The sequence below is a fragment of the Pseudomonas sp. TE3895 genome, from assembly GCF_056278855.1.
The window spans coordinates 400,335-515,677 of record NZ_JBWBQE010000001.1; the positions used below are offsets into that span (position 1 = coordinate 400,335).

At 62.5% G+C, this 115,343-nt stretch carries 97 protein-coding genes, 3 pseudogenes and 1 riboswitch (2 of these 101 cut by a window edge); of the genes and pseudogenes, 55 read left to right on the forward strand and 45 right to left on the reverse strand.

The features are described from left to right. On the reverse strand, window positions 1-712 hold the 5' portion of the coding sequence (gene epd, locus ACZ889_RS01770; RefSeq protein WP_180689159.1) for an erythrose-4-phosphate dehydrogenase. The gene continues 350 nt to the left of window position 1, outside the view; 712 of the gene's 1,062 nt are visible here — the first part of the coding sequence; its start codon is at window positions 710-712; its stop codon lies off the left edge, out of view. A 190-nt stretch (window positions 713-902) separates the two neighbouring features. Beyond that, window positions 903-2,900: a transketolase gene (gene tkt / locus ACZ889_RS01775; protein WP_102886154.1), complete on the reverse strand. Its 1,998-nt coding sequence runs from the start codon at window positions 2,898-2,900 to the stop codon at window positions 903-905. Window positions 2,901-3,151: 251 nt separating this feature from the next. Between tkt and ACZ889_RS01780 the strand changes: the two genes are divergently transcribed. The 5 genes from ACZ889_RS01780 (at window position 3,152) to ACZ889_RS01800 (ending at window position 8,632) form a co-directional block, all read left to right on the forward strand. Then, window positions 3,152-4,144 (forward strand): ArsR/SmtB family transcription factor, encoded by a 993-nt coding sequence (locus ACZ889_RS01780; RefSeq protein WP_003249377.1) that lies wholly within the window; start codon window positions 3,152-3,154, stop codon window positions 4,142-4,144. Between the two features lie 18 nt (window positions 4,145-4,162). Continuing rightward, window positions 4,163-5,353, forward strand: coding sequence for a methionine adenosyltransferase (gene metK, locus ACZ889_RS01785; protein ID WP_003249375.1), 1,191 nt, complete (start codon window positions 4,163-4,165; stop codon window positions 5,351-5,353). 310 nt (window positions 5,354-5,663) lie between these two features. Beyond that, window positions 5,664-5,939 (forward strand): hypothetical protein, encoded by a 276-nt coding sequence (locus tag ACZ889_RS01790; RefSeq protein ID WP_266032375.1) that lies wholly within the window; start codon window positions 5,664-5,666, stop codon window positions 5,937-5,939. Window positions 5,940-6,406: 467 nt separating this feature from the next. Further along, window positions 6,407-8,107 (forward strand): NAD-dependent DNA ligase LigB, encoded by a 1,701-nt coding sequence (gene ligB / locus ACZ889_RS01795; RefSeq protein ID WP_476257143.1) that lies wholly within the window; start codon window positions 6,407-6,409, stop codon window positions 8,105-8,107. A 132-nt stretch (window positions 8,108-8,239) separates the two neighbouring features. Continuing rightward, window positions 8,240-8,632: a DUF1090 domain-containing protein gene (locus tag ACZ889_RS01800; protein WP_003249372.1), complete on the forward strand. Its 393-nt coding sequence runs from the start codon at window positions 8,240-8,242 to the stop codon at window positions 8,630-8,632. Between the two features lie 74 nt (window positions 8,633-8,706). On the opposite strand, the gene ACZ889_RS01805 is transcribed toward ACZ889_RS01800, so the two are convergent. Continuing rightward, a complete protein-coding gene (locus ACZ889_RS01805) occupies window positions 8,707-9,165 on the reverse strand; it encodes a c-type cytochrome (protein ID WP_476257144.1) in 459 nt (152 codons plus the stop codon). Between the two features lie 119 nt (window positions 9,166-9,284). On the opposite strand from ACZ889_RS01805, the pseudogene mltA reads away from it, so the two are divergent. After that, window positions 9,285-10,437, forward strand: a pseudogene (gene mltA / locus ACZ889_RS01810) (murein transglycosylase A). Window positions 10,438-10,487: 50 nt separating this feature from the next. On the opposite strand, the gene ACZ889_RS01815 reads toward mltA, so the two are convergent. Further along, on the reverse strand, window positions 10,488-10,874 hold the full coding sequence (locus ACZ889_RS01815; protein ID WP_003249368.1) for an MAPEG family protein: 387 nt from the start codon (window positions 10,872-10,874) through the stop codon (window positions 10,488-10,490). A 28-nt stretch (window positions 10,875-10,902) separates the two neighbouring features. Then, window positions 10,903-11,736, reverse strand: a complete 834-nt coding sequence (locus ACZ889_RS01820) for an EamA family transporter (protein WP_003249366.1) — start codon at window positions 11,734-11,736, stop codon at window positions 10,903-10,905. A 192-nt stretch (window positions 11,737-11,928) separates the two neighbouring features. Here ACZ889_RS01820 and ACZ889_RS01825 point away from each other — a divergent pair, with 192 nt between their 5' ends. Next, window positions 11,929-13,164 (forward strand): cation:proton antiporter, encoded by a 1,236-nt coding sequence (locus tag ACZ889_RS01825; protein WP_003249364.1) that lies wholly within the window; start codon window positions 11,929-11,931, stop codon window positions 13,162-13,164. Window positions 13,165-13,276: 112 nt separating this feature from the next. Here ACZ889_RS01825 and ACZ889_RS01830 read toward each other — a convergent pair whose 3' ends face one another. Next, a complete protein-coding gene (locus tag ACZ889_RS01830) occupies window positions 13,277-13,678 on the reverse strand; it encodes an acyl-CoA thioesterase (protein ID WP_003249362.1) in 402 nt (133 codons plus the stop codon). A 178-nt stretch (window positions 13,679-13,856) separates the two neighbouring features. Further along, a riboswitch (S-adenosyl-L-homocysteine riboswitch) is annotated at window positions 13,857-13,953 on the forward strand. 20 nt (window positions 13,954-13,973) lie between these two features. Here ACZ889_RS01830 and ahcY point away from each other — a divergent pair. From ahcY to ACZ889_RS01855, 5 genes are all read left to right on the forward strand, one after another. Further along, window positions 13,974-15,383, forward strand: coding sequence for an adenosylhomocysteinase (gene ahcY, locus ACZ889_RS01835; protein WP_003249358.1), 1,410 nt, complete (start codon window positions 13,974-13,976; stop codon window positions 15,381-15,383). Window positions 15,384-15,549: 166 nt separating this feature from the next. Continuing rightward, window positions 15,550-16,395, forward strand: coding sequence for a methylenetetrahydrofolate reductase [NAD(P)H] (gene metF, locus ACZ889_RS01840; protein ID WP_003249357.1), 846 nt, complete (start codon window positions 15,550-15,552; stop codon window positions 16,393-16,395). Window positions 16,396-16,488: 93 nt separating this feature from the next. Further along, a complete protein-coding gene (locus tag ACZ889_RS01845) occupies window positions 16,489-17,565 on the forward strand; it encodes a hypothetical protein (protein WP_476257145.1) in 1,077 nt (358 codons plus the stop codon). A gap of 169 nt (window positions 17,566-17,734) precedes the next feature. Then, window positions 17,735-18,523, forward strand: a complete 789-nt coding sequence (locus ACZ889_RS01850; RefSeq protein ID WP_012053904.1) for a substrate-binding periplasmic protein — start codon at window positions 17,735-17,737, stop codon at window positions 18,521-18,523. 218 nt (window positions 18,524-18,741) lie between these two features. After that, on the forward strand, window positions 18,742-20,634 hold the full coding sequence (locus ACZ889_RS01855; RefSeq protein ID WP_476257146.1) for a DEAD/DEAH box helicase: 1,893 nt from the start codon (window positions 18,742-18,744) through the stop codon (window positions 20,632-20,634). A gap of 140 nt (window positions 20,635-20,774) precedes the next feature. Here the strand turns inward: ACZ889_RS01855 and ACZ889_RS01860 are convergent, their stop codons facing one another. From ACZ889_RS01860 to ACZ889_RS01870, 3 genes are all read right to left on the reverse strand, one after another. After that, window positions 20,775-21,353: a YceI family protein gene (locus ACZ889_RS01860; protein WP_003249350.1), complete on the reverse strand. Its 579-nt coding sequence runs from the start codon at window positions 21,351-21,353 to the stop codon at window positions 20,775-20,777. 32 nt (window positions 21,354-21,385) lie between these two features. Beyond that, on the reverse strand, window positions 21,386-21,937 hold the full coding sequence (locus ACZ889_RS01865) for a cytochrome b (RefSeq protein WP_012053906.1): 552 nt from the start codon (window positions 21,935-21,937) through the stop codon (window positions 21,386-21,388). A gap of 199 nt (window positions 21,938-22,136) precedes the next feature. Next, the gene (locus ACZ889_RS01870; protein ID WP_004576719.1) at window positions 22,137-23,996 is read right to left on the reverse strand and encodes a flavin monoamine oxidase family protein; all 1,860 of its coding nucleotides are present in this window, start codon (window positions 23,994-23,996) and stop codon (window positions 22,137-22,139) included. Between the two features lie 208 nt (window positions 23,997-24,204). Here ACZ889_RS01870 and ACZ889_RS01875 point away from each other — a divergent pair, with 208 nt between their 5' ends. From ACZ889_RS01875 to ACZ889_RS01885, 3 genes are all read left to right on the forward strand, one after another. After that, window positions 24,205-24,696, forward strand: a complete 492-nt coding sequence (locus tag ACZ889_RS01875) for a hypothetical protein (RefSeq protein WP_014754666.1) — start codon at window positions 24,205-24,207, stop codon at window positions 24,694-24,696. Between the two features lie 79 nt (window positions 24,697-24,775). Next, window positions 24,776-26,182, forward strand: coding sequence for an adenosylmethionine--8-amino-7-oxononanoate transaminase (locus ACZ889_RS01880; protein WP_003249342.1), 1,407 nt, complete (start codon window positions 24,776-24,778; stop codon window positions 26,180-26,182). A 132-nt stretch (window positions 26,183-26,314) separates the two neighbouring features. Beyond that, on the forward strand, window positions 26,315-27,034 hold the full coding sequence (locus tag ACZ889_RS01885; protein WP_004576721.1) for a 16S rRNA (uracil(1498)-N(3))-methyltransferase: 720 nt from the start codon (window positions 26,315-26,317) through the stop codon (window positions 27,032-27,034). Here ACZ889_RS01885 and trhA read toward each other — a convergent pair whose 3' ends face one another. The 7 genes from trhA to ACZ889_RS01920 all read right to left on the reverse strand — a co-directional run bounded on the left by trhA (window position 27,035) and on the right by ACZ889_RS01920 (window position 36,649). Further along, on the reverse strand, window positions 27,035-27,652 hold the full coding sequence (gene trhA, locus ACZ889_RS01890) for a PAQR family membrane homeostasis protein TrhA (RefSeq protein WP_019436736.1): 618 nt from the start codon (window positions 27,650-27,652) through the stop codon (window positions 27,035-27,037). Window positions 27,653-27,792: 140 nt separating this feature from the next. Next, window positions 27,793-28,266 carry a chemotaxis protein CheW gene (locus ACZ889_RS01895; protein ID WP_003249336.1) on the reverse strand — a complete coding sequence of 158 codons (474 nt, stop codon included), beginning with the start codon at window positions 28,264-28,266 and terminating at the stop codon, window positions 27,793-27,795. Continuing rightward, the gene (locus ACZ889_RS01900; protein WP_180689152.1) at window positions 28,259-33,199 is read right to left on the reverse strand and encodes a hybrid sensor histidine kinase/response regulator; all 4,941 of its coding nucleotides are present in this window, start codon (window positions 33,197-33,199) and stop codon (window positions 28,259-28,261) included. Before ACZ889_RS01900 ends, ACZ889_RS01895 begins: the two co-directional genes overlap by 8 nt. Before the next feature lie 12 nt (window positions 33,200-33,211). Continuing rightward, complete coding sequence (locus ACZ889_RS01905; RefSeq protein ID WP_223817433.1) at window positions 33,212-35,236, reverse strand: methyl-accepting chemotaxis protein; 2,025 nt, start codon at window positions 35,234-35,236, stop codon at window positions 33,212-33,214. Window positions 35,237-35,283: 47 nt separating this feature from the next. Continuing rightward, window positions 35,284-35,838, reverse strand: a complete 555-nt coding sequence (locus tag ACZ889_RS01910; protein ID WP_003249330.1) for a chemotaxis protein CheW — start codon at window positions 35,836-35,838, stop codon at window positions 35,284-35,286. Continuing rightward, window positions 35,835-36,200, reverse strand: coding sequence for a twitching motility response regulator PilH (gene pilH / locus ACZ889_RS01915; protein WP_014592657.1), 366 nt, complete (start codon window positions 36,198-36,200; stop codon window positions 35,835-35,837). The genes ACZ889_RS01910 and pilH overlap by 4 nt, the downstream gene beginning before the upstream one ends. A 47-nt stretch (window positions 36,201-36,247) precedes the next feature. Next, entirely contained in the window at window positions 36,248-36,649 is a 402-nt protein-coding gene (locus ACZ889_RS01920) for a response regulator (protein ID WP_010955560.1), read from the reverse strand. A gap of 238 nt (window positions 36,650-36,887) precedes the next feature. On the opposite strand from ACZ889_RS01920, the gene gshB reads away from it, so the two are divergent. The 14 genes from gshB (at window position 36,888) to ACZ889_RS01990 (ending at window position 50,811) form a co-directional block, all read left to right on the forward strand. Then, window positions 36,888-37,841 carry a glutathione synthase gene (gshB, locus tag ACZ889_RS01925; protein ID WP_121784159.1) on the forward strand — a complete coding sequence of 318 codons (954 nt, stop codon included), beginning with the start codon at window positions 36,888-36,890 and terminating at the stop codon, window positions 37,839-37,841. A gap of 91 nt (window positions 37,842-37,932) precedes the next feature. After that, on the forward strand, window positions 37,933-38,838 hold the full coding sequence (locus ACZ889_RS01930; RefSeq protein WP_476257147.1) for an energy transducer TonB: 906 nt from the start codon (window positions 37,933-37,935) through the stop codon (window positions 38,836-38,838). Between the two features lie 164 nt (window positions 38,839-39,002). Beyond that, window positions 39,003-39,572: a YqgE/AlgH family protein gene (locus ACZ889_RS01935; protein WP_003249318.1), complete on the forward strand. Its 570-nt coding sequence runs from the start codon at window positions 39,003-39,005 to the stop codon at window positions 39,570-39,572. After that, window positions 39,572-39,997, forward strand: a complete 426-nt coding sequence (gene ruvX / locus ACZ889_RS01940; RefSeq protein WP_003249316.1) for a Holliday junction resolvase RuvX — start codon at window positions 39,572-39,574, stop codon at window positions 39,995-39,997. The genes ACZ889_RS01935 and ruvX overlap by 1 nt, the downstream gene beginning before the upstream one ends. Window positions 39,998-40,046: 49 nt before the next feature. Beyond that, a complete protein-coding gene (gene pyrR, locus ACZ889_RS01945; RefSeq protein WP_476257148.1) occupies window positions 40,047-40,565 on the forward strand; it encodes a bifunctional pyr operon transcriptional regulator/uracil phosphoribosyltransferase PyrR in 519 nt (172 codons plus the stop codon). A 12-nt stretch (window positions 40,566-40,577) separates the two neighbouring features. After that, entirely contained in the window at window positions 40,578-41,582 is a 1,005-nt protein-coding gene (locus ACZ889_RS01950) for an aspartate carbamoyltransferase catalytic subunit (protein WP_003249311.1), read from the forward strand. Then, the gene (locus tag ACZ889_RS01955; RefSeq protein WP_012053915.1) at window positions 41,579-42,850 is read left to right on the forward strand and encodes a dihydroorotase; all 1,272 of its coding nucleotides are present in this window, start codon (window positions 41,579-41,581) and stop codon (window positions 42,848-42,850) included. Before ACZ889_RS01950 ends, ACZ889_RS01955 begins: the two co-directional genes overlap by 4 nt. 245 nt (window positions 42,851-43,095) lie before the next feature. Then, window positions 43,096-43,626, forward strand: a complete 531-nt coding sequence (gene hslV / locus ACZ889_RS01960; RefSeq protein WP_003249309.1) for an ATP-dependent protease subunit HslV — start codon at window positions 43,096-43,098, stop codon at window positions 43,624-43,626. A 76-nt stretch (window positions 43,627-43,702) separates the two neighbouring features. Then, the gene (gene hslU / locus ACZ889_RS01965) at window positions 43,703-45,046 is read left to right on the forward strand and encodes an ATP-dependent protease ATPase subunit HslU (protein ID WP_003249308.1); all 1,344 of its coding nucleotides are present in this window, start codon (window positions 43,703-43,705) and stop codon (window positions 45,044-45,046) included. A 166-nt stretch (window positions 45,047-45,212) separates the two neighbouring features. Further along, the gene (locus tag ACZ889_RS01970) at window positions 45,213-45,590 is read left to right on the forward strand and encodes a gamma-butyrobetaine hydroxylase family protein (protein WP_003249306.1); all 378 of its coding nucleotides are present in this window, start codon (window positions 45,213-45,215) and stop codon (window positions 45,588-45,590) included. Window positions 45,591-45,858: 268 nt separating this feature from the next. Continuing rightward, a complete protein-coding gene (phaC, locus tag ACZ889_RS01975; RefSeq protein ID WP_004576724.1) occupies window positions 45,859-47,538 on the forward strand; it encodes a class II poly(R)-hydroxyalkanoic acid synthase in 1,680 nt (559 codons plus the stop codon). 62 nt (window positions 47,539-47,600) lie between these two features. After that, complete coding sequence (gene phaZ, locus ACZ889_RS01980) at window positions 47,601-48,452, forward strand: poly(3-hydroxyalkanoate) depolymerase (RefSeq protein ID WP_019437383.1); 852 nt, start codon at window positions 47,601-47,603, stop codon at window positions 48,450-48,452. 49 nt (window positions 48,453-48,501) lie between these two features. Next, window positions 48,502-50,184 carry a class II poly(R)-hydroxyalkanoic acid synthase gene (gene phaC / locus ACZ889_RS01985; RefSeq protein ID WP_004576726.1) on the forward strand — a complete coding sequence of 561 codons (1,683 nt, stop codon included), beginning with the start codon at window positions 48,502-48,504 and terminating at the stop codon, window positions 50,182-50,184. A 12-nt stretch (window positions 50,185-50,196) separates the two neighbouring features. Then, window positions 50,197-50,811 carry a TetR/AcrR family transcriptional regulator gene (locus ACZ889_RS01990; protein WP_010955569.1) on the forward strand — a complete coding sequence of 205 codons (615 nt, stop codon included), beginning with the start codon at window positions 50,197-50,199 and terminating at the stop codon, window positions 50,809-50,811. Window positions 50,812-50,922: 111 nt separating this feature from the next. Here ACZ889_RS01990 and ACZ889_RS01995 read toward each other — a convergent pair whose 3' ends face one another. After that, window positions 50,923-51,714: a phasin family protein gene (locus ACZ889_RS01995; protein ID WP_180689150.1), complete on the reverse strand. Its 792-nt coding sequence runs from the start codon at window positions 51,712-51,714 to the stop codon at window positions 50,923-50,925. Window positions 51,715-51,724: 10 nt separating this feature from the next. Beyond that, the gene (locus ACZ889_RS02000) at window positions 51,725-52,144 is read right to left on the reverse strand and encodes a phasin family protein (protein WP_014592667.1); all 420 of its coding nucleotides are present in this window, start codon (window positions 52,142-52,144) and stop codon (window positions 51,725-51,727) included. A 179-nt stretch (window positions 52,145-52,323) separates the two neighbouring features. Here ACZ889_RS02000 and ACZ889_RS02005 point away from each other — a divergent pair, with 179 nt between their 5' ends. After that, complete coding sequence (locus ACZ889_RS02005; protein ID WP_476257149.1) at window positions 52,324-57,084, forward strand: hypothetical protein; 4,761 nt, start codon at window positions 52,324-52,326, stop codon at window positions 57,082-57,084. 18 nt (window positions 57,085-57,102) lie between these two features. On the opposite strand, the gene ACZ889_RS02010 is transcribed toward ACZ889_RS02005, so the two are convergent. Beyond that, entirely contained in the window at window positions 57,103-57,378 is a 276-nt protein-coding gene (locus tag ACZ889_RS02010; protein ID WP_003249289.1) for a polyhydroxyalkanoic acid system family protein, read from the reverse strand. 124 nt (window positions 57,379-57,502) lie between these two features. Here ACZ889_RS02010 and ubiE point away from each other — a divergent pair, with 124 nt between their 5' ends. The 14 genes and pseudogenes from ubiE (at window position 57,503) to ACZ889_RS02080 (ending at window position 69,344) form a co-directional block, all read left to right on the forward strand. After that, window positions 57,503-58,273, forward strand: a complete 771-nt coding sequence (gene ubiE / locus ACZ889_RS02015; protein WP_004576729.1) for a bifunctional demethylmenaquinone methyltransferase/2-methoxy-6-polyprenyl-1,4-benzoquinol methylase UbiE — start codon at window positions 57,503-57,505, stop codon at window positions 58,271-58,273. Next, window positions 58,273-58,896 carry a ubiquinone biosynthesis accessory factor UbiJ gene (locus tag ACZ889_RS02020; protein WP_180689149.1) on the forward strand — a complete coding sequence of 208 codons (624 nt, stop codon included), beginning with the start codon at window positions 58,273-58,275 and terminating at the stop codon, window positions 58,894-58,896. Before ubiE ends, ACZ889_RS02020 begins: the two co-directional genes overlap by 1 nt. Further along, the gene (gene ubiB / locus ACZ889_RS02025) at window positions 58,893-60,515 is read left to right on the forward strand and encodes a ubiquinone biosynthesis regulatory protein kinase UbiB (protein ID WP_064490834.1); all 1,623 of its coding nucleotides are present in this window, start codon (window positions 58,893-58,895) and stop codon (window positions 60,513-60,515) included. The genes ACZ889_RS02020 and ubiB overlap by 4 nt, the downstream gene beginning before the upstream one ends. 72 nt (window positions 60,516-60,587) lie before the next feature. Continuing rightward, window positions 60,588-60,980 (forward strand): phosphoribosyl-AMP cyclohydrolase, encoded by a 393-nt coding sequence (hisI, locus tag ACZ889_RS02030; RefSeq protein ID WP_003249284.1) that lies wholly within the window; start codon window positions 60,588-60,590, stop codon window positions 60,978-60,980. A 1-nt stretch (window position 60,981) separates the two neighbouring features. Beyond that, window positions 60,982-61,317 (forward strand): phosphoribosyl-ATP diphosphatase, encoded by a 336-nt coding sequence (locus ACZ889_RS02035; protein ID WP_003249283.1) that lies wholly within the window; start codon window positions 60,982-60,984, stop codon window positions 61,315-61,317. Window positions 61,318-61,398: 81 nt separating this feature from the next. Continuing rightward, the gene (locus ACZ889_RS02040) at window positions 61,399-61,671 is read left to right on the forward strand and encodes a twin-arginine translocase TatA/TatE family subunit (RefSeq protein WP_088512556.1); all 273 of its coding nucleotides are present in this window, start codon (window positions 61,399-61,401) and stop codon (window positions 61,669-61,671) included. A 3-nt stretch (window positions 61,672-61,674) separates the two neighbouring features. Then, on the forward strand, window positions 61,675-62,055 hold the full coding sequence (gene tatB / locus ACZ889_RS02045) for a Sec-independent protein translocase protein TatB (RefSeq protein ID WP_110745100.1): 381 nt from the start codon (window positions 61,675-61,677) through the stop codon (window positions 62,053-62,055). Beyond that, window positions 62,052-62,840 (forward strand): twin-arginine translocase subunit TatC, encoded by a 789-nt coding sequence (tatC, locus tag ACZ889_RS02050; RefSeq protein ID WP_010955577.1) that lies wholly within the window; start codon window positions 62,052-62,054, stop codon window positions 62,838-62,840. Before tatB ends, tatC begins: the two co-directional genes overlap by 4 nt. Beyond that, the gene (locus ACZ889_RS02055) at window positions 62,837-63,544 is read left to right on the forward strand and encodes a 16S rRNA (uracil(1498)-N(3))-methyltransferase (protein WP_014860360.1); all 708 of its coding nucleotides are present in this window, start codon (window positions 62,837-62,839) and stop codon (window positions 63,542-63,544) included. The genes tatC and ACZ889_RS02055 overlap by 4 nt, the downstream gene beginning before the upstream one ends. Before the next feature lie 218 nt (window positions 63,545-63,762). Beyond that, window positions 63,763-64,707, forward strand: a pseudogene (locus tag ACZ889_RS02060) (methyl-accepting chemotaxis protein); the annotation flags it as partial. A gap of 141 nt (window positions 64,708-64,848) precedes the next feature. Next, window positions 64,849-65,562: a methyl-accepting chemotaxis protein gene (locus ACZ889_RS02065; protein WP_370588293.1), complete on the forward strand. Its 714-nt coding sequence runs from the start codon at window positions 64,849-64,851 to the stop codon at window positions 65,560-65,562. 735 nt (window positions 65,563-66,297) lie between these two features. Then, window positions 66,298-67,386, forward strand: a pseudogene (locus ACZ889_RS02070) (methyl-accepting chemotaxis protein); the annotation flags it as partial. A gap of 150 nt (window positions 67,387-67,536) precedes the next feature. Continuing rightward, a complete protein-coding gene (locus ACZ889_RS02075; protein WP_476258008.1) occupies window positions 67,537-68,241 on the forward strand; it encodes a methyl-accepting chemotaxis protein in 705 nt (234 codons plus the stop codon). Between the two features lie 152 nt (window positions 68,242-68,393). After that, window positions 68,394-69,344, forward strand: a complete 951-nt coding sequence (locus ACZ889_RS02080; protein ID WP_476257150.1) for an RHS repeat-associated core domain-containing protein — start codon at window positions 68,394-68,396, stop codon at window positions 69,342-69,344. Between the two features lie 119 nt (window positions 69,345-69,463). On the opposite strand, the gene ACZ889_RS02085 is transcribed toward ACZ889_RS02080, so the two are convergent. The 14 genes from ACZ889_RS02085 to hutC all read right to left on the reverse strand — a co-directional run bounded on the left by ACZ889_RS02085 (window position 69,464) and on the right by hutC (window position 87,102). Continuing rightward, on the reverse strand, window positions 69,464-70,198 hold the full coding sequence (locus ACZ889_RS02085; RefSeq protein ID WP_003249271.1) for an amino acid ABC transporter ATP-binding protein: 735 nt from the start codon (window positions 70,196-70,198) through the stop codon (window positions 69,464-69,466). After that, a complete protein-coding gene (locus ACZ889_RS02090) occupies window positions 70,191-71,153 on the reverse strand; it encodes an amino acid ABC transporter permease (protein WP_409263607.1) in 963 nt (320 codons plus the stop codon). Before ACZ889_RS02090 ends, ACZ889_RS02085 begins: the two co-directional genes overlap by 8 nt. A gap of 79 nt (window positions 71,154-71,232) precedes the next feature. Further along, window positions 71,233-72,030, reverse strand: coding sequence for a transporter substrate-binding domain-containing protein (locus ACZ889_RS02095; RefSeq protein WP_233689858.1), 798 nt, complete (start codon window positions 72,028-72,030; stop codon window positions 71,233-71,235). 297 nt (window positions 72,031-72,327) lie between these two features. Further along, the gene (gene mdoH, locus ACZ889_RS02100; protein ID WP_003249265.1) at window positions 72,328-74,901 is read right to left on the reverse strand and encodes a glucans biosynthesis glucosyltransferase MdoH; all 2,574 of its coding nucleotides are present in this window, start codon (window positions 74,899-74,901) and stop codon (window positions 72,328-72,330) included. Continuing rightward, the gene (locus ACZ889_RS02105) at window positions 74,894-76,633 is read right to left on the reverse strand and encodes a glucan biosynthesis protein G (RefSeq protein WP_003249263.1); all 1,740 of its coding nucleotides are present in this window, start codon (window positions 76,631-76,633) and stop codon (window positions 74,894-74,896) included. The genes mdoH and ACZ889_RS02105 overlap by 8 nt, the downstream gene beginning before the upstream one ends. Window positions 76,634-76,896: 263 nt before the next feature. Beyond that, window positions 76,897-77,334: a D-aminoacyl-tRNA deacylase gene (gene dtd, locus ACZ889_RS02110; RefSeq protein ID WP_003249262.1), complete on the reverse strand. Its 438-nt coding sequence runs from the start codon at window positions 77,332-77,334 to the stop codon at window positions 76,897-76,899. Beyond that, a complete protein-coding gene (pip, locus tag ACZ889_RS02115) occupies window positions 77,331-78,302 on the reverse strand; it encodes a prolyl aminopeptidase (RefSeq protein ID WP_003249260.1) in 972 nt (323 codons plus the stop codon). Before pip ends, dtd begins: the two co-directional genes overlap by 4 nt. Before the next feature lie 169 nt (window positions 78,303-78,471). After that, entirely contained in the window at window positions 78,472-79,275 is an 804-nt protein-coding gene (gene hutG / locus ACZ889_RS02120) for an N-formylglutamate deformylase (RefSeq protein WP_003249258.1), read from the reverse strand. A 10-nt stretch (window positions 79,276-79,285) separates the two neighbouring features. Then, window positions 79,286-80,491, reverse strand: a complete 1,206-nt coding sequence (gene hutI, locus ACZ889_RS02125; RefSeq protein WP_014860367.1) for an imidazolonepropionase — start codon at window positions 80,489-80,491, stop codon at window positions 79,286-79,288. Between the two features lie 15 nt (window positions 80,492-80,506). Further along, on the reverse strand, window positions 80,507-81,910 hold the full coding sequence (locus ACZ889_RS02130) for an amino acid permease (protein WP_010955588.1): 1,404 nt from the start codon (window positions 81,908-81,910) through the stop codon (window positions 80,507-80,509). 158 nt (window positions 81,911-82,068) lie between these two features. Beyond that, the gene (hutH, locus tag ACZ889_RS02135) at window positions 82,069-83,601 is read right to left on the reverse strand and encodes a histidine ammonia-lyase (protein ID WP_003249248.1); all 1,533 of its coding nucleotides are present in this window, start codon (window positions 83,599-83,601) and stop codon (window positions 82,069-82,071) included. A gap of 108 nt (window positions 83,602-83,709) precedes the next feature. Next, window positions 83,710-85,383: a urocanate hydratase gene (gene hutU / locus ACZ889_RS02140; protein WP_004577162.1), complete on the reverse strand. Its 1,674-nt coding sequence runs from the start codon at window positions 85,381-85,383 to the stop codon at window positions 83,710-83,712. Between the two features lie 439 nt (window positions 85,384-85,822). Further along, window positions 85,823-86,395 (reverse strand): HutD/Ves family protein, encoded by a 573-nt coding sequence (locus ACZ889_RS02145; protein WP_004576933.1) that lies wholly within the window; start codon window positions 86,393-86,395, stop codon window positions 85,823-85,825. After that, window positions 86,392-87,102, reverse strand: coding sequence for a histidine utilization repressor (gene hutC, locus ACZ889_RS02150; protein WP_173881450.1), 711 nt, complete (start codon window positions 87,100-87,102; stop codon window positions 86,392-86,394). Before hutC ends, ACZ889_RS02145 begins: the two co-directional genes overlap by 4 nt. A gap of 144 nt (window positions 87,103-87,246) precedes the next feature. Here hutC and ACZ889_RS02155 point away from each other — a divergent pair, with 144 nt between their 5' ends. After that, window positions 87,247-88,611, forward strand: a complete 1,365-nt coding sequence (locus ACZ889_RS02155) for a formimidoylglutamate deiminase (RefSeq protein WP_180689146.1) — start codon at window positions 87,247-87,249, stop codon at window positions 88,609-88,611. Window positions 88,612-88,759: 148 nt separating this feature from the next. Here the strand turns inward: ACZ889_RS02155 and ACZ889_RS02160 are convergent, their stop codons facing one another. The 5 genes from ACZ889_RS02160 to ACZ889_RS02180 form a co-directional block, all read right to left on the reverse strand. After that, window positions 88,760-89,332 (reverse strand): lipocalin family protein, encoded by a 573-nt coding sequence (locus tag ACZ889_RS02160; RefSeq protein WP_180689145.1) that lies wholly within the window; start codon window positions 89,330-89,332, stop codon window positions 88,760-88,762. Next, the gene (gene bamE / locus ACZ889_RS02165) at window positions 89,329-89,583 is read right to left on the reverse strand and encodes an outer membrane protein assembly factor BamE domain-containing protein (protein WP_003249234.1); all 255 of its coding nucleotides are present in this window, start codon (window positions 89,581-89,583) and stop codon (window positions 89,329-89,331) included. Before bamE ends, ACZ889_RS02160 begins: the two co-directional genes overlap by 4 nt. Window positions 89,584-89,810: 227 nt before the next feature. Next, window positions 89,811-90,407 carry a DUF924 family protein gene (locus ACZ889_RS02170; protein WP_003249232.1) on the reverse strand — a complete coding sequence of 199 codons (597 nt, stop codon included), beginning with the start codon at window positions 90,405-90,407 and terminating at the stop codon, window positions 89,811-89,813. A gap of 3 nt (window positions 90,408-90,410) precedes the next feature. After that, window positions 90,411-91,421: a class 1 fructose-bisphosphatase gene (locus ACZ889_RS02175; protein ID WP_003249230.1), complete on the reverse strand. Its 1,011-nt coding sequence runs from the start codon at window positions 91,419-91,421 to the stop codon at window positions 90,411-90,413. 238 nt (window positions 91,422-91,659) lie between these two features. Beyond that, complete coding sequence (locus ACZ889_RS02180) at window positions 91,660-94,110, reverse strand: glycogen/starch/alpha-glucan phosphorylase (RefSeq protein ID WP_012053932.1); 2,451 nt, start codon at window positions 94,108-94,110, stop codon at window positions 91,660-91,662. A 184-nt stretch (window positions 94,111-94,294) separates the two neighbouring features. On the opposite strand from ACZ889_RS02180, the gene ACZ889_RS02185 reads away from it, so the two are divergent. After that, window positions 94,295-94,699, forward strand: a complete 405-nt coding sequence (locus ACZ889_RS02185) for a YkgJ family cysteine cluster protein (protein ID WP_003249225.1) — start codon at window positions 94,295-94,297, stop codon at window positions 94,697-94,699. A gap of 182 nt (window positions 94,700-94,881) precedes the next feature. Here the strand turns inward: ACZ889_RS02185 and typA are convergent, their stop codons facing one another. Continuing rightward, window positions 94,882-96,702 (reverse strand): translational GTPase TypA, encoded by a 1,821-nt coding sequence (gene typA / locus ACZ889_RS02190; RefSeq protein ID WP_003249222.1) that lies wholly within the window; start codon window positions 96,700-96,702, stop codon window positions 94,882-94,884. 128 nt (window positions 96,703-96,830) lie between these two features. Next, window positions 96,831-98,285 (reverse strand): tRNA uracil 4-sulfurtransferase ThiI, encoded by a 1,455-nt coding sequence (gene thiI / locus ACZ889_RS02195; protein WP_003249221.1) that lies wholly within the window; start codon window positions 98,283-98,285, stop codon window positions 96,831-96,833. Window positions 98,286-98,755: 470 nt separating this feature from the next. On the opposite strand from thiI, the gene glnA reads away from it, so the two are divergent. The 4 genes from glnA (at window position 98,756) to ntrC (ending at window position 103,639) form a co-directional block, all read left to right on the forward strand. Beyond that, window positions 98,756-100,162 carry a type I glutamate--ammonia ligase gene (gene glnA / locus ACZ889_RS02200; protein ID WP_003249219.1) on the forward strand — a complete coding sequence of 469 codons (1,407 nt, stop codon included), beginning with the start codon at window positions 98,756-98,758 and terminating at the stop codon, window positions 100,160-100,162. 148 nt (window positions 100,163-100,310) lie between these two features. Continuing rightward, window positions 100,311-100,853 (forward strand): gamma subclass chorismate mutase AroQ, encoded by a 543-nt coding sequence (aroQ, locus tag ACZ889_RS02205; protein ID WP_104962703.1) that lies wholly within the window; start codon window positions 100,311-100,313, stop codon window positions 100,851-100,853. 267 nt (window positions 100,854-101,120) lie between these two features. After that, on the forward strand, window positions 101,121-102,206 hold the full coding sequence (gene glnL / locus ACZ889_RS02210) for a nitrogen regulation protein NR(II) (RefSeq protein ID WP_003249215.1): 1,086 nt from the start codon (window positions 101,121-101,123) through the stop codon (window positions 102,204-102,206). Then, a complete protein-coding gene (ntrC, locus tag ACZ889_RS02215; protein ID WP_010955601.1) occupies window positions 102,203-103,639 on the forward strand; it encodes a nitrogen regulation protein NR(I) in 1,437 nt (478 codons plus the stop codon). The genes glnL and ntrC overlap by 4 nt, the downstream gene beginning before the upstream one ends. Window positions 103,640-104,361: 722 nt before the next feature. Here ntrC and ACZ889_RS02220 read toward each other — a convergent pair. Beyond that, on the reverse strand, window positions 104,362-104,799 hold the full coding sequence (locus ACZ889_RS02220; protein WP_003249211.1) for a hypothetical protein: 438 nt from the start codon (window positions 104,797-104,799) through the stop codon (window positions 104,362-104,364). On the opposite strand from ACZ889_RS02220, the gene trmL reads away from it, so the two are divergent. Further along, window positions 104,798-105,259, forward strand: coding sequence for a tRNA (uridine(34)/cytosine(34)/5-carboxymethylaminomethyluridine(34)-2'-O)-methyltransferase TrmL (trmL, locus tag ACZ889_RS02225; protein WP_003249209.1), 462 nt, complete (start codon window positions 104,798-104,800; stop codon window positions 105,257-105,259). The genes ACZ889_RS02220 and trmL overlap by 2 nt on opposite strands. A 155-nt stretch (window positions 105,260-105,414) precedes the next feature. On the opposite strand, the gene secB is transcribed toward trmL, so the two are convergent. Genes secB through ACZ889_RS02240 form a run of 3 tightly spaced genes read right to left on the reverse strand, consistent with a single transcriptional unit; the run spans window position 105,415 to window position 106,609 of the window. After that, window positions 105,415-105,900 carry a protein-export chaperone SecB gene (gene secB / locus ACZ889_RS02230; protein ID WP_003249206.1) on the reverse strand — a complete coding sequence of 162 codons (486 nt, stop codon included), beginning with the start codon at window positions 105,898-105,900 and terminating at the stop codon, window positions 105,415-105,417. A gap of 39 nt (window positions 105,901-105,939) precedes the next feature. Further along, window positions 105,940-106,194, reverse strand: a complete 255-nt coding sequence (gene grxC, locus ACZ889_RS02235) for a glutaredoxin 3 (RefSeq protein ID WP_003249204.1) — start codon at window positions 106,192-106,194, stop codon at window positions 105,940-105,942. 1 nt (window position 106,195) lies between these two features. Then, complete coding sequence (locus ACZ889_RS02240) at window positions 106,196-106,609, reverse strand: rhodanese-like domain-containing protein (protein ID WP_003249200.1); 414 nt, start codon at window positions 106,607-106,609, stop codon at window positions 106,196-106,198. Between the two features lie 207 nt (window positions 106,610-106,816). On the opposite strand from ACZ889_RS02240, the gene gpmI reads away from it, so the two are divergent. The 4 genes from gpmI (at window position 106,817) to ACZ889_RS02260 (ending at window position 111,980) form a co-directional block, all read left to right on the forward strand. After that, window positions 106,817-108,352, forward strand: coding sequence for a 2,3-bisphosphoglycerate-independent phosphoglycerate mutase (gene gpmI, locus ACZ889_RS02245; protein ID WP_180689143.1), 1,536 nt, complete (start codon window positions 106,817-106,819; stop codon window positions 108,350-108,352). A 140-nt stretch (window positions 108,353-108,492) separates the two neighbouring features. Further along, window positions 108,493-109,809, forward strand: coding sequence for a murein hydrolase activator EnvC family protein (locus ACZ889_RS02250; RefSeq protein WP_180689142.1), 1,317 nt, complete (start codon window positions 108,493-108,495; stop codon window positions 109,807-109,809). Window positions 109,810-109,887: 78 nt separating this feature from the next. Next, entirely contained in the window at window positions 109,888-111,204 is a 1,317-nt protein-coding gene (locus tag ACZ889_RS02255) for a S41 family peptidase (protein ID WP_047603589.1), read from the forward strand. 8 nt (window positions 111,205-111,212) lie between these two features. Continuing rightward, window positions 111,213-111,980: a divergent polysaccharide deacetylase family protein gene (locus tag ACZ889_RS02260; RefSeq protein ID WP_014859110.1), complete on the forward strand. Its 768-nt coding sequence runs from the start codon at window positions 111,213-111,215 to the stop codon at window positions 111,978-111,980. A 39-nt stretch (window positions 111,981-112,019) separates the two neighbouring features. Here ACZ889_RS02260 and ACZ889_RS02265 read toward each other — a convergent pair whose 3' ends face one another. Continuing rightward, window positions 112,020-115,343 carry the 3' portion of a dermonecrotic toxin domain-containing protein gene (locus ACZ889_RS02265; RefSeq protein WP_476257151.1) on the reverse strand. It continues 1,362 nt past the right edge of the window, so only the last 3,324 of its 4,686 coding nucleotides appear in the window; its start codon lies off the right edge, out of view; it ends in the stop codon at window positions 112,020-112,022.

The window sequence follows — 115,343 nt, forward strand, 5'->3', positions numbered from 1 at the left end:
GGATTCGCCCGGCAAGTTCCGGAAGCAGGCGCTCGATGCCACGCGCCAGGCCAGTGGACACGGGAATCACCGACTGGAAGGCCGAACGCGTGCGGCGCAGGTCTTCGTGGTGATAGGCATCGATCACCGGCTGGTCGTTCATCGCCGAGTGGATGGTGGTGATCTGCACATATTCGATGCCAAACGCCTGGTCCAGCACACGCAGCAGCGGCACGCCGCAGTTAGTGGTGCACGAGGCGTTGGACACCAGGCGCTCGCTGCCGGTAAGGCAGGCCTGGTTGATGCCGTAGACCACCGTGGCGTCAACGTCGGCCTCGCTGGCCATGGGCTGCGAGAACAGCACCCTTGGCGCACCGGCGTCGAGGAAACGCTGGCCATCGGCACGGGTGTTATAGGCACCGGAACACTCCAGCACCAGGTCGATGCCCAGCGCAGCCCAGTCGATGCCTTCGGGGGTGGCACTGCGCATTACCTTCACGCAATCGCCATTGATGTGCAGACAGTCGCCGTCGACCTTGACCTCGCCGGGAAAACGCCCGTGGGTGGAGTCGAAGCGTGTCAGGTATTCCAGGCTGGCCTGATCGGCCAGATCGTTCAGCGCGACGATCTCGAAACCGGCCTTTGCCCCCCGCTCGAACAGCGCGCGCAGGACACAGCGGCCGATACGGCCATAACCGTTGAGTGCAACTTTGTAGGGACGCGGGTGGGGCATTGGTTGGCTCGCTAACGCATGATGGCTTTGGGGCCGCGTTGCGGCCCATCGCGACGCAAGGCCGCTCCCACAGGGACCGCGCCATCCGGAGGACAGCACCGTTTCTGTGGGAGCGGCCTTGCGTCGCGATGGAGGGCAAAGCCCTCCCCTTGCACGACCTGGAGGGCGTCACTGCCCTCCATTTGTTACATCAGTCTTCCAGCAGCTCTTCGGCAGTACCGAGGATGTTCTCCAGGGTGAAGCCGAACGCTTCGAACAATGCCGAAGCCGGCGCCGACTCACCGTAGGTGGTCATGCCGATGATACGACCTTCCAGGCCGACGTACTTGTACCAGAAGTCAGCGTGGGCAGCTTCGATGGCGATGCGCGCACCGACTTCCAGCGGCAGCACGGACTGCTTGTAGGCAGCGTCCTGGGCATCGAACACGCTGGTGCACGGCATGGAAACCACGCGCACCTTGCGGCCTTGCTCGGTCAGCTTGTCGAAGGCCTGAACAGCCAGGCCCACTTCGGAACCGGTGGCGATCAGAATCAGTTCAGGCTCGCCGGCGCAGTCCTTGAGCACATAGCCACCGCGGCTGATGTCGGCGATCTGCTGGGCATCGCGGTCCTGGTGCTGCAGGTTCTGGCGCGAGAAGATCAGCGCCGATGGGCCGTCCTTGCGCTCCAGGGCGTTTTTCCAGGACACGGCGGATTCCACCGCATCGGCCGGGCGCCAGGTGTCCAGGTTCGGGGTGCTGCGCAGGCTGGTCAGCTGCTCGATCGGCTGGTGCGTCGGGCCGTCTTCGCCCAGACCGATGGAGTCGTGGGTGTACACGTGGATCACGCGCTGCTTCATCAGGGCCGACATGCGCACCGCGTTGCGGGCGTATTCCATGAACATCAGGAAGGTCGCGCCGTAAGGCACCAGACCACCGTGCAGGGCAACGCCGTTCATGATGGCGGTCATGCCGAACTCGCGCACGCCGTAGAACACATAGTTGCCGCTGGCGTCATTGGCTTCGACGCCCTTGCAACCTTTCCACAGGGTCAGGTTGGAGCCGGCCAGGTCAGCCGAACCGCCGAGGAACTCGGGCAGCAGCGGGCCGAAGGCGTTCAGGGCGTTCTGGCTGGCCTTGCGGCTGGCGATGGTTTCGCCTTTGGCAGCCACTTCGTTGATGTAGGCCTGGGCCTTTTCGCTGAAGTCGGCCGGCAGCTCGCCGCTGTCACGGCGCTTGAACTCGGCAGCCAGCTCCGGGTAGGCCTTGGCGTAGGCGTCGAAGCGCTGGTTCCACTCGGCTTCAACCTTGGCACCGGCGGCCTTGGCATCCCACTCGGCGTAGATGTCGGCCGGGATTTCGAACGGGCCGTGGTTCCAGTTCAGGGCCTGGCGGGTCAGGGCGATTTCGTCGTTGCCCAGCGGGGCACCGTGGCAGTCTTCCTTGCCCTGCTTGTTCGGCGAACCGAAACCGATGGTGGTCTTGCAGCAGATCAGGGTCGGGCGATCGCTCTTGCGGGCGGTCTCGATGGCCATCTTGATTTCTTCGGCATCGTGGCCGTCGACGTTGCGGATCACCTGCCAGTTGTAGGCCTCGAAGCGCGCCGGGGTGTTGTCGGTGAACCAGCCGTGCACTTCGCCATCGATGGAGATGCCGTTGTCGTCATAGAAGGCGATCAGCTTGTTCAGGCCCAGGGTGCCGGCCAGCGAGGCGACTTCATGGGAGATACCTTCCATCATGCAGCCGTCGCCGAGGAACACATAGGTGTTGTGGTCGACGATATTGTGGCCGTCACGGTTGAACTGGGCAGCCAGTACTTTTTCTGCCAGGGCGAAGCCCACGGCGTTGGCGATACCCTGGCCGAGCGGGCCGGTAGTGGTTTCAACGCCTGGGGTGTAGCCGTACTCCGGGTGGCCCGGGGTGCGGCTGTGCAGCTGGCGGAAGCCTTTGATGTCATCGATGGTGACGTCGTAGCCGGTCAGGTGCAGCAGCGAGTAGATCAGCATCGAACCGTGGCCGTTGGACAGCACGAAGCGGTCACGGTCGGCGAAGCTCGGGTTGCTCGGGTTGTGCTTCAGGTAGTCGCGCCAAAGCACTTCGGCGATATCCGCCATGCCCATGGGGGCACCTGGGTGGCCGCTGTTGGCCTTTTGCACGGCATCCATGCTGAGGGCACGAATGGCGTTGGCACGTTCACGACGGCTGGGCATCGCTGATCTCCTAGGGGGCTTGAATAGGTGGTGTCACGAAAAAGGCGGCCATTTTCGCCCACTGGGGGCGCTTGGGGCAAACATTTAAGCGCCAAGCGCCAGCTTTAAGCCGCAACTGAAGAAGCAGAGCGCGACTCGGGGCGCCCCAAAGCGTGTCACTTGAGGCTTTCGGCTTGCAGCTCATCGCCAATATCAAAACTTTTTGATATTGGCCTTGCTAGGGCATCGATGCCTGTCTAGACTGCCGCCCCATGAACCTGCGTGCGCAATCGATCCCCGAGCAACGCGAAACATTGGCCGCCCTGTGCAAAGCCAGTGGCGATGCGTTGCGCCTGAACGTATTGCGCGCACTGGCCAACGACTCGTTCGGCGTGCTGGAGCTGGCGCAGATCTTCGACATCGGCCAGTCGGGCATGAGCCATCATCTCAAGGTGCTGGCTCAGGCCGACCTCGTGGCAACCCGCCGCGAAGGCAACGCCATCTTCTACCGCCGTGCCCTGCCCGATGGCCTGCGCCTGGGTGGCCGGCTGCACGCGGCGCTGCTCGAAGAAGTCGACGACCTGGCCCTGCCGCCCGATGTGCAGGCGCGCATAGCCCATGTCCAGCAGCGCCGGGCCGCCACCAGCCAGGACTTCTTCCTGCGCGTGGAAGAGAAGTTCCGTGCCCAGCAGGACCTGATCGCCGGCCTTCCGCAGTACCGCGACAGCCTGCTGGCGCTGCTCGACAAACTGCATTTCGACCCGGCCGCCAGCGCGCTGGAGGTCGGGCCCGGCGACGGTGGCTTCCTGCCCGACCTGGCCCGGCGCTTCGCCCAGGTCACCGCCCTGGACAACAGCCCTACCATGCTCGAGCTTGCGCGCCAGGTGTGCCAGCGCGAAGGGCTCGACAACGTGAACCTGCAGTTGGCCGACGCACTGGGTGCAACGGATGTGGCCGCCGACTGCGTTGTGCTGAACATGGTGCTGCACCATTTCAGCGACCCGGCCTTGGCCTTGCGCCAGCTGGCCAAACGGGTGAAGGCAGGCGGCAGCCTGCTGGTCACCGAACTGTGCAGCCATGACCAGGGGTGGGCGCGCGAAGCCTGCGGCGACCTCTGGCTGGGCTTCGAACAGGACGACCTGGCGCGCTGGGCCAACGCTGCCGGGCTGGCCCATGCGGACAGCCTGTACGTGGGCTTGCGTAACGGTTTCCAGATCCAGGTCCGCCATTTTCAGCGGACGGCTGGCGACATACACCATCGGTAAATTTCAGGAACCTTCGAGATGAGCGAATACTCCCTTTTCACCTCCGAGTCCGTGTCCGAAGGGCATCCGGACAAGATCGCCGACCAGATTTCGGACGCTGTCCTTGATGCCATCATCGCCCAGGACAAATACGCCCGCGTAGCCTGCGAAACCTTGGTCAAGACCGGTGTCGCCATCATCGCCGGCGAAGTCACCACTTCGGCCTGGGTCGACCTGGAAGACCTGGTGCGCAAAGTCATCATCGACATCGGCTACAACAGTTCCGACGTCGGCTTCGACGGCGCCACCTGCGCCGTGATGAACATCATCGGCAAACAGTCGGTAGACATCGCCCAGGGCGTGGACCGCTCCAAGCCGGAAGACCAGGGTGCCGGTGACCAGGGCCTGATGTTCGGCTACGCCAGCAACGAAACCGAAGTCCTGATGCCTGCACCGATCTGCTTCTCGCACCGTCTGGTAGAACGCCAGGCCGAGGCGCGCAAGTCCGGCCTGCTGCCATGGCTGCGCCCGGATGCCAAGTCGCAGGTCACCTGCCGCTACGAGAACGGCAAAGTGGTCGGTATCGACGCCGTGGTGCTGTCGACCCAGCACAACCCGGAGGTTTCGCAGAAAGACTTGCAAGAAGCCGTGATGGAGCTGATCGTCAAGCACACCCTGCCTGCCGAACTGCTGCACAAGGGCACCCAGTACCACATCAACCCGACCGGCAACTTCATCATCGGTGGCCCGGTGGGTGACTGTGGCCTGACCGGCCGCAAGATCATCGTCGACTCCTACGGCGGCATGGCCCGCCACGGTGGTGGCGCGTTCTCCGGCAAGGATCCGTCCAAGGTCGACCGCTCCGCCGCCTACGCCGGCCGCTACGTGGCCAAGAACATCGTCGCCGCCGGCCTGGCCGAGCGTTGCGAGATCCAGGTGTCGTACGCCATTGGCGTGGCCCAGCCGACGTCCATCTCGATCAACACCTTCGGTACCGGCAAAGTCTCCGACGACAAGATCATCCAGCTGGTGCGCGAGTGCTTCGACCTGCGTCCGTACGCCATCACCACCATGCTCGACCTGCTGCACCCGATGTATCAGGAAACCGCTGCCTACGGCCACTTCGGCCGTACCCCGCAGCAGAAGACTGTCGGCGACGACACCTTCACCACCTTCACCTGGGAGCGCACCGACCGCGCCCAGTCGCTGCGTGACGCTGCCGGCCTGTAAGAGCTTCCTGCAGTGCCAGACGAAAGCCCCTGCCGAGCAATCGGCAGGGGCTTTTTTATATTGCGCGCAGCAATCTGACCCCAAATGCTGGATTAAATCCTGAATGGGGTCGAGCGCTGCTTTTCAACGCTGAGCGAGAAATACGACAAGCGACAGTCACATGCAAGTATCAAAGATCAGGGAGACGTGTTGGCGAGACGAGCCTTATAAGTGTGCGTAGCGGCACCTGATAAAAATGCTAGTTGTGGTAAATTTTTTCGGTGCGTAGAGTCAAAAAGCTTCTGCAGTTCTTCTACTTCTGGAGGTTGCCATGAACAAACACGAGCTGATTTTGCCTAATGAATGGCTGGTACATGCTGTCGAGATTAACCTTTTAGCTTACGACTCCTCCCGGGAGGGCTATCAAGATCTTCTGTTCCTTTTCGCAACCGACAAAGATGGAACAGCACATGAATTCACCGTGACGGCGCCAGCGATGCGGTACGTGGCAATGGAGGCATACAATGCTCTTAAAACCGGTTCGGTAGATGAAGTCGTGTTACGCATTACGGATATCGATAACCATCTGTACGCGCTATATATTTGATAGTTAAAGTTTTGCAGATCGCGCCCTAGAATGTAGCGTAACAGAACCAGCCAAATGTACCCTGCGGACGAAAGACGATGGTCATCGTGGTCCTTGGCTAATATTGAGTTTGCGGCCTTAAACTTAACGGAGAAAACCACGATGACCAAGCCCACTATCGCATTGAATGAGTGGGTTTTATAAAGCGGCAGACGCTGGCCTTTCTCACGCATTGACGTGGTCGTCGAAAACAACTTCCACCACTTCACCTGTATCACTCAGTCACGCCCAAATAAAAAATGGGCGTATGTTTTGAAAATTGGGTGGCTGCCAGGAGTTCGCCACAGCAGTCCCAGCGCCTGTGAGATCGAGCGCCACCTCATTCCTCAAGACAGCCCCTCGGACATATCACCTGACAACCTCGCACTTCACCCACCGCACTACCTGCCTACGCTGAGGACTCACCCCGCCAAGCAAGGATGCTGGCCATGCCGCTGATGCTGTTACTAACTCTGATGCTGTTGCTAAACGCCCCCCAGGCCTGGGCCACCTCATGCCCCGACTGGACCCCGCAACAGGCCAAGGCCGAAGTTGCGCAACTGCGCGCCACGCTTGCCCGATGGGACGAGCACTACCATCGCCAGGGCATAGCCCTGGTGGCCGACGAACTGTACGACCAGAGCCGCGAGCGCCTGAACCACCTGCAGCAGTGCTTCGCGGTTGGCAGCAGCCCCTCCCCCTTGGCCAGTGCTCGCGGCCCGGTCCCCCACCCCGTGCCGCATACCGGCGTCGACAAGCTGGCAGACCGCCAGGCCGTGGCGCGATGGATGGCCGGCAAGAGCGGCGTGTGGGTACAGCCCAAGGTCGACGGCGTAGCCGTTTCCCTCACCTACCAACAGGGCCGATTGGTGCAGCTGACCAGCCGGGGGGACGGCGTAAACGGCCATGACTGGAGCCGACACATCCCACAGCTCAGCGCTGTCACCCGGCAGTTGCCCGAGGCGGTCGACCTGCACTTGCAAGGTGAGCTGTATCTGCGCCTGAACGATCATGTGCAAGCCAAGGCAGGCAGCGCCAACGCCCGGGGTACCGTGGCCGGGCTGCTCGCACGCAAGCAACTGACTGGCGCACAAGGCAACGCTATCGGCCTGTTCGTGTGGGGCTGGCCGCACGGCCCCGAGCAACAGGCCGAACGCCTCGCCCAACTGGCACGACTGGGGTTTCCGGACAGCCAGCTTTACAGTATCGCCATCGACACGCTGGAGGATGCAGCACACTGGCGCGAGCACTGGTATCACTCTGCTCTGCCCTTCGCCACCGACGGTGTGATCCTGCGCCAGGGCAGTCGGCCACCTGCCGAGCGCTGGCAGGCCAAGGCGCCCTACTGGATCGCGGCCTGGAAGTACCCCTATGCACAAGCCTTGGCCGATGTACGCGACGTGCGCTTTCGGGTTGGCCGCACCGGCAGGGTCACGCCCGTGTTGCACTTGCTGCCGGTAACCCTAGACGACCGACGGATTACCCAGGTAAGCCTGGGTTCGCTGGCGCGCTGGCACACCCTCGACATCCGCCCCGGCGACCAAGTGGCCATCAGCCTGGCCGGGCTGACCATTCCACGCCTGGAGCAAGTTGTGCATCGCACGGTCGAACGCCAGGCGGTCATCGCGCCTGCGCCCGACCGCCATCATGCTCACAGCTGCTGGCAAGCCAGCGAGGGCTGTGATGAGCAGTTCATTGCCCGCCTCACCTGGCTTGGCGGTAAACAGGGCCTGGCCTTGCCACGCACCGGGCCCGGCACATGGCGTCGGCTGGTCGAAGCTGGCTTGGTAACGTCCATGACCGATTGGCTGCAGCTCGATGCCCAGCGCCTGCAGCAGGCCCCCGGCATCAGCAGGCTCACTGCGGCACACCTGCTGGGCAGTTTCGACGAAGCCCGCTCACGCCCCTTCGATCAATGGCTGCGCGCCCTTGGCGTGCCCATTGGCAAGCATTTGCCTCTGACTGGCGACTGGCAGGCGCTGGCCTCACGCAGTGCCGGGCAATGGCAAACCGTGCCCGGCATCGGCGCAAAACGCTCGCGCCAACTTGTGGAGTTTTTCGCGGCCTCCGAGGTGCAAGCCATTGCCGCACAGTTGGCCGAAGCCGGCATAGAAGGTTTCCGGACCCCACCCCAGCGCATTGAGCAATGATTTTTTACCAAATAGTGCGTAGGAAAAACCCGAGACTCCGGCAGAAAACCTCACCAAGGGTTTCTAAATGGGCAAAACCAAGGCAGGATTTCCCCCAACTTTTGCTGCCCCGCCCCGTTAGGGAGGCTTTTCATGAAACGTATTTCGACTCTTTTCCTGCTCGCAACACTGGGCCTGGCCGCGGGCACTGCTCAGGCTGCCCAGCCGGATGCCGGCCTGACCGGTTGCGCCGCCAAGCGCAGCGCCATCGAAAACCAGCTGAAAATTGCCCGTGACCACGGTAACAGCGACCAGGTTGCAGGGCTGGAGGAAGCCCTGCGCGGTGTGGACAACTGCACCGACGCCAGCCTGCGCAAGGAACGTGAGCAGAAGGTGCTCGATGCGCGTCACGAAGTGGCGCAGCGGGAAAAGGACTTGAAGAAGGCAGAGAAGAAAGGCGACGCCGAGAAGATCAACAAGCGCAAGGACAAGCTGGCCGAGTCGCGTAAAGAGCTGCAGGAAGCGGTCGACGATCTCGACCGCTAAGGCATCTGGCCGGCAAGCCTGGTCTTTGTGGAATTTGTACACGCCTCGAAGGTTTGCGCAAACAGCACAGCCATTCAATGATTACGAAATTCGCTATGACAGGCCTTGCACGCAGACTCGACCTTGTCCATCGGTGCCTTCAGTTGCGCAGCATCCAGTGTCTGGTTGCGGGTGACATCAACCAGTTCGCCGGTTACGCCTTCAAGCTGCCGAGCCAGGTCATGAAACCGCGCCTGGCGCTCCCACACGTCGGCGCGGGCGGCGCTGTCACCACCATCGCGCACCTGTGGAAAATGCTGCCACGGCTGATGCGACAGGCTGTCCAGCTTCAGCGCACCGTCGGCAAACTTCACCCCGTCGAACGGCAACCGGCCACGCAGCATGCCACCCAGGTCTTCGCTGGTCTTGAGCATGTCCTTGAAGATCACCTTGCGCTTGCCCAGCGGCGAGTTCGGGTCAACCCGGTCACAACCCGTCAAAGCCCCTCCCAGGGCAAGTGCTGCCAGCAGAACAACGGTCAATCGCTTCAACATCACGCTCACTTCGGCCTACGCAAATGGGCGGCCAGTATCGCTGCCACTGGGCCAAACACCAATAGCCACATAAAAGACAGGGGCGAACCTTCATGTTCGCTCATGACAGGAATGCACACATGAAATCTGCCCTGCGCCACCTGGCCTGGACACTGCCGGTGCTGGCTTTGCTGGCCGGCTGCAACGGCGGCGAGAGCGCCAAGCCCGAGCCCCACGCTGTCGCCACCTATGCCCCGGCCACTTGGAAAGACTTGCCGGCCGTCAGCGATGAAGACCTGCTGGCAGGCTTTTATGCATGGCGCAACGGCTGCGAAAAACTCAAGCGCGACCCGGTGTGGGCCGCCACCTGCGAAGCGGCCGGCAGCGCCACAGCCAGCGCCGCCCAAGTGCGAACCTTCCTTGAACAGAACCTACAGGTGTACGGCCTGCGCTCTGCAGAGAACAATGCCAACGGCCTGATTACCGGCTACTACGAGCCGGTCTACCCAGGCAGCCTGAGCCAATCGGCAACCAACCATGTGGCGGTCTACGGCATCCCTGATGACATGATCGTGGTCGACCTGGCCAGCGTGTACCCCGAACTGAAGGGCAAACGCCTGCGCGGCCGTCTGGAGGGTCGGGTGCTCAAGCCCTACGACACGGCCGAAGTCATCAACCGTAACGGCGTCAAGGCACCGGTGCTGGCCTGGCTGACCGACCCGATGGACCTGCAATTCCTGCAGATCCAGGGCTCTGGCCGGGTGCAACTGGAAGACGGTCGTCAACTGCGCCTTGGCTACGCCGACCAGAACGGCCACCCCTATCGGCCGATCGGCCGCTGGCTGGTGGAGCAAGGTCAGCTGAAAAAAGAAGACGTGAGCATGGGCGCCATTCATGCCTGGGCCCAGGCCAACCCGCAGCGCGTACCAGAGCTGCTGGCCAGCAACCCCAGCTACGTATTCTTCAGCACCCGCCCGGACAGCAACGAAGGCCCGCGCGGCTCACTGAACGTACCGCTTACCGCCGGCTTACAGCGTGGCCATCGACCGCAAGGTGATTCCCCTGGGCAGCTTGTTGTGGCTGTCTACCACACGCCCGGACGGCTCGCCGGTGATACGACCGGTTGGCGCGCAAGACACCGGCGGGGCGATTACCGGCGAAGTGCGTGCCGACCTGTTCTGGGGCACTGGGCCGGAAGCCGGCGAACTGGCCGGGAACATGAAGCAGCAAGGGCAGATCTGGATGCTGTGGCCCAAGGGCCAGCCACTGCCCGAGGTGCCCAAGGTACCTTGACCGTTGCTGCCATCTTCGCGGGGGCTGCCCGCGAAGATGGCCAGCCGGTTTCAGATGGAAACCACGAAGAACGACACAATCAGTGCCAAGCCGGCAAGCCACACCAGCGACCGCAAGGCAGCCCAGTCGGCCAGGTAGCAGATGATGTAAAGCAAGCGGCTGGTGATATACATCACCCCCAGCACATCCTGGGTCACCTGCTCTGCATTGCCGACGATATCTGCCACAAGCACCGCCGCCGCAAATGCCGGAAACGCTTCGTAGCCATTCTGCTGCGCAGCATGGGCACGCCGTGGCAAGCCCGACAAGGTATCGAGGAAGGCTCGCGGATCGTGATTGTCCTTGAGGCCGAAGCGGCCACTGCTCGCCTTGGCGATCAAGGCACAAAGCGGGTTCAACAGCAGGGCAATCAGGATGCACCACAGGGCAACAGTCATGGACAGGACTCCTTGTTCAGTCTTCAGGTCAAAGCTTCATTACCAGCATGCCGGCCAACACCAGCCCGCAAGCTAGGAGTCTCGGCCCGCCAAAAGGTTCTTTGAGGTAGCGCATACCCAGCAGCACCACCAGGATCACGCTCAACTCCCGCAGTGCCGCCGCTTCGGCCACTGACCCCAGGTGCATGGCCCACAGCACCAGGGCATAGCTGAACAATACGCAGAACCCTACCGCCAACCCAAGGCGCCATTGGGTTCGCCAGAACAGTACGAATGGCGCCCGCCGCGCTACGCTCGCCAACAACGGGAATTGCCAGGCGCTGAGCAGTGTCAGCCAGACCAGGTAATCCCACGGTTTGCCCCACAGACGCACGGCCTGGCCGTCGAACCAGGTGTAGCAACCAATGCACAGGCCAATCAAGGCAACCACCGGCAGCATCGACCATGGCAACCGGTCACCGCCGCCGCCCTGCCACAACAGGCAGGCCATGCCACAGGGGATCAACAGGATACCGATGATCTGCTGCTGGCTCAGCGATTCCCCGGCAAAGGCCAGGGTCAGCCCCAGCACCACCAACGGTGACAGCCCGCGCATCAGAGGATAGACCAGCCCCAGGTCGCCCACGCGGTAGGCCTGGATCAGCAAATAACGGTACAACTGCTCAGCCAGTGCCGAAGCAACCAACCAAGGCCAGATTTCAGCAGGCGGAACATCCACGAAGGGCACCGCCAGCACCGCGAAGGCCAGCGCTACCGTGTCCATGCTGGCAATGACCAGCAAGCGCTCGCCACTGAATTTGATCAAGGTATTCCAGGTTGCATGCAGCAGGGCGGCAACCAGCACCAGAGATGTTGCCAACACGCCTTCTTATCCTTGTGAGGGTTTTCGGAGGTTGAATATATAGCGTTCCCAAGCGTCGCTGCGCGCCTCTTGTTTGGGAACGTTTCCAAGGAACTTGGTCAAACCCTGTGCCCCGAACCCCGTGCCAGGTCATCAAAGAACTGCCCGAGTCACTCGGGTAACGACTTGGAAGCCACTGTTACAGGATTCGGGATGCTTGAATTAGTTGCCGCGTTTATCTGCCTCACCACACTTCTGACCTATGTGAACTACCGTTTCATCGGCCTGCCCCCCGCCATCGGCGTGATGGTCACGGCGCTGCTGTTTTCCCTGATGTTGCAAGGCCTGAGCCTTATCGGCTTCCCAGGCCTGGAAGAACGCGTCGAAGGGCTGATGAACCAGATCGACTTCAACGACCTGCTCATGCACTGGATGCTGGCGTTCCTGCTGTTTGCCGGCGCCCTGCACGTCAACCTCAGCGACCTGCGCAGCTACCGCTGGCCGATCGGCCTGCTGGCCACCTTGGGCGTGCTGATTGCCACCGTGGTCATCGGCTACCTGGCGCATTGGGTGTTTGCCCTGTTCGGCTGGCAGGTCCCCCTGATCTACTGCCTGCTGTTCGGTGCACTGATCTCACCGACCGACCCGATTGCCGTGCTTGGCGCGCTGCGTACTGCCAATGCGCCCAAACCGCTTAAAACCACCATCGTCGGCGAGTCACTGTTCAACGACGGCACGGCAGTCGTGGTATTCACCGTGTTGCTGGGCATCATCCAGCTGGGTGAAACACCGAGCATGGCCGACACGGCGATCCTGTTCGCCCGCGAGGCCATTGGCGGCGTGGTGTTCGGTGGCCTGATCGGCTATGCCACCTACCGCATGATCAAGAGCGTCGAGCAGTACCAGGTGGAAGTCATGTTGACCCTGGCGCTGGTAATCGGTGGTTCGGCGATGTGCTACGAGCTGCATGTGTCGGCACCGATCGCCATGGTGGTGGCAGGCCTGATCATCGGCAACCTGGGGCGCAACCTGGCGATGAATGACATGACCCGCCGTTACATGGACGGTTTCTGGGAGCTGATCGACGACATGCTCAATGCGCTGCTGTTCGCATTGATCGGCCTGGAGTTGTTGCTGCTGCCGTTCAACTGGATGCACCTGGCGGCCGGCGGCGTGCTGGCGCTGGCAGTGCTGCTGTCGCGCCTGCTGACGGTGGCCCCGGCGATCGTGCTGCTGCGGCGCTGGCGCCCGGTGCCCAAAGGCACGGTGCGGGTGCTGACCTGGGGTGGCCTGCGCGGTGGCGTGTCGGTGGCACTTGCACTGTCGCTACCGCTGGGCGAGGAACGGGACCTGCTGCTGTCGATCACCTACATCGTGGTGTTGTCGTCGATTCTGGTGCAGGGGTTGAGCATTGGGCGGGTGGTGCGCAAGGTCAGCGCCCAGCCTTGAGAATGCCGGGGCCGCTTTGCGGCCCATTCGCGGGTAAACCCGCTCCTACAGGTTTGCGTACCCCTGTAGGAGCGGGTTCACCCGCGAAGAGGCCGGCACAGACAACCAGGGTCTATTCGACTGCCGAATCCGGGAACTGGTCCTGCACATACTTGATCTCGGTGCGCCCATGGGCTGCCGGCAAGCCATCCTCACCCAGGTTGACGAACACCATCTTGTCGACAGTCAGAATGCTCTTGCGGGTGATCTTGTTACGCACTTCGCACTTGAGGGTGATCGAGGTGCGGCCGAACGCGGTAGCGGTGATGCCCAGCTCGATGATGTCACCCTGACGCGAAGCACTGACGAAGTTGATTTCCGACATGTACTTGGTCACCACACGCTGGTTGCCCAGCTGGACGATGGCGTAGATCGCCGCCTCTTCATCGATCCAGCGCAACAGGCTGCCACCGAACAGGGTGCCATTGGGGTTGAGGTCTTCGGGTTTAACCCACTTGCGGGTGTGAAAGTTCATCTGTACTCCTGACCTGCTTGGCTAACGTGTAGCAATGATGGCAGAGCGGCTGCCTTCGCTCCATTGAACATCGACTATCGTCGCGATTAATCGACGGAAAACCTTGGGCAAGCCGGCGGGGGCAGCTATAATCTGCGCCGTTTTACATGGTTGCCCACAGCGGTGCCATGCCCGCCACCTGTCCGAGGGGCGCTGCAGCAGGCTAGGCCTGTCAGGCTCGGATGGGGCGTTGCTCGCTCCCGCGAGCGCTTAACGCACAACGGCGCCCATTCGCACATTACGAATGGAGGCTCTCATGAGCGCTGCAAACATGCCTGCTGGTTTTACCGATTACAAAGTCGCCGACATCTCCCTGGCCGCCTGGGGCCGTCGCGAAACCATCATTGCCGAATCGGAAATGCCTGCGCTGATGGGCCTGCGTCGCAAGTACCTGGCCGAGCAACCGCTCAAGGGTGCGAAGATCCTGGGCTGCATCCACATGACCATCCAGACCGCCGTGCTGATCGAAACCCTGGTTGCCCTGGGTGCCGAAGTGCGCTGGTCGTCCTGCAACATCTTCTCGACTCAAGACCAGGCCGCCGCTTCGATCGCCGCCGCCGGTATCCCGGTGTTCGCCTGGAAAGGTGAAACCGAAGAAGAGTACGAGTGGTGCCTGGAGCAGACCATCCTGAAAGATGGCCAGCCATGGGACGCCAACATGATCCTCGACGACGGTGGTGACCTGACCGAACTGCTGCACAAGAAGTACCCGCAGGTACTGGACCGTGTGCACGGCGTGACCGAAGAGACCACCACCGGCGTACACCGCCTGCTGGACATGCTGGCCAAGGGCGAGCTGAAAGTCCCGGCGATCAACGTCAACGACTCGGTCACCAAGAGCAAGAACGACAACAAGTACGGCTGCCGTCACAGCCTGAACGATGCCATCAAGCGTGGTACCGACCACCTGCTGTCGGGCAAGCAGGCCCTGGTGATCGGCTACGGTGACGTGGGCAAGGGCTCGGCCCAGTCCCTGCGTCAGGAAGGCATGATCGTCAAGGTCTCCGAAGTTGACCCAATCTGCGCCATGCAGGCCTGCATGGACGGCTTCGAGCTGGTCTCGCCGTTCATCGACGGTATCAACGACGGCACCGAAGCCAGCATCGACAAGGCTCTGCTGGGCAAGATCGACCTGATCGTGACCACCACCGGTAACGTCAACGTCTGCGACGCCAACATGCTCAAGGCCCTGAAAAAGCGTGCCGTAGTCTGCAACATCGGCCACTTCGACAACGAGATCGACACCGCCTTCATGCGCAAGAACTGGGCCTGGGAAGAGGTCAAGCCGCAGGTTCACAAGATCCACCGTACCGGCGCCGGCAGCTTCGACCCGCAGAACGACGACTACCTGATCCTGCTGGCCGAAGGCCGCCTGGTCAACCTGGGCAACGCCACTGGCCACCCAAGCCGCATCATGGACGGCTCGTTCGCCAACCAGGTTCTGGCACAGATCTTCCTGTTCGAGCAGAAGTTCGCTGACCTGTCGGCCGAAAAGAAAGCCGAGCGCCTGACCGTTGAAGTACTGCCGAAGAAACTCGACGAAGAAGTGGCCCTGGAAATGGTCCGCGGCTTCGGCGGCGTGGTCACCCAGCTGACCAAGCAGCAAGCCGACTACATCGGCGTGACCGTCGAAGGCCCGTTCAAGCCGCACGCCTACCGCTACTAAGCGGAAAGCTTGAAGCTGCAAGTGGCAGGTAAAGGCATACCGTGCCGTTGCCACTTGCAGCTCCAGAAACACAGATCTTGAACGACGCCCAAGCCAGACCGGCCATCACCGATCTGGCTTTTACTTGCAGCTTGCCGCTAGACGCTTGTTGCCAGAGGAACGCCTGATGTCACAAGAACGCCGCTACAGTTTCGAGTTCTTCCCGACCAAGACCGACGCCGGTCACGAAAAGCTGATGGGCGTCGCCCGCCAGCTGGCCACCTATAACCCGGACTTCTTCTCCTGCACCTACGGTGCTGGTGGCTCGACCCGCGACCGCACGCTCAATACCGTGCTGCAGCTGGAAAGCGAAGTGAAGATACCTGCCGCGCCGCACCTGTCGTGCGTGGGCGACACCAAGGCCGAATTGCGCGCCCTGCTGGCCGAGTACAAGGCTGCCGGTATCAAGCGCATCGTTGCCCTGCGTGGTGACCTGCCGTCGGGCATGGGCATGGCCAGTGGCGAACTGCGCTACGCCAGCGACCTGGTGGAGTTCATCCGCCAGGAAACCGCTGACCACTTCCACCTGGAAGTGGCTGCCTACCCGGAAATGCACCCGCAGGCGCGCAACTTCGAGGCGGACCTGGCCAACTTTGTGCACAAGGTCAAGGCCGGTGCCGACAGCGCCATCACCCAGTACTTCTTCAACGCCGACAGCTACTTCTACTTCGTCGAGCGTGCACAGAAGCTGGGCGTGGACATTCCAGTGGTACCGGGCATCATGCCGATCACCAACTACAGCAAGCTGGCCCGCTTCTCCGATGCCTGTGGTGCCGAGATCCCGCGCTGGATCCGCAAGCAGCTGGAAGCCTATGCCGACGACACCGCCAGCATCCAGGCCTTTGGCGAAGAAGTGATTACCCGCATGTGCGAACAGCTGTTGCAAGGCGGCGCGCCGGGCCTGCACTTCTATACCTTGAACCAGGCTGAACCGAGCCTGGCGATCTGGAACAACCTGAAGCTGCCGCGCTGAAATCTTTTGGCAAAGTCTGCTTAAGAAATGATTAAGGCTTTGGTCATAGACTAAAGCCTTATTCAATTTCGGGTTAAACAGGTCTCGCCTGCCATGCAGCACCCCCAACCTTCGCGCCCACAGCTTGTTTACCTGGCTTTTGGCCCGGCAACCTACCATCAGGAAGCCTGCTTCAGCATCGTCAGCGCCCTCGCCCAGTTGGGCAGCGCAGCCGGCGAGGCCATGGACATCCAGGTTTACACCGACAATGCGCAGCCCTACGCCAAGCTGCCCGTCACCGTCCACCTGCTGGACGAGGCCACGCGCCAGGCATGGAATGCCCCGCACGGTTATCACTTTCGCAGCAAGCATGTGCTGTTGCGCCAGGTACTGCAGCAACACCCGCTGGCAGTACTGATCGATACAGACACCTTCTTCCGCACTTCGCCGTTGCACCTGTTCGCCCGTGTGGCGCCCAACCGCCTGTTGTGCAACGCCATCGGCACGCGCTACGGCGCTGACCAGAAATGCCTGTTGTACAAAAACCTGCTTACCATTCTCGAGTCCCGGGGACTGGCCGACTGCCAGATGCCGCTCGTCAATTCCGGCGTTATCGGCCTCACTGCCGAGGACTGCGGCACCCTGGACCGCTCCATCGCCATGATGGACGAATTCTACCCCTTGGCTCGCGAGGCCTATACCCTTGAGGAGTTCTGCCTGGCAGTGGCGGCCTACCGCAACCTGGAGCTGGCCGAGTGTACCGATGTCATCCATCACTACTGGAGCCGGAAGGCGCAGTTCCGCGCCAAGATTCAGGCCTGGCTGCGCAAGCACGACCACGACCCACTCAGCCCCTCGGCCCTGGCCGACGTTGCGCTGGTCAACGACCAACTGCCGCGACCACCCACCCTGCACCGTCTGGGTTACAAAGCGCTGAGCCTGACCCTGCCCAGCCACGAGCGCCAGTTCGCCCGCGAATTGCTCTATGGCTGCTACCCCTACCCCAATGAGTTCGACCGCGCCTGCGCGTCCGCCTGGTGGGACAAGGCCCTGGAAAACCTCAATGACCGCTACGGCTACATGGAGCCCGAGCGGCTGCGTCAGTGCCTGCGCCATCCGGGGCTACGGCTATCGCTGGGCGAGCGGCGCAAGGATATCGAGGCGCATCTGCTGCGAACCACTCAAGCCTGATGTGCCCGCAAAATTCATTGTCTTGCGCGGCTTTGTGGGAGCGGGCGTGCCCGCGAAGAGAGTAACCCGATCGTTGGCACCGGCTTCGCCGGTGTTCGCGGGCACGCCCGCTCCCACATCGATCGTGCATGCCTTTACCGTACACCGGCCGAGCGCGTAATCTCCGGCCATGCCACATATCGCCCGTCTGTTCTGGATCCTCCTGCTCGTTTGCCTGAGCCCGTTGGCTCTGGGCGAACGCTTGCGCCTGGTAACCGACGACTGGGCACCTTATGTGTTTCAGCACAACGGCCAACCGCGCGGCATCGACTACGAAGTCGCCAGCCAGGTCTTCGCACGCCTCGGCGTCGAGGTGGAGTGGCAATTCCTGCCTTGGAAGCGCTGCTTGGCGATGGCTGAGCAGGGCCTGGCCGATGGCATTCTCGACATCTTCCAGACGGACGCGCGCCAACCCTACATGGTGTATGGCTCCGAACCTATGTCGGAGGTCGAATTCGTCCTGTTCCAAAGCCGCTCGCGCCGCCATGCCGTCACCCACCTGGACGACCTCGCCGGCCTCACCGTCGGCACATCGCCCGGCTACGCCTACGGTAAAGCGTTCACCGAGGCCCCGCACTTCAAGCGCGAAGCCGCACCCACCCACGAAGCCAACTTCGGCAAGCTGGTGCTGGGCCGTATCGACCTGGCGATCACCGACCGCAGGGTCGGGCATTACCTGCTCCGCCAGCTCGGCCTGCAACAGCAAGTCGAAGAACTGCCGCTGGTAGTCAGCCGCCAGGCGCAGTATTTGGGCCTGGTGCGCAAGCCTGGGCGCGAGGCACTGGCCGTGGCCTTTGCCGAAGAGCTGCAGCGGTTCAAGCAGGAACCGGCCTATGCAGCGATCAGCAACCGCTATACAAGCGACACTGGAAACATTCTCAACGCCGTTGAGCAGCAGGAAAGCAGCACAGCGCGATAGCTCTGTTATACTCGGGCCTTCCCGCCCGGCTCACGCCCGGACGCTCGGCCTCGCAACAGGCATCCCGATCGGCACCGACGCCCCTTCGCGTCCAGCCTCCGTTTCCCGGATGTGCAGTGAAAGCCCAGCTGGACCGGACGCGATCGCATTTCACCGATGCCCGTCGCGCCAGGCAGAACATCCCAACGGGCCCAGCCCACACGAGAACAGGATCGCCCATGTCCTTTGCTTCCCTCGGTCTCTCCGAGGCTCTTGTCCGCGCTATCGAGGCTGCGGGCTACACCCAGCCGACCCCCGTGCAACAGCGGGCCATTCCCGCCGTGTTGCAAGGCCGCGACCTGATGGTTGCCGCACAGACAGGTACGGGTAAAACCGGCGGCTTCGCCCTGCCGATTCTCGAGCGCCTGTTCCCGGCCGGCCATCCCGACAAATCGCAGCGCCACGGCCCACGCCAGCCTCGCGTACTGGTCCTGACACCGACCCGCGAACTGGCAGCCCAGGTGCATGACAGTTTCAAGGTCTATGCCCGTGACCTGCCACTGGTCAGCGCCTGCATCTTCGGCGGCGTTGGCATGAACCCGCAGATCCAGGCCATTGCCAAAGGCGTTGATGTGCTGGTCGCCTGCCCAGGCCGCCTGCTGGATCTGGCCGGCCAAGGCAAGGTCGACCTGGCCCACGTGGAAATCCTGGTACTTGATGAAGCCGATCGCATGCTCGACATGGGCTTCATCCACGACGTCAAGAAGGTGCTCGCCCGCCTGCCGGCCAAGCGGCAGAACCTGCTCTTCTCGGCCACCTTCTCCAAGGACATCACCGACCTCGCCGACAAGCTCCTGCACAACCCGGAGCGTATCGAGGTCACCCCACCGAACACCACCGTCGAGCGTATCGAGCAGCGGGTGTACCGACTGCCTGCCAGCCACAAGCGTGCCCTGCTGGCGCACCTGATCACCCTGGGCGCCTGGGAACAGGTGTTGGTGTTCACCCGAACCAAGCACGGTGCCAACCGCCTGGCCGAGTACCTGGAAAAGCAAGGCCTGACCGCCGCCGCGATCCACGGCAACAAGAGCCAGAACGCTCGCACCAAGGCTTTGGCCGACTTCAAGGCCAACAGCGTGCGCGTACTGGTCGCCACCGACATCGCTGCCCGCGGCCTGGACATCGACCAGTTGCCCCACGTTGTCAACTTCGAGCTGCCGAATGTCGAGGAAGACTACGTCCACCGCATTGGCCGTACCGGCCGTGCCGGTCGTTCGGGCGAAGCTATTTCCCTGGTCGCGCCAGATGAAGAGAAGCTGCTCAAGAGCATCGAGCGGGTGACCAAGCAGCGCATCGCGGATGGCGACCTGATGGGCTTCGACGCCAGCCAGGTCGAAGCCGAGAAGCCTGAAGCACGCGAGCGCCCGCAAAACAACGGCCGCGGCGGCCGCAACCAGCAAGCCCGTGGCGAAGGTGCTAAAGACAGCAACGGCGGCCGCAAGGACAAAGGCAAGGACAAAGGCAAAGCCAGGCAGCAAGCTGCGGCCAAGCCGGACGAAAAGGAAAAGAGCGGCGACAAGCAGCAGCAGCCGCGCAAGCCGCGTGACAAGAAGCCACGCCCACAGCAGGCCAGCAATAACGGCGTGCCGAAACCGCCAGCAGACCGCGACCCGGAAGAGTTCCTGGACGACGAAGTCGATAACTTCGGTAACCGCGCCGACTATGTCAGTCCGTACCAGGGCAAGAACCAGGGCCGCAACCGCCGCCCAGGTGCTGCTGGCCAAGGTCAGGGGCAAGGCAATGGTCAACGCAGCAACGCTGGTGGCCAAGGCCAAGCCCGCAATGGCGGCCAGCCACGCAGTGGTGGCAGTGCCGGCGGAGAGAAACGCCCGCCCCGTGCCAACAACGGTGGCGGTGCCCGTCGTGATGGCGGCGGTGGCCGTGGTCGCCCTGCGCGTGACGATGCTGCCCGGCAAGAGCCGGCCGTGCGCAACCCGCGTCAGCCGGAAAAACAGCCAGTGATCATTCGCAAGGAGTCCAAACTGGACCGCTTCCCGACGCCTGAGCAACTGGATGACCTGCCAAGCCGCCCACGCGGTGAGCGCCCGGCGCTGCTGACCCGCAAGGGCTGATAGAAGTACCGAGGGGGCTGCTTGGCAGCCCTATCACGACACAAGGCCGATCCTGCAGAGAATTTCTTGATCTCTGCAGGATCGGCCTTGTGTCGTGATAGGGCCGCAAAGCGGCCCCCTCGGTTTTCAGCTGGCAGAAATTACTTCTGCTTCACACCTTCGACACTGATATCCAGGTCCAGGGTCTGCGAAGTAGCACCTGGGCCTTTGATGCCGAAGTCGTTCAGGTTCAGCGTGGTGGTGGCGTTGAAGCCAGCGCGCTCGCCACCCCATGGGTCCTTGCCTTCACCGTTGAAGGTAGCCTTGAACGTCACCGGTTTGGTGACACCGTGCATGGTCAGGTCGCCGGTCACGTCAGCCGTCTTGTCGCCAGTCGACTTGACGCTGGTGGAGACGAATTTGGCGTCCGGGTACTTCTTCACGTCGAGGAAGTCGGCGCTGGCGATGTGCTTGTCACGCTCGGCGTGGTTCGACCACAGGCTGGCAGTTTTCAAGTCGACGCTAATCTTGCTGGCTTCAGGCTTGGCACTGTCCCAGCTGAAGTTGCCGTCGAAATCCTTGAAAGTACCGTGGATGAAGCTGTAGCCCAGGTGGCTGATTTTCCAGTCAACGAACGCGTGCTGGCCTTCCTTGTCGATCTTGTACTCGGCAGCCATGGCCTGGCCAGCAGAGAGCAGAGCGGTACCGAGCGCCAGAGCGGCAAAAGTCTTTTTCAACATCCTGTTCCTTCCTGTGTAATTGAGGTTGAGAGTCAAGCTTTGCGGCCCAGCATGCGAGTCAGGGTCGCGTCACGGTCGATGAAATGATGCTTGAGCGCGGCAAGGGCATGCAGCACGGCAAAAATCACCAGCCCCCAAGCCAGCCACAAATGAACCACACCCGCCACATCTGCCTGGTCAGGCAGGTCGCTGATCAGTGCCGGCACTTCGAACAGGCCGAACACCGGAATGCCGACGCCGTCGGCGGTGGAAATCAGGTAACCGGCAACCATCACCGCAAACAGCCCAAGGTACAGGGCCAGGTGGCCCAGCTTGGCCGCCAGGCGTGTGATTGCGCCGTGGTTGGTGGGTGCCGGTGGTGGCGGGCTGATGAAACGCCAGACTACCCGCAGCAGCATCACCGCCAGCAGCACCAGGCCGATGCTCTTGTGCAGGTCCGGGCCAGCTTTGCGCCAAGGGCTGTAGTAGTCGAGGCCGACCATCCACAAGCCCAGGCCGAACAGGCCGAAAACTGCCAGCGCCACGCCCCAGTGCAGGATGATGCTGACCACGCCGTAGCGAGAAGGTGAATTGCGCAGTTGCATGTTGCGTGTTTCCCCGTGAAAGCTATGCACAGACTAACGCGTAACGTATCGAAGAAAAGCGGAAAAAATTGCTTTGGATTATCGAGGAATCCGATATTTATTCTGTTAGCTGACCATTAAGAAAACATTAACGATAGTCGGAGAGTTGGGGTTGCAGTGCCGGCCCTCAGGCTGCGAACAGGCCGACACTGTCGATCGATCAGCCCGCCTTGGCCTGGGTATTGGTTACAGCCTTCTTCGCAGGCTCCGACTTGGCTGTCGCCTTCTTCGTCTCGGCAGGCTTGTGGGCTGGCTTGTGCGCGGGCGCATGCTTGGCAGGAGCGGCTTTGGTTGCCGCAGGCTTGGCGGCCGCTTCCTTGGCTACAGGCGCAGGCGCGGCAGGAGCCGGAGCCGCCTGTGGAGCGGGCGCAGGTGCAGGCGCCACTTCCTCAGCCTTGGCTATTGGCTCAGCCTTCATCTCTGGCGTTTGCGCCCCACCAAACAGGCGCTTGAAGAAGCCTGGCTTGTCCTGCTTGGCCTCTTCGGCCTGCTTAGGCTCAGCTTTGGCCGGCGCCTTGTCAGCTTTGTCGCCCTTGTCGGACGAACCGCCGAACATATTGGAGAAGAATCCGCCCTTGCTCTCCTTGGCGGCCACCGCACCTGCCGCCGCCGCAACCGGCAGCGCCTTGGCCGGGTCGAACGACTTGCCGGCCAACAGGTCCTGTGCCTGGCTGGCCGCACGCTGGCCACTGCGCAGGGCGCCTTCCAGAGTGCCCGGATACAGGGCATCCGTGTGCTCACCGGCAAAGGTAATGCGCTGCACCGGACGTTCCCACAGGCGCCAGTATTTGCTGATCTGCCCCGGACCGTAGGCCAGGTAGGCACCACCCGTGCCAGCGTCCGCGCTGTATCGCTTGACCTCGTAACCGGTGAAAGCACCACGGGCCTGTGGGTAGAACGCATGCAGACGGATCAACACCTGGTCGACCATCTGCTTTTCACCAAACGCCTGCAGCAGGCGAGCGTTATCGCCGGACAGGTTGATCACCACATTGGCACCACCCTTGAGCGCCGGTTCGACCCACAGCATGCCGAGGCCGGCGTTACTGAAGATTTCGCCCGACATGCGTGCGCGGCTTTCCCATACGGGTTTCTTGAACTTGAGCATGATCTGGTCGCGCCAACCATAGTTGGTGCCCTTGAGCGCCGCCAGGTGTTGGCTGTCCAGGCCAGGGGTCATCTGAATCTTGGCCAGCGCGCGCAGGGGCACAGCCATGACCAGATAATCCGCCTTGTAGCCGACGCTGCCGACTTTTACCGTGACACCATCCTTGTCCTGGACAATGGCGGTAACCGGCGAGCTGGTCTTGATGGTTTTCAACTGCTTGACGAAAGCCTGGGCCAGCACCGGGCTGCCACCGGGCAGGCGCGCGGCGCGCAGGTCGCGGTCGCTGACGCCGCGGTACACGCGGTTCTGCTGGGCGAAGTACAGCAGCGACAGGCGCGACGGTTCATCGTAGCGGGTGCGGATCTGCTGATTGATCAACTGACGGGCGGTGGCCGGCAGTTGCAGTTTGTCCAGCCAGGTGGAGACGTTGATCTGGTCAAGGGCGAACAGCGTGCTGGTTGCCTGCGGGTTCAGCGGGTCATCGATCGAACGGGCCAGGTCATCAAGGGTTTTCTCGTAACGCTTGAGCGCCTCGGCAGTGGCCGGTTGCTTGGTGGCCAGGTCGCTGGCGCTGAAGTACTCGCCGTCGATCAAGTAACCCGGGGTACGCACGAACTCGGGCGCCGGCAGTGTTTCAAGCTTGAAACGGTCGAGGTACTGGTTGAGCACCGGCTGTGCCTTGGCGTTGCCGATCCACTCGCTGGTGGCCAGGCCCGAACGCCCGCCCATGCCCGCCTTGGCCTCCAGCAGGGTCACCTGCCAGCCTTTGTTCTGCAGCTCGTAGGCCGCCGTCAGGCCTGCCAGGCCACCCCCCACGACAATCGCCGTGGGCGTCTTGTCTTTTGCCAGCGCAGCGCCGCTGGACACACCAATCAATACCAACGCGCACAGGCGCACCCAAGCAGCAGCCATGTCGGCGAACTCCGAGTCAGAGGTTACAGAAACGGGGAGAGGCAGGAATGCCCCGGGAAGATGCGTTAAGAATACGTCAGGTCCGGTCACCCTGCCAGCGCAGTGACATCAAGTCCTTTTGGCAACTGACATTTTTGCCAGTAGCCATGTCACAGGGTGGTAGGCGAAGCTGGCGAAGATGGCCAAAAGCCCGCCAGGGGGGCTGCGCATGATCTTCGAGGAGCGTTTCAACCAAGTGGAGCGGCAGCTTCTGTTACACAAGCAGACGCTTCGCACAGCCTCAGGCCTGAGCTTCCACGCCAGCAGCACGTCCTGGATCGGCTTTCACGAAGCCTTCAAGGGCGAGGACGGTACCGAGCTGGTCATTGGTGAACACAGCGAAATTTCGATTGCGTTCGCTCAAGAGGTCGAGTCCCTGCGGCTGGAATACTACGTAGTCAGCGACTTTCTGAGCGAAGACCTGCACATGTTGTTCGATGCCGAGAACATCGACTATGACCTGGTTGCGCCATCCCCTCGCATTTTTTACTGGCTCACCCTCGAAGGTAGCGGCTTCCGGGACGCTCGCCCGGGCCCGATCGCTACACACCCCTACTACCAGGTAATTGACGGCCCCTTTCGGCGCCTGACCATCTCCACCTCGCACGCCGGCACCGTGCATATCCGCAAGCTGGAATGGACCGGCACCCACCGCCATTGAATGGCAGCGGTTGTCCTGCCCTGCGGCATTGCTTAGGCTTACGCGGACGAACCACGCCGCAAAGCCAGGAGAAGTGCCCATGGGCCTCAATGATCAGTGGATGCAACGCGACCTCAAGGTCCTGTGGCACCCCTGTACCCAGATGAAAGACCACGAGCAGCTGCCGCTGATCCCGATCAAGCGCGGCGAAGGCGTGTGGCTGGAAGACTTCGAGGGCAAACGCTACCTGGATGCGGTGAGCAGCTGGTGGGTCAACGTGTTCGGCCATGCCAACCCGCGCATCAACCAGCGCATCAAGGACCAGGTCGACCAGCTCGAGCACGTGATCCTGGCCGGTTTCAGTCATCAGCCAGTGATCGAGCTGTCCGAGCGCCTGGTCGCCATGACCCCGGCCGGTCTCGACCGGGTGTTCTATGCCGACAATGGCTCGTCGTGCATCGAAGTGGCGCTGAAGATGAGCTTCCACTACTGGCAGAACATCGGCAAACCGGACAAGAAGCGCTTCGTCACCCTGACCAACAGCTACCACGGCGAAACCATTGCCGCCATGTCGGTGGGTGATGTGCCGCTGTTCACCGAAACCTACAAGGCGCTGCTGCTCGACACCCTCAAGGTGCCAAGCCCTGACTGCTACCTGCGCCCCGAGGGCATGAGCTGGGAGGAGCACTCGCGCAACATGTTCCAGGCCATGGAGCAGACCCTGGCCGAACACCACGCCTCGATCAGCGCCGTGATCGTCGAGCCGCTGATACAGGGTGCCGGTGGCATGCGCATGTACCACCCGGTGTACCTCAAGTTGTTGCGCGAGGCCTGTGACCGCTACGACGTGCATCTGATCCATGACGAGATCGCCGTGGGCTTCGGCCGCACCGGCACGATGTTCGCCTGCGAGCAAGCCGGCATCCGCCCGGATTTCCTGTGCCTGTCCAAGGCCCTGACCGGCGGCTACCTGCCGCTGGCCGCCTGCCTGACCACCGACAAGGTGTACCAGGCGTTCTACGACGACTACCCGACACTGCGCGCGTTCCTGCACTCGCACAGCTATACCGGCAACCCGCTGGCGTGCGCTGCAGCGCTGGCGACCCTGGATATCTTCGAGCAGGACAACGTGATCGAGGCCAACAAGGCCCTGGCCACGCGCATGGCCACAGCCACTGCACATTTGGCCGATCATGCTCATGTTGCCGAAATACGCCAGACTGGCATGGCCCTGGCCATCGAAATGGTTCAAGACAAGGCAGGCAAGGTTGCCTACCCCTGGCAGGAGCGCCGTGGCCTGAAGGTGTTCGAGCACGCCCTGACCCGCGGCGCCCTGCTGCGACCGCTGGGCAGCGTGGTGTATTTCCTGCCGCCTTACGTGATCACCCCCGAGCAGATCGATTTCCTTGCCGAAGTGGCCAGCGAAGGCATCGATATCGCCACCCGCGACAGCGTCAGTGTCGCAGTACCGGCCAACTTCCACCCCGACTTCCGCGACCCGGGCTAGGCCCGAAAACCCGCCGCCGAGCCCTTGTAGGCGCGGGTTTACCCGCGCATGCGATGGTGGGATTACCGACGCATTCGCGGGTAAACCCGCTCCTACAAGGGGCACATGATCCCTTTCCGTTCGAGCTGAACCATGAGACTGTCCCGCTTCTTCATCGACGCCCCCCTGAGCCTTGGCGAGCACGACCTGCCCGAGGCCCAGGCCCATTACATTGGCCGCGTGCTGCGCATGGCCCCCGGCGACGCCGTGCAGCTGTTCGATGGCAGCGGCCAGGAATACCGTGGTCAGTTGCTCGAGGTGGGCAAGAAAACTGTCCGCGTCAGCCTTGACCAGGCCTTTGCCGGCCAGGCCGATTCACCGCTGCATGTGCACCTGGGCCAGGGCCTTTCCCGTGGCGAGCGCATGGACTGGGCCATCCAGAAGGCCACCGAGCTTGGTGCCAACGAAATCACCCCGATCGTCAGCGAACGCTGCGAAGTGCGCCTGAAAGATGAACGCGCCGACAAGCGCCTGGCCCACTGGCGCCAAGTGGCGATCAGCGCCTGTGAACAATGCGGGCGTTCTACCTTGCCCGTCATCCACCCACCTGTGACCCTGGCCGAATGGTTGAGCAGCACCGAGGCTGACCTGAAACTGGTCCTGCACCCGGTGGCCGAGCCGCTCACCAGCCATGCAAAGCCCGCAACCCTGGCCTTTGTGATCGGCCCCGAAGGCGGCCTGAGCGAAGCCGAAGTCGAGCAGGCCAAAGCCGCCGGCTTCCACGCAGCACGCCTTGGCCCGCGCGTGCTGCGCACCGAGACCGCGCCGGTGGTGGCGCTGTCGGTGGCACAGCAGTTGTGGGGCGACTTTTAACTAGCGCACGTAGAGCGACACCGCCACGAAGTGCATCAGGCTGCCAGCGATGACGAACAGGTGCCAGATGCCATGCCAGTGACGGAAGCGGCTGTCGAAGGCGAAGAAAATGATGCCGACGGTGTAGAACACGCCGCCGGCAGCCAACCAGGCGAAGCCGGCAGTGCCCAGCGAGTTCAGCAGTGGTTTGACTGCCACCAGCACGATCCAGCCCATTACCGCATAGATGATGATCGAGAGGATCCGCGCCTCGGAGCGCGGCTTGATCTCTTGCAACATGCCGATGATCGCCAGCCCCCAGACCACGCCGAACAGGCTCCATCCCCAAGGGCCGCGCAGGCTGACCAGGCAAAACGGCGTATAGCTGCCGGCAATCAACAGATAGATCGACAGGTGGTCGAGCTTGCGCATGATCACTTTCGCCCGCCCACGGGTGCTGTGGTACAGGGTGGAGATGCTGTACAGCAACAGCAGCGTGCCGCCGTAGATGGAGAAGCTGACGATCTTCCACGGGTCGCCTTGCAGGCCCGCGACCACAATCAGCCAGATGGCACCAATAGCAGCGAGGACGGCACCGACCAGGTGGGTCCAGGCGTTGAAGCGTTCACCGTAATACATGCAAACACAGACCTCCTGAGGTGGGCTGGGTTCCTGTTGTAATGTTGATGACCCCTTCGCGGGTAAACCCGCTCCTACAACTGAGCGCGCAGCCATTGTAGGAGCGGGTTTACCCGCGAAGAGGCCCTGCGCCTCACATCCTAACCAAGGTCAGGTTGCAGATCCGCGTCACGCACCAGCCTTTCCAAGGCGACCAGGTCCGGTACCCGCGCCACCTGCTCACCCACCTGCACCGCCGCCAGCTCCAACCTGCCCAGCGCCACATCCACGTAGTTCAGCTGGCTGTCGAGCTTGCACGAGCGCGGAATGTCCTGCAGCAACAGCGCCAGGTACCGCAAACCGGTATCGCCCAAAGCATTGAGCACCACCACGCGAGCCCGCTCGCCGCACGGCGTCTCACCACCGCACGCGGCCTCGAAACCGATCAACGGCAGGCGTTGCTGACGCCAGTCAATCCACCCCAGGTGCCAGGCGGGGTCGCCATGCTGGCACACCAGGTTACGCTGCCCGCTCAACTCGGCCACCGCCACGTTGGGCAACACCAGCGTGCGGTCCCCCAACGGTAGCAACAGCCCGGTCAGGCTGCTGCGCTGGCCGGAAATCAGTTCAAGCATGGGCCTGGCTCCAATGGGCGATGCTCTGCAACAGCAGCGACTCCTGGTACGGCTTGCCCAGGTATTCGTTGACGCCGATGGCCATGGCGCGGTCCCGGTGCTTCTGCCCGGTACGCGAGGTGATCATGATGATCGGCAAGTCTTTCAACCGTGCGTCACGGCGGATGCGTGTGGCCACCTCGAAGCCGTCCATGCGCGGCATTTCGATGTCCAGCAACAACACGTCGGGCCGGTGCTCTTCCAGCAGGGCCATGGCATCGACGCCATCCTTGGCCGTGAGCACGCTCATGCCGTGGCGCTCCAGCAGGCGGCTGGTCACCTTGCGTACGGTTACCGAATCGTCCACCACCATCACCAGCAAGGCACGGCGCGGTGCCGGGCCAAGCAACTGGCGTTGGCTACCGCCTCCGGGCAGGCGGGCCAGCCGTCGCTGCTGGCCGCGCAGCTGGCCCAGCAGGTCAAGAATCAGTACCACCCGGCCATCGCCCAGCAGTGTCGCCCCCGATAACCCGGCAACCGCGGCAAACTGCGGCCCCAGGCTTTTCACCACGATCTCACGGCTGGGCGACAGGTTGTCGGCCTGGATGGCGAACGACTGCTCCTTGGAATGCACCAGCAGCACCGGCAACGGCACACTTTGCCCCAGCAGCGCCGGGCGCGGCAGGCCTTGCAGCAACTCGCCCAGGTAGCGCAGCTCGTATTCGTGGCCGGCATAGACATAGCGCGGCGAGTCCAGCTGGTAGCACGCCGCAAGCTCGGCAGGTGGCACGCGGACGATGCCCTCGATGGTATTGAGCGGAATGGCGTATTGCTCTTCGCCCAGGTGCACCATCAGCGCACGGTTGATCGACACGGTGAACGGCAGGCGGATCAGGAAACGCGCCCCCTTGCCCTGCGCCGACTCGATACTCATCGAGCCACCCAGTTGCTTGACCTCCTCGTGCACCACATCCATGCCCAGCCCGCGCCCGGAAATCTGGGTAATCTTTTCGGCGGTGGAAAAGCCTGGCCGCAGGATGAACTGCAGGATTTCGTGATCACTCAACTGCGCCTGCGGGTCCAATAGGCCGCGCTTGATGGCCTTGCGCCGCACCGCTTCCAGTGGCACACCAGCACCATCATCCGTCATTTCGATGACGATATCGGCGCCCTCATGCAGCAAATTCAGGTGAATGGTGCCCTGCTCCGGCTTGCCGGCGGCCAGGCGCATTGCGCGGCTTTCCAGGCCGTGGTCAACGGCGTTGCGCAGCATATGCTCCAGCGGCGCCACCATACGTTCCAGCACGCTGCGGTCCAGTTCGCCCTCGGCATTGCCAACCACCAGTTCCACCTGCTTGCCCAGCTCGCTGGCCACCTGCCGCACCACGCGCTGCAAGCGCGGCACCAGGCGCTCGAACGGCACCATCAGGGTGGCAGTCAGGCCCTCCTGCAACTGGCTGTTCACCCGCGCCTGCTGTTGCAGCAGGCTGTAGGCCTCCTGAGCACGCTGAGCCAGGGTTTCCTTCAGGTCGAGCAGGTCCGAGGCAGACTCGAAGAGGGCCCGTGACAGCTGCTGCAGCTGGGAGTGGCGGTCCATTTCCAGCGGGTCGAAGTCGTCATAGGCATCGCCTTCGAACTGCTGCCGGCTGGAGATTCGCCCCTGGGTCTCGACATCCAGACGCAGCAACTGATCACGCATGCGCTCGAGTGTGGTTTCCATCTCGTTGAGGGCGAACTGCGCGTCGTTGACCTGCTGCTCGATGCGCCCCCGGATGATCGAGTGCTCGCCGGCCAGGTTACCCAGGTCGTCGAGCAGCTCGGCGTCGACCTTGACCATGTCACCCGGTGCCCGCTCTGGTGCTGCTGCCGGAACTTCGGCGGTTGCAGCTTCTGGCGGCCCCTGGCCTGCGGCAGTGTCTGTCAGTGCGGCGCTGCTGAAGTTGCGAATGTAGTCGATCAGCGCCGTGGCGGCATGCAGCGGCTGCCCCAGGCGCACAGCGTCAAGCATATGCGCCAGCCGGTCGTGGCAGTTCTGCAGCAGTGCGAACAGTGGCGCGCTTGGCGGCAATCTACCCGCAGCCAACAGCTCGTAGAGGAACTCCAGTTCGTGGGCCAGGTCGCCGATCGGGGTGATTTCGACCATGCGCGCCACGCCTTTGAGGGTGTGCAGGTCGCGCATCAGGTTGTCCACCTCGACGCTGCTGCGCGGGTCGGCCTGCCAGCGCGCCAGGGCCGCTGCGGCGCTCTCGACGATGTCCGAGCTTTCTTCCAGGAACACTTCCAGCAGCTCTTCGCCGGGGCTTTCCGGCTCCTCGGCAAGCGGCTCTGCCACCTGCGGCTGCAACGGCGGGTGTGGCAGCCCCAAGGTATCGGCCAGGTCCATGTCCGGGTGCAGCGGTGTGACCGTATCGATGCCCACCAGGCCGGTGGCATCCGGCGCCAGGGCCTGGTCCAGCAGGTTGCGCAGGCTGTCGACCAGCTCCGGGCGCGGTGGAATATCCTGCCCGGCCGCCACTTCGTCCAGCATGTCCAGCAAGGCCTCATGGGCCCGCTGGGCCTGGCTGAAGAAGCGGGCATCGGCAGGCAGGCTGCCCTCCTCCACCGCGCCATACAGGTCCAGCAACGCCTCGCACACCTCATCCATCTGCCACAGGTCGGCCAGGTGCGCAGCGTGCCCCAGGGTGGTCATCTGGTCGAGCAGGTTATCCAGTGCGTCACGCTGGGCGGGCTGTTGCTGCCAGCGCGACAACAACGTCTCTGCATCGAGCAGAATGTCCATGGCCTGCGCCAGGAAGCTGGCGACCAACTGCGGATCACGCTTGCTGCGGCCGGCAGGGTGCGAGTCTTCATGCAGACTGGCCAGGCGGCCGTCCACGGCCTGGCCCACCTGCTCGATCAGTTCCGCGGCGCCGGGAATGGCGGCCAGCGGTGTGCTATCGAGTTGCGCCAAGCCCAGATGGAACAACGACCGCGCAGCTTCCAGCCACTCCATCTCGGCCATTTGCAGTGGCAGTTGATGACCCTTGTATTCACGGGCCAGGCGGTCGAAGGCGGTGGCCAGTTCGGCGACCGGCATCACCCCGGCCATGGCGGCACTGCCTTTGAGCGTGTGCAAGGCACGCTGCAAGTCATCACTGACCGGCGTGTCGTGGCCACCGGCGCTTTGCAGATAAACCTCAAGGCTGGCCAGATGGCCCTGCGCCTCGGTACGAAAAATGCCCAGCAACTGCGGATCGAGGCCATCGACACCGGCAGCCGCCGGGGCATCGTTTTCGGCCAGGCTGTGCAGGTGCCCGGCCAATTGCTCGATTTCAGTCAGTTGCGGCAACTGGCCGGCGGCAAAGTCGGCCAGCAAGTCAGGCAGGTGAACGAACACCTGCTGCAGCGCTACAACCCCTTCCGGGGTGAGCACGCTGCGGCCCTCGAGCACCCGGTTCAGCAGGTGCTCGGCGCCCCAGGCCAGTTCAGCCACCGCCTCGGCATGCACCATGCGGCCACTGCCTTTGAGTGTATGCAGCGCGCGACGCACTTCGCCCAGCGCCTCGCGCTGCTGGTTGTCGGCACGCCAGCGCAGCCAGTGGCGCTCGATTTCCGGCAGCAGCTCACCCGCTTCATCAAGGAACACCTCGCGAAGCTCGTCATCGATGCCGTCGCCACTGCCGTCCAGGTCTGCGCTGGCCCCGACCACCGCGCACTGCACACCCAGCGCCGCCAAGCTGGCCCGTGCCATCTCGATAAAGGGTTGGCCATCGGCCAGCGGGTCGGCCGCCCGCCATTGCAGGTAGCATTCGGCAGCGCTCAGCGCCTCGGCCAAGTGCGTCAGCTCATCAACCGGCGGCTCTTCCTCCAGGTGCTGCAACCAACGCTGCACATAGCTTGCGCAGCCGACAAACAGCTCGGCCACGGCGGGCAGCATCAACATGGCCAGTGCCCCGCGGATCTGCTGCAACAGCCCCGGCAAGGGTTGCAGGCGTTGCCGGGGCCAGTCGGACTCCAGGTAATCGCCGATCAGATCCTTGGCCTGCTGCAACACGTTCAGCGCTTCATGCAGCACCAGCTGGCGTATCTCGGCCAGGTCCGAGCCCGGCAGGCTGCCTTGGCCGTTTTCCTCCAAAGGGCCGACCATGCCGTTCAGGGAGGCCTCCACGTACAGCAGGGCCCCCGCCACATCCATCAACACCGCGTCGTCCACCGCCCGCTCGCCCTGAGCCAATGCCTGCAACGCCAGCACCTGGTCGATGATCACCCGCCGCGGTTGCTGAAAGCCCAGTACCGCCAGGGTGTCAGCCACGTGGCGCAACGGCGCCAACAGCGCATCGAGCTGTTCGCGGTGCTGACGGTCGCCGCGCCCGAACTGGTCCAGGCGCTCCTTGATGCGCATCAAGTCATCGCACAGTGCAGTCACCACCGAACGCAGCGCATCGCGCCCCGACCCGGCCTGCAGCTGGTCACGCCAGTTGCCCAGCGACAGGTCGAGGTTGGCAAGGTCATCGTCACCCGCAAAGCGTTGGGCGGCACCGGTCATCAGGCTGGCCTGGGCCAGCGGTTCCTCCCCACGGCAGGCACGCAGCTGGTTGAGCAACGGCAGCATTACCAGTGGCAGGTCGTGACGGGCACCGCGCAACCGCTCCAGGTACGAGGGCAACTGCTCCAGGCCGCGGAACAATGCGCCCAGGCAATCACCCCGGGGGCTGACCTGACCGTCGGCCAATGCCTTGGCGAACAGCTCCAGCTCCTCGGCCAGGCGCGTGGCGCCGCGCAGTTCGAGCATGCGCAGGCAGCCGTGCACCTGGTGCAGGTTATCGACCACAAAAGCCATCATCGACAGGTCACCCGTCTCGCCGGCAAAGCGCTCCAGCGCCTGCCGTGCCTGGCCCAGGCAATCGAGGATGGCGGCCTTTGTCCAGGCCAGCGCCACTGTTTCGTGACGCTCGGGGCTTACTGCAGAAGCCATGGTCACTATTCCTTAACGCGGCTCGGTCGGTGGTGGCAGGGTGAAACCGGACACCGAACGGCGCATCTCGCTGGCCATGCGGGCCAAGTGGCGGATGCTGTCGGCGGTGGCACCGGAGCCGGCAGAGGTTTGCGCGGTAATCTGCTGGATCACCGCCATGGTGTGGGAGATCTGCCCGGCCGACGAGGTCTGCAACTGGGCAGCGTCGGAGATGCTGTGGATAAGGTCGGCGAGGTTCTGCGATACCCCTTCGATCTCGGCCAGCGCCACCCCGGCATCCTGGGCCAGGCGTGCACCACGCACCACTTCGGCGGTGGTCTGCTCCATGGAGATCACCGCTTCGTTGGTATCGGCCTGGATGGTACGCACCAGCGCCTCGATCTGGCGGGTGGCAGACGATGAGCGCTCAGCCAGGCGCTGCACCTCGTCGGCAACCACGGCAAATCCGCGGCCGGCCTCACCGGCCAGCGAGGCCTGGATAGCGGCGTTCAGGGCAAGAATGTTGGTCTGGTCGGCAATGTCGTCGATCAGGCTGACGATGTCGCCGATTTCCTGTGAGGACTCGCCCAGGCGCTTGATCCGCTTGGCGGTGTCCTGGATCTGCTCGCGAATGTTGTCCATGCCGTTGATGGTGTTGTGCACCACCTCGTTGCCCTTGTTGGCGATGGCCACCGAACGCTCGGCCACCTTGGCCGATTCGTAAGCATGCGCCGAAACCCGATCGATCGACTCGACCATGTCGCCCACCGCCTCGGACGCCTCGCTGATCTGTGCAGCCTGGTGCTCGGAGGCCTTGGCCAGCTGCCGCGCAGTGTTCTGCGTGTCCTGCACGGCGGCAGCGACCTGCATTGCACTGTGGTTGATGGTGGCGACCAGGTCGCGCAACTGGTCCACGGAATAGTTGATCGAGTCGGCAATGGCGCCGGTAAAGTCTTCAGTCACCGATACGGTCACCGTCAGGTCGCCATCTGCCAGCTCTTCGATTTCGTCGAGCAGGCGCATGATGGCCTGCTGGTTGCGTTCGTTCTTTTCTGCGGTCTCGCGCAGTTGGCGGTTGGTGGTGCGCACCATGACCAGGCCGATGAGGATGATCGAGGCCAGCGCCAGCAGCCCCAGGGCATAGCCGCCAACGGTGTCGAGGGTGCGCCCGCCAGCCAGGTTCTCGAAACCGTTCGCCAGGTGCGACGCTTCGTCGAGCAGGGTTTGCGAAAGGCTGAAGATGTTGCCCGCAGCCTCCCGCACACGGAACAGTTCGGGCGAGGTTTCAAGGATTTCATCCACCGAACCGGCAACGAACTGGAACAACTCGGCGATTTCGGCCAGCCGCGCACGCGCGTCGGCGTCCTCGACGCGGGTTATCTGGATTGTCGCATTGCCATTGAGCATGCCCTCCAGCACCTGGCCAAAGCGCCCGGCGTCACGGCCGAAGGCATCGGCCGCCTGGGCGGCGCTGTCGTCACCGGCCAGCACGGTGTTGACCGAGCCAAGGATACGTTCGGCCAGCAACAGCTGGCGCTGGGCCACCGCAACCTGATTGGCCGGGGCACCGCTCTGCAGCAGGATCTCGACCACTTTTTCGTATTCCACCTGCAACTGCGGCACGGTCTCGGCCAGGGTCGCTGCCACCTGGTGCAGCGACAGCACGGTCTGCTCGCTGGCCAGGATGATGTCGGTGTTCTTGCGCAGGTTTTCCCAGTCGCGGCGTACCGATTCCATCTCGTCACGCACCGAAGGTGGCGCAGGCGGCAGGCCAGTGGACTTGTCACCCTGGCGCAGGTAGCCCCAGCGTCGTTCGAAATCATTGCGTGCATCCGACAGCAGCTTGAAAGCCAGGGCCTTGCCGGTGGCCGCCTCGGTGGCGTTCTTGGCGATACGCTGCGACAGCACGCGCAGCTCGCCGGCATGGCCGATGTACTGCTTGTCGTAGTTGGATTGGGTATTCAGGTAAGCAAAGTTGGCGAACAGCAAGATGATCGAAAGGATCAGGATCAGGAACAGCACGGTGATCTGCGCGATGCTGCGGGTACGTGGGCTCACGGTGGTGGCAGTGACGGGGGTGGCAGGCTTGTTCACGTTCGCAGGTCCTATAACGCCACATCGAGAAAGCCTGGCGCCTGGGCCAAGGCAAAGGGGCTGAAGATCGCCCAGTTACGTTCACGCGGAAAATACCCCTGCACAAAGCGCGCAGCGGCAAGGATCAGAGGCTGCGGCGGCGACAGCTGCAGGCTGTCGAGGGCAAAGTGCTGAAGGCCCAGCACCTCGTCGACCAGCAAACCGACGAACAGGTCGTCGTGATCCAGCACCAGCACTCGCCGCTGCTTGCCCGGTGCGGCGTGGCCAAGGCCGAAGAAGCAGCTCAGGTCCATCACCGGCAACAACCGGCCACGCAGGTTGGCCACCCCGCACACCCACGGCTGCACGCCGGGGACGCGGCTACTGCGCGGTTCGCGCAGCACCTCGGCCACTTCGCCCATGGGCGCGACGAACCACTGCCCGGCAATGCGAAAGCCAATGCCGCTCCACTGCTGCACGCGGTTGTCCTGCGGCGGCTGGTCGGCGACCAGCAGGCGGCAGCGCCGGTCGATGTCCAGCAATAACTCAAAGGCGGTCAGCGACGCGCCTTGCGGGCGGGTGGTCAAGCCCCCAGCACTTCTTTGAGCTTGGCGATCAGCGCCTCCTCTTCCACCGGTTTGGTCAGGAAGTCACGGGCACCCTGGCGCGTGGCCCAGATACGGTCGGTTTCCTGGTCCTTGGTGGTTACCACGATCACTGGAATAGCGCTGGTTTCCGGGTCCTTGCTGAGCTGGCGGGTGGCCTGGAAGCCGTTCATGCCAGGCATGACAATGTCCATCAGCACCGCGTCGGGCTTGTCCTGCCGGGCCAGGGCCACGCCGTCGGCACCGTTGCTGGCCTTGAGCACCTGGTAGCCGTGCTTTTCCAGCCATTCGGTCAATCTGTACATCTCTGTCGGCGAGTCGTCGACAATCAGAACTCGGGCCATGCTGTTTCCCCATCAGGAAAGTAGGACCGCGCCATGGCGGGGCTCGGTCAGGGTGCGTGTTGTTGAGGTGCGGCAAACCCGGGCACATGGGCGCGGATCGCGTCGAGCAGTTCTTCCTTGCTGAACGGTTTGGTCAGGAACTGATCGGAACCGACCACCCGGCCGCGGGCCTTGTCGAACAGGCCATCGCGGGACGACAGCAGGATAACCGGGGTGTCCTTGAAGGCACTGTTGTGCTTGATTACCGCGCAGGTCTGGTAGCCGTCCAGGCGTGGCATCAGCACATCGACGAAAATGATACTGGGCTGATGGTCGACGATCTTGGCCAGGGCATCGAAGCCATCGCTGGCGGTGATTACCTCGCAGCCCGCTTCACCGAGCAACATCTGCGCGGTGCGGCGGATCGTGCGGGAATCGTCGATCACCATCACCTTCAGGGGTTGTTCCATAGACGCCTACCAGTAGGATTGAAGCCGCAAGTTGCAAGCGGCAAGCTGCAAGAAAGCAGCTCGGCGCATGGATGCTCTTTTCTTGAGGCTTGTAGCTCAAGGCTTGCAGCTGCATTTTTAGCATACTCCGGATGGCCATTCCATCTGCCGCGCCCCTTGACCGTCGGCGTTCGCGGCGCCACCCTGAGCCACTTTTCTTTCGATCCACCGCGGCCACCTGCCGCCAAGAGGACCCACCATGAGCGTTCGCCTCGGCATTGTGATGGACCCCATCGCGTCCATCTCCTACAAGAAGGACAGCTCGCTGGCCATGCTGCTGGCCGCCCAGGCACGCGGCTGGAGCTTGTTCTACATGGAACAGCAAGACCTGTACCAGGGCGAAGGCAAGGCCCGCGCCCGCATGCGCCCGCTGACGGTGTTTGCCGACCCTGCACGCTGGTTCGAACTGGGCGAGGAGCAGGACAGCCCGCTGGCCGAGCTGGACGTGATCCTGATGCGCAAGGACCCGCCCTTCGACATGGAGTTCGTCTATAGCACTTACCTGCTGGAACAAGCTGAGAACGACGGCGTACTGGTGGTAAACCGCCCGCAAAGCCTGCGCGACTGCAACGAGAAGATGTTCGCCACGCTGTTCCCGCAATGCACCACCCCGACCCTGGTCAGCCGCCGCCCGGACATCATTCGCGAATTCACCGCCAAGCATGCCGACGTGATCCTCAAGCCACTGGATGGCATGGGCGGTACGTCGATCTTCCGTCACCGAGCGGGCGACCCCAACCTGTCGGTGATCCTGGAAACCCTGACCGCACTGGGCACCCAGCAGATCATGGCCCAGGCCTACCTGCCGGCAATCAAGGACGGCGACAAGCGCATCCTGATGATCGATGGCGAGCCAGTGGACTATTGCCTGGCACGCATTCCGGCCAGCGGCGAAACCCGTGGCAACCTGGCCGCGGGCGGGCGTGGCGAAGCCCGCCCACTGACCGAGCGCGACCGCTGGATCGCCGCTCAGGTCGGCCCGACGCTGCGCGAGAAGGGCCTGCTGTTCGTTGGCCTGGACGTGATCGGCGACTACCTCACCGAAATCAACGTCACCAGCCCCACCTGTATCCGCGAAATCGATGCCGCCTACAACACCGATATCGGTGGCAAGCTGATGGATGCCATTGATCGCAAGCTAAAGGCACGCTGACAGCCAACGCGAAGTAAAGCCGTAGAGTGGGGTATGATGCCGGTCCTATTCGACTGAGCTGCTGCCCCGCCCTGCGGTTGCTGGATACCTGATGACGCACCCCGCTGACGTCCCTGCCGACCTGCTGCCTCCCCGTGTTCGCCCTGCGGACCGGCTTGGCTTCACCCTGTTCCTGGCTGCGCTGGTGCACCTGGCGCTGATCCTTGGCGTCGGCTTCACCGTGGTCAAGCCTGCCGAAATCCGCCACACCATGGACATCACCCTGGCCACCTTCAAGAGCGAGAAACCGCCCGAGAAGGCTGACTTCCAGGCCCAGGACAACCAGCAAGGCAGCGGCACCCTGGACAAGAAAGCGGTGCCCAAGACCACCGAGCTGGCGCCGTTCCAGGACAGCAAGATCAACAAGATCACCCCACCGCCTGCGGCCAGGCCCGAGGTGGTCCCACCCCCTCCCCCGAAAAAGTCGGCGGTGGTGACTACTGCGCCCAAGCCGCACAAGGTCGAACCCAAACCCAAGGAAAGCAAGGCGCAGCCCAAGCCAGCCGCGCCGGCGCCGGACTTCGACAGCTCGCAGCTGTCCAGCCAGATCGCCAGCCTGGAGGCGGAGCTGTCCAACGAGCAGCAGATGTACGCCAAGCGCCCGCGCATCCATCGCCTGAACGCCGCGTCGACCATGCGCGACAAGGGTGCCTGGTACAAGGAAGAGTGGCGCAAGAAGGTCGAGCGCGTGGGTAACCTCAACTACCCCGATGAAGCACGCCGACAGCAAATCTACGGCAACTTGCGCATGATGGTGTCGATCAACCGCGATGGCTCGCTGTACGAGGTGCTGGTACTGGAATCATCCGGGCAGCCCGTGCTGGACCAGGCGGCGCAACGCATCGTGCGGCTGGCCGCGCCGTTTGCACCGTTTACCGGGGATATGGCCGAGTTCGACCGGCTGGAGATCATCCGCACCTGGCGCTTTGCCCGTGGGGACCGTTTGTCCAGTAATTGAGTTCAGCCTTGGTGTAGGGCTTTCGGTGTGTGCTAGCGCGGATATCGAGCGCCGCGCGGGCGGCGCTCGCTCTCAAAAGCGCCAAAAACCTCAAGCCAAGCGCCAACCAGACGACACAAATCCGCACCTTGTCAGTCTCGCCACCTGGCGCCACACTATCCCCCATGAAAACCCTCGCACCCAGCTACCTCAAGCACCAGTTCCTGATCGCCATGCCGCACATGGCCGATCCGAACTTCGCCCAGACCCTCACGTATATCGTCGAGCACAATGAGCATGGCGCCATGGGCCTGGTGGTCAACCGACCACAGGAACTGAGCCTGGCCGACATCCTCGAGCAACTGCGCCCGGACGAAACGCCGCCGGCCAGCACCTTGCAGGTGCCGATCTACCAGGGTGGCCCGGTACAAACCGACCGCGGCTTCGTGCTGCACAGCAGCGAGTGCAGTTTCCAGGCCAGCGTGGCGCTGGAAGGGCTGTCGCTGACCACGTCACAGGACATATTGCTGGCTATCGCCGCCGGGGTGGGCCCGAAGCAGAGCCTGATCACCTTGGGCTATGCCGGTTGGGAAGCGGGCCAACTGGAAGCGGAACTGGCCGACAACGCCTGGCTGAACTGCCCGTTCGACCCGGAAATCGTCTTCGGCATGGCCAGCGACCTGCGCCTGGAGGCTGCTGCCGCCAGCCTGGGGATTAACCTGCACCTGCTGACCAGCCAGGCGGGCCACGCCTGATGGCTGAGCTACGCCTGCTGCTGGGCTTCGACTATGGCAGCAAACAGATCGGCGTGGCCGTCGGCCAGGTGATTACCGGCCAGGCCCGCGAACTGTGCACCCTGAAGGCGCAGAACGGCGTACCGGACTGGGCCCAGGTGGAAAAGCTGATTGCCGAATGGAAGCCAGATGCCATTGTCGTCGGCCTGCCGCTGAACATGGACGGCACGCCCAGCGAAATGAGCGCCCGCGCCGAAAAGTTCGCCCGCCGCCTGAACGGCCGTTTCAACCTGCCCGTGCACACGCACGACGAGCGCCTGACCACCTTCGAGGCCAAAGGCGAGCGTATGGCCCGTGGCGGCCAGCGTGGCAGCTACCGCGACAATCCGGTCGATGCCATTGCCGCTGCCTTGCTGCTGCAAGGCTGGCTGGAGGCCAATACCTGATCATCTTTGCCGCCGGGCCCACCCGGCGCACCCTTCCAAGGAGCCCGCAATGAGCCTACCCAATCCCGCCGAGCTGATCCGGCAGATGGCTGTCGACCTTCGTGCCCACCTGGCGCGCCGGGCAATCACCGAGCCCCGTTTTATCGGTATCCGCACCGGCGGCGTCTGGGTTGCCCAGGCCCTGCAGGATGCCGTGGGCGACACCAGCCCAATGGGCACCCTGGACGTGTCGTTCTACCGCGACGACTTCAGCCAGAACGGCCTGCACCCACAAGTGCGCCCGTCCGAGTTGCCGTTCGAGGTCGAGGGCCAGCACCTGGTGCTGGTGGATGACGTGCTGATGAGCGGTCGTACCATCCGCGCGGCGCTCAACGAACTGTTCGATTACGGCCGCCCGGCCAGCGTCACCCTGGTCTGCCTGCTGGACCTGGATGCCGGCGAACTGCCGATTCGCCCGAACGTGCTCGGCGCCACCCTGTCGCTGGGCGCCCATGAACGGGTAAAATTGACCGGACCCGCACCGCTCGCCCTCGAGCGCCAGGACCTCGCCTCCGCTTCCGCCCTTTAAGAGTCCCCCGCGATGACGCCAATCGACGCCAAGCGCCCGCTGCAGCTCAATGATCAGGGCCAGCTGCGCCACTTCCTCTCGCTTGACGGTTTGCCTCGCGAACTGCTCACCGAGATCCTCGACACCGCCGACTCCTTCCTGGAAGTCGGTGCCCGGGCTGTGAAAAAAGTCCCGTTGCTGCGCGGCAAGACTGTGTGCAACGTGTTCTTCGAGAACTCGACCCGTACCCGTACCACCTTCGAACTGGCAGCCCAGCGCCTGTCGGCCGACGTGATCAGCCTGAACGTGTCGACCTCTTCGACCAGCAAGGGCGAAACCCTGTTCGACACCCTGCGCAACCTCGAAGCCATGGCCGCCGACATGTTCGTCGTACGCCACTCCGACTCCGGCGCCGCGCACTTCATCGCCGAGCACGTGTGCCCGGAAGTGGCCGTGATCAACGGCGGTGACGGCCGCCACGCGCACCCTACCCAGGGCATGCTCGACATGCTCACCATCCGCCGTCACAAAGGCAGCTTCGAAAACCTGTCCGTGGCGATCGTCGGCGACATCCTGCACTCGCGTGTGGCCCGTTCCGACATGCTCGCGCTCAAAGCGCTGGGTTGCCCGGACATCCGTGTGATCGGGCCGAAAACCCTGATCCCGATCGGTATCGAGCAGTACGGCGTAAAGGTCTACACCGACCTCGCCGAAGGCCTGAAAGACGTCGACGTGGTGATCATGCTGCGCCTGCAGCGTGAGCGCATGGCCGGTGGCCTGCTGCCCAGTGAAGGCGAGTTCTACCGCCTGTTCGGCCTGACGACCGCACGCCTGGCCGGGGCCAAGCCTGACGCCATCGTCATGCACCCGGGCCCGATCAACCGTGGCGTAGAAATCGAGTCGGCGGTAGCCGATGGCAAGCACTCGGTGATCCTCAACCAGGTCACCTACGGTATCGCCGTGCGCATGGCCGTGCTGTCCATGGCCATGAGCGGGCAGAACGCGCAACGTCAATTGGACCAGGAGAACGCCCAGTGACCATCAGTATTCTTGGCGCCCGGGTGATCGACCCCAACAGCGGCCTGGACCAGGTCACCGACCTGCACCTGGACGGCGGCCGCATTGTCGCCATCGGCGCCGCACCGGCCGGTTTCAGCGCCAGTCGCACGATCCAGGCTGATGGCCTGGTCGCTGCGCCCGGCCTGGTCGACCTGGGCGTGTCCCTGCGCGAGCCGGGTTACAGCCGCAAAGGCAACATCGCCAGTGAAACCCGCGCTGCCGTTGCCGGCGGTGTCACCAGCCTGTGCTGCCCGCCACAGACCAAGCCGGTGCTGGACACCTCGGCGGTAGCCGAACTTATCCTTGACCGCGCCCGCGAAGCCGCCAACAGCAAGGTCTACCCGGTCGGCGCCCTGACCAAGGGCCTGGAGGGCGAGCAACTGGCCGAACTGGTGGCCCTGCGTGACACCGGTTGCGTAGCGTTTGGCAACGGCCTGAAGGAAATCCCCAACAACCGTACCCTGGCCCGCGCCCTGGAGTATGCCGCCACCTTCGACCTGACGGTGGTGTTCCACTCCCAGGACCGCGACCTGGCCCAGGGCGGCCTGGCCCACGAAGGTGCCATGGCCAGCTTCCTCGGCCTGCCGGGCATCCCGGAAAGCGCCGAAACCGTGGCCCTGGCGCGCAACCTGCTGCTGGTGGAACAGAGCGGCGTGCGTGCGCACTTCAGCCAGATCACCAGCGCCCGTGGCGCGCGGCTGATCGCCCAGGCCCAGGCCTTGGGCCTGCCTGTGACCGCCGATGTAGCGCTGTACCAGCTGATCCTCACGGACGAGTCGCTGCGCGAGTTCTCCAGCCTGTATCACGTGCAGCCGCCGCTGCGCACCGCTGCCGACCGTGACGGATTGCGTGAGGCGGTGAAGTCGGGGGTGATCCAGGCCATCTCCAGCCACCACCAGCCGCACGAGCGCGACGCCAAGCTGGCCCCGTTCGGCGCCACCGAGCCGGGTATCAGCAGCGTCGAGTTGCTGCTGCCACTGGCCATGACCCTGGTGCAAGACGGCCTGCTCGACCTGCCAACCTTGCTGGCCCGCCTGAGCAGCGGCCCGGCTGCCGCCCTGCGCCTGCCGGCTGGGGAACTGAAAGTGGGTGGCGCGGCCGACCTGGTGCTGTTCGACCCGCAAGCGTCCACCGTTGCTGGCGAACAATGGTTCTCCCGTGGCGAGAACTGCCCGTTCATCGGCCACTGCCTGCCAGGTGCAGTGCGTTATACCTTGGTCGATGGCCACGTCTGCCACGAGGCGTGAGTAACGTCTGTGGGAGCGGCCTTGTGTCGCGATAGGGCCGCATAGCGGCCCCAGCAATCTATGCATGATGCCGAGATCCTGGGGCCGCTGCGCGGCCCTTTCGCGACGCAAGGCCGCTCACACATTGACCACCTGCAACCTTTAGCCTGCACCAACCATTCATCCCCCCCGGTTGAAATCCTTCCCCCCACCCCCATATGAGTCTGCATCAGGCACTTTCGCCCCGCTGCGTGGAGACTCTCCCCTTGACCACAATCGTTTCTGTCCGCCGTAACGGCAAAGTCGTCATGGGCGGCGACGGCCAGGTATCCCTTGGCAACACCGTGATGAAAGGCAACGCCAAGAAGGTGCGCCGCCTGTACCACGGCCAGGTCATCGCGGGCTTCGCCGGCGCCACTGCCGACGCCTTCACCCTGTTCGAGCGCTTTGAAGGTCAGCTGGAGAAACACCAGGGTCACCTGGTACGCGCCGCCGTCGAGCTGGCCAAGGAATGGCGTACCGACCGCTCCCTGAGCCGCCTGGAAGCCATGCTGGCCGTGGCCAACAAGGATGCATCCCTGATCATCACCGGCAACGGTGACGTGGTCGAACCCGAAGATGGCCTGATCGCCATGGGTTCCGGCGGCGCCTATGCCCAGGCCGCAGCCCGTGCCCTGCTGAACAAGACCGACCTCTCGGCCCGCGAAATCGCCGAGACCGCCCTGAACATCGCCGGCGACATCTGCGTGTTCACCAACCACAACCTGACCATCGAGGAGCAGGACCTGGCCGACTGATTCAGCTGTTCTGGCGCCCCTTCCCGGTGAAGGGGCTTTTCCACGCTGACTCACCTGCCCAAGGACCGTATTGATCATGTCCATGACCCCCCGCGAGATCGTCCACGAACTCAACCGCCACATCATCGGCCAGGACGACGCCAAGCGCGCCGTGGCCATTGCCCTGCGCAACCGCTGGCGGCGCATGCAGCTCCCTGCCGAGCTGCGTGCCGAAGTCACCCCCAAGAACATCCTGATGATCGGCCCTACCGGCGTCGGCAAGACCGAAATCGCCCGCCGGCTGGCCAAACTGGCCAACGCGCCGTTCCTCAAGGTCGAAGCCACCAAGTTCACCGAAGTGGGCTACGTGGGCCGCGACGTCGAATCGATCATCCGTGACCTGGCCGATGCCGCGCTGAAGATGCTGCGCGAGCAGGAAATCATCCGCGTGCGCCACCGCGCCGAAGACGCCGCCGAAGACCGCATCCTCGACGCCCTGCTGCCCCAGGCACGCGTCACCAGCTTCAGCGAAGAAGCCGCACAGACCAGCAGCGACTCCAACACCCGCCAGCTGTTCCGCAAGCGCCTGCGCGAAGGCCAGCTGGACGACAAGGAAATCGAGATTGAAGTGGCCGATGCCGTAGGTGTCGAAATTGCTGCGCCGCCCGGCATGGAAGAAATGACCAACCAGCTGCAAAGCCTGTTTGCCAACATGGGCAAGGGCAAGCGCAAAGCGCGCAAGCTGAAGGTGAAAGAAGCGCTGAAGATGGTTCGCGATGAAGAAGCGAGCCGCCTGGTCAACGAGGAAGAACTCAAGGCCAAGGCCCTGGAAGCGGTCGAACAGCACGGCATCGTGTTCATCGACGAAATCGACAAGGTTGCCAAGCGCGGCAACGTTGGCGGCGCCGATGTGTCCCGTGAAGGCGTGCAGCGCGATCTGCTGCCGCTGATCGAAGGCTGCACCGTCAACACCAAGCTGGGCATGGTCAAGACCGACCACATTCTGTTCATTGCCTCGGGTGCATTCCACCTGAGCAAGCCGAGCGACCTGGTGCCCGAGCTGCAAGGCCGCCTGCCGATTCGTGTCGAGCTGAAGGCACTGACCCCGGAAGACTTCGAGCGCATCCTGCAGGAGCCGCACGCGTCGCTGACCGAGCAGTACCAGGCATTGCTGAAGACCGAAGGCCTGAACATCGAGTTCCTCGCCGACGGCATCAAGCGCCTGGCCGAGATTGCCTACCAGGTCAACGAGAAGACCGAAAACATCGGTGCCCGCCGCCTGCACACCCTGCTCGAGCGCTTGCTCGAAGAAGTGTCGTTCAGTGCGGGCGACCTGGCCAGCACCCATGACGAAGCGCCGATCCAGATCGACGCGGCGTATGTGAACAGCCACCTGGGTGAGCTGGCACAGAACGAAGACCTGTCGCGTTACATCCTGTAAGACCGGTTTCGACAGTTTCGCGGGCAAGCCCGCTCCTGCACATGTCACCCCATCCCTTGGGCCTGTGGTGATCCGTGCAGGGGCGGGCTTGCCCGCGAAGAGGCCCTTGAATCCCTCCCCCATAAGCTGGAAGCTGTGCTTCATCAGCTCCCGAGAGATTCTGCCCATGGCCCGCCTGCCTACCGCCATCAACCTGCACAAAGCCTCCAAAACCCTCAGCCTCACCTACGCGCCCGGCGAGGTCTACCACCTGCCCGCCGAGTTCCTGCGCGTGCACTCTCCCTCCGCCGAGGTCCAGGGCCACGGCAACCCCATCCTGCAGTTCGGCAAGATCAACGTCGGCCTCAGTGGCCTGGAACCTGCCGGCCAATATGCACTGAAACTGACCTTCGACGACGGCCATGACAGCGGCTTGTTCACCTGGGAATACCTTGAGCAACTGTGCCTGCGCCAGGAACAACTGTGGGCGGAATACCTCGACGAGTTGCACAAGGCCGGCAAATCCCGCGACCCAGCCGAATCTGTGGTCAAGCTCATGCTCTAGCGCAAGGCCTGAGGGGTTTAGAGCGCATTTTCTAAATTCATCTGTTTGAATGACTTGCAGACAGCCCAGTGAAGGGCTGTCTTGCGCATTACACGAAAGTCGGGTAACCAATGGGTGTGGCAAGTTCCCTGCATCACTTTGCAGGTCGGCAGAACCCACGCAGCACCGCTGTTCCTTATCACTGGTCACCCGAGTAGCAGTACCGGGCTCAGGGCTGTGCACCCGCCACAGCAACCGGTACTCGTCTCAGGACAACGGAGCGTCGTAGATGAGTAACAAGAACAACGATGAGCTGCAGCGGCAGGCCTCGGAAAACACCCTGGGGCTGAACCCGGTCATCGGCATCCGCCGCAAGGACCTGTTGAGCTCGGCACGCACCGTGCTGCGCCAGGCCGTGCGCCAACCGCTGCACAGCGCCAAGCATGTGGCTCACTTTGGCCTGGAGCTGAAGAACGTGTTGCTGGGCAAATCCAGCCTGGCCCCGGACAGCGACGACCGTCGCTTCAATGACCCGGCCTGGAGCAACAACCCGCTGTACCGCCGCTACCTGCAAACCTACCTGGCCTGGCGCAAGGAGCTGCAGGACTGGGTGAGCAGCAGCGACCTGTCCCCCCAGGACATCAGCCGCGGCCAGTTCGTCATCAACCTGATGACCGAGGCCATGGCGCCGACCAATACCCTGTCCAACCCGGCTGCGGTCAAACGCTTCTTCGAAACCGGCGGCAAGAGCCTGCTCGATGGCCTGTCCAACCTGGCCAAGGACATGGTCAATAACGGCGGCATGCCAAGCCAGGTGAACATGGATGCCTTCGAAGTGGGCAAGAACCTGGGCACCAGCGAAGGCGCGGTGGTGTACCGCAACGATGTGCTGGAACTGATCCAGTACAGCCCCATCACCGAACAGGTGCACGCCCGCCCGCTGCTGGTGGTGCCACCGCAGATCAACAAGTTCTACGTGTTCGACCTCAGCCCGGAAAAGAGCCTGGCGCGCTTCTGCCTGCGCTCGCAGCAGCAGACCTTCATCATCAGCTGGCGCAACCCGACCAAGGCCCAGCGCGAGTGGGGCCTGTCCACCTACATCGATGCGCTGAAAGAAGCCGTCGACGCGGTGCTGGCGATTACCGGCAGCAAGGACTTGAACATGCTCGGCGCCTGCTCCGGCGGCATCACCTGTACCGCTCTGGTCGGCCACTATGCCGCCATTGGCGAGAACAAGGTCAACGCCCTGACCCTGCTGGTCAGCGTGCTGGACACCACCATGGACAACCAGGTTGCATTGTTTGTCGACGAGCAGACCTTGGAGGCCGCCAAGCGCCACTCTTATCAGGCGGGCGTGCTGGAAGGCAGCGAAATGGCCAAGGTGTTCGCCTGGATGCGCCCCAACGACCTGATCTGGAATTACTGGGTTAACAACTACCTGCTGGGCAATGAGCCCCCCGTGTTCGACATCCTGTTCTGGAACAACGACACCACGCGCCTGCCGGCCGCCTTCCACGGCGACCTGATCGAAATGTTCAAGAGCAACCCGCTGACCCGCCCCGATGCCCTGGAAGTGTGCGGCACCGCGATCGACCTGAAACAGGTCAAATGCGACATCTACAGCCTCGCCGGCACCAACGACCACATCACCCCATGGCCGTCATGCTACCGCTCGGCACATCTGTTCGGTGGCAAGATCGAATTCGTACTGTCCAACAGCGGGCATATCCAGAGCATCCTCAACCCGCCGGGCAACCCGAAGGCACGCTTCATGACCGGTGCCGACCGCCCGGGGGACCCGGTGGCCTGGCAGGAAAACGCCACCAAGCATGCAGACTCCTGGTGGTTGCACTGGCAAAGTTGGCTGGGCGAGCGTGCCGGCGCGCTGAAAAAGGCACCGACCCGCCTGGGCAACCGTGCCTACGCGGCCGGCGAAGCCTCCCCAGGCACCTACGTTCACGAGCGTTGAGTTACAGCGCCGTGGCGGCCTGCGGGGCGCCACGGTGTTTACTTCACCCAAGAGTCACGTGCATGCCGCAACCCTATATTTTCAGGACCGTCGAGCTGGACCACCAGTCCATCCGCACCGCTGTTCGCCCCGGCAAGCCGCACTTGACGCCGTTGCTGATCTTCAACGGCATCGGCGCCAACCTCGAGCTGGTGTTCCCGTTCATCGATGCACTTGACCCGGACCTGGAAGTCATCGCCTTCGATGTGCCCGGGGTCGGCGGCTCGTCTACGCCACGCAACCCGTACCGCTTCCCTGGGCTGGCCAAGCTGACCGCGCGGATGCTCGACTACCTCGACTACGGCCAGGTCAACGTCATCGGCGTGTCCTGGGGCGGCGCCCTGGCCCAGCAGTTTGCTCACGATTACCCCGAGCGCTGCAAGAAGCTGGTGCTGGCCGCCACCGCTGCTGGCGCGGTAATGGTGCCAGGCAAGCCCAAGGTGCTGTGGATGATGGCCAGCCCCCGGCGTTACGTGCAGCCATCGCATGTCATCCGCATTGCACCGATGATCTATGGCGGCGGCTTCCGACGTGACCCCGACCTGGCCATGCACCATGCTGCCAAAGTGCGCTCCGGCGGCAAGCTGGGCTACTACTGGCAGCTGTTCGCAGGGCTCGGCTGGACCAGCATCCACTGGCTGCACAAGATCCAGCAGCCCACCCTGGTACTGGCCGGTGACGACGACCCGTTGATCCCGCTGATCAACATGCGCCTGCTGGCCTGGCGGATTCCCAATGCCCAGCTACACATTATCGACGACGGCCATCTGTTCCTGATCACCCGTGCCGAAGCCGTCGCCCCGATCATCATGAAGTTCCTGCAGGAAGAACGTCAGCGTGCGGTCATGCATCCCCGTCCGGCCTCGGGGGGGTGAAACAGCTGCGGCCTGACAGGGGAAATGGATCAGACGAGGGAGTGTTGCCATGAAAGACAAACCGGCCAAAGGATCGACAACGCTCCCCGCCACCCGCATGAACGTGCAGAACGCCATCCTCGGCCTGCGCGGCCGCGACCTGCTTTCCACGCTGCGCAACGTCGGCCGCCACGGCCTGCGCCACCCGCTGCATACCGCGCATCATCTGCTGGCGCTTGGCGGGCAGTTGGGGCGGGTGATGCTGGGGGACACGCCCTACCAGCCGAACCCGCGTGACGCACGCTTCAGTGACCCGACCTGGAGCCAGAACCCGTTCTATCGCCGCGGCCTGCAGGCCTATCTCGCCTGGCAGAAGCAGACACGCCAGTGGATCGATGAAAGCCACTTGAACGACGATGATCGAGCCCGCGCCCACTTCCTGTTCAACCTGATCAACGATGCGCTGGCGCCCAGCAACTCGCTGCTCAATCCGCTGGCGGTCAAGGAGCTGTTCAACACCGGCGGCCAGAGCCTGGTACGCGGCGTGGCCCACCTGCTCGACGACCTGCGTCACAACGATGGGCTGCCGCGTCAGGTGGACGAGCGCGCCTTCGAAGTAGGCGCCAACCTGGCTGCGACCCCTGGCGCAGTGGTATTTCGCAACGAGCTGCTGGAGCTGATCCAGTACTCGCCGATGAGCGAAAAGCAGCACGCACGCCCACTGCTGGTCGTGCCGCCTCAGATCAACAAGTTCTACATCTTCGACCTCAGCGCTACCAACAGCTTTGTCCAGTACATGCTCAAAAGCGGCTTGCAGGTGTTCATGGTCAGCTGGCGCAACCCCGACCCACGCCACCGTGAATGGGGCCTTTCCAGCTACGTGCAAGCCCTGGAGGAAGCGCTCAATGCCTGCCGCAGTATCAGCGGCAACCGCGACCCCAACCTGATGGGCGCCTGTGCCGGCGGCCTGACCATGGCCGCACTGCAAGGCCACCTGCAAGCCAAGCAGCAATTGCGCCGGGTACGCAGTGCCACCTATCTGGTCAGCTTGCTGGACAGCAAGTTCGAAAGCCCGGCCAGCCTGTTCGCCGATGAACAGACCATCGAAGCGGCCAAGCGCCGCTCTTATCAGCGCGGCGTGCTGGACGGTGGCGAAGTGGCGCGGATCTTCGCCTGGATGCGGCCCAACGACCTGATCTGGAACTACTGGGTCAACAACTACCTGCTCGGCAAGACACCGCCGGCGTTCGACATCCTGTACTGGAATGCCGACAGCACGCGCCTGCCCGCCGCGCTGCATGGCGACCTGCTGGAGTTTTTCAAGCTCAACCCCTTGACCTACGCGTCCGGGCTGGAGGTGTGCGGTACGCCAATCGACCTGCAGCAGGTCAATATCGACAGCTTTACCGTGGCCGGCAGCAACGACCACATCACGCCATGGGACGCGGTGTACCGCTCGGCCTTGCTGCTGGGTGGCGAGCGGCGCTTCGTGCTGGCCAACAGCGGGCATATCCAGAGCATCATCAACCCGCCAGGCAACCCCAAGGCCTACTACCTGGCCAACCCCAAGCTGAGCAGCGACCCACGCGCCTGGTTCCATGACGCCAAGCGCAGTGAAGGCAGCTGGTGGCCGTTGTGGCTGGAGTGGATCACCGCACGCTCCGGCCTGCTCAAGGCGCCGCGCACTGAACTGGGCAACGCCACTTACCCACCGCTAGGCCCCGCGCCAGGCACCTACGTGCTGACCCGATGAGCTGCTGACTGGATGAAAACCCGCGACCGTATCCTTGAATGCGCCCTGCAGTTGTTCAACCAGCAGGGCGAACCCAACGTATCCACCCTGGAAATTGCCAACGAACTCGGCATCAGCCCAGGCAACCTGTACTACCACTTCCATGGCAAGGAGCCCTTGGTACTGGGCTTGTTCGAGCGTTTTGAAGAAGCGTTGATGCCGTTGCTGGACCCACCGCTGGAGGTGCGGCTGGACGCAGAGGATTACTGGCTGTTTCTGCACTTGATCGTCGAGCGCATGGCTCAGTACCGCTTCCTGTTCCAGGACCTGTCCAACCTGACCGGGCGCCTGCCCAAGCTCGCCCGAGGCATGCGCAGCCTGATCAATGCAATCAAACGCACGCTGGCGGCGCTGTTGGCAAGCCTCAAGAGCCAAGGGCTGGTGGAGAGTGATACCCAGGCGCTGGGGCAACTGGTTGAGCAGATCACACTGACGCTGATGTTCTCGCTGGATTACCAGCGTGTGCTGGGGCGCGAGGGGGATGTGGGGATCGTGGTGTATCAGGTGATGATGCTGGTGGCCCCGCATCTACAGGCCCAGGCCCGGGCGGCGGCAGAGCAGCTGGCAGTGAAGTACCTGGAGGGGTAGGCCTGCTGGAGATGTAGTGTTGCAGCCGACGCATTCGCGGGTAAACCCGCTCCTACAAGGTTTGGCGCATCTTGTGGGAGCGGGTTTACCCGCGAAGAAGGCGACGTGGTATCAGATCAGGGTACCGGTGCCGGTTGGTGCCGATGACGTGCTGCTGGCCGGAGTGGCGGCAGGTGCAGGTGCAGGTGCCGCGGTCGCAGCAGGCGCAGCGCTGGCCGCTGGGGCGGCTGGCTTGGCGGCTGCCGGTTTGGCCGGAGCCTTCTTCACCGCAGGTTTTTTGGCCGCTGCCGGCTTCGCCGCAGGCTTGGCTGCCGCGGGCTTGGCTGCAGGTTTTTCCGCTGCGGTTTTGGCTGCGGGTTTGGCCGCTGCGGTTTTGCCAGCAGGTTTGGCCGCCGCCGTTTTCGCTGCAGGCTTGGCTGCTGCCTTGGCCAGTGGCTTGGCCGCAGCCTTGCTCGCAGCCGGCTTGGTTGCTGCAGTGCGCGACGAAATCGGCGTAACCGAAGCACCGGTCAGCTTCTCGATCTGCTTGGTCAGGCTGTCCACCTGCTGGTGCAGTGCCTTGATCTCGTTGCGGCTCGGCACACCAAGGCGCGAGATGGCGCTGTTAAGGCGCTTGTCGAAGGCTTCTTCAAGTTCGCTCCACTTGCCCAGCGCACGGTCCTTCACGCCCGACACCCGCGAAGTGGTCGAAGACTTGGCAGTCTCGGCAACATCTTCAGCCGTCTTTTTCGCCTGCTTCTCGGCCTTCTCGCCATCCTTCACCAGCGAGTCGAACAGCTTCGGGCCGTCCTGGTCGATCTTCGAATAGATACCCAGCCCCGCCAGCCAGATCTTGCGGGAGTATTTCTCGATCCCGCCGACCCAGGAGCTGCCTTCTTTTTCGGTGTTCTTCTTGCCAGCCATCCTGCTCTCCTTATGGTTTGTGCGCGACGCGCTCAAGCAGCTCATGCAACTGTTCAAGCTTGATCGACAACGCCTCAACGTCATGTTTAGACGGAATACCCAAGCGATTCAAGGCGCGACCGACCCGTGCGTCGAAAGCTTTTTCGATCTTGTCGAGTTGAATTTCTACCTTGCCGCGTACGCGGCTCACTTCTTCACCGACTTCGTCAAGCTGGTGGTTGGCGGCATCGAGCTCTTTGTCGATGCGCTTCTTGCCGCGCGTCTCGACACCTTCACCCGCCCTGACCAGCTCTTTGAAGTAGTCAGAGCCTTCCTGACCGACGCGGGCGTAGGCGCCGATACCGGCCAGCCAGATCTTGCGCGCATAGCCGCGCACCTCGCCAAGCGTGCCCAGGGCTTCGTCTTTTTTCTTCACAATCACTTTGGCCATGCTGTGTACCTCATGCTCATGAGTGGTGGAAAACCGCCCATGGAGGCTGGGCTTGAGCATAAGGTAGGGAAGAAAATTAGAAACCTCACCCTAAGGTCGTCGTTGTCGCATCTATATACCGCAAGCCCCGTTGACCATAGCGCTAGCGTCGCAGGCTTCACCTCACGGACATCGACGCCATGACTGCTGTAGCAAACCCACCCAGGCTGACGTTCAAGCAACGCGTGGCAGCCTGTTTTTCCAAACGGCCCAACCTGCGGGACGTTTTATCAAAAGAAGCATTCCAGACTTTCAGCGACCGGTATCCATGGGTGCACCGCAACCACCCTCACATCACATCGCTCGATCCTTTCGTCATCCTGCATGCACCGGCCAGCACGGGTGATCTCTCACGTCAGAGCGGGCTGGTGGACGAGCTTCTCAGGCATTTTCTGGCCAAGGAACGTATGCAACTGGGCGCCGCAGACAGGCTGAGCATCAGCCCGCCCCATGTGTTTCAAATTCAGGAGCAAGGCCCGGACAACCTCCGCCAACCCGAAATCATCCCGGACCTGACGAAGCTCAACGATGACTTCGATACAGTGCTTGGTGCGTTGATACCCGCCTTTCAGCAAGCCCAGATCGGCTTCTGGAACGGGCTCGACGAAGACAGCCAAGTCTCGCGCATGCTCTGGCTGGAACACACCATCAAGGCCGCATTGCTCGAGAACCTCCCTGGCCAAGGCCTGGCAGATGATGAAAAAGCTGCAATGTACGCCCTGCTCGACGGGGTGTTCGACAGCCTGGCTGTCGAGGCGATACAAGTCACGCTCGGAACCGATGGCGAGGCACGCACCGTCACCCTACCGGATCTGTTGCTCATTACCACAAGTGGCACCCGCAACCTGGTTCTGCAATGCAAACCCTGCGGTTCGGTTCACCGCCATGTCGACCTGCCCAGCTTTGCCACCGCGCTGCAACGGCAGCTAGCGCAACGCTATCGCTTCGAAGCGTTGTCTTGGGCGCACACACCGGTGATCGGACGCCCTTTCGCCTTCCAGGCCAGGCAGCTGCTGAACGATATCCTTGACGACATCGGACGCCTGCGTCTTGGTGGCCTGGCAACCGTCGACGAGCTGGAGCGACAACTGCGCCAGGTGAGCGACCCGTCAGCTTACTTCTTCGACCTGCCTTCGCAGGAACGAACTGCACCCGCTGTCAGCCCACCGCGATGGCTGCTCAATGCCAGCGCTGAGGACCGCTACGCCTATCACACTGCACTGCTCGATCTGGCGGCGAACCAAGGTCGGTCGAAGGGCTGCACATCGCTGGGCGATGTCGAAGATATCCGTGATTACGCCGCTCGCCGCTTGCGTGAGACCCTGCAGACCCGCTACCCAGACAAGGCGGTACTCGACCCGAACAAGGTGCACATCCGCATTTCCCAGGCCATCATCGGCGCCGGCACACAAGGGCAGTCACTGTTCTTGCACGCGGTGCCCCTGACCGACCTGGCGATCTCCCGCCTGCGCCTTGAGGCTGGCGAGGTGATGACCGGGCTCAGTTTCGAGGATGGCTCGCCCGTGAAGGACTGGCTAAGCATCGAGCAGATCAGGGCGCTGATTCATCAGGTCGATATCGGCGGTCACTACCCCACTTACCTGCAAGATCAAGTCAGAACCGAACCGCGCAGGTCCGAACGAATCAGGCAACATGCCAGGGAGTGGCGTTACGCCCTTCGGTTCAGCACCCTGAAGGCCAAGATCGAGCGACAGCTTGGCGAAACGGCAAGCCAGGCAATGCTCAGCTTCTGCCAGGGCATGGACAATCGCGCGGACCTTCTGCGCGTCGCCCCCCTGGCGTTCCTTTGCGCGCCTGGCGCTTCGGCAAGCGATGTGGCGCACGGGATGTTCATCATCGAAATACCGGCAAGCGGCAGCTGGGTCTTGTACCGCCCCTTCTATGCCGACAGAACGTTGCAGGAATTTCCGACCCTCGAATTGCTGATGGACGCAATCCGCAGCAGGGGCGAACTGCAAGAGAGCGTATTGGCCTGGCTCGACGATGACGCGCGTCCGATTTACCAGAACGACGGGTTCAAGCACCCGCACCTGCACCCGAACATTACCGCGCTGACGCACCTGCTCAATGTGCCGGTCGAGCTGCTGGACGGTCTTTTGCAACGCCTAAGACGCCCGGTTCAGGCCTCGTTCCAGGCCTGGACGGATGATCTGGACACTCACCTGTTCAACGCCCGCATCGAGACCATGTTATTGGCCTCGGCCAGCAACAGCGTTTCCAATGCCCAGGAAGTGCGGGCTTTGGTGAAGGAGGCTGCCTGGGCGATCTTCAATACCGTCACCCAGCTTTGGCATGGCCCGGTGACCACCCTGGTGTGGCTGGTCGTGGCGCTGTCGGCGGCCAAGGAAGACGTGGAAGCGCTGATCAAGCGCAGCGGTGACGATAAGATCGTCGCCGCCATAGACCTGCTCACCAACCTGGCCTTGCTCCTTGCCCACCGCCCCGCAACGCCACCTGCCAACAGCGAAGCGGCCGTTACGTTGCGTTTTTCAGGCCCTGCACCGAAGGAAGAATCCCCGCCCCCAGCGTTCGAGCAGCCACAGGAGAAACCGTGGCAGGCCCCCGTCGAGGCGCCGCAGCCCACGCGCGTGCGTGTAGAAAGCTGGCATGACGAACAGCGCCTGAGCAACCTGTCGGTACAGGAACGCCAGTCACTGGCCCAACTGCAAGCCTCGCAGCCACTCGAAGGGCACGCGCCACTGACAAGGGGCCGTTTGCGTGGGTTGTTCAATATCGCCGGCCGTTACTACGTCAAGCTGGGCGATGACGTCTATGAGGTCATCGAGACCTGGAACGGCATGCAGATCATCGGCCCAGAGCCGAGCAGCAGCGAATGGGTGTCCCATTGGGATGGTGCCCCGGACGGCTACCATATCGTTGGTCGTGAACGCCAAAAAGGCCCCTGGTTGACGCGCTGGCATGGCCAATGGACTTTGAATCTGACCCTCTTTGGCGGCATGCCAAGGAACAGGCAATCCATCAACGCGGAAAACCGCCAGCGGTTCGACACGTTGAGCGCAACCGCCACGGCTAACCAACACGCGCTGAATCAGATGGCACCACTGATGGAACGCAGCCAAGTACAACTGCAGGCTTATGACGACCTCGCGCTGGAATACAGCCTTGCTATCGATGCATTACCTGCACATGAGCGCGCTACACCGCCGCCAGCCTTGCAGCTTCAGATGCAGGCACTCAAAGCCCAGCGCCTACGCCACTTACCGGAAATCAGGGCATCCGCGCTGTACCTGGAACGGCAGAGCACGCTGCTGCACGGGAATATCGAAGTATTCAAGGAGATGGCCGAACCTCGGTTCAGCAAATTCGACACCCGAGCCCCGAACCGACGCCGATACGGCAATTGGTACGGTGCAGCCATCGAAAACGACATGCTGCTGTGCCGCCGCTTGCTGGAGCAGGTCGACCACCAGGCGCTGAGCGCACAGTCCATCGGGCTGCCCCGCGTTCCAGAGACTGCCGAGCAGATACAGCAATACCTCGATTATCGCGAACGGGTCCGCGATTCTAGCCAGGCCAGCCGCCGCCTGCTTGTCGTCAGCCAGCGACTGGACCGGACCCTGGCGCAAGCACTGCAGGACCCCAAGATCGATTTTGCCAATAAAGCCACGAAACTCGCCCAGACCATTCGACGCAGGACGTATTCGACACTGGTCATTCGGGCCCAGTTGCTCAGTGACCTGGCCTACCTCGCCGTGGACAAGACCCGGCTCTCTGCGGACACGGCCGAGCATTTGCTTGCGATGCGCGCGCCGCTCAGCGGCATCGAATTCAGCCGAACGGTTTGGAGCCACGACGGGCTGGCCGCGACCGAAGAGACGGCCCAGGTCAAAGCCGAACTGCTTGAGGATATCCTTCAGAAATACCGTACCGTGCTGGATCGCGCCCAATACATGAGGACACTGGACTCGCCTGCGCTGGTCGCTGACGTGCTGGACGAATACATACGCGAACTGTCCAGCATTACCCAGATCACGGAGCAGCAACTGAGCGCGACCCTGACCAACCTCGACAGCGGCATCAGTCCCCCCTCGCCAGCGCCCTACCATCGCCCCGCAACGATCAGGCGCCGGGTCATCCGTGTTGACCGAGGTCGACCGCTGCTGGTGGAAATCGACCAAATGGGCAATCGGGCCATCCAGCGCAGTGCATTCAACCAGGAGCCTGCAGGCAGTTTTGCGCAACGCGACGGGGTGTGGCATGCCGTGCCTGAGCAAGCGCGGCCGGCCCAGCACGACCGGGCACAGCTGCGCCAGCGAGCAAGCCGCCTGCTGGCAGAGGTGGATGGGAAAATTGCCTTCGCCGCGCACTATGCCGATGAGCCCAACAGCCTGGCCGACTTTCTGGAATGGCCAGCAGGTGACATGCGCGACGTGCAGCAGCAACTGACCGAGCTGAACAATCCACTGGATGCCAGCTTGGTCGATCTCCTTCGGGCAGCGGTAGACCGCGTCCATCACGAAAGGCTTCGGCTGCTCACCGACGCGTATCTGAACACCCGCCATCCCGACGGCAAGGCCCTTCGCTTCCTGGCTGAGCAGAAGCGGATTCGGATCAGGCAGACCGTGATTCGCCGGCAGCTACGTCACGCCAATGATTACCTCGACGTCTACGAGATTCGCGATGTGCAAGCGCCACAGCGGGTACTGTGGGAGGCACATTTTCACTATCCCAACCTCGAAGCGAGGGGGCATGACTTCGTCAAGGGCCACCTCAAATTCTGGGATGCAGGCGTAAGGGGCCGCAAGGCCCTGCTCGAGCAAGCCGCAAGCGCACGGGAGCGCATCGCGATCTACCGCGGCGATCTGCGCCTGGAGCAGGTGATTGGCATCATTCCCTTCCCGGCGGACGCGCCGCAGTAGCCAGAGAGCGGCCCTGGCTCAGGCCAGGGCCTTGTCCAGCGCCCGCTCGATCTCACCCTTGATGGTGCCGCTCATCATCGACAGCATCATGCCCAGCTTCAATTCGACACGGATGCTGTCGTCGCCAATGTGCACACTGCCATTGGCGCCACTGCGCGCAACGTCCACGCGGTCACCGTTCCAGGTGGCCTTGAGGTCGTACTCGCGGCTGAGCTTGTCGACCAGCGCTTCGGCCTTGGCGCGGGCGGCATCACGGCCGAGGGAGTGTTTGCGTTCGACGCTGATCTGGGTCATGCGGGCGTTCCTGAAGATGTAGACATAATGAGCATTATGCCCGCCCCTGCCGACTGGCACACCCCGCCAAGACAAATCCGCCCGTTCGCCCTAGAATGGCGGTAATTTTTTCCGGTGAAGCGATATGAACGACCAGCGCAAAGGCGACCACGCCGAACCCACCACCCATTTCGGCTACCAGGACGTGCCTGAAAGCCAGAAGGCGAAAAAAGTCGCCGAAGTGTTCCACTCGGTAGCAGCCAAGTACGACCTGATGAACGACGTGCTTTCCGGCGGCATGCACCGCCTGTGGAAGCGCTTTACCATCGAGCTGTCGGGCGTGCGCAGCGGCAACCGCGTGCTGGACATCGCCGGCGGTACCGGTGACCTGGCGGCCAAGTTCTCGCGTCTTGTCGGGCCGACCGGGCAAGTGGTGCTGGCCGACATCAACGATTCGATGCTCAAGGTTGGCCGTGACCGCCTGCTTGACCGTGGCGTGGCCGGCAACATCGAGTTCGTCCAGGCCGACGCTGAAAAGCTGCCGTTCCCGGACAACCACTTCGACTGCGTGACCATCGCTTTCGGCCTGCGCAACGTTACCCACAAGGACGCCGCCATCCGTTCGATGCTGCGCGTGCTCAAGCCCGGTGGCCGCTTGTTGATCCTGGAGTTCTCCAAGCCGACCAACAAGCTGATGTCCAAGGCCTACGACGCCTACTCGTTCGCCTTCATGCCGCTGGCTGGCAAGCTGATCACCAATGACGCCGAGAGCTACCGTTACCTCGCCGAGTCGATCCGCATGCACCCTGACCAGGAAACCCTGAAGAGCATGATGGTCGAGGCCGGTTTCGACCGCGTCACCTACCACAACATGACCAGCGGCATCGTTGCCGTGCACCGGGGAATCAAGCCCTGATGTTGCTGGCCGGGCTGCTCGCCAGCGTCGAACATGGCCTGAACCGCATCCTGCGCCTGGACAGCACGGCCCTGCCGCGGCTGGCCGCGCTGGAAGGCAAGGTCATCGAGATCGACTGCCGCCAACCGGCCCTGCAGGTGTTCATCCTGCCCGATGAAGAGGGCCTGATGCTCGCCGCCCATTGGCAGGGCGAGGTCGACTGCAGCCTGCGCGCCCCCGCCGGTAGCCTGGCACAACTGGCCCTGGCCAAGGACAAGACCGCTGTGCTGCACAGCCCGCAGGTCGAGCTGCACGGCGACAGCGCCGTACTGCTCGACCTGTTCGGTGTGCTGCAGGACCTGGAGCTGGACTGGGAGCACGAGCTGCAACGCTGGCTTGGCCCGGTCGCCACGGCAATGCTGGCCGGTCATATCCGCCTGCGCGCTCGCTGGACTCGCCAAGGCCTGGCACGTTTCAGCCAGAACCTGTCCGAATACCTGGCCGAAGAATCCCGTACCCTGGTCGGCAAGCGCGAGGCCGAAGCCGCCTTCAGCGAGCTCGATGCCTTGAAGCTTGATACAGAACGCCTCGAAGCGCGCCTCAGGCGCCTCTCCCGATCCCTTGATACCAGCGATAACGCATGAAGCTGCTCGCCGTCCGACGTCTTTTTCGCATCCAGCGTGTGGTAATCCGCTACCGCCTCGATGACCTGCTGTTCGACCAGCCCTTGCTGCCCTGGTGGCTGGCCAGCCTGCGCCTGTTGATGCCGTGGCGCTGGCTGCCACGCAAGCCCACCGAACTCAGCCGTGGCGCGCGCCTGCGCCTGGCACTGCAAGACCTGGGGCCGATCTTCATCAAGTTCGGCCAGCTGCTGTCCACCCGCCGCGACCTGCTGCCCCCCGACATCGCCGACGAGCTGATGCTGTTGCAGGACCGTGTGCCACCGTTCGACCCGAAACAAGCCGTGGCCTTGATCGAGGAACAGCTCGGTGCGAAGGTCGGCGAGGTGTTCAGCCGCTTCGACGTCGAGCCTCTGGCCTCGGCCTCGGTGGCCCAGGTGCACGCCGCACGCCTGAAAACCGGCGAAGAGGTGGTGGTCAAGGTGGTGCGCCCGGGCCTGAAGCCGGTCATCGCCCAGGACCTGGCCTGGCTGTTCCTGATCGCCAAGGCCGCCGAACGCGCCTCGGCGGATGCCCGTCGCCTGCACCCGGTGGAAATCGTCGGCGACTACGAAAAAACCATCTACGACGAGCTCGACCTGCTGCGCGAGGCTGCCAACGCCAGCCAGCTGCGGCGCAACTTCGAAGACTCCGAGCTGATGTACGTGCCCCAGGTGTACTGGGACCTGTGCCGCCCCAAGGTGCTGGTGATGGAGCGCATCTACGGCGTACCGGTGACCGACATGGCCACCTTGGCCGACCAGCGCACCGACATGAAGCTGCTGGCCGAGCGCGGCGTGGAAGTGTTCTTCACCCAGGTGTTCCGCGACAGCTTCTTCCATGCCGACATGCACCCCGGCAACATCTTCGTCAGCACGGTCAAACCGTGGAGCCCGCAGTACATTGCCATCGACTGCGGCATCGTCGGCAGCCTCACCGCCGAGGACCAGGACTACCTGGCGCGCAACCTGTTTGCTTTCTTCAAGCGTGACTACCGCCGCGTCGCCCAGTTGCACATCGACTCGGGCTGGGTGCCGGCAAACACCAAGGTCAACGAGTTCGAAGCAGCGATTCGCACCGTGTGCGAGCCGATCTTCGAGAAACCGTTAAAAGATATTTCCTTCGGCCAGGTGCTGATGCGCCTGTTCCAGACTGCACGGCGCTTCAACATGGAAGTGCAGCCACAGTTGGTATTGCTGCAGAAAACCCTGCTCAACATCGAAGGCCTGGGCCGTCAGCTGTACCCCGAGCTGGACCTGTGGAGCACCGCCAAGCCGTACCTCGAACGCTGGATGCGCGACCGCTATAGCCCCAAGGCCGTATTCGGCAACCTGCACAGCCAGGTAGAGCAACTGCCGCACCTGGCCGGCATGACCCGCGACCTGCTCGAACGCCTGTCGCAGCCTCACCTGCACGATCCACAATTGCCGGAGCGGCGCCGCCAGGGCGACCGCTGGGCGCTGCGCCTGCTGGGCGCCGGCCTGCTCGGCGGTGGCGCAGTCTTGGCCGCAGGCGCTGCCGAAACCGCCAGCCTGGCCGCCCCGGCCGCCTGGCCCGCCTGGCTGATGCTGGCTGCGGGCCTTTACCTGATCGTGCGCCAATAGCCAGCCGCGCCTGTGGCTGGCACACTAGCGCAAAGGGCCCGGCACAGGAGCGGGCCCGCTTTGGAGTCGACGATGAAAGACTGGCTGGACGAGATCAAGTGGAACAGCGATGGCCTGGTACCGGCGATCGCCCAGGACCACAAGACCGGACGCGTGCTGATGATGGCCTGGATGAACCGTGAATCGCTGGCCCTGACCGCCGCCGAGCAGCGTGCCATCTACTGGTCGCGTTCGCGTGGCAAGCTGTGGCGTAAAGGCGAGGAGTCCGGGCATGTGCAAAAACTGCATGAGTTGCGCCTGGACTGTGACGCCGACGTGATCATCCTGATGGTCGAGCAACTGGGCCATATCGCCTGCCATACCGGTCGTGAAAGCTGCTTCTACCGCGTCTATGAAGACGGCCAGTGGAAAATCGTCGACCCGGTCCTGAAGGACCCGGATGCCATCTACAGCGCAGGACACTGACATGAGCGACACCCTCAACCGCCTGGCCGAAGTGCTTGAAGAACGCAAGCAAGCGGCGCCTGACAGCTCTTACGTGGCCAGCCTGTACCACAAGGGTCTGAACAAGATCCTTGAAAAGCTCGGCGAAGAGTCGGTCGAAACGATCATTGCTGCCAAGGATGCCCAGATCAGCAAGGATTACAGCGATGTCATCTACGAAACCGCCGACCTGTGGTTTCATAGCCTGGTGATGCTCAGTGCGCTGGGCCAGCATCCGCAAGCCGTGCTGGATGAACTGGAACGCCGCTTCGGGCTTTCCGGGCATGATGAAAAGGCCGCACGCCAGCCATCTGCCTGATGTTTTATCGAGGACGCCCGCTCCCACAGGCGCCGGGTTGCCGCATCGATATGCTGTACACACAATTTTCAGGAGTACGAAATGGGTATCTTTGACTGGAAACACTGGATCGTCCTGCTGGTCGTCGTGGTCCTGGTGTTCGGCACCAAGAAGCTGAAGAACTTCGGCAGCGACCTGGGCGAGTCGATCAAGGGCTTCCGCAAGGCCATGAACGAAGAAGAGAGCAAGCCGGCCGAGCAGACTCCGCCGCCTGCCCAACCTGTGCCACCGGTGCAAAGCACCGCGCAGCCGCAGCAAGGCCACACCATCGAAGGCCAGGCCCACCCGGTCCAAGAGCCGCAGCGGAAAGACTGACCCATGTTCGGCATCAGTTTCAGCGAGCTCCTGCTCGTCGGCCTGGTCGCCCTGCTGGTGCTCGGCCCCGAGCGCCTGCCGGGTGCCGCGCGCACGGCAGGCCTGTGGATCGGCCGGCTCAAGCGCAGCTTCAACAGCATCAAGATGGAAGTGGAGCGCGAAATAGGCGCCGACGACATCCGCCGCCAGCTGCACAATGAGCACATCCTGCAGATGGAAGAGGAAGCCAAGCGCATCCTCAACCCGCTAGCGCCACCCGCACAGCCGCCAGTGACCACGGCCAGTGTGCAGCCACCTGCCGGGCTCGAAACCAGGCCGGTTGTCGAGCCAGCTGCCACCCCGGCCGCTTCTTCTGAACCGCCTCAACCGCCGCGAGCCCCATGAGCGAGAATCCGGAACACGACCAGCCGATGCCGCTGGTTTCGCACCTGACCGAACTGCGCACCCGCCTGCTGCGCTGTGTTGCCGTCATTTTCCTGATCTTTGCCGGGCTGTTCTCCTTCGCCCAGCAGATCTACACACTGGTTTCCGCGCCGCTGCGCGAGCACTTGCCGGCCAACGCAACGATGATCGCCACCGATGTGGCCTCGCCGTTCCTCACGCCGTTCAAGCTGACCATGATCGTCTCGCTGTTCCTGGCCATCCCGTTCATCCTTCAGCAGATCTGGGGGTTTATCGCGCCAGGGCTGTACCGCCATGAAAAGCGCATCGCCATTCCACTGTTGGTGTCGAGCATCTTCCTGTTCTATGCCGGCATGGCATTCGCCTACTTCCTTGTATTCCCGCTGATCTTCGGTTTCTTCGCCAGCGCCACGCCAGAAGGCGTTTCGATGATGACCGACATCGCAAGCTACCTCGACTTCGTGATGACGCTGTTCTTCGCCTTTGGCGTGGCCTTCGAAATCCCGGTGGCGGTCGTACTGCTGGTGTGGATCGGCGTGGTCGACGTGAAGTACCTGAAGAAAGTCCGCCCGTATGTGATCATCGGCTGTTTCGTGGTCGGCATGGTTCTCACCCCACCGGACATCTTCTCCCAGACCCTGCTGGCCGTGCCCATGTGGCTGCTGTTCGAGATCGGCGTGCTGTGCGGCAGCCTGATCCGCAAGCGCAGCGCCCACGACGAAACCGCCGACGACCATAACGACCAGCCACCAGCGACCCAACCGTGAACCTGCTGCTTCTTGAAGAGGCCGACTTCGTCTCGGCCAACCGCGTCGTTCTTGCTGATCGGCGCTTCACCCATATGCAGGATATCCACCGCGTGGCAGTGGGCGACAACCTGCGCGTGGGCCGTATCAATGGCCTGATGGGCAAGGCCACGGTGCTGCGCCTGGAAAAGCACGAAGCCGAACTTGAAGTGGCCTTCGACCAGCAGCCACCGGCCAAGCTGCCGCTGACCCTGGTGCTGGCAGTGCCTCGACCAAAAATGCTGCGACGGCTGTTCCAGACCGTGGCCACATTGGGCGTGCCGCGGCTGATCCTGCTGAACAGCTACAAGGTCGAGAAAAGCTTCTGGCAAACACCTTTTCTACAGCCCGAGAGCATTCGCGAAAACCTGATCCTGGGCCTGGAACAGGCACGCGACACCGTGCTGCCCGAGGTGATCATTGAAAAACGCTTCAAGCCTTTTGTCGAAGACCGCCTGCCCACCATCGCCGCCGGCACCCTGGGCCTGGTCGGCCATCCCGGCCCCTACCCAGCCTGTCCGCGCGCCGTAGAACAAACCGTTACCCTGGCCATTGGCCCCGAGGGTGGCTGGATCCCCTACGAGATCGACCTGCTGGGCAAGGCAGGCCTGGCGCCGGTACAGCTGGGTGATCGCATCTTGCGGGTGGAGACCGCCGTTACTGCGCTGCTTTCGCGTATTTTCTGACACAAACACCACTTTTTCGCCCATCAAGTTTCCCTCTCCCGGGCCGATGGCCTTGGCAACAATACAATTATTTGTGCTGCCAAGCCGCCGGGGAGTCGAACATGTATCAATGGTTAGCCCAATCGCTGGGCGATGTGAGCGTCAATCGCAAACTGGGGCTGGGTTTCGGCCTGGTGCTGCTGTTTACCCTGGCGATTACCCTGACCGGCTGGCACGGCATGGACAGCATCATCGACCGTGGCGACAAGCTGGGAAACATCTCTGTTATCCAGCAATACACCCAGGAATTGCGTATCGCCCGCCAGCATTACGATCGCCGCCGCGACGACGCTTCGCTGGCAGAACTGGAAAAAGCCCTGAGCAACCTCGACCGCCAGGTGCAGCGGATGCTTGGCCAGATCGAACAACCCGCCGACCGCCAACGCCTCGAACAGCAACGCGAGGCAGTGCGCACCTACCAGCAGGCATTCAACGAGCTTAAGCAAGCTGACCAACGCCGCGAAGCCAGCCGTGATGTACTGGGTAGCAGCGCCGATAAAGCCGTGGAGTTGATAGGCCGTGTACAGCGCAGCCTGCTGCAAGGCGCAAACATCAACCAGTACCAGCACGCGGTGGACGTCAGCGCCCTGCTGCAACAAGCGCGTTTCCAGGTGCGTGGCTACACCTACAGCGGCAATGCCGATTACCAGCAAACGGCACTGAAGGCCATCGACCAAGCCTTGGCCGAGCTGCGTGCACTGCCGGCCAAAGTGCCAGCCGAACATGCTGCCAGCCTGGATGATGCCGCCACGGCCATGGGCGGCTACCGCGATGCGGTGACCCAGTTCGGCAATGCCCAGCTCGCCAGCGAGCAAGCGCTGCAACGCATGGTTGAACAAGGCACGGTACTGCTGCAGGCCAGCCAGATGATGACCACCTCGCAAACCGAGGTGCGCGATGCCGCTGCCGCGCAGGCCAAAACACTGCTCGCAGTTGCCACCGTGCTGGCACTGGCCCTTGGCCTGCTGGCCGCCTGGGCCATTACCCGACAGATCATCATTCCGCTGCGCCAAACACTGCGCGCCGCAGAGCGTGTGGCCAGCGGTGACCTGACCCAGAGCCTGCAGGTACAACGCCGCGACGAACTGGGCCAATTGCAGGCCAGCATGCATCGCATGACCCAAGGTTTGCGTGAACTGATCGGCGGCATTGGCGATGGCGTGACGCAGATCGCCAGCGCTGCCGAGGAGCTGTCGGCGGTGACAGAACAGACCAGCGCCGGGGTCAACAACCAGAAGGTCGAAACCGACCAGGTGGCGACCGCGATGAACCAGATGACTGCCACCGTGCACGAAGTGGCACGCAATGCCGAACAGGCTTCGGAAGCCGCCTTGATGGCCGACCAGCAGGCCCGCGAGGGCGATCGCGTGGTGGGCGAGGCAGTGGCACAGATCGAGCGCCTGGCAAGCGAAGTGATCAACTCCAGCGAAGCGATGAACCTGCTCAAGACCGAAAGCGACAAGATCGGCAGCGTACTCGACGTAATCAAATCGGTGGCCCAGCAAACCAACCTGCTGGCCCTCAACGCGGCAATCGAAGCCGCCCGCGCCGGAGAGGCCGGGCGTGGCTTTGCCGTGGTTGCCGACGAAGTGCGCAGCTTGGCCCAACGCACACAGCAGTCGACTGAAGAGATCGAAGAGTTGATTGCCGGCCTGCAAAGCGGCACCCAACGGGTGGCCAGCGTGATGGACAACAGCCGCCAACTGACCGACAGCAGCGTCGAGCTGACCCGCCGCGCTGGCAGTTCGCTGGAAACCATCACCCGCACGGTGTCGTCGATCCAGGCAATGAACCAGCAGATTGCCACGGCGGCCGAGGAGCAGACGGCGGTGGCCGAAGAAATCAACCGCAGCGTGATGAATGTGCGTGATATTTCCGACCAGACCTCGGCGGCGAGTGAGGAGACGGCCAGCTCCAGCGTGGAACTGGCGCGGTTGGGTACCCATTTGCAAGGGCTGGTTGGGCGGTTCCGGCTGTGATCTGAACCAGCGGTCGCCCGGTCGGGCCTCTTCGCGGGTAAACCCGCGCCTACACACATGCACAGGCCGTCGTAGGAGCGGGTTCACCCGCGAATGGGCCAGGCCGGCTGGCCAATTTCCACCCGCCGTTCACCGTTGCCGCCGCCACCGTATTCGCGGGTAAACCCGCGCCTACACACATGCACAGGCCGTCGTAGGAGCGGGTTCACCCGCGAATGGGCCGGCCCTGCTGGCCAATTTCCACCCGCCGTTCACCGTTGCCGGCACCACCGTATTCGCGGGTAAACCCGCTCCTACACACACGCACAGGCCGTCGTAGGAGCGGGCTCACCCGCGAATGGGCCGGCCCTGCTGGCCAATCTCCACCCGCCGTTCACCGTTGCCGCCGCCACCGTATTCGCGGGTAAACCCGCTCCTACACGCATGCACAGGCCGTCGTAGGAGCGGGTTCACCCGCGAATGGGCCGGCCCTGCTGGCCAATTTCCACCCGCCGTTCACCGTTGCCGGCACCACCGTATTCGCGGGTAAACCCGCGCCTACACACACGCACAGGCCGTCGTAGGAGCGGGTTTACCCGCGAAGAGGACGGCACAGGACGAAATATATCCTACTGTTCGCGGCGAACTTTCCTACCTGTTTATCAGGTCAAGTCCTACAGCTCCGCTGCCGATGGGCAGAGATGTGATGCCAGCCATGCGCCTGCATCCTTTCTCTCACTCGCTCGGAGATTCCCCATGCTTGGCTCCCTCAACCGCAAGCTCGGCAACATCAGTGTCGCCGCCAAGCTGGCCCTCGGCTTCGCCGTGGTCCTGCTGCTCACCCTGGCCACCACCATCAGCGGCTGGCGTGCCCTGGATGGTGCCATCGTGCGCTCACAGCAACTCAGCGAAATAGGCCTGATCAACGACCTGACAAAAGACCTGCGCGCGGAACGCATCACCTACCGCGTGCTCAACGACGATGCCAGCAGAGCACGCATCAGCAACATCCTCGACCAGCTCAACAGCATGCTGACCACCCTGCAACAACGCAGCAACGTCGATGAGTCACGGCAGTTGCTGACAGAAAAAATGGCATTGTTGCAGAGCCTGCGCGACACCTTCAGCGAACTGCAGCGCAGCGTCGCCAGCCGTGTAGCCCTGCGCGAAGCCCTTCAGTCACAGGAGCATGCACTCAGCGAGGCGATTGACCAACTGCAGACCCAGGCCTTGCTGAAAATGCCTGACAACAGTCAGCAAAGTGGTGTGCTGGGCCTGATGGATACCCTCAGCCGACATGTCGAAGGTGCCAACCAGCAAAGCCTGGTTCCAGCCTACACCTTCGCCCCGGTCGAGGATTTTGCCAAAGTCGGTGATAACGCCCTGGATGCCGCCGACAATAGCCTTGCGCAACTGCTTGAAGGCCTTGCGCCGCTGGGCTTGCCACGCGCCATCAGTGAGCAACCCGGTGTCGAGCTGAGCAAGTACCGCACCAGCCTGGATCAGTACCGCCGCGCCGCCGTACGTGTGGAGCAGTTGCAGAACAACATGGAAAACATGGGCAACGAGCTGCGAACGGTGAGCCTCGAACTGGGCAAACGCAAGGTCGAACAACGCGACAGAGAGGCCTTGGCCGCCCGGTCGCTGCTGACCAGTGTGGCGCTGCTGGCCATGGTGGTAGGGGCGCTGGCCGCCTGGCTGATCACCTTGCAGATCACCCAGCCGTTGCGCCAGACACTGGCCGTGGCTGCCCGCATCGCCAAGGGTGACCTGAGCCAGGTCGACACCGTGCAACGTCGCGACGAAATGGGCCAGCTGCAAACCAGCATGCGCGAGATGACCTTGAGCCTGCGCGAGCTGATCGGTGGCATTGATCAGGGTGTCGGCCAGCTGTCACAGGCCGCGACGCAGTTGGCGGCCAGTAGCGAAGACACCAAGCTGCGCATCAATCAGCAGCGCGAGGAAACTGACCAGGTGGCGACTGCCATGAACCAGATGAGCGCCACCGTGCAGGAAGTGGCACAGAACGCCGAGCAAGCCTCGCTGGCCGCGACCAGCGCTGACCAGCAGGCCCAGGTGGGTGACCAGGTCGTTGCCGAAGCCATCGGCCGTATCGAACAGCTGGCCGGGCAGATGGACCATTGCCTGGCGGCCATGCAGCACCTGGCAGGCGAGAGCCAGCGGATTGGCAGCATTCTCGATGTGATCAAGTCGGTGTCCGAACAGACCAACCTGCTGGCGCTGAACGCAGCGATCGAAGCGGCACGGGCCGGTGAAGCCGGGCGCGGCTTTGCCGTGGTGGCCGATGAGGTGCGTGGCCTGGCACAGCGCACGTCGACGGCGACCGAAGAGATCGGCCAACTGATCGACAGCCTGCACAACGGTACCGACGAAGTGACCCGCTTGCTGGACAGCAGCAAGAGCCTGACCGAACAGAGTGTGGAGCTGAGCCGCAGGGCCGGGCACGCACTGAGCCAGATCACCGACACGGTGTCGAGCATTCAGGGCATGAACCAGCAGATCGCCACCGCCAGTGAAGAGCAGAGCGTGGTGGCCGAGCAGATCAACCGAAGTGTGATCAATGTGCGGGATGTTTCGGATCAGACCAGCGCGGCCAGTGAGCAGACGGCAGCCTCGAGTGGAGAACTGGAGCATCTGGGGCAGCAATTGCGGGGGATGGTGGGGCGGTTCAGCATCTGAGGTTAGCGGGGCTGCTTTGCAGCCCCTCGACCGTTCAACCCGGGCTTAGGCATGAAGAATTACCGGAGCGCACCAACCTGGCATTTTTGCCAGTTGTCGGGGCTACCTTGCTGCCCGCATCCTTGAGGCATGATTCAACAGGGAATCTTCTCATGGCCAATCGTCAGTTACGCTTTTATGAGCATGATCGGCTCGCATCTATTGGAGTGCCCGGTAGTTCAATAAGAGTGATGAACGCGGCCGGCACTCCGCTTTGCCAGCTAGGGGGTTCACCCTTTACCGAGACCAACCTGATTGCTGTGGACAGAGCAAAGTCTGTGTTGGTTTCGACCCAGAGTTCTGCCATCAACAGCGTGACATACTGTGCTTATGGAAATAACGGCACTGGGCCTTTACCTGTAATACTAGGCTTCAACGGAGAGTATGTGGAAGCTTTCGGCGTGTACTTGTTAGGCCGCGGAGAACGTGGATACAGCCCCCGTCTTAGGCGATTTATTTCTGCCGATCGTGCCAGCATATTCTTGGCCGGAAATCTTAATGCATATGCTTACACTGCGGGAGATCCGATTAATTATAATGATCCTTCAGGAAATGCCCGTGGACTTATAGCGAGCTACAAGGATTGGAAAGCTGAAAAGTCTCTAGTCAAAGCCTCAAAAAATTTGAAACATCACATAGACAGCACTGAAAACTTAAAGTTTAACGTCAGAAACGAAGAAAGAAAATACGCTCAGATACAGCAAGATATTCAAACGACCGATACCAAACTCCAAGAAATAAATAAGGAAATGTTAGCGCTCATGGACGACATGAGCAAAATGGACGGCACAGTCATATACGAAAATAGCAAGCACGGCGTAAAGGCAAATTACTTATACGCAGGTTACGCCGATAAAGCGTCCGGATTGAGTAAGCTTACAGCCAAGCATGATCAGTTGACTACAAAGCGCCTTGAACTAGAGCAAACAAAGTCGAGAGTTGAGGCAGCAAAGTGGCGAGTTGAACAGAACAAAATAGCAATTCAGGCCGCGCGCAGCCGTCTAAATTACCTAACGAATAAATATCCTCATGTAGTTTCAAAAGCAATTAGAAAAATCACTTAAGCCACATGCCACGCAATTATTCATTTGCCAGCTGTATTCCAAATCAACGGATGAGTGAAATAGCCAACCCGCAGAAAGCGAGCTTCGGGGGTTGGCTACGCTCTACCGCCCACCAAGTTTCACAATACCTGGCGCAGGAATGCCTGCGCACGCGGGTCTTTCGGCGCAGCGAAGAACGCGGCCGGGGCCGAATCTTCCAGCAGTTTGCCGTGGTCGAAGAACAGCACGCGGTCAGCCACTTCGCGGGCAAAGCCCATTTCGTGGGTGACGCAAACCATGGTCATGCCTTCCTGGGCCAGGGTCTTCATCACGTCCAGCACCTCACCGACCATTTCCGGGTCGAGCGCCGAGGTGGGCTCGTCGAACAGCATCACTTTCGGATCCATCGCCAGGGCCCGGGCAATCGCTACCCGCTGCTGCTGGCCGCCAGAAAGCCGTGACGGGAATTCGTTGGCCTTTTGCGCGATACCGACCTTTTCCAGCAGCGCCCGGGCCTTGGCTTCGCGGTCAGCCTTGTTGCGCTTGCGCACCACCTTCTGCGCCAGGCACAGGTTTTCCAGCACAGTCATGTGCGGGAACAGGTTGAAGTGCTGGAACACCATGCCGACTTCGCGGCGGTAGGCATTGATGTCGGTCTTGGGGTCGGCCAGTTGCAGGCCATCGATGGCCACATGGCCTTGGTCGAAATGCTCCAGGCCGTTGAGGCAGCGCAGGAACGTCGACTTGCCAGACCCCGACGGGCCGAGCACGACCACCACTTCGCCCTTGGCGACCTGAGTGGTGACGTTATCCACAGCCCTTACTACCTGGCCACGGGTGTCGAAGACTTTCAGCAGGTCACGGACTTCAATCACTTTGCGCAAGCCTCCGCTCGAGCCGGCTGGCGATGTGCGACAGCGGCAGGTTGATCAGCAGGTACAGGCCTGCCACGCAGAACCAGATCTCGAAAGTAGAGAACGAGGTGGTGATGGCCTCACGGCCACTCTTGGTCAGCTCGGTGATGGCGATCACCGACACCAGCGAGGTGTCCTTGACCAGGCTGATGAACTGGCCGGCCAGGGGCGGAAGCACGCGCTTGAACGCCTGCGGCAAGATCACATGGCGCATCGACTGGCCAGCGTTCAGGCCCAGCGACCGGGCAGCCTCGTTCTGGCCCTTGGCGATCGACTGCACGCCTGCACGGACGATTTCGGCCACGTAAGCACCAGTAAACAATGCCAGCGCCGCTACCCCGGCAAACTCGCGGGACAGGTTGAGCACGGTGCCGATGAAGAAGTAGAAGATGAAGATCTGCACCAGCAGCGGCGTGCCGCGCACCAGCTCGACATAGACGGTCGACAGGTCGCGCAGGGTCGGGTTGTTCGACAACCGGCACAATCCGGCGAACAGGCCGATCACCAGGCCCAGCGCCCCGGACACCACCGAGATCCACAAGGTGGTCCACAGGCCCCATGCCAGCGGGCCAGCGGCCCAGTGGCGGGTTACCCCAATCTGGTCGCCTTCGGCAACATCGTCGCCGCGGCTCAGTTGCAGGCTGTCCTTGGCCACATCGAGCACTTGCTCGGCACCACTTTCGTCCTTCAGCGTGACGCGGGCGTTGTCACCGGAGATGACGATTTCCTGCACAGTGCCGTAGCCGGCAGCGCGTTGTGTTTCCTCGGCCTTGTAGGCGAAGTACTGCGGTACGCGGTTCCAGCGCCACTCGTAGGAAATCATCGAGGTGGCCATGTAAAGGCTGAGCGCCAGGCCTATCAGGACCAGGGCAGTCAACCCATGCCAAGGCCACTGGGCTTTCTTGTGTTTGATCACGTGGGGTACTTCCGTAAATGCGAACGCGCAGGGTTTGCCTGCGCGTCGGGGTCATAAAGCCGGGCTTGTGGCCTGAGCCTTATTCCATTTCCTTCAGCCAGTCCTTGTTCTTGAACCACTTGTCGTGAATACGATCGTAGGTCCCGTCGTGCTTGATCTGGTGCAGGAAGTTGTTGATGAAGTTGATGCTGTCGTAGTCGCCTTTCTTCAGGCCGAAGGCCAGCGGCTCGTAGGTGAAGGGTTCTTCGAGGAACAGCAGCTTGCCGGCACCGGCTTTATCCACCGCCACCACGTTGTACGGCGCGTCATAGACAAAGGCGTCAGCCTTGCCGTTGACCACGTCCATGACCGCTTCCTGTTCGTTGTCGTAGCCGTGGTACTTGGCTTTGCTGATCAGCTTCTTGGAGACCATTTCGCCGGTGGTGCCAAGCTTGGAGGTCAGGCGGTACTTCTCGTTGTTCAGGTCTTTGTACGACTTGATCTCGCCAGCCAGTTCCTTGCGGATCAGCAGGGTCTGGCCAACCACGATGAAGGGTTCGCTGAAGTTCAGACGCAGGTTGCGCTCCTGGGTCAGGGTCATGCCGCTGCCGATCATGTCGAACTTGTCGGTCAGCAGGGCCGGGATGATGCCGTCATAGGCGGTGGACACGGCCTCGAACTTCACGCCCATGGACTTGGCCATGGCTTTGAGGATATCGACTTCGAAGCCGATGATCTCGCCACGTTTGTTGGTCATCTGGAACGGCATGTAGGTTGGGTCCATGCCCACCCGCAAGGTGCCGCGCTTGACCGCGTCATCGATGGCGCCCGCCTGAGCCGCGGTCACGGCGACCAGGGCGGTCACACCGACCAGCAGTCGCGAAAGGTATTTCTTGATCATCACCAAGTCCCCTAGCAAGAAAAGTAGCGAATCTTATTGTGTTGGCACGGCCGTACTGGCCGAAGCGTCGTATCGGAGAGGGATGCTAACGCATGGCGGCCCGAGGACCTAGAGCCGCGGGGGGACTTTGTTGGCCAAAATGAGGGGGTTAGGCCAAAAAGCTTCGCGGGTGAACCCGCTCCTACAAGGGAATGTGTATCCCTGGTAGGAGCGGGTTCACCCGCGAAGAGCCCCGGCCAGGCGCCCCGCAGGAGCGGGTTCATCGGGGCGCCGAACCGCCGCGAACAGGCCCGATCAGGCGCCGACGAGTGCCGGTTGGCCTGCGTTTTCCGGGTGCAACGGCAACAGCGGCGAATGCGGGTCATTGTTGATCGACGCACGCCACACATCGATCCATGCCGCATTGTGCTCGGCCCACACCTGCTCGTGCAGGCGGCTCAGTGCCACCGGGTCGCTGAGCAGGGCCAGGCGAGTATTGAGGTCCAGGCCTTTCGGCCCGACTTCAATCGCCTTGGCAACGCGCTCGGCACGCAACGCTTCGATCGGTGCCGCCTGGCCATGGCGGGCAGTGGCCATGGCACAGGCCAGGGCATTCTGCCGCGGGTCGACCACGGCCCGCACGAAGCCATCATGCAGGGCATGCCAGCGGTTTTCGTGGGTGTACTGGTCGGTAGCCAGCAGCTCTTGTGGGGTGGCGTATTCCTCTGGGATGAGGAACAGCTTCTCGTCCTTGGCCGCCAGGCCCAGGCGGGTGCGGCTCGAAATCACCGATACCGGGATCGACAGCACCAGCGAACCGACGATAGGCGCCAGCCACCACAGGAAGCTCGGGTTCAACCACGCCACCAGTGCGGCCCAGGCAACGCCCAGCAGCGTCTGCGGGCCATGCCGGCGCACGGCTTCGCCCCACGGCGTGGAGTCGTCGTCACGCTGCGGCGAGTTCCAGGTCGCAGCCCAGCCGAGGAACGCGGCCAGCACGAAGCGGGTGTGGAAGATCATGCGTACCGGTGCCAGCAACATGGAGAACAGCATCTCCATCAGCATCGACAAGGTGACCTTGACGCGTCCACCGTACTCGACGGCGCCCTTGGCCCAGATCAGGATGACGCTGAGCAGCTTGGGCAGGAACAGCAGCACAATGGTGGTGGAGAACAGCGCCACAGCCTTTTCCGGGTGCCACTGCGGCCACAGCGGGTAAAGCTGGTACGGCTCGATGAAATACTGCGGCTCCATCAGCGTGTTGGTCGCCAGCAGCGCGGTCGACAGCACCAGGAACAGGAACCACAGCGGCGCCGACAGGTAAGACATCACCCCGGTGAGGAACACCGCACGGTGAACCGGGTGCATGCCCTTGACCAGGAACAGGCGGAAGTTCATCAGGTTGCCGTGGCACCAGCGGCGGTCGCGCTTGAGCTCGTCGAGCAGGTTTGGCGGCAGTTCTTCGTAGCTGCCCGGCAAGTCGTAGGCAATCCACACACCCCAGCCGGCACGGCGCATCAGCGCGGCTTCGACGAAGTCGTGGGAAAGGATGGCACCGGCGAACGCGCCCTTGCCCGGCAACGGCGCCAGGGCGCAGTGCTCGATGAACGGCTTCATGCGGATGATCGCGTTGTGGCCCCAGTAGTGCGACTCACCCAACTGCCAGAAGTGCAAACCGGCAGTGAACAGTGGGCCGTACACGCGGGTAGCGAACTGCTGCATGCGTGCATACAGGGTGTCCATGCCCGAGGCTTTCGGCCCGGTCTGGATGATGCCGGCGTCCGGGTTGGCCTCCATCAGGCGCACCAGGCTGCTCAGGCACTCGCCACTCATGACGCTGTCGGCGTCGAGCACAACCATGTACTTGTACTCGCCACCCCAGCGACGGCAGAAGTCGTCGAGGTTGCCGCTCTTGCGCTTCACACGGCGCCGACGGCGGCGGTAGAAGATGCGGCCAAAGCCTTTGGTTTCACGGCACACATCCAGCCAGGCCTGTTGCTCGGCCACGGCAATGTCGGTGTCGTTGGTGTCGCTGAGCACAAAGAAGTCGAACCGGTCGAGGTTGCCGCTGGCGGCCACCGACTCGAACGTTGCGCGCAGACCGGCGAACACCCGCGGCACGTCTTCGTTGCAGATCGGCATCACCAGCGCGGTACGCGCCTCGGGCGCGATCGGCTCGTTGCCTGCGCTGCTACCGGAAATCTTGTATTTGTCACGCCCGGTGAGCAGCTCGAGGAAGCCCATCAGCGCGGTCCAGAAGCCCGCCGACACCCAGCAGAACAGGATGCCGAAGAGGATCAGGATGGAAGTTTGCAGGGCATACGGCCACACCTGCACCACCGTGTCCCACAGCGGCTGGTTGACGATTTCGTCAAAGTCCACGAACGACCAGCCCTGGTACGGCAGGATGCCTTTCATGTACCAGCCAGCGACGATGGTCTGGCCGATCATGAGCGTCAGCAGGATGTAACGGCGGATCGAGCCAACCGTGCGCCAGCGGGCCGGCGGCAGCTCGCGCTTGGGCGGCTGCGGGGCGTTGGGGCGGCCGGTCATGCGTCGCCACATGCGGATCAGCACATTGGTGCGCCATGGCTCGGGCACGACCTTGGTGCGCTTGATCGGCGGGGCGATCTTCAGGCACAGGCGACCGCTGCCGTCGACGCCGAGCATTTCAGCATCTTCCAGCTCGGCGGCGCTGCCCACGGTCAGGCGCGGGCCCACCGAGGCCTGCACGGCCTCGGCAGAGCTGGCGGCCGGGTTGGCCGCCAAGCGTTGGTGTAGCTCACTGAACGAGGTGCAGCTGGCAAGTTCAGCCCGCTGCTCGTCGCTCAGTGGTAGGTGGGCCAGGTACTCGCCAAGCGATTCCGGCCTTGCGCTTGAGTTACTCATCGGCAGGCAACTGATAGCTCCAGGTCTCGGTCAGCACCTTCTCGGTGGTGGCCGGGGCCCCGTTGGTGGGCGCCGCATCGGCGGCAGGTTGTTCGGCCTTGGCAGATTGCTCAGCCTTGACGGCTTTCTCGGCCTTGGCATGCTTGGCTGCGGCCTTGTCCTGCTTGGCGTCCTGGGCAGGCTTGGCGGGCTCGACCGGTACATCACGCACCAGTGCGGCGCGCATTTCGGTCGACTTGTTGGCTTCCTTGACCTTCAGGCGCAGGGTCAGGCGCCAGCCCTTGGTCTCAGGGTTATAGCGCAGATTGTTCTCGACCACCTCGGCGTTGTCGCCCACGCTGATCTGGCTGCGCACGGCGGTGTCTTCCGGCAGGGCGGCAAGCGCCGGGCCGGCGAAGTCGACCAGGAATGCCACGCTGCCATCTGGCTGGCGGATCAGGTTGGACTGCTTGACGTCACCCGTGGAACGCAGGGTCTGCTTGACCGAGCCCAGGTCAGGGGCCTGGAACTTCGGCTCGTCGATGGTCCAGTGCAGGCGGTAGGCGTACTCGAACGGCTTACCTGGCTCCGGCAGTTTCTCCGGGCTCCAGAAGGCCACGATATTGTCGTTGGTCTCGTCGGCGGTCGGGATTTCGACCAGGTCGACGCTACCCTTGCCCCAGTCACCCTTCGGCTCGATCCAGGCGCTTGGGCGCTTCTGGTAGTTGTCGTCGAGGTCTTCGTAGTCGCTGAAGGCGCGCTGACGCTGCATCAGGCCGAAACCACGCGGGTTCTCGACGCTGAAGTTGCTCACGGCCAGGTGTTTCGGGTTGTTCAGCGGACGCCACAGCCACTCGCCGTTGCCGGCATGGATCGACAGGCCTTCGGAGTCGTGCAGGGCCGGGCGGTAGTTGAGCACCTTGGACGGCTGGTTGGGGCCGAACAGGTACATGCTGGTCAGCGGCGCAATGCCCAGGCGGCTGACATGGTCACGCAGGAACACGCGGGACTGCACGTCGACCACGGTGTCGTTGCCAGGACGCAGGGTCAGCTTGTAGGCGCCGGTAGAGCGCGGCGAATCCAGCAGCGCGTAGATCACCAGGTGCTTGTCGGCTGGCTTGGGCTTTTCAACCCAGAACTCGGTGAAGCGCGGGAATTCTTCGCCCGACGGCAGGGCGGTGTCGATGGCCAGGCCACGGGCAGACAGGCCGTACACGTGGCCCTTGCCGACTACGCGGAAATAGCTGGCGCCAAGCAGGGTCATGATCTCGTCCTGCTTGTCGGCCTTGTTGATCGGGTACAGCACGCGGAAACCGGCATAACCGAGGTTTTTGGTGGTTTCCGGGTCGTGCGGCACGTCACCGAACTCGAAGCGGTCCGGGTCGTACTTGATTTCCTCGACCTTGGTGGCGGTGACCTCGTTGATTTTCACCGGGGTGTCGAAGTGCATGCCCTGATGATAGAACGACAGCTTGAACGGGGTCTTGTCCTTGGCCCACTCGGCCTTTTCCTGCAGGAAACGGATTTTCTGGTAGTCCGCGAACTTCATGTCGCGGAACACAGCCGGCAGGTTGCTTTTTGGCGCGTCGTACTTCTGGCCGGCCAGATCCTTTGCCTTGGCAGCAACATCGTCAAGATTGAATGCCCACAGCTGGCCCGCACTCATCAGGCCGACCAGAGCCACACTGGCCATCAGCGCCTTGCGTAGCCCGACGCTGGGGATTCTTGATGCTTTTTGGGGACTAACAATCACGAGCAACCCTCGCCGAAAACAGATCATGAAACCAACGGCCAGCGACAAATGCCGGGTTGGCGAGCACTGTTCGGACCCCGCGAGGGCGTAATGATTCCCCAAACGGATCCAGACAATGCTCGAGTCAGAGTGAAACGGACCTACGAACGCAGGTCCATGCAGCGCGCGATTATCCAGCAGGTTGCGTGACAACGCATCAGGCTGGAGCAACTATTTATCGTACAAAACCCCTTGTTTTCCTGTGAACAAAGGGTTTTTTGACCTCATATTTGTAACATAAATGTTACCGGGCCATCATTGACCAGGTGCACCTGCATATCCGCACCAAAACGGCCGCTGGCTACGTCGGCGTACTGAGCTTTTGCCTGTTGCAAAAGATAGTCGAACAACTCGGCGCCGAGGGCCGGTGGCGCTGCGGTCGAGAAGCTTGGACGCATGCCATTGCGGGTGTCGGCCGCCAAGGTGAACTGTGACACCAGTAGCAGGCCACCCCCGACATCCTTGAGCGACAGGTTCATCTTGCCCTGCTCGTCACTGAACACACGGTAGTTCAGCAGCTTGTGCAACAGCTTATCGGCCTGTTCACGGGAATCTTCAGGCTCGACCGCGACCAGCACCAGCAACCCTTGGTCGATGGCGCCGACCACCTCCCCCGCCACTTCAACCCGCGCACCGCGCACGCGCTGCAGCAGGCCCCTCATGCTTCTTCCAGGGGCAGGTCGAGCAGGCGCCGGGCCATCTGGTCGGCGGCACGCACCAAGGCATCGGTGATGCCAGGCTCGGAAGCGGCGTGACCGGCGTCACGGATCACTTTCAACTCACTGTTCGGCCAGGCCTGGTGCAACGCCCAGGCGTTGTCCAAGGGGCAGATCACATCGTAGCGCCCATGCACGATCACCGCCGGCAGGTGGGCGATTTTGGGCAGATCGCGGATCAGCTGGTCCGGTTCGAGGAAGGCGTTGTTCATGAAGTAGTGGCATTCGATGCGGGCGATCGACAGCGCCCGCTGCGGTTCGGAAAAGCGGTCGACCACCAGCGGGTTGGGGCGCAGGGTGGCGGTACGGCCTTCCCAGGTGGACCACGCCTTGGCGGCGTGCATCTGGGCGATCTGGTCGTTACCGGTCAGGCGCTTGTGGAAGGCCCTGACCAGATCGCCGCGTTCCTCCGGTGGAATCGGTGCGATGTAGTCCTGCCAGTAGTCGGGGAACAGGCGGCTGGCGCCTTCCTGGTAGAACCACTCGATTTCCTGCGGCCGGCACAGGAAGATGCCGCGCAGGATCAGGCCGTGCACGCGTTCTGGGTGAGCCTGAGCGTAGGCCAGGGCCAGGGTCGAGCCCCAAGAGCCACCAAACAGCACCCACTTGTCTATGCCAAGGTGTTCGCGAATGCGCTCCAGGTCTTCGACCAGGTGCCAGGTGGTGTTGTTCTCCAGGCTCGCATGGGGCGTGGAGCGGCCACAGCCGCGCTGGTCGAAGGTGATGATGCGGTACAGGTTGGGATCAAAGTAGCAGCGGCTCTGGGCGTCGCAGCCAGCGCCAGGGCCTCCGTGGATGAACACCACGGGCAGACCTTCCGGCGAGCCGCTTTCGTCGACATAAAGCACATGCGGCGCTTCCACGGCCAGATCGTGCCTGGCGTAGGGTTTGATCTGCGGGTAGAGGGTCTGCATTGCGCACTCCGTGTGAGGATTATTCGGCCGTGGGCCATCATAAACCTGAATTGCGCTTTCAGCACCGTCCTTGCTGACGCGTTCGAACGGCGCGAATTGACCCTTGCGCAGAATTCCGGCAACTGCCTCCCACGGTGCCTGGCGACGCCGATAGCGTCGCCGCCTCCACTCAACGCTTGTAACGCGCGTCGCCCCAGGCCAGCAGCGCTTGCAGTAGCTGCCTCAATACCGCTTGCGTCGGCTGCGCCAAGTCTTCCCGGTAGGCAAACGGCTCGACTTCCTCCATATAGGTGCTTTGCGCCAGCTCCAGTTGCACAGCATGGATATGGTTGGCCGGGTCGCCATAATGCCGGGTGATGTGACCGCCTTTGAACCGACCATTAAGCACGTGGCTGTAACCTTGCACCTCGGCGCACACACCCTGCAGCCGCTCAGCCAGTGCCGGATCGCAACTGGCGCCGTTGAAAGTACCCAGGTTGAAGTCCGGTAGCTTGCCGTCGAACAGGTGCGGGATCAGCGAACGGATCGAATGGGCATCCCACAGCAGCGCATAGCCAAACTGCTCACGCAAGCGGTCCAGTTCACGACGAATGGTCGCGTGATAAGGGCGCCAGATTTGCTCCAGATAGCGTTTGCGCTCTTCGCCAGACGGCGCCAGCCCGTCTTTGAAGAGGGGTTCGCCGCCGAACAAGGTCGCCGGGTACAAGCCCGTGGTGGCGCCGGCGTACAGCGGCTTGTCGTCGTCCGGACGGTTCAGGTCGATGACGAAGCGTGAGTACTCTGCGGCCACCACGCTGGCACCCAAGTCACGGGCAAAGTCGTACAACTGCGGGATGTGCCAGTCGGTGTCCGGCAAGCTTTGCGCCTGGTCGACCAGGCCGTCGCGCACGGCGTCGGTCAGACGCAAGCCAGCGTGCGGCATGCTGATCAGCAGCGGCAGGCGACCTTGGTGAAAACTCAATACCTTGTCCATCGTGCCTCGCTCAGTTGGAGATTTCGTGGCCCATGCGCACTACGCGCTTGGGCAGGTCGCCACCCAGCCAGTAGGCCAGGTCGGCGGGGCGTTCGATTTGCCAGGCAACGAAGTCGGCCACCTTGCCCACTTGCAGCGAGCCGTGGCTGTCACCCAGGCCCAGCGCCGTGGCGGCGTGCACCGTAACGCCTGCCAGGGCCTCTTCCGGCGTCATGCGGAAGCAGGTGCAGCCCATGTTCAGCATCAACCGCAGCGACAACCCTGGCGAGGTGCCGGGGTTGAGGTCGCTGGCCAGGGCAATCTTTACCCCGTGGCGGCGCAATGCATCCATTGGCGGCAGCTGGGTTTCACGCAGGAAGTAGAACGCACCCGGTAGCAGCACGGCGACCGTGCCGGCGTTTGCCATTGCCACGGCGTCTTCCTCTGTCATGAACTCCAGGTGGTCAGCCGACAGTGCCTGGTAACGCGCGGCCAGGCTTGAGCCGTGCAACGATGACAGCTGTTCGGCATGCAGCTTGACCGGCAGGCCCAGTTCGCGCGCCTTGATGAACAGCCGCTCGACCTGGGCCGGCGAGAACGCGAGGTGTTCGCAGAAGGCATCCACCGCATCTACCAGGCCTTCGGCGGCCAGGGCCGGCAACATTTCATCGCAGATGTGCGCGATGTAGTCATCGGCCCGGCCTGCGTACTCCGGGGGCAAAGCGTGCGCTGCCAGGCACGTGGCACGCACCGTCAGCGGCAGCTCGTCGGCCAGGCGCCGGGCCACTCGCAGCATCTTGCGCTCATTGGCCAAGTCCAGGCCGTAGCCGGACTTGACCTCGAGGGTGGTCACGCCATCGCGCATCAGTGCCTGAACGCGCTGGCGAGCACTGGCGAACAGCTCGTCTTCGCTGGCCGCCCGGGTAGCCCGCACGGTACTCGCGATACCCCCACCCTGCGCGGCGATTTCGGCATAGCTCACGCCCTGCAGGCGCTGCTCGAACTCGCCGCTGCGGTTGCCACCGAACACCGCATGGGTGTGGCAGTCGATCAGCCCGGGGGTGACCCAGGCACCACCCAGGTCAACCGTGCGGTCAGCTTCGACCGGCGCCAGCTCGGCGCGTGGGCCTATCCACTCGATCAGCCCGGCGCTGGTGACGATCGCCGCGTCCTCGATGGCCGAGTAACGGCCATCGGCCATGGTTGCAACATGGCAATGCTGCCAGAGGGTTCTCATGCACAATCTCCTTTGCTAGCGGTGCAGCTCGGCCGGCTCCGCTACCGGCTGGCCCTGCCCTGCGCGCGGCTTGCACCACAGCAGGTAGGACGCCACCAGGAACACCACCCAGATCACGCCGACGATCAATGCCGCCTGGGTGTCCGGGAAGTAACCGAGCACGCCAAAGATGAACACCATGAACGCAATGGCCATGGCCGGGCCGTATGGCCAGAACGGTACCGGGAACTTGAGCTGGGCCACTTGCTCGCGGCTCATGCTGCGGCGCATGGCTACCTGGGTGAGCAGGATCATCAGCCACACCCACACCGTGGCGAAGGTGGCGATCGAGGCAATCAGCAGGAACACATTTTCCGGGATCAGGTAGTTGAGCAATACGCCGATCAGCAGCGCAGCCCCCATCACCACGACGGTCATCCACGGTACGCCATGTTTCGACAACTTGCTGAAGCCGCGCGGGGCGTGGCCTTGCTGGGCCAGGCCATACATCATGCGGCCAGCGCCAAAGATGTCGCTGTTGATGGCAGAGATGGCAGCGGAAATCACCACGACGTTCAGCACAGCAGCGGCAGAGCCAATGCCCAGGTTGCTGAAGATCTGCACGAACGGGCTGCCCTGGCTACCGATCTGCGGCCATGGGTACAGGCACATCAGCACGAACAGGGTGAGCACGTAGAACAGCAGGATACGCAGTGGCACCGCGTTGATCGCTTTGGGAATGACGCGCTGCGGGTCTTTTGCCTCACCGGCGGTGACGCCGATGATCTCGATACCGCCGAAGGCGAACATCACCACGGCAAACGACGCAATCAAGCCCCCCACGCCGTTAGGCATGAAGCCGCCGTGGTCGAACAGGTTGCTCATGCCTACGGCATGCCCGGTACCCACCTGGCTGAAACCGAAGGCCATGATGCCGAGGCCGGCCAGGATCATCGCCACGATGGCGCCGACCTTGAGCAGCGACAGCCAGAATTCCATTTCGCCGAATACCTTGACGTTGCACAGGTTGAGGCCGCCGATCAGGAAAACGATGCCCAGCACCCAGATCCAGCGGGCTACCTCCGGGAACCAGAAGCCCATGTAGATACCGAACGCGGTGACGTCGGCGATGGCGACGATGACCATCTCGAAAGCGTAGGTCCAGCCAAGGATGAAACCGGCCATTGGGCCGAGGTAGGTCGTGGCGTAGTGGCCGAAGGAGCCGGCCACCGGGTTGTGCACGGCCATTTCGCCAAGGGCGCGCATGACCATGAACACGGCGGCGCCGCCGATCAGGTAGGCCAGCAGCACGGCCGGGCCTGCCATCTGGATGGCCGAGGCAGAACCGTAGAACAGGCCGGTGCCGATGGCGGAGCCGAGGGCCATGAAACGGATGTGGCGGGCACTTAGCCCGCGCTTGAGACCTTGAGCTTGTTGCATGTCACGTCCTTGAATTGTTTTTGTGGTCGTGAGATTGAGCGGCTGCTGCGCAGCCCCTTCGCGGGCAAGCCCGCTCCTACATGGATAGCGTTTGCAGATCGCAATCTGTGTAGGAGCGGGCTTGACCGCGAAGGGCCGCCAAGCGGCCCCAAGGGGCATTACAGGCTTGGCAGCACACCCGCCGGCAGCAAGCCGGTCAGACTACCCTTGGCCAACAGGTCCACGGCCTTTTCGATATCCGGCGCGAAGAAACGGTCACGGTCGTAATGCGGCACCTCGCTGCGCAGCGCCTGGCGCGCCTGCTCCAGCTTGGCCGAAGTCTTCAGGCCTTTGCGCAGGTCCAGGCCCTGGCACGCGCCCAGCCATTCGATGGCCAGCACGCCACGGGTGTTTTCGGCCATTTCCCACAGGCGCTTGCCGGCGGCCGGGGCCATCGAAACGTGGTCTTCCTGGTTGGCCGAAGTTGGCAGGCTGTCGACGCTGTGCGGGTGCGACAGCGCTTTGTTCTCGCTTGCCAGGGCGGCAGCGGTGACCTGGGCGATCATGAAGCCAGAGTTGACCCCGCCGTTTTCCACCAGGAACGGCGGCAATTGGGACATGTGCTTGTCCATCATCAGCGAGATGCGGCGCTCGCTGAGCGAACCGATTTCGGCGATGGCCAGGGCCAGGTTGTCGGCGGCCATGGCCACCGGTTCGGCGTGGAAGTTGCCGCCGGAGATCACATCACCTTCGGCAGCGAACACCAGCGGGTTGTCCGACACGGCGTTGGCTTCGATGCCCAGTACCTCGGCGGCCTGGCGCAGCTGGGTCAGGCAGGCACCCATGACCTGCGGCTGGCAGCGCAGCGAGTACGGGTCCTGGACCTTGTCGCAGTTCTTGTGCGACAGCGACACTTCGCTGGAGTCGCCCAGCAGGTCGCGGAAGCAGGCCGCGGTGTCGATCTGGCCGCGTTGGCCACGCACTTCGTGGATACGCGCATCGAACGGAGAACGCGAGCCCAGCGCAGCTTCGACGCTCAGCCCACCGCAGGCGATGGCAGCGGCATACAGGTCTTCGCCCTGGAACAGGCCACGCAAGGCATAGGCGGTGGAGGCCTGGGTACCGTTGAGCAAGGCCAGGCCCTCTTTGGCGGCCAGGGTCAGCGGTTCGAGGCCGGCAATCGCCAAGGCTTCGGTGGCCGGCAGCCACTGGCCCTTGTAGCGGGCCTTGCCTTCGCCCAGCAGCACCAGCGACATATGCGCTAGCGGCGCAAGGTCACCAGATGCGCCTACCGAGCCTTTCAGCGGGATGTGCGGGTAGACTTCGGCGTTGACCAGGGCAATCAGCGCGTCGATGACTTTGCGGCGGATGCCGGAGAAGCCACGGCTGAGGCTGTTGATCTTCAGTACCATGATCAACCGCACCAGGTCGTCATCCAGCGGCGCGCCGATACCGGCGGCGTGGGACAGCACCAGCGAACGCTGCAGGTTCTCCAGGTCATGGCTGGCGATGCGGGTCGAGGCCAGTAGGCCGAAACCGGTGTTGATGCCGTAGGCAGTACGGTCTTCGGCAATGATCTGCTCGACACAGGCGACGCTGGCGTCGATGGCCGGTGCGGCGCTGGCATCCAGTTGCAGGCGCACAGGCGCGGCATGGATCGCGCGCAGCTGGGCCAGGGTCAGGGTGCCAGGCTTGAGGGTGAGTTCGGTCACGTTACTACTCCAAATCGCGTGGAGCCGCAGGCCCGCTTGTGGGTGCCTGCGCGCTCCTTCTTGTTGTTCAGTATCACCCCTTGCAGGGTGCGATCCAAAGCGTGGTGATCAGCCAGTGATCATCGGCAGGTCCAGGCCCTGCTCCTTGGCGCAGTCGATGGCGATGTCATAACCGGCATCGGCGTGACGCATGACGCCAGTCCCTGGGTCGTTGGTCAGTACCCGGGCGATGCGCTCGGCGGCCTCATCGGTACCGTCGCAGACGATGACCATGCCCGAGTGCTGCGAGAAGCCCATGCCCACGCCACCGCCATGGTGCAGCGAGACCCAGGTGGCGCCGCCTGCGGTGTTCAGCAGGGCGTTGAGCAGCGGCCAGTCGGAAACAGCGTCCGAACCATCACGCATGGCCTCGGTTTCGCGGTTCGGGCTGGATACCGAGCCGGAGTCGAGGTGGTCACGGCCGATCACCACCGGTGCCGACAGCTCGCCGCTGCGGACCATTTCGTTGAAAGCCAGGCCCAGCTTGGCGCGAAGGCCCAGCCCCACCCAGCAGATACGTGCCGGCAGGCCCTGGAAGCTGATGCGCTCGCGGGCCATGTCCAGCCAACGGTGCAGGTGGGCATCGTCGGGGATCAGTTCCTTGACCTTGGCGTCGGTCTTGTAGATGTCCTCGGCTTCACCGGACAGCGCCGCCCAGCGGAACGGGCCGACCCCACGGCAGAACAGTGGGCGGATGTAGGCCGGGACGAAGCCTGGGAAGTCGAAGGCATTGGCCACGCCCTCTTCCTTGGCCATCTGGCGGATGTTGTTGCCGTAGTCGAAGGTCGGGATGCCCTGCTTCTGGAAGTCCAGCATGGCCTGCACGTGCACGGCCATCGACTGCTTGGCAGCCTTGACCACTGCAGCCGGTTCGGTCTGCGCACGGTCGCGGTACTGTTCCCAGGTCCAGCCGGCAGGCAGGTAGCCGTTCAGTGGGTCGTGGGCGCTGGTCTGGTCGGTGACCATGTCCGGGCGCACGCCACGTTTGACCAGCTCTGGGAGGATTTCGGCGGCGTTGCCATGCAGGGCGATGGAGATGGCCTTGCCTTCGGCGGTGTACTTGGCGATGCGTGCCAGGGCGTCGTCGAGGTCAGTGGCCTGCTCGTCGACGTAGCGGGTTTCCAGGCGGAAGTCGATACGGCTCTGCTGGCATTCGATGTTCAGCGAGCAAGCACCGGCCAGGGTCGCGGCCAGTGGCTGGGCGCCGCCCATGCCGCCCAGGCCAGCGGTGAGTACCCACTTGCCTTTCAGGCTGCCGCCGTAGTGCTGGCGACCGGCTTCGACGAAGGTTTCATAGGTGCCCTGGACGATGCCCTGGCTGCCGATGTAGATCCAGCTGCCGGCGGTCATCTGGCCGTACATGGCCAGGCCTTTGGCGTCCAGTTCGTTGAAGTGTTCCCAATTGGCCCAGTGTGGCACCAGGTTGGAGTTGGCGATCAGCACGCGCGGTGCGTTGCTGTGGGTCTTGAACACACCGACCGGCTTGCCCGACTGCACCAGCAGGGTTTCGTCGTCTTCCAGGCGGGTCAGGGTTTCGACGATCTTGTCGTAGCAGGCCCAGTTGCGCGCGGCGCGGCCGATACCGCCGTATACCACCAGCTCTTTCGGGTTTTCCGCGACCTGTGGATCGAGGTTGTTCATCAGCATGCGCAGTGGCGCTTCGGTCAGCCAGCTTTTGGCGGTCAGCTTGTTGCCACGTGGGGCACGGATTTCAACGTCACGGTATTTGTTGTTGTCGGTCACGGGAAAGGTCCTCTGCGGTCGTCCGCGGGCGGGTATGTCGTGGTCAATATACAAACACACCTTTACTTGTATGTACAAGCATGGACAACCAAAATAATTGGACCTTGCCGTTCCTGGCTTGAGATTTATGTTGGGGTATAGATCGAGCGCCGCCCGCGCGGCGCTTCGCGGGTAAACCCGCTCCTACGTTTGTTTCGGGCCAGTCCATCCTGTGCCTGGCGCGCGCGACCGCCTTGTTGGTACGACGCGATATCGAGGCATGCACCAAGGCGTTCGCGCGCAAATCCCACAGGCATAATTGGCCTGAAACAAACGTAGGAGCGGGTTTACCCGCGAAGCGCCGCGCGGGCGGCGCTCGATCTCACAGGCGCAGAATGTGTCGAGGCGGACACCTGGCGGCGCTCGATCTCACAGGCGACAAAAACCTACAGCCAGGCCCTCAGCACTCAACCAGTTCGATCAGGCAGAACCGCCCCTGAACCTCCAACCCCAGCAATTCATCATTGCCCTCCAGACGCAAGCAGTCGAACAACCCCAACCGCTGCGTCTCGCGCCCGGCAATAGTGACTTCGACCAGGCTGCTGGCAGCAAACAACAACACCGTCGACGCCGAGCTATACACCCGGCTGGTGCCATCCAGCCACTGCAGCCGCGCCCGATATCGCTGCGGTGCATAGATCAGGTTGAAATCGCGGATCGCCCCGCCCAGCAACTTGCAGCTGACCTGGCTCTCGCCGCTGAACGCAAACGCATCGAACGCCAGCAATGGCCGACTGGCCTGGCCGTCGACCAGCAGGCGCATGCCGTCGCCCTGCAGCACGGTGATGATCCGCTGGTAGCCGGCGAAGGTGGAAAAGCCGCCCGACTCTTCGATGTCGGCAATCGACAGACGCCAGCCAAAACCGTCCAGGCCCTCGCCACTGTCGCGGGTGATCTCTTCGGTGAAACCGCCACCGTTCTTCCAAGGCATGCGCGGGTAATCATGCGCACGCAACAACTGCAGCTGACTCATTTGCTGAAACGTCCTTCCAGGCGATGACGGGAACCGGGGTGGATCAGCCGTGCAGCGGTCACCGGCTGGCGGCCGGACCAGGTGCGACGACGAATCAGCAGGCAAGGCTCGCCCCGCTCGATCTGCAACAGGCGGCATTCTTCCGGCTCGGCCAGGATCGCCTCGACCACATGCTCACCTTCGGTCAACGGCGCCACCTGGGACAGGTAGGCGTAAGGCGTCTGCCGGGTGAAATCCTGCTTGAGGTAATCGGGCGCAATGGCCGCGTTGACGTAACGGTCCTCGATCTGCACCGGCACACCGTTCTCAAAATGCACGATCAGCGAATGGAACACCCGCTGACCTTCACGCATGTCCAGAGCCAGCGCCCGCTCGGAGCCGGCCGCTTCTTCGGCAAGCGTGATCACCTGGCAGCTATGCTGGTGCCCGCGCGCGGCGATTTCGTCGGCAATGTTGTTGACCTCGAACAGCGCCGAACGGCCCTTGGGCTCGGCCACGAAGGTGCCGACCCCTTGCATGCGCACCAGCAGGCCTTCGGCGGTGAGTTCACGCAGGGCGCGGTTGATGGTCATGCGGCTGAAGCCCAGCTCGTTGACCAGCTCGCTCTCGGAGGGTACCCGGTGATGCGGTGGCCAGCTGCCGTTGTCGATCTGCTGGATGATCATCTGTTTGACCCGGGCGTAGAGCGGCGCCGGGCCCTCGCCCATCTGGGCAACCAGCACGGAGACAGGAGGTGTCGGCACGGCGATGGATCCTTGTGCAAATGAAATGAGCGGTAGCTTGCCGCAGTTTACCCGGCAGGCAAACGCCTGTATATGTATATACAAGTTAACAATAACAGGATTCCACCGATGTCAGCCTACTTCGCCGAACGCGCCCTGCTACCTACGGGCTGGGCCAGCCATGTGCGTATCGAGGTCGCCAGCGATGGCCGTGTGGCCAGCATCGAGCCTGGCGCTTCGGCCGAAGACGCCGAGCGCCTGGCCGGCCCGCTACTGCCCGGCATGCCCAACCTGCACTCGCACGCTTTCCAGCGCGCCATGGCAGGCCTGGCGGAATTTGCCGGCAACCCCAACGACAGTTTCTGGACCTGGCGAGACCTGATGTACCGCCTGGTCGGGCAGATCAGCCCAGAGCAGCTTCAGGTCATCGCCCGCCAGCTGTACATCGAGATGCTCAAGGCCGGTTATACCTCGGTGGCGGAGTTCCACTACGTGCACCACGACCAGGCCGGCAAGCCCTACGCCGACCCCGCCGAGCTGTCGCGACGCATCAGCGCGGCCGCAGCCGACAGCGGCATCGGCCTGACCTTGCTGCCGGTGCTGTACAGCCATGCAGGCTTTGGCGGCCAGGCGCCGAACGACGGGCAGCGGCGCTTCATCAACTCCACCGGGCAGTACCTGCAGCTGCAAGCCCAGCTCGCCCCGCTGCTGGCCGCGCAACCGGCGCAGCAACTGGGCCTGTGCTTCCACTCGCTGCGGGCGGTAACGCCTGGGCAGATCGCCGAAGTGCTGGCGGCCAGCGACAGGCAGTGCCCAGTGCATATCCACATCGCCGAACAGCAGAAGGAAGTCGACGACTGCCTGGCCTGGAGCGGCCTGCGCCCGCTGCAGTGGCTGTACGAGCACGTGGACGTGGACCGCCGCTGGTGCCTGGTACACGCTACCCATGCCGAACCAGACGAAGTGACCGCCATGGCCCGCAGCGGCGCGGTGGCCGGGTTGTGCCTGACCACCGAAGCCAACCTGGGCGATGGGATCTTCCCGGCAGTGGATTTCCTGGCACAGGGCGGGCGCATGGGCATTGGCTCGGACAGCCATGTGTCGTTAAGCGTGGTGGAGGAGTTGCGCTGGCTGGAATATGGCCAGCGCCTGCGGGACCAGCGGCGCAACCGCCTGTATCGCGGCGACCAACCGATGGTCGGGCGCACGCTGTATGACGCGGCGCTGGCCGGTGGTGCGCAGGCGCTGGGGCAGGCGGTCGGCGAGTTGGCGGTGGGCAAGCGTGCCGACTGGCTGGTGCTCGATGGGCAGGACCCCTACATCGCCATGGCGGAGGGTGATGCCATTCTCAACCGTTGGCTGTTTGCCGGCGGCGATCGCCAGGTGCGCGATGTCATGGTGAATGGGCAGTGGGTGGTGCGCCAGGGGCGGCATGCGCAAGAAGAAGAAAGCGGGCGGGCGTTTGCCGAGGTGTTGCGCCAGCTTTTGGGCTGAGTGTACCGGGGCTGCGTTGCAGCCCTTCGCGGGCAAGCGCGCTCCCACAGGTTGGACTGACCCACAAAATGTCTTGGGGGCAGCCCAGGGTTCAGTGCAGAACCTGTGGGGTTTGCCCGCGAAGGGTTGCAACGCAACCCCAAAAAACTCAGTGCATTTTTACTATTTGCTGATCGGACGCCCGCCAGATCAAGCGGCTGGTGTCATACCCCTGCTGCCGCGCCCTGGACAGCAGGTTCTCACGCTCCCAGGCCGGCAGTGTCGGCGTGCGCGACAGAATCCAAAGGTATTTGCGGTCCGGGCTGCCGACGATGGCCGTACGGTAGTGGTCGTCCACATAAAGAATCCAGTACTCACCCCGCGCCACGCCTGGCACCAGCCTGGTGAACCAGTTATCGAACTCGACCCATAGCTTGTCGGTGTGCCCCGGCTCCTGGATATTCGCATGCCCTTCGGCGCGAAGCCATTCATCACCCATGGTGCGACAGCGGTTGAGCACGCCATAACTGCCATCAGGCCTGAGGTTGTAATGGGCCTCGGACTGCTCGCAGCCTTCCTGGAAGCGCATGGGCAGGCGCGCCAGCTCGTACCATTTGCCCTGGTAGCGCTTGAGGTCGACATTTCCGGCGGTTTTCGGCGCCAGCGGGTCGTGCACGGAACCTGCACAACCGCCCAGCAGCAACGCCAGGCATACGCCCATCAGCAGGTACGCACGCCTCATTTGAGGCCCTGCCCGGAATACATCAGCACTTTGTCAGCTGCGTACTGCACGCTGATGAAGCTCTTCTCGTCCCCCCAAGTGCAGCTGCTCATGCCCAACGCGCCAGAACATTCGGTCGGCGTGCCGAGCAACTGCTCGACCTCGGCCTTGTTCATACCGGCCTTGATCTTGGAATAGTTTTCCTGATTGATCTTGCTGCAGGCAGTCAGCACGACGCACAGCGACAACAGGGCGAGGGAACGCAACGACATGAAGGGACACTCCTGAAAGATGATACAGGCGAGTGGCCTGCAGTGACCTTCGACGTGAAAATCCCTCCCAGGTTCCCTGCCCCACCCCCTATGTCCCTACACCATTGGTCGGATGGCCACTACTGTGCGATTAATCACAAAGCATTAATCATGCACCCAATAAAAAAGGCCGCCCCCAATGGGAGCGGCCTTGCGTCGCGATGCCTGCACAGCAGGCCCCTTGGGCCTCAGAACCGGGACCCAGGCTCCAGCAAAAAGTCCATCTCTTCGCTGGTGCTCGGCCGCTCCAGCACCAGGTTGCGGTGCGGGAAGCGCCCGAAACGGGCAATTACCCGCTGGTGCTGCTCGGCATAGTCGAGGAAGCCTTCAAACAGCCGGCGGTTGGCCTCGGGCTGTTCATCCAGCAACATTCGATAACGCTCCACGCACAGGTTCTGCCAGTCCAGCACTTCGGCATGCTCCAGTACCAGCAGCACGAACACGCGCTGGATCGGCAGCAACTGGTAATCCCAGCCCTTCTGCAGGCCCTGCATGGCCACCACCTGGGCACGCCGGTCGCCCTCGAAGGCACGCTGCGTGTCGCGGTAGATCATGCGTGGCAGCTGGTCGAGCAAAATCAGCAGGCCCAGCCAGCCCTGCGGGCTTTGCTGCCACTCTTCGAGCCCACCCGCCAGGGCATGCTCGACCAGGTCGCCAAACAGCGCATGGGCCTCGGCATCGTAATGTTTGCCGAACCACAGCGTGCTCTTCTCGTCAGCCACGGCCTGGGCACTGGTGCCCCAACCGAACCACCACTCCAGCAACGGCTGCCAAGGTGCGAGCATGACTTACTCCTTGTGGTAAGCGGTGACGCGCTCGACCTCTTCCTTCGAGCCGAGAATTACCGACACACGCTGGTGCAGGCTTTCTGGCTTGATGTCGAGGATGCGGTCGTAACCGTTGGTGGAAGCGCCACCGGCCTGTTCGATGATGAACGACATCGGGTTGGCTTCGTACATCAGGCGCAGCTTGCCCGGCTTGCTTGGTTCGCGGGCGTCACGTGGGTACATGAACAGGCCGCCACGGGTCAGGATGCGGTGCACGTCGGCCACCATCGAGGCGATCCAGCGCATGTTGTAGTTCTTCTTCAGCGGGCCGGTCTCGCCTGCCAGCAGTTCGCCCACATAGCGCTGTACCGGGGCTTCCCAGTGGCGCTGGTTGGACATGTTGATGGCGAACTCGGCGGTGGTCTCCGGTACGCGGATGTTTTCGTGAGTCAGCACGAAGCTGCCCAGTTCGCGATCCAGGGTGAAGCCCTTGACGCCGTTGCCCAGGGTCAGGATCAGCATGGTCTGCGGGCCGTAGATGGCATAACCGGCAGCAACCTGCTCGGTACCTGGCTGCAGGAACGCTTCTTCGTTGAGGCTTTCGTTCTGGCTCAGGTATTGGTTAGGGCAACGCAGAACCGAGAAGATGGTACCGACCGACACGTTGACGTCGATGTTCGACGAACCGTCCAGCGGGTCGAAGACCAGCAGGTAGGCGCCTTTCGGGTACTTGCCCGGGATCTGGTACGCGTTGTCCATTTCTTCGGAAGCCATGCCAGCCAGGTGACCGCCCCACTCGTTGGCTTCCAGCAGGATATCGTTGGAAATCACGTCCAGTTTCTTCTGGACCTCGCCCTGCACGTTTTCAGTGCCCATGCTGCCCAGCACACCACCGAGGGCGCCTTTGGACACGTGATGGCTGATTTCCTTGCACGCACGCGCTACCACTTCGATCAGGAAGCGCAGATCGGCAGGGGTATTGTTGCTGCGGGTCTGCTCAATCAGATAGCGACTCAGGGTAACGCGGGACATGTATGGCTCCGAACGGATTGGGGGGGATGAAAAACCCCCGCAGTTTACAGGGAGAGTGACGGGCTAGCGAGTGATGAGACTCGCCACGGCTCTCAGACGGCACAATAGGTCGGTAGTTCAGCCTTCGCCAGGCCGGTGGTCTGGTTGTGGGGCCATTCGCGGACGCGCCCGCGCCTACAGGTGGATAAGGGCCCTGTAGGCGCGGGTTTACCCGCGAACAAGCCAGCACAGGCCCGCCTCAGTCCAGCGCCTTCCAGATCTCGGTCGCATACTCGCGAATGGTCCGATCCGAGGAGAACCAGCCCATCCGCGCGGTATTGAGCACCGCCTTGCGCCACCACTCCTGCGGTGTGTGCCACAGATCCTCGACCCGCCGTTGGGCATCCCAGTAGGCATCGAAATCGGCACACACCAGGAAGCGATCGTAGGCCACCAGGCCGTCGATCAACCCGGTGTACCGAGAAGGGTCGTCTGGCGAGAACACACCACTGCGGATGGCCTGCAACACATCGGTCAAGCGGTTGGAAGCAGCGATGGCGGCATTGGCGCCAAAATCACCGGCACGCTTGCGCGCTTCAACCTGCTGCGCGGTCAGGCCAAAGATGAACATGTTGTCGGCCCCCACCTGTTCGCACATCTCCACGTTGGCGCCATCCAGGGTGCCGATGGTCAGCGCACCATTGAGGCCGAACTTCATGTTACTGGTACCGGAAGCTTCGTAACCTGCGGTGGATATCTGCTCGGAAAGGTCCGCCGCCGGGATGATGCTCTCGGCCAGGCTGACGTTGTAGTTGGGCAGGAACACCACCTTCAGCAGGCCGCGCACTGTCGGGTCGTTGTTCACCACCCGGGCGATGTCGTTGGCCAGCTTGATGATCAGTTTGGCCTGGTGGTAACTGGCCGCAGCCTTGCCAGCGAAGATCTTCACCCGCGGCACCCAGTTGGTGCCAGGGTCGTTGCGTATGGCCTGGTACAGTGCAACGGTGTGCAGCAGGTTGAGCAACTGGCGCTTGTATTCGTGAATACGTTTGACCTGAACGTCGAATAGCGCCTCGGGGTTGACCGTGACGCCGATACGATCCTGAATGATGCTGGCCAGGGCGCGCTTGCTGTGCAGCCGCTGGGCAGCGAACTGCTTGCGGAAACCGGCTTTTTCGGCGAACGGCACCAGGCCCGCCAGACGCGTCTGTGGGTCGTCCTTGAGTTCCGGCCCAAGCGCCTCGACCAGCATCTCGGTCAGTTGAGGGTTGGACTGGTACAACCAGCGGCGGAAGGTAATGCCGTTGGTCTTGTTGTTGATCCGTTGCGGGTAGAGCTTGTGCAGTTCGGAGAACACCGTGCTTTTCATCAACTTGCTGTGCAGCGCCGACACGCCGTTGACGCTGTGCGAGCCGAGAAACGCCAGGTTGCCCATGCGCACCCGTCGGCCGTTGTCTTCCTCAATCAGCGAAACCGCGCGCAGCACGTCGAAGTCGTGCAGGCCTTTGGCCCGCAACGCATCGATATGGTAGGCATTGATCAGGTAGATAATCTGCATGTGCCGCGGCAGCATGCGCTCCATCAGCGCTACCGGCCAGGTTTCCAGGGCTTCTGGCAACAGGGTATGGTTGGTGTAGGCGAGCGTGCCGACGGTCAGCTCCCAGGCCTTTTCCCAAGGCACTTCGTGCTGATCCACCAGCAACCGCATCAGCTCCGCCACCGCAATCGAGGGATGGGTGTCGTTTAGCTGGATGGCCGCTGCATCAGGCAGGTTGAGCAGGTCCTTGTGCATGTTCAGGTGGCGCCGCAGCAAGTCCTGCAGCGAAGCCGAGACGAAAAAGTACTCCTGGCGAAGGCGCAGTTCCTGGCCGGCCTCGGTACTGTCGGCTGGGTACAGCACACGCGAAATGCTCTCGGCACGCGCCACTTCAGCCACAGCCCCCAAATGGTCACCGGCGTTGAAGCGCTCCAGGTGCAACTCTTCCAGCGCGCGCGCGCGCCACAGGCGCAGGGTGTTGACGCTGGATCCGCGCCAGCCGACTACCGGCGTGTCGTAGGCCACCGCCCGCACCGTCTCGCCAGGCCACCATACCTGGCGCTGGCTACCGCTTGCATCGTGCACCGTTTCGACACTGCCGCCAAAGCTGATCGGGTAGATCACCTCGGCGCGCTCGAACTCCCAGGGGTTGCCGAAATCCAGCCAGTTCTCGGTCTGTTCCTGCTGCCAGCCATCGACCACGGCCTGACGGAACAGCCCGTGCTCGTAGCGGATGCCGTAACCATGGGCAGCGATACCCAGGGTAGACATGCTCTCCATGAAGCACGCAGCCAGACGGCCAAGGCCACCATTGCCCAGCGCGGCGTCCGGCTCGAGCAGGCGAATGCGTTCGAGGTCCACATTCAGCCCTTCCAGCGCATCGCGGGCGACGTCCAGCAGGCCCAGGTTGCTCAGGCTGTCGTACAGCAAGCGGCCGATGAGAAACTCCAGGGAAAGGTAGTAGACACGCTTCTGGCTGCGCCGATAGGCCTGCCGGGTGTGATCCATCCAGTGGTCGACCATGTGATCGCGCGCAGCCAGGGCAATGGCTTCGAACCAGTCATGGTCGAAGGCGTGCTCGGGGTCCTTGCCGACCGCGTAGGTCAGCTTGTTCAGTACAGCAGCGCGAAAATCCGCGACTTCGGCGTCACGTGCTTTGGGTTCCTGGGACATGCGGCATCCTCGGGCAAGTTGACGAAAGCGGAGGGAGAGTGTTGAGACTAGACCCTTCGACAGAGAGCGACAGTTACGGTTCGCAGTTTTCATGCCCACTCTGCGATTCCGGCAAAAGGTTGTTCATAAATTGAACAATTCCGGTATCATCGCGCGCCCCAAGACCGTGATCCACCCTATAAAGATGAAAACGACCCTGATCGCCGCGGCCGAAGTCGACCGCCTGGAGACCTGGCAGCGCTACACCAGCAACATGTGCCATGGCTGCCATTCGACCTGCTGCACCCTGCCGGTGGAGGTGAAGATCAAGGATCTGATCCGTATCGGCGTGGTCGACGAGTTCGAAAAAGACGAACCCCCCAAGAACGTGGCCAAGCGCCTGCAAAAAGAAGGCATCATCGAGCGCTTCAACCAGAAGTCCGGGATCTTCACCCTGACCCGGATGAGCAACGACGACTGCATGTACCTGGATCGTAAAAGCCGGCTGTGCACCATTTATGACAAGCGCCCGGATACCTGCCGCAACCACCCCAAGGTCGGGCCGCGGCCGGGGTATTGCGCCTACAAGCCCAAGGTGGTTGGGCGCTGATCTATTGCCTGCAGCGGCCTCTTCACGGGTAAACCCGCTCCTACAGGTCTTGACCTTTGTGGATATCCTGTAGGAGCGGGTTTACCCGCGAAGAGGCCGGTACTACCAGCACAAAAAACCCAGACAAACAAAAACGCCCCCGGCCTTTCGACCGGGGGCGTTTTCATTCAGCCTGAGCTAACTCAGTTCTTGGCTTTCTTGGCTGCGCGGGTACGCTCGCCTTCGTCCAGGATCTTCTTGCGCAGACGGATCGACTTAGGCGTCACTTCGCACAGCTCGTCGTCCTGGATGAATTCCAGGGCCTGCTCGAGGGTGTGGCGAACTGGTGGTACCAGGGCGATGACTTCGTCTTTGCCCGAAGCACGCATGTTGTCGAGCTTCTTGCCTTTGGTCGGGTTCACGCCCAGGTCGTTGTCACGGCTGTTCAGGCCGATGATCTGACCGTTGTAGATCTCCTGGCCGTGTTCAACGAACAGCTTGCCGCGAGCCTGCAGGGTTTCCAGCGAGTAGGTCAGTGCCTTGCCGGTCTCGACCGAAACCAGTACACCGTTGAGGCGGCCGGACATCTGGCCCGACTTCATGGTGTCGTAGCGATCGAAGATCGAGGTCAGGATGCCTGCACCGTTGGTCAGGGTCAGGAACTGGTTACGGAAACCGATCAGACCACGGGCTGGAATGTTGTACTCCAGACGAACACGGCCCTTGCCATCCGGAACCATGTTGGTCAGGTCGCCTTTACGCAGACCCATCTCTTCCATGACCTTGCCCTGGGATTCTTCAGGGATGTCGATGGTGACGTTCTCGAACGGCTCCTGCTTCACGCCGTCGACTTCGCGGATGATCACTTCAGGACGGCCCACGGCCATTTCGAAGCCTTCACGACGCATGGTTTCGATCAGCACCGACAGGTGCAGCTCACCACGGCCCGAAACCTTGAACTTGTCTGGGGAGTCGGTCTCCTGAACGCGCAGGGCAACGTTGTACAGCAGCTCCTTGTCCAGACGGTCCTTGATGTTACGGCTGGTGACGAACTTGCCTTCTTTACCGCAGAACGGCGAGTCGTTGACCTGGAAGGTCATCGAAACGGTCGGCTCGTCAACGGTCAGCGGCTTCATCGCTTCTACCGCATCCGGGGCGCACAGGGTGTCGGAGATGAACAGCTCATCGAAACCGCTGATGCAGACGATATCGCCAGCCTGGGCTTCTTCGACGTCAACGCGGTGCAGACCGTGGTGACCCATCAGCTTCAGGATACGGCCGTTGCGCTTCTTGCCGTTGGTGTCGATGGCGACAACCGGGGTGTTCGGCTTGACGCGGCCACGGGCGATGCGGCCAACACCGATCACGCCGAGGAAGCTGTTGTAGTCCAGTGCGGAGATCTGCATCTGGAACGGGCCGTCGCGGTCAACAGACGGTGCTGGTACGTTGTCGATGATCGACTGGTACAGCGGGGTCATGTCTTCGGCCATGGCAGTGTGGTCCAGGCCGGCAATGCCGTTCAGGGCCGAGGCGTAGACCACTTTGAAGTCCAGCTGTTCGTCGGTGGCACCGAGGTTGTCGAACAGGTCGAAGATCTGGTCCAGAACCCAGTCAGGACGCGCGCCCGGACGGTCAACCTTGTTGATCACGACGATTGGCTTCAGGCCAGCTTCGAAAGCCTTCTTGGTCACGAAGCGGGTTTGCGGCATCGGGCCGTCTTGGGCGTCGACCAGCAGCAGCACGGAGTCGACCATCGACATTACACGCTCAACCTCGCCACCGAAGTCGGCGTGGCCGGGGGTGTCGACGATGTTGATGTGGTAGCCGTTCCAGTTGATGGCGGTGTTTTTCGCCAGAATGGTAATACCGCGCTCTTTTTCCTGGTCGTTGGAGTCCATGACGCGCTCGTCGTTGAGCTCGTTACGCTCCAGAGTGCCGGACTGACGCAGGAGTTTGTCGACCAGAGTGGTTTTACCATGGTCAACGTGGGCGATGATGGCGATGTTACGCAGATTTTCGATCACAAGTGTATCTCGATCAGAGGATTCGGTTGCCGCCCAGTGTAGGCGGCCAATATGTACTGTTTAAGGCTCAGCGGGCCCGGCGGTCGGGAGGGCGATGGCGGATACTGCCGCCATACAGCCCCGGCGTCTTATGTCGGACGATAAACACGCACATTGGCATGTCCCTCACTGAGCAGGTGGTGTGCGTGCAAACGGCTCATCACACCCTTGTCGCAATACAGCAAGTACTGGCGCGTGGGGTCCAGGTGCTTGAACTTGCTGTTGATGGCGTAGAACGGCATGGCCTGGACTTCGATACCTTCCAGCACCAGAGGTTCGTCTTCCTGGGCATCGGGGTGGCGAATGTCGATGACGATCTGGCCTGGCAGCGCCTCGGCCACTTCCTCGATTTCGATGTCCTTGCCCAGCTCATCGATCACATGGTCGATGGAAATGAACTTGGCGCGCTCGAGCGCGCGCTCCAGCACGGCCATGTCGAACTGCTTTTCTTCGTGCTCCATGCGGTGACGCTTGGCATGGGTGGTCGGGTTTACCGAGATCACGCCGCAGTATTCCGGCATGTGCTTGGCAAAGTCCGCGGTGCCGATTTCGGTGGCCTGGTCGATGATGTCCTGCTTGTGGCTGGCCAGCAGCGGGCGCAGCACCAGCTTGTCGGTGGCCGAGTCGATGATCGACAGGTTCGGCAGGGTCTGGCTGGACACCTGGGAAATCGCTTCGCCGGTCACCAGCGCGTCGATCTGCAGGCGGTCGGCCATATGGGCGGCGCCGCGCAGCATCATGCGCTTGAGGGTCACGCCCATGTAGCTGTTGTCGACCTTGTTGAGGATCTCGCCAACCACTTCTTCGAACGGCACGCTGATGAACAGTACGCGCTGGCTGCTGCCGTACTTTTTCCACAGGTAGTGGGCCACTTCCATCACGCCCAGTTCGTGGGCACGGCCGCCGAGGTTGAAGAAGCAGAAGTGTGTCATAAGGCCGCGGCGCATCATCTGGTAGGCCGCAACGGTGGAGTCGAAACCACCGGACATCAGCACCAGGGTCTGCTCCAGGGCACCCAGCGGATAACCGCCGATGCCGTTGTGCTGGTTGTGGATCACGTACAGGCGCTGGTCGCGGATTTCGATGCGCACCAGCACTTCAGGCTTTTTCAGCTCGATCCCGGCGGCGCCACACTGCTGGCGCAGCTGGCTGCCGACGTAACGGTCGACGTCCATCGAGGTGAAGTCATGGTGGCCACCGCGCTTGCAGCGCACGGCGAAGTGCTTGCCGGCCAACAGGTGGCCGAAGTGGTGCTTGCACTTGGCGACGATGTCGTCGAAGTCACCCAGCGGGTATTCCTCTACCTGCAGGAAGTGGGTGATACCCGGGGTGCAGGTGAGGCGTTCGATCATCTCGCGCTGGACTTTTTCGTCTTCGACGCGGGTGACCACCTCGAGATTGTCCCAGACACCATCGACCGCGAGCTCAGGGTCGAGATCCTTGAGCACGTTGCGGATGTTCTTGCCAAGCTGGCGGATGAAGCGCTTGCGCACCGGCCGGCTTTTGATGGTGATTTCTGGGAAGACTTTGACGATAAGTTTCATTGGTTAACAGCGCGCGCAGGGCCTGCCGAAAATGAGGGGCGCGAATTATATCGGAAATTGCTCAGGATTTGACCAACTTTTGATCAGAAGCTTTGAGATAAATGCAGAGGCCAGGTTTTGCAGTGCCTGTTACGGCCCTTTCGCGGGTAAACCCGCGCCTACAGGCGGTGCAAAGCCCGTAGGAGCGGGTTTACCCGCGAAGAGGCCCTAGAACCTGGCACACCACTCACGCAACGCACCCTATTGGTGCGATACGATCAAAAAACGCATCGTAAGGGTGCACTTTTACCCGCTAACCCAACGCCAAATGCCCGCAAACGCCCCCTTTTATCCCACCCTCGCCATTTTCGGGCACTGGCATGCAATTTGCTCCCTTGTGAGGCAGGTAAGCTTGGCCGACTATCCGCGCCCGGCAACACCCTTTTTCCAGGGCAGCGGCCCACCGCGCTCTAGACCATCCGGAGGACAACATGTCGAAGTCGGTTCAACTCATCAAAGATCATGACGTCAAGTGGATTGATCTGCGTTTCACGGACACCAAAGGCATTCAGCACCACGTGACCATGCCGTCGCGTGATGCGCTGGACGAAGACTTCTTCGAAGTCGGCAAGATGTTCGACGGTTCCTCCATCGCTGGCTGGAAAGGCATCGAAGCTTCCGACATGATCCTGATGCCGGTCGACGAAACCGCCGTTCTGGACCCGTTCACCGAAGAACCAACCCTGATCATCACCTGCGACATCGTCGACCCGTCGAGCATGCAGGGCTACGATCGCGACCCACGCGCCATCGCCAAGCGCGCTGAAGAGTACCTGAAGAGCACCGGCATCGGTGACACCGTATTCGCCGGCCCAGAGCCTGAGTTCTTCATCTTCGACGAAGTGAAGTTCCACTCGGACATCTCCGGTTCGATGTTCAAGATCTTCTCCGAGCAGGGCTCGTGGATGACCGGCGCTGACGTGGAAGGCGGCAACAAAGGCCACCGTCCAGGCGTGAAAGGCGGCTACTTCCCGGTCCCGCCGTTCGACCACGACCACGAAATCCGTACTGCCATGTGCAACGCCCTGGAAGAAATGGGCCAGACCGTTGAAGTTCACCACCACGAAGTGGCGACTGCCGGCCAGAACGAAATCGGCGTCAAGTTCAACACCCTGGTGAAGAAGGCTGACGAAGTACAGGCGCTGAAATACGTCGTGCACAACGTTGCCGACGCTTACGGCCGTACCGCCACCTTCATGCCGAAGCCACTGTACGGCGACAACGGCTCGGGCATGCACGTGCACATGTCGATCTGGAAAGACGGCAAGAACACCTTCTCGGGTGAAGGCTATGCCGGCCTGTCCGACACCGCCCTGTACTTCATCGGCGGTATCATCAAGCACGGTAAGGCCCTGAACGGCTTCACCAACCCGTCGACCAACTCGTACAAGCGTCTGGTCCCAGGCTTCGAAGCCCCGGTAATGCTGGCCTACTCGGCTCGCAACCGTTCCGCCTCGATCCGTATTCCTTACGTTGGCAGCCCGAAAGCCCGCCGTATCGAAGCACGCTTCCCGGACCCATCGGCCAACCCGTACCTGGCGTTCGCGGCCCTGCTGATGGCTGGCCTGGACGGCATCCAGAACAAGATCCACCCAGGCGACGCGGCCGACAAGAACCTGTACGACCTGCCGCCAGAAGAAGCCAAGAACATCCCGCAAGTGTGCGGCAGCCTGAAAGAAGCTCTGGAAGAGCTGGATAAAGGCCGTGCGTTCCTGACCAAGGGCGGCGTGTTCTCCGACGACTTCATCGATGCCTTCATCGAGCTGAAGAGCGAAGAAGAAATCAAGGTTCGTACCTTCGTACACCCGCTGGAATACGAGCTGTACTACAGCTGCTGATCTGATTGGCGCCTCGCGCCGATGACATGATCAAAACGGCCTCCCTCGGGAGGCCGTTTTTGTTTTCATACATGCGAATCAGAACGCCCCTACAAGCAGCAGTTGGTCAACTGCGCACAATCCATTCTCCCTCTGTATGGAGAACACCATGCGCCTGGCCATCACGTCACTTTGCTTGCCGTTTGCCTTGATCGGCTGCATCGCTCCTGAAGCCTCCCAGCCTGAATTCAACCCACTCCTATCCAACATCGAGTACCGACTGGACCTGGCCAGCTCGGTTGCACTGCACAAGTGGGAACACAACCTTGCCGTAGCAGCGCCCGAGCGCGAGCGCGAAGTCCTTGCCCTGGTGCGCCAGCAGGCCGCCGACCATGACCTCAGCCCTGAACGCGCCGCAGCTTTCTTCAGCGACCAGATCGAGGCCAACAAGCTGATGCAGTACACCTTGCTCGATCGCTGGGTCACGCTAGAGCAGAGGCCATCAGCAGCCGTCCTTGATTTGGTCGACCAACTGCGACCTCGTCTGGACAAGCTTCAGGCAACGCTTCTATTCGAGTTGGGGCGCTTCGACCGGCACCCTCCAGAGGACTGCGCGCGTAAACTCGCCAACGCCCTGCATGCCCGCACCAATGACCCGATACGCCACCTTGCCCTGGTCCGCGCAACCGCACAGCTGTGTCCGAAACACTAGACGCGTCAATGCTCTATATTGGTGCATAACAACGCCGAACGCTCCGCCATGCACCCCAAAACAGGTCGCGCGGAGCGCCCGCTCAGCAAATTTTGATCCGATTGAGCGCAAATCCAGGCCTTTCTCAGCTATTTCCGCTTCTTTTCGGAGCCTTGGTTTGTTTCTTGCATTTTTTGCAGGAAGAGAGTCTCGCATCAGCGGATCCACAGCACGCCCGGATCTGGCCCCACGTGCCAGGCAAGCGCCAAACGAGGTCAACGACGCCTTATGACCATCAGCGATGCACAGCACCGTCTGCTTCTGGACAACCTGACCACCGCCACGTTGCTGCTCAACGCCGAGCTGCGCCTGGAGTACATGAACCCGGCCGCAGAAATGCTGCTGGCCGTCAGTGGCCAGCGCAGCCATGGGCAGTTCATCAGCGAGCTGTTCACCGAATCGACCGAGGCGCTCAGTTCGCTGCGCCAGGCGGTCGAGCAGGCGCACCCGTTCACCAAGCGTGAAGCGCAGCTTACATCGCTGACCGGGCAGACCATCACCGTCGACTACGCGGTAACGCCGATACTGCATCAAGGCCAGACCCTGCTGTTGCTCGAGGTGCACCCGCGTGACCGGTTGCTGCGCATCACCAAGGAAGAGGCCCAACTGAGCAAGCAGGAAACCACCAAGATGCTGGTGCGCGGCCTGGCCCACGAAATCAAGAACCCCCTTGGCGGCATCCGCGGAGCGGCCCAGCTACTGGCCCGCGAACTGCCCGAGGAAGGGCTGCGCGACTACACCAATGTGATCATCGAAGAGGCCGACCGCTTGCGTAACCTGGTCGACCGCATGCTCGGCTCGAACAAGCTGCCGTCGCTGGCCATGACCAATATTCACGAAGTGCTGGAGCGGGTGTGCAGCCTGGTCGATGCCGAAAGCCAGGGGTGCATCACTTTGGTGCGCGATTACGACCCAAGCCTGCCGGACGTGCTGATCGACCGAGAACAGATGATTCAGGCCGTACTTAACATCGTGCGCAACGCCATGCAGGCGATCAGCTCGCAGAATGAGCTGCGCCTGGGTCGCATCACCTTGCGCAGCCGTGCCCTGCGCCAGTTCACCATCGGCCACGTGCGTCACCGCCTGGTAGCGCGGGTAGAAATCATCGACAACGGCCCGGGCATCCCGCCAGAACTGCAGGACACCCTCTTCTATCCCATGGTCAGTGGCCGCCCGGACGGTACCGGGCTGGGCCTGGCCATTACCCAGAACATCATCAGCCAGCACCAGGGCCTGATCGAGTGTGAAAGCCACGCTGGCCATACCGCCTTCTCGATTTACCTGCCTCTGGAACAAGGAGCCACCGCCTCATGAGCCGAAGTGAAACCGTATGGATCGTCGACGATGATCGCTCCATCCGCTGGGTCCTGGAAAAAGCCCTGCAACAGGAAGGCATGACCACCCAGAGCTTCGACAGCGCAGACGGTGTCATGGGACGCCTGGCACGCCAGCAACCCGACGTGATCATTTCCGACATTCGCATGCCTGGCACCAGCGGCCTCGACCTGCTGGCGCAGATCCGCGAGCAACACCCGCGCCTGCCGGTCATCATCATGACCGCCCACTCCGACCTGGACAGCGCCGTGGCCTCGTACCAAGGCGGTGCCTTCGAGTACCTGCCCAAGCCATTCGACGTCGACGAAGCGGTATCGCTGGTCAAGCGCGCCAACCAGCACGCCCAGGAGCAGCAAGGCCTGGATGTGCCACAGAACCTGGCGCGCACCCCGGAAATCATTGGTGAAGCCCCGGCGATGCAGGAGGTGTTCCGCGCCATCGGCCGCCTCAGCCACTCCAACATCACCGTGCTGATCAACGGCGAGTCCGGCACCGGCAAAGAACTGGTGGCCCATGCCCTGCACCGGCACAGCCCGCGCGCAGCATCGCCGTTCATTGCCCTGAACATGGCCGCCATCCCCAAGGACTTGATGGAGTCGGAGCTGTTCGGCCATGAGAAAGGCGCCTTCACAGGTGCTGCGAACTTGCGTCGCGGCCGTTTCGAGCAGGCCGATGGTGGCACGCTGTTCCTCGACGAAATCGGGGACATGCCTGCCGACACCCAGACCCGCCTGCTGCGTGTGCTGGCCGATGGCGAGTTCTACCGCGTGGGCGGCCATGTGCCGGTCAAGGTCGACGTGCGCATCATCGCCGCCACCCACCAGAACCTGGAGTCACTGGTGCAGGCCGGCAAGTTCCGTGAGGACTTGTTCCACCGCCTGAACGTGATCCGCATCCATATTCCGCGCCTGGCCGACCGCCGCGAGGATATCCCCGCCCTCGCCCGCCACTTCCTTGCCCGGGCGGCCCAGGAGCTGGCAGTCGAGCCGAAGATCCTCAAGCCGGAGACTGAAGAGTTCATCCGCAACCTGCCATGGCCGGGCAATGTGCGGCAGATGGAGAACACCTGCCGCTGGATCACCGTGATGGCCTCCAGCCGCGAAGTGCTGATCGGCGACCTGCCACCCGAACTGCTGAACCTGCCACACGATGCCGCGCCGGTGACCAACTGGGAGCAGGCCCTGCGCCAGTGGGCCGACCAGGCCTTGGCGCGCGGGCAGACCAGCCTGCTGGACAGCGCAGTGCCGAGCTTTGAACGGATCATGATCGAGACGGCACTCAAGCACACCGCCGGCCGCCGTCGCGATGCCGCGCTGTTGCTGGGTTGGGGGCGTAACACCCTGACACGCAAGATCAAGGAGCTGGGGATGAATGTGGCTGGTGGGGATGATGAGGAAGGTGATGACCACTGAGCGCTGAATTAGCTTTTTAGATTGCTGGGGCTGCTTTGCAGCCCATCGCGACACAAGGCCGCTCCCACGGGATCACCTCTGCCCCCAAGGCTGATGCGATGGACACACATCGCGGTCGTCGTAGGAGCGGGTTCACCCGCGAAGAGGCCGGGCCTGCTGGCCAATCTCCACCTGCCGTTCAGCGTTGCCGCCGCCACCGTATTCGCGGGTAAACCCGCTCCTACCACGACGGTGGGCACACATCGGGGTCGTCGTAGGAGCGGGTTCACCCGCGAAGAGGCCGGGCCTGCTGGCCAATCTCCACCTGCCGTTCAGCGTTGCCGCCGCCATCGTATTCGCGGGTAAACCCGCTCCTACCACGATCCTGTGGGAGCGGCCTTGTGTCGCGATGGGGCGCAAAGCGGCCCCAGCCATTTCAGCCTTCTGAATGCACCGTTCCTGTGCCGACTGCACCTCTCGAAGGCACAAATCCCCTCAAAATCCGGCCAAATCACCCGCAAAGCCCAGTATTCATGGGTTTTGCAAAACTGGCACGCCCCCTGCAATAAGCAATACATCTCCAGTTTCGGGGGCCCTGGTACAGGCAGGCCGGGTGAACCCCTCTTTTATTTGCAGCACCGCCGCTTTTGGGGACCTCGGTACAGGCAGGCCGGGCATCCCCCCTTTATACGCAGTACCCCTTTTGGGGACCCTGGTACAGGCAGGCCGGGATATCCCCTCTTTTATTCGTGCAGTTTCACTTGCACCCGCCAGCGCCCAGCGTCCTCTGCACCGGCCCATTCGCCGTGCAGGGGGCGCGCGGCCACCACCGTCAGCAACAAACCTTCCTTGCTGTGCTGTACCCGCCAGCTCACCGGCTTGCCCTGCAGGCTGAGCTGCCCTTGCTGAGCCTTGCCCTGGGCCTGAAACAGCAACGCCACCGTCCCTTCCACGTTCTCGCCATGCAGCTTGGGCTCTTCGTTGAACCACAGCTCCAGGCCATCCTGCGTCGCTTGCACCTGCTGCAGCTCACGCTCGTCCGGCGTAGTCAGGCGACCGATCATCAGCCCTACCATCAAGCCAACGATCGCCAATGACAGCATCACCCGTGGGAAGGCCTTCGAACGCACGTCCGGTTCAGGGGTAGAATGCCCGTCATCTTCACGTTTGGAGCCGTGCATGTTTCACGTCATCCTTTTTCAACCAGAAATTCCGCCGAATACCGGCAACATCATTCGTCTATGCGCCAACAGCGGCTGTGCCCTGCACCTGATCGAACCCATCAGCTTCGAACTGGATGACAAGCGCCTGCGCCGCGCAGGGCTGGACTACCACGAGTATGCCACGCTCAAGCGCCACGAGAGCCTGGCCGGATGCCTGGAAAGCCTTGGCAACCCACGGTTGTTCGCCTTTACCACCAAGGGCTCGCACCCGTTCCACGAAGTGGCCTTCCAGCCGGGCGACGCCTTCCTGTTCGGGCCAGAGAGCCGCGGGTTGCCGGCCGAGGTGCTGGACAGCCTGCCGGCCGAGCATCGCCTGCGCCTGCCGATGCGGCCAGGGTGCCGTAGCCTGAACCTGTCCAATACCGTGGCGGTGACGGTGTATGAGGCGTGGCGGCAGAACGGGTTTGCCGGCAGCTGATGTGTTGCCTGTGCGGGCCTCTTCGCGGGTAAACCCGCTCCTACGCAGGCCGAGAGAACGGCGCAATCCCCTGTAGGAGCGGGTTTACCCGCGAAGAGGCCCGCACAGGCAACAAAAAAGCGCCCCGAGAGGCGCTTTCTTGATACCGGCAGTAATTACTGCACAGTAGGCGCTTCACCCGCTTCCTGCATACGCTGCATTTCTTGCGCGTACAGGGCGTCGAAGTTGACCGGCGACAGCATCAGCGCCGGGAACGAACCGCGGGTCACCAGGCTGTCCAGGGCCTCACGGGCATAAGGGAACAGGATGTTCGGGCAGAACGCACCCAGGGTGTGGCTCATCGAAGGCGCATCGAGGTTGGCGATCAGGAAGATACCGGCCTGCTGCACTTCAGCAATGAAGGCCACTTCATCACCGTTCTTGACGGTAACCGACAGGGTCAGCACGACCTCGTGGAAGTCACCTTCCAGGGATTTCTGCTTGGTGTTCAGGTCAAGGGCAACGCTCGGTTCCCAGGTCTGACGGAAGATCTGTGGGCTTTTCGGGGCCTCGAACGACAGGTCACGCACATAGATGCGTTGCAGGGAGAACTGAGGGCTGTTGTCTTCTGCAGCAGCGCCGTTGGTCTGTTGGTCAGTCATGTCAGATCCTTATCCTAATGTTTTTGAATGCAGTGCAAATCAGGCCGCCAGCAACGCGTCGAGCTTGCCCGCGCGCTCCAGGGCATAGAGGTCATCGCATCCACCGACATGGGTACTGCCGATCCAGATCTGCGGCACCGACGTACGGCCGGCTTTCTGACTCATCTCGGCGCGAACCTGCGGTTTGCCGTCGACCTTGATTTCCTCGAAGGCCACGCCCTTGCTCTCGAGCAGGTACTTGGCACGCATGCAGTAGGGGCAGTAGTCGCTGGAATAGACGATGACAGGCTTCATATCACTTCACCAGGGGCAGGTTATCGGCTTTCCAGCTGGAAACGCCACCGCTCAGTTTGGCGGCGTTGTAACCAGCTTTGAGCAGCTCGCGGCAAATGGTGCCGGACTGCTGGCCCATCGCGTCGACGACGATCAAGGTCTTTTCTTTATGCTTGTCCAGCTCGGTCATGCGGTTGGCCAGCTTGTCCTGCGGTATGTTCACCGCGCCGACGATGTGACCGGCGGAGTATTCCTTGGCCGGGCGAATATCGATCACCAGGGCCTTCTCAGCATTGACCAGGGCTGTCAGTTGGCCATTAGTCAGGCTCTGGCCACCACGACGGATTTCATTGACGAGCAGCAGGACCAGCAGAATGAGGAAGATCGCAACCAGGATGTAGTGATCTGTCGCGAATTGAATCAGGTGAGCAACCATCAGCGGTGTTCCAGGCGATTGAAAATGCCGGCCAGTATACACAGCCCCTTGGTGCCACCAAAGCCCGACGGGCCGGCCACAAAACCACCTTCATGTTGCTACCACAGGTGCGCCGGTCGGTGGAATGGGACGAATATTCGCCGCAGGTGGCGTATTTGCCCTAAAATGCGTGTCTTTATCATCTTTGAACAACCGTGAGTTTGATTGATGACGAGCACGCCCAAACCCCTGGTCCTGATTATCCTGGATGGCTTCGGCCATAGTGATATCCCCGAACACAACGCCATCTTTGCCGCCAATAAACCGGTCTATGACCGCCTGTGCGCCACCCAGCCGCATGGCCTCATTTCCGGCTCGGGCATGGATGTCGGCCTGCCGGACGGGCAGATGGGCAACTCCGAAGTCGGTCATATGAACCTCGGCGCAGGTCGTGTCGTCTATCAGGACTTCACCCGGGTGACCAAGGCCATCCGCGACGGCGAGTTCTTCGAAAACCCGGTACTGACAGGTGCTGTGGACAAGGCAGTCGGTGCTGGCAAGGCCGTGCACATCCTCGGCCTGCTGTCCGATGGTGGCGTACACAGCCACCAGGAGCACTTGGTGGCCATGGCCGAACTGGCCGCCCAGCGTGGCGCTGAAAAGATCTACCTGCACGCCTTCCTCGATGGCCGGGACACCCCGCCACGCAGCGCGCAGTCGTCCATCGAACTGCTCGACGCCACCTTCGCCAAACTGGGCAAGGGCCGCATTGCCAGCCTGATCGGCCGCTACTACGCCATGGACCGCGACAACCGCTGGGACCGCGTCAGCGCCGCCTACAACCTCATCGTCGACAGCGCTGCCGAGTACACCGCTGACACAGCCCTGGCAGGCCTTGAAGCAGCTTACGCCCGCGACGAAAGCGACGAATTCGTCAAGGCCACGCGCATTGGCGAAGCCGTCAAGGTCGAAGATGGCGATGCCGTGATTTTCATGAACTTCCGCGCCGACCGCGCTCGCGAACTGTCGCGTGCATTTGTAGAGCCAGACTTCACGGAATTCGCCCGTGCGCGCCTGCCGAAGATGGCGGCGTACATCGGTCTGACCCAGTATTCGGCGAAGATCCCGGCACCGGCAGCCTTTGCCCCGTCCAGCCTGAACAACGTGCTGGGCGAATACCTTGCAAAAAACGGCAAGACCCAGCTGCGCATCGCCGAAACCGAGAAATACGCCCACGTCACCTTCTTCTTCTCGGGTGGCCGCGAAGAGCCGTTCGAAGGCGAAGAACGCATCCTGATCCCGTCGCCGAAGGTCGCCACCTATGACCTGCAACCGGAAATGAGCGCGCCGGAAGTGACCGATCGCATCGTCGAAGCCATCGAACAGCAGCGCTTCGACGTCATCGTGGTCAACTACGCCAACGGCGACATGGTCGGCCACACCGGCGTGTTCGAGGCAGCGGTCAAGGCCGTCGAAGCACTGGATACCTGTGTAGGGCGCATTGTCGAGGCACTGGACAAGGTCGGCGGCGAGGCGCTGATCACCGCTGACCACGGCAACGTCGAGCAGATGGAAGACGAGTGCACCGGCCAGGCGCACACCGCGCACACGACCGAGCCGGTACCGTTCATCTATGTGGGCAAGCGCAACGTGAAAGTGCGCGAGGGCGGCGTGCTGGCCGACGTGGCGCCAACCATGCTGAAGCTGCTGGGGATGGAAAAGCCGGTGGAAATGACCGGTACCTCAATTCTGGTCGACGCCTGAATGTCAAAAGGGGCTGCGTTGCAGCCCCAATTGCACATGAATTCCAGACAAACGCCCCCCTGCATCCGCAGCGAGGCGTTTTTTTTGCCTGCCCAGGCGGGCATACTAGGCCAGTCTCCATCCTTGGTACGCCAAACCCCATGCTTCGCGCCCTGATCCTCCTAGCCCTGTCTTGCCTGCTCAGCCCGGCCTTCGCCGATGAGCGTGCGCAGACCCAGCAGCAACTGGATGCCACCCGCCAGGACATTGCCGAGCTCAAGAAAACGCTGGGCAAGCTCCAGGAAGAAAAGGCCGGTGTGCAAAAAGACCTCAAAGCCACCGAAACCGACATCGGCAACCTCGAAAAGCAGGTGGAGGCCCTGCAGCAAGAACTAAAAAAGACTGAAGGCGAGCTGGAGCGCCTTGATACCGAGAAAAAAAAACTCCAGAGCGCCCGCGTTGAACAACAACGACTGATCGCCATTCAGGCCCGTTCGGCTTACCAGAACAACGGTCGCGAGGAATACCTCAAGCTGCTGCTCAACCAGCAGAACCCCGAGAAATTCGCCCGCACCCTCACCTATTACGACTACCTGAGCAAGGCGCGCCTGGAGCAATTGCGCACCTTCAACGAGACCTTGCGCCAACTGGCCAACGTCGAACAGGAAATTTCCAGCCAGCAACAACAACTGCTGGCCCAGCGCACCGACCTCGATAGCCGCCGCCAGGCCCTGGAAACCGAGCGCGCCAAGCGCCAGCAGGTACTGGCAAAGCTCAACAGCGATGTAAAAGACCGCGATCAGAAGCTGCAAGCGCGCGAACAGGACCAGGCCGACCTGGCCAAAGTCCTGAAGACCATCGAGGAAACCCTCGCCCGCCAGGCGCGTGAAGCTGAAGAGGCACGCAAGAAGGCCCTGCTGGCACAGCAGGAAGCAGAAAAACGCCGCCAGCAGGAAGCGCTGGCCGCCGCCGCTGCCCGCGACCGGGCCCGTGAGCCCGCAGAGCCAGTGGAACCGCCGAAAAAGGCCCGCACCACCCTCGGGCCGATGGTTTCCAGCGATGGCGCGAACTACGGCGGCGCATTTTCTGCTGCGCGGGGCAAACTTCCATGGCCAGTCAATGGTCGATTGCTGGCACGCTTCGGTGATGCCCGCGGTAGCGACGCCCGTGCCAAGTGGGACGGGGTTATGATCAGCGCCAACCCAGGCACCCAGGTACGTGCCGTGCACGGCGGGCGTGTGGTATTCGCGGACTGGTTGCGCGGCGCCGGGCTTCTGGTCATTCTCGACCATGGCAACGGTTACCTGAGCCTGTACGGCCACAACCAGAGCCTGCTCAAGAATGCCGGTGATATCGTCAAGGCCGGTGAAGCCATTTCCACCGTTGGCGACAGCGGTGGCCAGGACGCGGCAGGCTTGTATTTCGCTATCCGCCAGCAAGGCCGGCCTGCCGACCCTTCGCAGTGGTGCCGTGGCTAGTCACATTTCTACGGCGCAGCCTGAGTGCTGCGCCGATGCTCCCCAGGGAGCGCTTACAGGATCAGGAGTTCGTTCGACATGCTGCACTCGCCTCGTCTCACCCAGCTGGCCCTGTCCATCGCCCTGGCGGTCGGCGCGCCCCTGGCCACCGCCGCAGAGCCGGCCAAGGCCGCCGCAGTGCCAGCCACCGAGGTGACCGCCAAGGCGCCACTGCCGCTGGAAGAACTGCGCACCTTCGCCGAGGTCCTGGACCGCATCAAGGCCGCCTACGTCGAACCGGTAGACGACAAGACCCTGCTGGAAAACGCCATCAAGGGCATGCTCAGCAACCTTGACCCGCATTCGGCCTACCTTGGCCCCGAGGACTTCCAGGAGCTGCAGGAAAGCACCAGCGGCGAGTTCGGCGGGCTGGGTATTGAAGTAGGCCAGGAAGACGGCTTCATCAAGGTGGTTTCGCCAATCGACGACACCCCAGCCTCGCGGGCCGGCGTGCAGGCTGGTGACTTGATCGTCAAGATCAACGGCGCCCCGACCCGCGGCCAGACCATGACCGAAGCGGTCGACAAGATGCGCGGCAAGGTCGGCGAGAAAATCACCCTGACCTTGGTACGCGACGGCGGCAACCCGTTCGACGTGACCCTGACCCGTGCAGTCATTCAGGTCAAGAGCGTGAAGAGCCAGCTGCTGGAGAACGATTACGGCTACATCCGTATCACCCAGTTCCAGGTCAAGACCGGTGACGAAGTGGGCAAGGCCCTGGCCAAGCTGCGCAAGGACAACGGCAAGAAGCTGCGCGGGGTGGTGCTGGACCTGCGCAACAACCCAGGCGGCGTGTTGCAGTCGGCAGTGGAAGTGGCCGACCACTTCCTGACCAAAGGTCTGATCGTCTACACCAAGGGCCGCATCGCCAACTCCGAGCTGCGCTTCTCGGCCGACCCGGCCGATGCCAGCGCAGGCGTGCCGCTGGTGGTACTGATCAACGGTGGCAGTGCATCGGCATCGGAAATTGTCGCCGGCGCCCTGCAGGACCAGAAGCGCGCCGTGCTGATGGGCACCGACAGTTTCGGCAAAGGCTCGGTGCAGACCGTGCTGCCACTGGCCAACGACCGCGCCCTGAAGCTCACCACTGCGCTGTACTACACCCCCAACGGCCGCTCGATCCAGGCTCAGGGCATTGTCCCGGACATCGAGGTGCGCCCGGCCAAGCTCACCGCCGAAGCCGACACCGAAAACTTCAAGGAAGCCGACCTGCAGGGCCACCTGGGCAACGGCAACGGCGGCGCCGACCGCCCGACCGGCAGCAGCAAGCGCAAGGAGCGCCCGCAGGATGACGACTTCCAGCTGAGCCAGGCACTGAGCCTGCTCAAGGGCCTGAACATCACCAAGGGCGACTGAGCCACCCTATGCGTTTTCTGCTGTGTCTGTTGTTTTGCCTGATGGCCGGAATCGCGCAAGCGGCGCCGGCCAACAAGGCCTACATGAGCATCATCATCGACGACCTGGGCCAGAGCCCCGAGCGCGACAGCCGTACCCTGGCCCTGCCCGGGCCGGTGACCATGGCGATCATGCCCGACACCCCGCATGCCACCGACTTTGCCCGCCAGGCGCACAAGGCCGGCAAGACGGTGATCCTGCACATGCCCATGGACCCGGCCACCGGGCCCTATGCCTGGCACCCGGGCATCGCCATCGAAGAGCTGGCGCGGCGCCTGGACGCAGCATTGGTCAAGGTGCCCTACGCCGCCGGCATCAACAACCACATGGGCAGCCGCATGACCGCACAGCGTGAACCCATGGCGTGGTTGATGGGTGAGCTGCAGCGGCGCCATCTGTTCTTTGTCGACAGCCGCACCAGTGCCGCCACGGTCGCCGCAGCCGAGGCTCAAGCACACGATGTCGCGCATGTGTCACGGGATGTATTTCTGGATGACGTGCGCACGCCGGAAGCCATCGACGCTCAGCTGCAACAGGGTATTGCACTGGCCCGCAAGCAAGGCTCGGCCGTATTGATCGGCCACCCCTACCCGCAGACGCTAGCGGTACTGGAAAGTCAAATTCCACGGCTCAAGCAATTGGGGATCGAACTGGTCACGCTGCCACAGATGATCGCCACACGTGGCAACCAGGCCATGCCTGCACACGGCAAGCATGGCCGTTACAGCAACCGCTAACATTCGCTGATCGCGGCGCTGGGCCACCCGGGCGAAGGTTCAGAGGTTGAACGGAATGACATCCTTGGCCTGTGCGTAGGTCAGGTTACCCCGATAAATGCTCAGTACCTGCCCCTCGCTCGCCGCCTTCATTTGCTCGCGATACCCCATCTTGCGCTGGCTCCACAGCTTGAGATGACCTTTGCCAAACGCCGTCGGCGCCGCCTGCGAGTCGGCAAAATGGAAATGTGCGGCCCACAAGGGTTTACCTCGACCCTCACCGGGAGCACGCAACAGGCTGATCCGGTACTCGTCCAGATAGCCATCGGAGACCACCTGCCGAGGCCCGACATATTCCACGGCGAGCAACCCCTGTTGATGGAGAAAATTGAGCCCTCTGGAACCTGGATAGCGCGTCTTGCTGTAAAGCGCTACCAAACAGTCGCGGCGGGCCTGACGCAACTGAATCAACGCATCGTCCATGCCCGCCAGCAGCGCGTGCTCGGCGTCGGCATCGCTGAGCTGTTCACGCAGCTCGGCCACTTCGTTGATCTGGCCGTCCAGCATCGACATCAGGCCCATGTCGTCAGCATCCTTGGCAACCAGGGCTCTGGCTTGAGCGATGACATTTTCGTTCTGTGCCAGCATGGCCTCGGCCAGCTCCCGGTTGTTCCTTTCGGACTCCGGCGTAGAAGTCCGCGATGGCTGTTCCGGTTCGCCCGAGGCTACCTCTTCAACCCAGGTGTTTCCCTGTTTCTGGAAGCGATGCAGCGCGCTCTTGTTGAAAGCCGCTACAACTTGCAGCACAGCCTGCCCCTCGACCACCGATTCGCTGCCAATGACTATCTGACCAGCCCGCGTATGGGCCACCTGCAGGCTCTTTCGTGAATAAACCGCACGACGTGTGCCACGGACCTGCCCGTCCGCCTGCTCGCGCATGGCCTCGACCAACGCCTCACCGGCTATGGTTTTCAGTTCCACCATCTGTTGCTTGTAGGCCTCAAGGCGCTGGACATCGATGAGCTTGCTGCCGAGTGTCTTGATCCGTTCGGCGTTGAGAATCGCCGCGAGGTATTCGTCCCACGCACTTTGCAGCACCTCGATTCGTTCGGCGACAGGCAAGTCACAGAACATCAGCAGATGATGCGTTTGTGCGGCTACCCGCAGACGCTGACTGGCGAGCGCATGGCGGAAGATCATGTAGTGCTGGGTAGGCGTGCCTTTGTGCCACTGCAGGGCCAGCTCGACCAGGCCCATGGCCTGGAAAAACCGGATGTTGATCGTGGTCGTCTTACGGCTCGCGATAATGCTCGAGACGGTCAGCGTGGTATTGACGTAAGGCACTTGCATGTCGATATCGGTGATGGCCAACAGGCGATCCAGCTGGCTGGAGACATTGATGATCCTGGGCTGCTCTTCAAGCAACTTCTCCAACATCGTCCGGAACCTGACATACAACTCGGCCTGTTTCTCTGGCGGTGCGTCATTGAGCGCATTGGTGAGTTGGTCGTATTCCCTGAACCCACCCAAGGCCAGGAGCTCATCAATGAAGAACATGCCAAAGCTGATCAGGTTCTTGCGGACCTGGCCCAAGAGTATCCGTTGATCTCTCACGCTGCCGACGTGCGTCGAGGCGCTCGACTTGTCAAGCACGTAGGTAATGTTGCGTTCGGCCTCGAGATAACCAAGGAACAATCTCTCGTTCAAGGGCAGGCGCTGGTTGCGCAGCGTATTCGTCTGCTCTTGCAACTGCTGGAACTTGAGCTTGAACAACGCGGTAGCCTGCTCGAATTGCGCACGTTCGTCTGGGTCGGTGGGTGGCGCCTTTTGCAACCGATCCTCGACTTTTCTTACCGGATCACGCAGACCGACAATCTGCTCGCTCAACGCGTTGAAATCCTTCGTGGCAGCCTCTGCTGCCAGGATAAGCCGCTCTATCTCGGCCTGAGCCTTGGCGATCGGCCCGCTAAGCTTCTTGCGCAGTCGCTCGCGGGCCAACTCGCCGGAGCGATCATTGCCACCGTGCAAGCGCGAATTATTGAGGTGCCAGACATCGCCGTCGCGCATCAGGTAGGGCCCAACCGTTCCGTCCGGACCGATGATGCGAAACGCTGCGTTATCAAGGCTGACTCGGTAGACATTACCGCCCAGAGACACATAGAAATCATCCCCAATCCGCACCAGCCCCGCAGCCACGCCCTGCGTCTGCGGTTTACGCCCCTCCAGCGAAACGCTGGCCGCCAACGCCCGCATTTGGCCGCGCTGGGCACTCGACAGGCCGTTGAGCCCCCCAGCCCCACGCCAGGAAAAGTCGAGGTGGGTGTTGGCCATCGCCTGCAGGCTGTCGACCGAGACGCTGGGCTCCCGCGTCGCGGTGGAAAGGTTCGCCAACTCGATCCCATTGCCTGCAGCTGGCCCCTGGAGCAGCGATGGCGGCAGGTCGCCAGAGACGGGCGGCGCTGCCAGTTTCGGCGTCTGCAGGTGTATCAGTGCCAGCAAGGTGTTGTTCAGCACATCGACCATCGCCTGGATGCGCTCGTCGAAATGCGAACTGGCCAGGCCATGCACATCGTTGATCAAGCTGCGCATGCCGATGTAGAGCCAGGCAACCGAGGTGAGCGGCCCCGGTAACACCGGAAACACGACATTCAGCAGTTCCCAGGAAAATGCCGTGACCAGCCGCCAGCGCACCTCGCTGTTGCTCATGGCGCTGCGATCCGCCAGCTCCAGCAACATCCGGCCCTTGGCTTCGAACATCTGCCGATCCACGTCCCGCGCCCAGAATTGCAGCGCCAACTGAACAGGCTGCGGTTTCTCCGGGAGGGTGTAAGGGTCGAGCAGCCATTGGGGCAGGTGCGGCTCCCGGAAGCCGCCATTATCGTAGACCGCGCGCTGAGCTTGCTCGATCCACAGCAGCACACTGTCCTGCAACGCCCCCGGGCGGCTGATCGCATCCAACAGTGCCTGAGCGCTGCCGAACTGAATCAGCGCCTTTTCGGTGTACAGCGGGCAGTACAACAGATGAACACCCAACTCGATGATTTCGATCACGTAGAAACCATGCGCCACGTCGACCCTCTCTGATGTCGGCGAGCGTTTGAACGCCAGCGGTGCGATCCGCACAGCGGCTGCCCCTTCTTGTCCGCTACGGCAGAATTCTGCCAGGGCGCCGTAGGCGAACTTGTCGAGCCGTTTGACGGCACGCGCCCGCGCAGCATCGAACATCAGGGTGATACGCCAGCGTATGGCAAATGCCGAGATGTGTTCGGCCCGGCTCGCCGAGCGATCGATCATCGACTGTACATGACGTGGATAACTGCCGCCGATGTCGACTCGCTGTACCAGCTCACGGACGTAATCAATGGTCATCCACTTCATGATCAG

Excerpts from the sequence above, each read along its gene's own strand:
- tkt (WP_102886154.1), bottom strand. The coding sequence starts at position 2,900 with ATGCCCAGCCGTCGTGAACGTGCCAACGCCATTCGTGCCCTCAGCATG.
- ACZ889_RS01780 (WP_003249377.1), top strand. The coding sequence starts at position 3,152 with ATGAACCTGCGTGCGCAATCGATCCCCGAGCAACGCGAAACATTGGCC.
- metK (WP_003249375.1), top strand. The coding sequence starts at position 4,163 with ATGAGCGAATACTCCCTTTTCACCTCCGAGTCCGTGTCCGAAGGGCAT.
- ACZ889_RS01790 (WP_266032375.1), top strand. The coding sequence starts at position 5,664 with ATGAACAAACACGAGCTGATTTTGCCTAATGAATGGCTGGTACATGCT.
- ligB (WP_476257143.1), top strand. The coding sequence starts at position 6,407 with ATGCCGCTGATGCTGTTACTAACTCTGATGCTGTTGCTAAACGCCCCC.
- ACZ889_RS01800 (WP_003249372.1), top strand. The coding sequence starts at position 8,240 with ATGAAACGTATTTCGACTCTTTTCCTGCTCGCAACACTGGGCCTGGCC.
- ACZ889_RS01805 (WP_476257144.1), bottom strand. The coding sequence starts at position 9,165 with ATGTTGAAGCGATTGACCGTTGTTCTGCTGGCAGCACTTGCCCTGGGA.
- ACZ889_RS01815 (WP_003249368.1), bottom strand. The coding sequence starts at position 10,874 with ATGACTGTTGCCCTGTGGTGCATCCTGATTGCCCTGCTGTTGAACCCG.
- ACZ889_RS01825 (WP_003249364.1), top strand. The coding sequence starts at position 11,929 with ATGCTTGAATTAGTTGCCGCGTTTATCTGCCTCACCACACTTCTGACC.
- ACZ889_RS01830 (WP_003249362.1), bottom strand. The coding sequence starts at position 13,678 with ATGAACTTTCACACCCGCAAGTGGGTTAAACCCGAAGACCTCAACCCC.
- ahcY (WP_003249358.1), top strand. The coding sequence starts at position 13,974 with ATGAGCGCTGCAAACATGCCTGCTGGTTTTACCGATTACAAAGTCGCC.
- metF (WP_003249357.1), top strand. The coding sequence starts at position 15,550 with ATGTCACAAGAACGCCGCTACAGTTTCGAGTTCTTCCCGACCAAGACC.
- ACZ889_RS01845 (WP_476257145.1), top strand. The coding sequence starts at position 16,489 with ATGCAGCACCCCCAACCTTCGCGCCCACAGCTTGTTTACCTGGCTTTT.
- ACZ889_RS01850 (WP_012053904.1), top strand. The coding sequence starts at position 17,735 with ATGCCACATATCGCCCGTCTGTTCTGGATCCTCCTGCTCGTTTGCCTG.
- ACZ889_RS01855 (WP_476257146.1), top strand. The coding sequence starts at position 18,742 with ATGTCCTTTGCTTCCCTCGGTCTCTCCGAGGCTCTTGTCCGCGCTATC.
- ACZ889_RS01860 (WP_003249350.1), bottom strand. The coding sequence starts at position 21,353 with ATGTTGAAAAAGACTTTTGCCGCTCTGGCGCTCGGTACCGCTCTGCTC.
- ACZ889_RS01865 (WP_012053906.1), bottom strand. The coding sequence starts at position 21,937 with ATGCAACTGCGCAATTCACCTTCTCGCTACGGCGTGGTCAGCATCATC.
- ACZ889_RS01870 (WP_004576719.1), bottom strand. The coding sequence starts at position 23,996 with ATGGCTGCTGCTTGGGTGCGCCTGTGCGCGTTGGTATTGATTGGTGTG.
- ACZ889_RS01875 (WP_014754666.1), top strand. The coding sequence starts at position 24,205 with ATGATCTTCGAGGAGCGTTTCAACCAAGTGGAGCGGCAGCTTCTGTTA.
- ACZ889_RS01880 (WP_003249342.1), top strand. The coding sequence starts at position 24,776 with ATGGGCCTCAATGATCAGTGGATGCAACGCGACCTCAAGGTCCTGTGG.
- ACZ889_RS01885 (WP_004576721.1), top strand. The coding sequence starts at position 26,315 with ATGAGACTGTCCCGCTTCTTCATCGACGCCCCCCTGAGCCTTGGCGAG.
- trhA (WP_019436736.1), bottom strand. The coding sequence starts at position 27,652 with ATGTATTACGGTGAACGCTTCAACGCCTGGACCCACCTGGTCGGTGCC.
- ACZ889_RS01895 (WP_003249336.1), bottom strand. The coding sequence starts at position 28,266 with ATGCTTGAACTGATTTCCGGCCAGCGCAGCAGCCTGACCGGGCTGTTG.
- ACZ889_RS01900 (WP_180689152.1), bottom strand. The coding sequence starts at position 33,199 with ATGGCTTCTGCAGTAAGCCCCGAGCGTCACGAAACAGTGGCGCTGGCC.
- pilH (WP_014592657.1), bottom strand. The coding sequence starts at position 36,200 with ATGGCCCGAGTTCTGATTGTCGACGACTCGCCGACAGAGATGTACAGA.
- ACZ889_RS01920 (WP_010955560.1), bottom strand. The coding sequence starts at position 36,649 with ATGGAACAACCCCTGAAGGTGATGGTGATCGACGATTCCCGCACGATC.
- gshB (WP_121784159.1), top strand. The coding sequence starts at position 36,888 with ATGAGCGTTCGCCTCGGCATTGTGATGGACCCCATCGCGTCCATCTCC.
- ACZ889_RS01930 (WP_476257147.1), top strand. The coding sequence starts at position 37,933 with ATGACGCACCCCGCTGACGTCCCTGCCGACCTGCTGCCTCCCCGTGTT.
- ACZ889_RS01935 (WP_003249318.1), top strand. The coding sequence starts at position 39,003 with ATGAAAACCCTCGCACCCAGCTACCTCAAGCACCAGTTCCTGATCGCC.
- ruvX (WP_003249316.1), top strand. The coding sequence starts at position 39,572 with ATGGCTGAGCTACGCCTGCTGCTGGGCTTCGACTATGGCAGCAAACAG.
- pyrR (WP_476257148.1), top strand. The coding sequence starts at position 40,047 with ATGAGCCTACCCAATCCCGCCGAGCTGATCCGGCAGATGGCTGTCGAC.
- ACZ889_RS01950 (WP_003249311.1), top strand. The coding sequence starts at position 40,578 with ATGACGCCAATCGACGCCAAGCGCCCGCTGCAGCTCAATGATCAGGGC.
- hslU (WP_003249308.1), top strand. The coding sequence starts at position 43,703 with ATGTCCATGACCCCCCGCGAGATCGTCCACGAACTCAACCGCCACATC.
- ACZ889_RS01970 (WP_003249306.1), top strand. The coding sequence starts at position 45,213 with ATGGCCCGCCTGCCTACCGCCATCAACCTGCACAAAGCCTCCAAAACC.
- phaC (WP_004576724.1), top strand. The coding sequence starts at position 45,859 with ATGAGTAACAAGAACAACGATGAGCTGCAGCGGCAGGCCTCGGAAAAC.
- phaZ (WP_019437383.1), top strand. The coding sequence starts at position 47,601 with ATGCCGCAACCCTATATTTTCAGGACCGTCGAGCTGGACCACCAGTCC.
- phaC (WP_004576726.1), top strand. The coding sequence starts at position 48,502 with ATGAAAGACAAACCGGCCAAAGGATCGACAACGCTCCCCGCCACCCGC.
- ACZ889_RS01990 (WP_010955569.1), top strand. The coding sequence starts at position 50,197 with ATGAAAACCCGCGACCGTATCCTTGAATGCGCCCTGCAGTTGTTCAAC.
- ACZ889_RS01995 (WP_180689150.1), bottom strand. The coding sequence starts at position 51,714 with ATGGCTGGCAAGAAGAACACCGAAAAAGAAGGCAGCTCCTGGGTCGGC.
- ACZ889_RS02000 (WP_014592667.1), bottom strand. The coding sequence starts at position 52,144 with ATGGCCAAAGTGATTGTGAAGAAAAAAGACGAAGCCCTGGGCACGCTT.
- ACZ889_RS02005 (WP_476257149.1), top strand. The coding sequence starts at position 52,324 with ATGACTGCTGTAGCAAACCCACCCAGGCTGACGTTCAAGCAACGCGTG.
- ACZ889_RS02010 (WP_003249289.1), bottom strand. The coding sequence starts at position 57,378 with ATGACCCAGATCAGCGTCGAACGCAAACACTCCCTCGGCCGTGATGCC.
- ubiE (WP_004576729.1), top strand. The coding sequence starts at position 57,503 with ATGAACGACCAGCGCAAAGGCGACCACGCCGAACCCACCACCCATTTC.
- ACZ889_RS02020 (WP_180689149.1), top strand. The coding sequence starts at position 58,273 with ATGTTGCTGGCCGGGCTGCTCGCCAGCGTCGAACATGGCCTGAACCGC.
- ubiB (WP_064490834.1), top strand. The coding sequence starts at position 58,893 with ATGAAGCTGCTCGCCGTCCGACGTCTTTTTCGCATCCAGCGTGTGGTA.
- hisI (WP_003249284.1), top strand. The coding sequence starts at position 60,588 with ATGAAAGACTGGCTGGACGAGATCAAGTGGAACAGCGATGGCCTGGTA.
- ACZ889_RS02035 (WP_003249283.1), top strand. The coding sequence starts at position 60,982 with ATGAGCGACACCCTCAACCGCCTGGCCGAAGTGCTTGAAGAACGCAAG.
- ACZ889_RS02040 (WP_088512556.1), top strand. The coding sequence starts at position 61,399 with ATGGGTATCTTTGACTGGAAACACTGGATCGTCCTGCTGGTCGTCGTG.
- tatB (WP_110745100.1), top strand. The coding sequence starts at position 61,675 with ATGTTCGGCATCAGTTTCAGCGAGCTCCTGCTCGTCGGCCTGGTCGCC.
- tatC (WP_010955577.1), top strand. The coding sequence starts at position 62,052 with ATGAGCGAGAATCCGGAACACGACCAGCCGATGCCGCTGGTTTCGCAC.
- ACZ889_RS02065 (WP_370588293.1), top strand. The coding sequence starts at position 64,849 with ATGAACCAGATGACTGCCACCGTGCACGAAGTGGCACGCAATGCCGAA.
- ACZ889_RS02075 (WP_476258008.1), top strand. The coding sequence starts at position 67,537 with ATGAGCGCCACCGTGCAGGAAGTGGCACAGAACGCCGAGCAAGCCTCG.
- ACZ889_RS02080 (WP_476257150.1), top strand. The coding sequence starts at position 68,394 with ATGGCCAATCGTCAGTTACGCTTTTATGAGCATGATCGGCTCGCATCT.
- mdoH (WP_003249265.1), bottom strand. The coding sequence starts at position 74,901 with ATGAGTAACTCAAGCGCAAGGCCGGAATCGCTTGGCGAGTACCTGGCC.
- dtd (WP_003249262.1), bottom strand. The coding sequence starts at position 77,334 with ATGAGGGGCCTGCTGCAGCGCGTGCGCGGTGCGCGGGTTGAAGTGGCG.
- pip (WP_003249260.1), bottom strand. The coding sequence starts at position 78,302 with ATGCAGACCCTCTACCCGCAGATCAAACCCTACGCCAGGCACGATCTG.
- hutG (WP_003249258.1), bottom strand. The coding sequence starts at position 79,275 with ATGGACAAGGTATTGAGTTTTCACCAAGGTCGCCTGCCGCTGCTGATC.
- hutI (WP_014860367.1), bottom strand. The coding sequence starts at position 80,491 with ATGAGAACCCTCTGGCAGCATTGCCATGTTGCAACCATGGCCGATGGC.
- ACZ889_RS02130 (WP_010955588.1), bottom strand. The coding sequence starts at position 81,910 with ATGCAACAAGCTCAAGGTCTCAAGCGCGGGCTAAGTGCCCGCCACATC.
- ACZ889_RS02145 (WP_004576933.1), bottom strand. The coding sequence starts at position 86,395 with ATGAGTCAGCTGCAGTTGTTGCGTGCGCATGATTACCCGCGCATGCCT.
- hutC (WP_173881450.1), bottom strand. The coding sequence starts at position 87,102 with ATGGGCGAGGGCCCGGCGCCGCTCTACGCCCGGGTCAAACAGATGATC.
- ACZ889_RS02155 (WP_180689146.1), top strand. The coding sequence starts at position 87,247 with ATGTCAGCCTACTTCGCCGAACGCGCCCTGCTACCTACGGGCTGGGCC.
- ACZ889_RS02160 (WP_180689145.1), bottom strand. The coding sequence starts at position 89,332 with ATGAGGCGTGCGTACCTGCTGATGGGCGTATGCCTGGCGTTGCTGCTG.
- bamE (WP_003249234.1), bottom strand. The coding sequence starts at position 89,583 with ATGTCGTTGCGTTCCCTCGCCCTGTTGTCGCTGTGCGTCGTGCTGACT.
- ACZ889_RS02170 (WP_003249232.1), bottom strand. The coding sequence starts at position 90,407 with ATGCTCGCACCTTGGCAGCCGTTGCTGGAGTGGTGGTTCGGTTGGGGC.
- ACZ889_RS02175 (WP_003249230.1), bottom strand. The coding sequence starts at position 91,421 with ATGTCCCGCGTTACCCTGAGTCGCTATCTGATTGAGCAGACCCGCAGC.
- ACZ889_RS02180 (WP_012053932.1), bottom strand. The coding sequence starts at position 94,110 with ATGTCCCAGGAACCCAAAGCACGTGACGCCGAAGTCGCGGATTTTCGC.
- ACZ889_RS02185 (WP_003249225.1), top strand. The coding sequence starts at position 94,295 with ATGAAAACGACCCTGATCGCCGCGGCCGAAGTCGACCGCCTGGAGACC.
- thiI (WP_003249221.1), bottom strand. The coding sequence starts at position 98,285 with ATGAAACTTATCGTCAAAGTCTTCCCAGAAATCACCATCAAAAGCCGG.
- glnA (WP_003249219.1), top strand. The coding sequence starts at position 98,756 with ATGTCGAAGTCGGTTCAACTCATCAAAGATCATGACGTCAAGTGGATT.
- aroQ (WP_104962703.1), top strand. The coding sequence starts at position 100,311 with ATGCGCCTGGCCATCACGTCACTTTGCTTGCCGTTTGCCTTGATCGGC.
- glnL (WP_003249215.1), top strand. The coding sequence starts at position 101,121 with ATGACCATCAGCGATGCACAGCACCGTCTGCTTCTGGACAACCTGACC.
- ntrC (WP_010955601.1), top strand. The coding sequence starts at position 102,203 with ATGAGCCGAAGTGAAACCGTATGGATCGTCGACGATGATCGCTCCATC.
- trmL (WP_003249209.1), top strand. The coding sequence starts at position 104,798 with ATGTTTCACGTCATCCTTTTTCAACCAGAAATTCCGCCGAATACCGGC.
- ACZ889_RS02220 (WP_003249211.1), bottom strand. The coding sequence starts at position 104,799 with ATGCACGGCTCCAAACGTGAAGATGACGGGCATTCTACCCCTGAACCG.
- secB (WP_003249206.1), bottom strand. The coding sequence starts at position 105,900 with ATGACTGACCAACAGACCAACGGCGCTGCTGCAGAAGACAACAGCCCT.
- grxC (WP_003249204.1), bottom strand. The coding sequence starts at position 106,194 with ATGAAGCCTGTCATCGTCTATTCCAGCGACTACTGCCCCTACTGCATG.
- ACZ889_RS02240 (WP_003249200.1), bottom strand. The coding sequence starts at position 106,609 with ATGGTTGCTCACCTGATTCAATTCGCGACAGATCACTACATCCTGGTT.
- gpmI (WP_180689143.1), top strand. The coding sequence starts at position 106,817 with ATGACGAGCACGCCCAAACCCCTGGTCCTGATTATCCTGGATGGCTTC.
- ACZ889_RS02250 (WP_180689142.1), top strand. The coding sequence starts at position 108,493 with ATGCTTCGCGCCCTGATCCTCCTAGCCCTGTCTTGCCTGCTCAGCCCG.
- ACZ889_RS02255 (WP_047603589.1), top strand. The coding sequence starts at position 109,888 with ATGCTGCACTCGCCTCGTCTCACCCAGCTGGCCCTGTCCATCGCCCTG.
- ACZ889_RS02260 (WP_014859110.1), top strand. The coding sequence starts at position 111,213 with ATGCGTTTTCTGCTGTGTCTGTTGTTTTGCCTGATGGCCGGAATCGCG.